We start from the raw sequence: 113,006 nt of genomic DNA on the forward strand, positions 1-113,006 counted from the left end.
GTTCGTTTTTTTTTATCCGCCACCCCCGCCCCCGGGGGGTTGGGTGCCGGGCGCGCCGGGCGGGGGGGGGCGCCCGGGGGGCCCCCCCCCACGGCCGGTGCGTCAGGACAGGAAGTCGCGGGCGATGGCCTCGGCCGCGCGTTCCAGCAGGGGTCCCGCCTGCGCCATGCAGACGGCGGGGTCCGGTTCCAGGTCGGTCAGGGCGTAGGCCCGGCTGATGCCCGCCCCGCTCAGCGCCTCCTGCGGCAGGGTGAGACGTCCGCACACGGCGACCGTCTCCACGCCCGCGGTGCGCGCCGCGGCGGCGACGCCCGCGGGGGCCTTGCCGTGCAGCGTCTGCGCGTCGAGCGAGCCCTCGCCGGTGACGACGAGGGTGGCGCGGGCCAGTGCGGGGGCGAAGCCCAGGACGTCGAGCATGACCTCGATACCGGGCCTGAAGCGGGCACCCAGCGCGACCAGTGCTCCGTAGCCGATGCCTCCGGCGGCGCCCGCTCCGGGCAGCCCGGCCGTCCCGGGGCCCAGCACGGACGCGTAGTGGACGAGCGCCGCGTCCAGGACGGCGATGTCGTCCTCGGTGGCCCCCTTCTGGCGCCCGTAGACCTCGGGGGCGCCCTTCGGGCCGGTCAGCGGGTTGTCCACGTCGCTGGCCAGGATCAGGTCGATGCCGGCGAGCCGGGGATCGAGGCCGGACAGGTCGGCCTCGGCCAGCTCGGCGAGTGCGCCGCCTCCGGGGCCGACGGGCTTGCCGTCGCCGTCCAGGAAGCGCGCCCCGAGCGCCGCGAGCATGCCCGCGCCGCCGTCCGTCGTGGCGCTGCCGCCGACCCCGAACACGATCGTGCGGGCACCGGCGTCGAGCGCGGCCGCCAGCAGTTCCCCGGATCCGTACGTCGTCGCCGTGAGCGGCGCGAACTCCCCGGCCGGCAGGTGCTGGAGGCCGGAGGCCTCGGCCATCTCGACCACGGCGGTGGTGTCGCGCACCGCGTACGCCGCCGTGACCGGGGTACCCAGCGGCCCTGTCACCCGGGCCTCGCGGCGTTCGAATCCCGCGGCCACGGCGGCCGCGACCGTACCGTCACCGCCGTCCGCGACGGGCAGGGTCTCGACCCGCACCCCTGGTACGACGCGCCGCAGCCCGGCCGTCACCCGCTCCGCGACCTGTACGGCCGTCAGCGAGCCCTTGAACTTGTCCGCCGCCACGAGCACGCGGGGGGTCTCCATCACTGCTCCGTCCGTCACCTTGCATCCCTTTGCTTTCGAACAGGCAGTCGCGCCGCCCCGACCCTATCCGCACCACCCCTGATCTGCCCATGGCTGTCCGAAAGCACGTGACGGGCCCCTACGCTGCCTCCGTGACCACCTCTGATTACGCCACCTACATCGCAGGCCTCCCCCGCGTGCTGGCCGGGGCCGCCACTCTCTTCCGGGACGAGCGGGGACGGGTCCTGCTCGTCGAGCCGAACTACCGTGAGGGCTGGGCGCTGCCCGGCGGCACCATCGAGTCGGACGACGGCGAGACCCCCCGGGAGGCGGCCCGCCGCGAGACGGCGGAGGAGATCGGACTGGACCTCGCGCCCGGGCGGCTGCTCGCGGTCGACTGGGCGCGCGGCGCGAACCGTCCGCCGGTCGTGGCCTACGTCTACGACGGCGGTGTGCTGGACCGGGAGCAGTTCGACGCGATCCGGATCCAGGAGGACGAGCTGCTCTCCTGGCGGCTGGTGGACCGCGCCGGCCTCCCCGGCCATCTGCTCGGCCGCCTCGGACCGCGCGTCGCCGCGGCGCTGGAGGTGCTGGACTCCGGTGCGGGTGCGGCCGAACTGGAGGACGGGGTACGGGTCCCGGGCGAGGCGGGCTGACGCCGTCCCGGCCGGGCCCGGCCCCTCGGAAGTACCGTCCCGGCCGGGCCCGGCTCCCCGGAAATGCCGTCGCGGCGCGGTGGGAGCGTCCGTAGGCTCCGGCCATGACTCTCGTCGCGATCCTCAGCGGCGCCGGCGTCTCCACGGACTCCGGCATCCCCGACTACCGCGGTCCGCGGGGCCTCTGGCGCGAGGACCCGGAAGCGGAGAAGCTCGTCACGTACGACTTCTACATGGCGGATCCCGACATCCGGCGCCGCTCCTGGCTGATGCGCCGCGACGCCGCCGCGGTCCGTGCCGAGCCGAACGCCGCCCATCGCGCGGTGGCCGCTCTCGAACGGTCGGGCACCCCGGTCAGGGTGCTCACGCAGAACGTCGACGGACTGCACCAGAGGGCGGGGCTGTCGGCCCGCAAGGTGGTCGAACTCCACGGCACCGCCCGCGAGGTGGTGTGCACCCGCTGCCACGCGCGGTCGGCCATGGAGGACGCGCTGGCCCGGGTCGAGGCGGGTGAGCCGGATCCTCCCTGCCCGGTCTGCGGCGGCATCCTGAAGCCGGCGACGGTGATGTTCGGCGAGCGGCTGGATCCCCGGGTGCTGGCGGAGGCGATGGCGATCACCAAGGCGAGCCAGGTGTTCATCGCGGTGGGGACGACGCTCCAGGTGCAGCCCGCGGCCTCGCTGGCCGGGATCGCGGTGGAGCACGGGGCCCGGCTCGTGGTGGTGAACGCCGAGCCGACGCCGTACGACGGACTGGCCGAGGAGACGGTGCGCGAACCCATCGGAACGGCCCTGCCCGCGCTGCTGGAACGGCTCTCCGCACAGGGCTGAGCCGGAACTGCCCGTGCCCTGTTCCTGCTTCCTGTTCCTCTTCCCCGAACTCCGTGCGGACCAGGACTCGGACCCGGACTCACACCCGGCCCGGAACTGGGACCCGGACTCGCATCCGGCCCGGAACTCGGCCCCGGACTCACACCCGGCCCGGAACTCGGACCCGGACTCACAGCCGCGCCTCGACCGGCACCCGGCCGATCCTGCCGGGTTCCTCCGGTGACCGGCGCCTCCGGATCCTTCACAGGCGATGGAACAACGGGCCAGGCCCCCTCGCCGGTTCCTCTCGGCCGGGGAACGGCGGGCTAGGACTCCTCGCCCTCCAGCCCGGCCCGGATCCGGCGGGAGGGGCTGAAGGCGTACAGGTCCAGGATCTCCGGCGGGTCCGCGAGGCCGGGACCGCCCTCCCCCGCCCATGCGGCGATGTCGGCGACGGCGTGCGGGTCGTTCACCAGGCCGAGCCAGACGGGGCGGCCGCCCGCGCGACGGCCCTCGGCCGAGGGCTGTACGACGATGACGTTGCCGTGCTCGCACGCGTCCAGGCACTCCACGGCCCGCACGGTGGCGGCTCCGTCGAGGGTCCGCCGCAGCTCCGCGAGCTGCCCCGCGTGGTCCACGCCGGGGATCTTCGGGGTACCGCAGCAGCAGCCCCGGCAGACGCTCACCGTGGGCCGGGACGGCCCCGTACCGGCGGGCTTGCGGGGACGGCGGCTCATGGTCGGGCACTCCCGGGGGTGGTGTGGGCGGTCACCCAGGACTGTACCGAGCGGCTCCCCCGCAGGTCCGGTGGGGTAGTGTGGAGGGCTGCGAAGGGGAGTAGCCCCGCAAACCGGTCGTCGACACACTGGAACCTCCGGGTTCCCGGTGGCCGGGCCCGTAGAGCGTTGCGGGCGGGCGAGACCTTCGGTCAGGTATGACACGCCCGCGTCCCCGCGGGTGCTGCGGTCATGCCGGGCCGAGTGGTCCTCCGAAAAGCCCGAGCGGCACTTCGCGGAGACCCGGGGCCCGGCTCACACAGAAAGCCACCCGGAATGCATCTCGACCTCCTGGCGATCCTCACCGCCTTCGGGCTGATCTTCCTCGCGGAGCTCCCCGACAAGACGATGTTCGCCTCGCTGGCCATGGGCACCCGCATGCGGCCGCTCTACGTCTGGTTCGGCACCTCGTCCGCGTTCATCGTGCACGTGGCCATCGCGGTCGGGGCGGGCGGGCTGATCGGCCTGCTCCCCGACTGGATCGTCCGGCTCGTCTCGGCCGCCCTCTTCGCGTTCGGCGCGTTCATGCTGCTGCGCAACGGCGGGGGTGACGACGACGAGGACGAGGAGATCAAGACCGTCACGGGCTTCTGGCCGGTCTACTCGACCGCCTTCATGGCGGTGTTCATCAGCGAGTGGGGCGACCTGACCCAGATCACCACCGCGAACCTCGCGGCGAGCAACGGTGCCTGGTCCACGGCCATCGGTTCCGCGGTCGCCCTCATGTCGGTGTCCGCCCTGGCCCTGCTGGCGGGCCGGTTCATCGCCAAGCGGGTCCCGCTGAAGACCGTGCAGCGGATCGGCGGTCTGTGCATGCTCGGCCTGGCCATCTGGTCCGTCGTCGAGATCTTCACGAGCTAGTGCGCGGGCCGGGGCGGCCGGGTCCCGCCCGGCCGCCCCGGCCCGTCCCGGCTCAGAACAGCGTCGCCACCTCGTCCTGGCCCCCCTGTTCGAAGGCGAGCAGCCGCTGCTTGCGGTCCAGCCCGCCGCCGTACCCCGTCAGGCTGCCCGAGGCGCCGATGACACGGTGGCAGGGAACGATGATCCCGACCGGGTTCTTGCCGTTGGCGAGGCCCACCGCGCGGGAGGCGCCGGGCTTGCCCAGGCTCTCGGCCAGTTCGCCGTAGGACCGCGTCTCACCGTAGGGGATGCGGACGAGTTCGGCCCAGACGCTCCGCTGGAACGGGGTACCCGCCAGGTCGAGCGGGAGGTCGAACTCCGTCAGCTCGCCCGCGAAGTAGGCGGCCAGCTGCCGGACGGTCTCACCGAAGGGCGCCGGGTCCGCCGCGCCGAAGCTCTCCTCGGGCGGCCTGTGCCGCTGTTCGGTCATGTAGAGGCCGGACAGCACGCCGTCGGTCGCGACCAGGGTGAGCGCCCCGTAGGGGCTGTCGACGACCGTGTGCCGCCGGGTCGCCGTCATGGATGTGGTGGTCATGGTTCGTCCTCACGCCCTCAGGCGGGCAGGTGGTTGATGGGGTGGTCGTCGACCGTCCACAGGTACTGCACGGCGTAGGCCCGCCAGGGGCGCCACCGCGCGGCGCGTGCGGTGAGGGCCGCCGGGGTCGCCGGGAGGCCCAGCTGCTCCGCCGACCTGCGGATCCCGAGGTCGCTGGGGAGGAAGGCGTCCGGGTCCCCGAGCGCGCGCATGGCGATGACCTCGACCGTCCAGGGGCCGAAGCCCGGCAGGGCGGCCAGTTCCGCGCGGGCCTCGTCCCAGTCGGTGCCCTCCCCCAGGCTCAGGGACCCGTCGGCGAGGGCGCCCACGAGGGTCGTGAGCGTGGTCCGGCGGCTGCGCGGGAGGGCGAGCGCCTCGGGGTCGAGACCGGCCAGCGCCCCGGGGGCCGGGAAGAGGTGGGTCAGACCTCCCTCGGGATCCTCCAGCGGGGTCCCGTGGGCATGGACCAGCCGGGCGGCGTGGGTGCGGGCCGCGGCGGTGGAGACCTGCTGGCCGAGCACCGCGCGTACGGCGAACTCCGCGGCGTCGACCGTACGCGGCACCCGGCGTCCCGGGGCTGCGTCGACCAGCGGGGCGAGCAGCGGGTCGGAGCGCAGCTGGTCGTCCACGGCGACCGGGTCGGCGTCCAGGTCCAGGAGTCTGCGGCAGCGGCTGATGGCCTGCGTGAGGTCGCGGGGGTCGGTGAGGGAGAGCCGGCAGCGGATGTGGCCGGCCCGCGGGGACAGGGACACGATGCCGTGTCCGTGCGGGAGGGTGAGCGTGCGGCGGTAGGCGCCGTCGCGCCATTCCTCGACGCCGGGGACGGCGGTCGCGGCGAGGTGCCCGAAGAGGTTGCTGGGGTTGAGGGGTGCGCGGTACGGGAGCCGCAGGGAGATGACTCCCGGGGTTCCCGGTGTGCGCCGCCCCCGCGCCGCGCGGGTGCGCAGTTCACCCGGGGCGAGGGCGAAGACCTCCCGGACCGTGTCGTTGAACGTACGGATCGACGAGAACCCGGCGGCGAACGCGACCTCGGCCATGGGGAGCGCGGTCGTCTCGATGAGCACCCGGGCGGTCTGGGCGCGCTGGGACCGGGCCAGTGCGAGCGGCCCCGCGCCGAGCTCGGCGAGGAGCTGGCGTTCGACCTGCCGGGCCGAGTAGCCGAGCCGGGTGGCGAGCCCCTGCACCCCTTCCCGGTCGACGACGCCGTCCTGGATGAGGCGCATGGCCCTGGCGACCGAGTCGGCGCGGGCGTTCCACTCCGGGGAGCCGGGGCTGGTGTCGGGCCGGCATCGCTTGCAGGCGCGGAACCCCGCCTGCTGACAGGCGGCGGCGCTGGGGTAGAAGGTCATGTTCCGGGCTTTGGGCGCCACGACCGGGCAGCTGGGCCGGCAGTAGATCCGGGTGGTCAGCACGGCGGTGAAGAACCATCCGTCGAAACGGGCGTCCTTCGACTGAACGGCCCGCACGCAGCGCTCGGTATCGGTGTGCATGCTCCAAGCATCGGGCACGGGGGCCGGTGCGGCTGGCGGAAATCCGACATTGACCTTGCGCGGGAATCCGACGCCGGTCCCTGTCGATCCGGCCTTCGCACGAATGATCCACTCTCGGATACACGTTCATATCGCTGAACAAGAATCACGTACACATGTATTGACGCGTACACAACAGGCACTTACGTTCGGGGAAAGCGCTTGCTCCCCCCACCCAGCGTAGCGTCAGCCGCACCGTTCGTTCAGTGACTTGAACGGATGGGGCTGCCGCACCTGAGCCGCGACGACAGGAAGGGCCCACCCCCGTGCGCCCGCTCGGCCCCGTTCGGTCCGAAGGGTCCCGTACCGGACCCCGGCCGGCGGTCCACGGGGCGCCCGACGCGCCGCTCCGACGCGCGCTGGTCCGTCGTACCGACTGATCTGGAGACCGACGATGCAGCAGAAGAAGCCCGCCCTCGCGTGGATCGGCCTGCTGGCCGGCTCACTCGTCGCCCTGTCCGGCACGGTGGCGCAGGCCACGTCCGGCGTCACGGACCGGCCCGCGTCCCCCTCCGCGGGTGCCGCCGCACCGGCCGCGGTGGCCGCCGACGCCCTGTACGTGGCGCCGGACGGCCGTGCCGACGCGGCCGGCACGGAGGCGGCCCCGACGACACTCGCCTCGGCGATCGGCCGCGTGGCCTCCGGCGGGACGGTCTATCTGCGCGGCGGCACGTACGCGTACGCCGAGACGGTCACCATCCCGCCGGGGAACGACGGCACGGCGGCCGCCCGCACCACGCTGGCCGCCTACCCGGGCGAGACGCCGGTGCTGGACTTCGGCGCCATGGCCGAGGATCCGGCGAACCGCGGCCTCGCCGTGAACGGCTCGTACTGGCACATCGACGGCGTCGTCGTCGAGCACGCCGGCGACAACGGGATCTTCGTGGGCGGCAGTCACAACGTCATCGAGCACGTGGTGACGCGCTTCAACCACGACTCGGGCCTGCAGATCTCGCGCATCGCCTCCGACACCCCCGAGGACGAGTGGCCCGCCGGCAACCTGGTCCTGAGCTCGGAGTCGCACGACAACGCCGACTCCGACGGCGAGGACGCCGACGGCTTCGCCTCGAAGCTCACCTCGGGCCCCGGGAACGTCTTCCGCTACACCGTGTCCCACAACAACATCGACGACGGCTGGGACCTGTACACCAAGTCGGAGACGGGCCCCATCGGTCCGGTGACCATCGAGGACTCGCTCTCGTACGACAACGGCACCCTCTCCGACGGGACGGTGAACCCCGACGGCGACCGTAACGGCTACAAGCTCGGCGGTGACGGCATCGAGGTGGACCACGTCGTACGCCGCAACATCGCGTACAACAACGGGCACCACGGGTTCACGTACAACAGCAACCCCGGCTCCATGACGGTGTCCGGAAACGTCAGCATCGACAACGCCGAGCGCAACTTCTCCTTCGACAAGGGCACTTCGGTCTTCCGCGACAACGTCTCGTGCCGCTCAGGCGACGGCTCCAACGACAAGACGGTGGGCGACGCGGACGGTTCGAACCAGTTCTGGAGCGGTGCGAACGGTTCCGCGTGCTCCGCCTACTCCGGCGCGATGGACTGGTCCTTCGCCGGGGACGGCTCCCTCGTCGTGACCTTCGGCGGGAAGAAGGTGACGCCGTAGCCGCGTACGGCTACGGGCACTTCGCCGCCCCCGGTGGTGCGTCCGGCCCCCGCCGGACGGAGCACCGGGGGCGCGGGGCTGCCCGGGTTCCACCATGGCCCGGCAAGGTGCGGGCGCTGCCCGTGAGACCGCCGTACGGGACCGCACGGGCGAGCCGGGGGCCGAAGGCGCCGTCCAGGCCAGGCGGCCGCGCCGGGCCGCGCGGGCACACGTGCCCGGGGGTGTGCCGGATCGGATACCGTCCTGGTCATGACGACTGCCGTGACCAGGACGGGCGAGGACGTGAGCGTCGGGAGCCTGCTCCGGGGGTGGCGCAAGCTCCGGGGCGTCACCCAGCTCGAACTGGCCCTGAGGGCGGACAGTTCCGCACGCCACATCAGCTTCATCGAGACGGGCCGCTCCACGCCGAGCCGTTCCATGGTGCTGCACCTCGCCGAGCGCCTCGACGTTCCCGTCCGGGACCGCAACTCGCTGCTGGTGGCGGCGGGTTACGCCCCCTCGTATCCGGAGACGCCGCTGGCCGAGCCGGCGATGACGACGCTCCGGGCCGGCCTGGAGCAGTTGCTGACCGCCTACGAACCGCTCCCCGCCCTGGTGATGGACGGGATGTACGACGTGGTGGCCGCCAACGACGGCGTACGCATGCTGCTCGAAGGGGTGTCCGGGCACCTGCTGAGCCCTCCCATGAACGCCATGCGCCTGACGCTGCACCCGGAGGGGCTGGCCCCCCGGATCCGCAACCTCGGTGAGTGGCGTGCGCACCTGCTGGAGCGGATGGAGCGGCAGGCCGCACTGCGTTCCTCGGACGCGCTGCACCGCCTGTACGAGGAGGTGGCCGGCTATCCGGTGCCCGACGGCGGCGCTCCCGCCGCTCCGGCGGGGCGTACGGACGGGCAGGACCCGGCCGCCCATCCGTACGCGCTGCCGCTCCGGATCGAGGTGGGCGGCCGGGTCCTGTCGTTCATCTCCACGGCCACCACGTTCAACACACCGATGGACGTGACCGTTTCGGAGCTGGCGGTCGAGACCTTCCTTCCCGCGGACACCGAGACGGCCGCCGCCCTTCGTACGGCGGCCTGAGGGGTCGGATCACGCCCCGGGCAGGCGGCCTGAGGGGGCGGCTCACGCCCCGGGCAGGCGGTCCAGGAAGCCCGCGACACCGGCGATGCGGCCGTCGTCGGCGAGTGTGATCACGTCGAAGCCCGCGGCGGGGGAGGAACCGTCGGCGGTGGAGACCAGGTCCCAGGTGAAGCGCACCAGGTGGTGGTGGGCGTCGGGCGTGCCGGTGAGCCGGAACGTGAATCCGGGGAACGCCTGCTGGGCGGCGGTGATGGCCGCCGCGATCCCGTCGTGGCCCGCCGCCGCGCCCAGCGGGTCGGTGTAGGTGCCGTCCTCGGTGAACGCCGCGGCGACGCTCGTGGCCAGGTCCTCGGGCCCGGTGGCGTTCCAGGCGGTGAAGTAGCGCGCGACGGCGTCCTCGTGCAGGGTCACAGCGGTGTCCTCTCGTGGGTACGGGCGCGCCCGGACGGCGCGTCCGCGACAGGGCCGGGCTTTCCGCGTGACCGCTGGGGAGCCCGGCCGGGCGGCGCGCCCGTTGACCGCGCGCCGTCCCGTTCTGCCTGTCGCAGCGTTCCGCACGCGCCGCGACGGGTCGATTACCGCCGGGGTAATGCCCGGTCGCCACGGGCCGGGCGGGACCCCGGGCCGCGCGGCGCCCCCGGGTGGGGAGCGCGGCGGGGCGGGCGGGGTGGCCGCGGGGTCGTCCGCCGGACAGCCGGGCCCTGCGCCGGGTCAACCGCGCGTCAGGGCCAGGAGAGGCCCGGCCCGGGGTCCGAGGAGGGGCGGACCGAGGGGGGAGAGGGAGTACAGCGCGCGGGTCAGTGCGTCGCGTCGGGCTCCAGGGCGTACAGGCGCGGCAGGTTGACCACGATCGCCTCCTGGGTGCTGCGGGCGATGACGACCACGGCCTCCTCGGCGGGATCCGGGTTCTCCTCGCGGTGCGGGACGAACGGCGGGACGAAGATGTAGTCCCCCGGTGAGGTGCGCAGCCGCACTTCCTCGGGCGCGTCGCCGGAGTCGTCGAGGAAGACGAACTCCGGGTGTCCGCTGACCACGTGGATGGCGGTCTCGGACTCGCCGTGGTGGTGGTCGGAGGAGGCCGTCGCGGGGGCCACGTGCGTCTGTCCCATCCACAGCTTCTCGGACCCGACGGTCCTGCCGCTCACGGCGCTGAACCTGCGCATGCCGCCGGTCTGCGCCGTGTCGCCGTCCAGCGCGTCCGCGCGGACGTGGTGCAGGCGGGTGCGCAGGGGTGCCGCAGCGCGGCCCGGGGTGTCGTGGAGGTGAGGGTGGAACCCCTCTCCGGGGGTCGTCAACGGCTCGCTCATGGCAGGGACGTTAGGTCGGCGGCGAAAAGGATGTCAAGAGGTGTCCTTTCCCCTTCACCTGCGGCAATGTTCCCGCAACACAGGTCGCGGCCGAGGCGCTCCGGCCGGCGGAACCTCGCCCGCGGCCCGGCGCCGGGGCATGATGTGGGCATGCATATCTCCGCGAAGGCGGACTACGCCACGCGCGCCCTTCTGGAGCTCGCGAGTGATCCCGGCCGTCCGCTCTCCTGTGAAGCCATCGCCTCCTCGCAGGAGATTCCGTTCAGATTCCTCAAATCCGTGGTGGGCGAGCTGCGCAGGGCGGGCCTGGTGCGCAGCCAGCGGGGCTGCGAGGGCGGTTACTGGCTGGGCAGACCGGCCGACGAGATCGCCCTGCTGGATGTCGTACGCGCCGTCGACGGCGAACTCATCACCCTGCGGGGCGAGTCGTTGGCCGGGCTCGACTATCCCGGTCCGGCGGCGGCCCTGCCCGGGGTGTGGAGGCGGGTCGAGTCGGACGCCGCCGCGGTTCTCGGCGGGCTCACGCTGGCCGCGCTGCTGCCCGCCGCGGCGCGCGGGCGTCCGTCGGCGATCGGTGCGGCGTGAGCGGGGGCCCGGACGTGCCGGCCCTGGAGGTGGTGGAGTACACCGACCCGATGTGCCCGTGGGCCTGGGGTTCGGAGCCGGTCTTCCGGACGCTGCGGACCGCGCTGGCCGGCCGGGCGCGCTGGCGGCGGGTGTACGCGGTCCTCTTCGACGACGAGGACGACCCGGCCCCCGATCCGGCCGCGGAGACCGCTTACTACGCGGGTTACGTCGAGAGGATCGGCGCGCACACCCACGCGCCCCGGGCGGTCCGGCTGGACCGCGTCGCCGCGAGCTCCTGGCCGTCGTCCCTGGTCGCCGCCGCCGCCGAGCTCCAGGGGGCCGACGTGGCCGAGCGGGTGCTGCGGAGGCTGCGGGAGACGGTCTTCGTGCGGGGAGAGCCGGCGGACACCCTGGAGGCGGCGGTGGCCGCCGCGCACGGCGTCCCGGACCTGGACCCGGTCCGGCTGAGGTCGGACGCGGTGTCGCCCGGCGTGCTGGAGCGGGTGCGCGCCGACCGCGCGGAGGCGCGGCGGCCGGTCCCCGAGGTCCTGTCCGTGCAGAGCGGATCACCGCACCCGGGCGCGGCCAAGGAGACCGCCGACGGCGGTCACCGCTACGCGCTGCCGACGCTCCTGCTGCGCACCCCCTCGGGCTCCCGCGCGGTCCCCGGGTGGCGGCCGTACGAGGTCTACGCGTCGGCCGTCGAGGAGTTGTGCCCCGGGCTTCGGGACTCCTGGACGCCGCTCTCCCCGTCCGAGGCGCTGGAGCGCCACCGGAGCCTGACCGAACCCGAACGCCTCCTGCTGGCCGAGGGGGTGTGGCCCCCTCCGGGAGCCGTTGCCCGTGTGACCGGAAACGGCTTTCTGTGGCTGCATCCTGACGAAGCATCAGAGCGTCCGGGCATGCGCACCGAGCCTCCCGCACCGCTCTGAGCTGCGGTTGGACCCCGTCCCGCTGAATGAGACACCAATGGGTGTCCATTGACAGGTGCGGACGGCTGCGGTCAGGATGTGCGCATGCTCACGACGCACCCCGGTGTGGTGTGCCGCTACGTGGACCTGCGGCGCACCTCCAGCGCACTCTGTCGCTGACCGCCCACCACTCCCGTTCCCCAGGCGCTGCCTGACCTCTGTCGGCAGCACCGGCCGCCGGCCGGTCCGCTGATCCGCGCCTGGCCCCGCGTCGGCTCCGCCTCCCGCCGCGCCCTCCTCGTCGTATCCCCGTGCGGGGCCGTGCCGTGCGCGGCTCCCCGTGCGGGGCCGGCTCCCCTCCCGGCCGTGCGGCCGCCGCTCCGGCGACGCATGCCCGGGTGCGCGACGACGGTCCGGTGCGAGTGCCGCGCCGCCCTCCCGCGCTCCCCCGCCTCCTCCCGTCCCCTTTCCGGGGCCGGGACCCATCAGAGAGAACGAGATGCCCGCACGACTCACGTTCCGCCACCGACCGGACGTCCGGTCGGCCCGACGGGCGGGCGGCCTGAGGGCCGCCGCCCTCGGAACCGCTTTCGCCGCCCTGCTCGTCCCGGCTCTGAGCGCTTGCGGCGGCAGTGCCTCGTCGTCGGCCGGCAGCGCCACCCTGAAGTGGGCCTCCTCCTACTTCCCGGGCCACTGGGACCCGGTGGTGTCGGGCAGTGGCGCGCAGTTCCGCGAACTCGCGCTCGTCTACGCCTCGTTGACGCGCACCGACGAGGAGGGCAAGGCCGTTCCGGACCTCGCCGAGAGCTGGGAGTACAACGAGAAGGGCGACCGGATCACCTTCCACGTGCGTCCGGGGCTGAAGTTCAGCGACGGCGAACCGGTCGACGGCGCGGCCGTGAAGGCCGCCGTCGAGCGGGCGCAGAAGCAGAAGAACTCGGCGCTCTTCGGTGACCTGACGTCGATCGGCTCGGTACGGGCCGACGGGCTGGACGCCATCCTCGACCTCACCCAGGTCGACTACCAGATACCGCAGTTGCTGGGCCAGCGCGTCCTGCAGATCGCCAGCCCGAAGGCCGCCGCCAAGCCGGCGGAACTCGATCAGAACCCGGTCGGCGCCGGGCCGTTCGTCGTCGACCAGCTGATCCCCGGCACCAAGGCGGTCCTGCGGAAGAACCCGGACTACTGGGACGCGGAGAACATCCACATCGACCACGTCGAGCTGGTGTCCGCCCCGGACGCCTCCACCGTCGTCTCGGGGCTCCGGACCGGGGTGTACAACTTCGCCGACCTCGACCCCAGCCAGGCCTCCGCCGCCGAGAAGGCGGGCCTGGACGTGTTCTCCCAGCCCGGCTTCAACGCCTCCAACATCAGTCTGAACGTCAACAAGGCACCCTTCGACGACGACAGGGTGGTCGACGCGCTCCGCCACGCGGTCAACCGGGCCGAGTTCGTCGACAAACTGACCTTCGGTCACGGCGAAGCGACGGACCAGCCGTTCCCCAAGGGGTACGTCGCCTACGACACCGGGTCGGAGAACGCCTACCCCTACGACCCCGCGAAGTCGAGGAAGCTCCTCGCCGAAGCCGGCCACAAGCCCGGCGACATCAAGCTGGACCTCGTCATCCCGGCGGAGGATCCGCAGGCCGAGATCGTCCAGTCGCAGCTCGCCGCCGTGGGCATCAAGGTCACGATCAAGATCGACAAGAACTGGGCGACGCCGTTCTTCGCCAAGGACCTGGCCTTCTCGCTGTACGCGACGACGGGCCGGGACTCCGCGGTGCAGACCCTCACCGCCCATTTCGGCCCCGACGGCCCGCTGAACCTGAGCACCCCCTACCAGCCGGACGGCTTCAAGGAGGCCGTGGCCGCGGTCCGCCGGACACCGCTGGACGCACCCGACTACGCGCGGGTCCTCCGGTCGGCCACGCGCGCGGGCCTGGAGAGCAGGGCCCTCATCTTCACCTTCTCCTCGCCCAACCTCTTCGCCAAGAGCAAGGGCCTGTCCGATCTGCCCAGGAACCCCGCCCACATCGACTGGACCGGCGTGAAGATCACCGCCGGCTCCTGACCGTCCATCACTCCAGAGAGGGGGCAGCCCCATGACGACGACCATGCCGGAGGTCATTCCCGAACCCCGGCGCCGGGTCGCCACCGCCAGGGCGCGGCACGCGGCGGGGCGGGTGGCGGCCGCACTCGGCCGGTCGGTGGCGATCTTCGTACCGGTGTTCCTGGTCGCGACCTTCGTGACGTTCGCGCTGCGGTCCATGAGCGGTCTCAGTCCGGCGCGGATCCAGCTGGGCGAGGAGGCGACGCCCGAGGCGATCCAGCGCGTCGAGGCGGAGTGGGGCCTCGACAGGCCCTTCCTCACCCAGTACTGGAACTGGTTCACCGACGTCCTGCACGGACAGCTCGGCACCAGCTGGGTCAACGGGGCCGACATCTCCACGCTGATCGGCCTCGGCCTGGGGGTGAGCCTCTCGGTGGCGACCTTCGCCCTGGTCATCGGCGTGGTCGTCGGCTTCGTCCTCGGTACGGTGGCCGCGCTGAGGCGCACCACGGTCGTGGACCGCGCGATCACGGGGTTCGTCACCGTGATCTCGGTGATGCCCGCCTTCGTGGTCGGCATCGTGCTGGTGGCGGTCCTCGCGGTGGGACTCGGTCTGTTCCCCTCGGCCGGTTACGTCCCGGCCGAGCAGGGGGTCGGGCCCTGGCTCGCCCACATCACGCTCCCCGCGCTCGCGCTGAGCTTCGACGTGATCGCCGACGTCGCCCGCCAGCTGCGGTCCAGCCTCATCGCGTCCTACGGGGAGAACTACGTGACGGGCGCGGTCGTCCGGGGCCTGAGCCCGAGGCGGATCTTCTTCGCCCACGTCCTGCGCAACGGCCTGGGGCCCGCCCTCGCCACGATCGGCCAGAAGTTCCCGGCGCTGGTCGGCGCCTCCGTGATCACGGAGTGGATCTTCGGCCTCCAGGGCTTCGGCCGCTTCGCCAACGACTCGGCCCAGGCCGGTGACGTACCGGCGGTGCAGGGCGTGCTCGTGGTGTCGATCGTGCTGGTCGTCTCCTTCAACCTGATCATCAACCTGGTGCTGGCGCGTGTGATGCCGGCATCCCAGCGGGGGGTATGACGATGGTGCGCCGCGTCCTCTCACTCACATCCGGCCGGATCGCCGTGGTCATCCTCGTGCTGGTCGCCCTGCTCGCCGTCTGCGGGCCGTGGATCGCCCCGCAGGATCCCCTGGCGACCAGCGACAACGCGCTCGCGTCGGCCTCGGGCGCCCACTGGCTGGGGACGGACTACCTGGGCCGCGACGTGTTCAGCCGCCTCCTGGACGGCTCCCGCGTCAGCGTGCTCGGTTCGCTGGAGGTCGCGCTGACGGCCCTGGTCGTCGGCGCGGTCCCCGGCATCCTGTCGGTGTACTCGGGCCGGGTCTTCGAATGGCTGACCCTGCGTCTGGCCGACACGCTGGTCGCCCTGCCGTTCCTGCTGTTCGCCATCGCCGTGATCGCGCTGCTCGGCAACGGCATCACCCAGGCCATGCTCGTCACGGGCGCCCTGGTCTCCCCGCTCTTCTACCGGGTGTCCCGGGCGGCCACGCTGGCCGTGGCCCGCTCCCCGTACGTGGAGGCCGCGATCGTCTCCGGTGCCTCGATCGGCTGGGTCGTACGCCGCCACGTCTGGGTCAAGGTGCTCCCGCCGGTCGCGGTGGCGCTCGCCCAGACCATCGGCGTGGGCTTCGTCATCGTGTCCAGCCTGACCTTCCTCGGTATCGGCGTACAGCCCCCGGCTCCCACCTGGGGCGGTCTCCTCGCCTCCGACCTGGGCTACCTCAGCCACCAGCCCTGGGCCCCGGTGGCACCCGCCCTGCTGATCATGGTCACCGTCTGGGCCTGCAACCTGCTCGCCGACGCCATCCGCGACGTCTCCGGCGAAGCGGGACGCGCCCTGGTCAACCGGCGCAGGGCCGAGGCGCGTACCGGCCCGTCCACCCCCGTCCCCGTGGGAGGTTCCCGATGACGGCCCTGTCCCAGTACACCGCCCCCGACCGCGCCGAGGGGCCCGCCGTCACCGGGGCGCCCGGCGCGGACACCCCGGTGACCCCACCGGTGATCGCCGTCCACGACGTACGCGTCAGCGACCGCGTCACCGACCGGGAGATCGTCCACGGGGTCACCTTCGAACTCACCCCCGGCAGGGCGGTCGGCATCGTGGGCGAGTCCGGCAGCGGCAAGACCCTCACCTGCCGTGCCGTGCTCGGCATCCTGCCGCCGCACTTCGAGGTGTCCGGCGGTTCCGTGGAGATCGACGGAACCGACATCGCCACCCTGACGCCCCGCCGGTGGACCGCCCTGCGGGGGACGACGGTCGGCGCCGTCTTCCAGGACCCGGCGTCCTACCTCAACCCGTCGATCCGTGTGGGTGCCCAGATAGCCGAGGTCATCCGGGTCAAGAAGGGCGTGAAGCGGCGCGAGGCGCGCCGGCGGGCCCTCGGACTCCTGCGCGCGGTGCGCCTGCGGGACCCGGAGCTGGTCTACGGCCAGTACACCTACGAGCTGTCGGGAGGCATGCTCCAGCGCGTCCTGATCGCGGCGGCGATCGCCGTCGAACCCCGGGCGCTGATCGCCGACGAGGCCACGACGGCGCTGGACGTCACGGTCCAGGCCGAGATCCTCGACCTGCTCGCCGAACTCCGCGAGCGCACCGGCCTGGCGCTCGTCGTGGTCTCCCACGACCTGGCCGTCGTCGCCCAGCTGTGCGACGAGGTCCTGGTCATGCGGCAGGGCGAGGTGGTGGAGCAGGGCCCGACGCGGTCGGTGCTGCACGACCCCCGGCACGCGTACACCCGGCTGCTCATGGCCGAGCACGAGCAGTACGGCCTGGACAGGTTCCTCACCCCGCAGGACCCGGACCCGCGGCACCCCGACGGCCCGCAGGAGGCGTCATGACGACCGCGTCGCAGGAAGCGGAGACGGCGGGACCGGCGGAGGAGGCCCCCTCCCCCGTCCTGGCCGTGGAGGGCCTGGACGTGCGCTACGGACGGGGGCGCCGGAGCCGCAGCGCCCTGCGCGGGGTGTCGCTGAGCGTCGCGCCCGGGGAGACCGTCGGCGTCATCGGCGAGACGGGCTCCGGGAAGTCCACGCTGGCCCGCGCCGTGCTCGGCCTCGTACGCGCCTCGGCCGGCTCGATCCGGGTCGGCGGCGAGGACGTGACCGGATACGGGAACCGCCGGTGGCGCGCCCTGCGCCGTCGGGGCGTCGTCCAGTACGTCTTCCAGGACCCGCTGCGCAGCCTCGACCCGGACCTCACGATCGAGGACTCCCTGACGGAACCCCTGCTCATCCAGGGGGTGCCGCGCAAGGAGGCGGCCGAGCGGGCCCGCGCGTTCCTGGACCGGGTCCACCTGTCCGGGGACCTGCTCGGGCGGCTGCCCGGAGAGCTGTCCGGCGGCCAGCGCCAGCGGGTCGCCGTGGCCCGCGCCCTGGTCACGCGGCCCGCCCTGGTCATCCTCGACGAGCCGGTCAGCGCCCTGGACTCCGCCAACCGCGTCCAGGTCCTGGAGATCCTCAAGGAGCTGCGCGCCGCCGGGACGTCCCTGGTCTTCATCTCCCACGACCTCGGTTCGATCGCCGGGACCGCCGACCGCATCGCCGTGCTCTACCGGGGCGAGCTCGTCGAGGTCGGAGCGGCCGGCGACGTCATCAACCACCCGCGCCACCCCTACACACGCCTGCTCGTCGGCTCCGCGCCGACGCTGCACACGCGCACCGCCGGCCGCACGGAGCGCGAGGCACTGCGCGCGCGGCTCGCCGGCTGAGCCACGGCGGCAGGCCCCTTCACATCCCCCGCACCACCGAGAGGAACACCCCATGTCCCGCAGGATCCATCTCGCACTGCACCCGTACGGCGTCGGCGGCCCCGGCCAGCACGGCCTCTGGAAGGACCCGGGGGTCGCCAAGAACGCCAGTATCGACGTCAACTACTACATCCAGCAGGCCCAGGCGGCCGAACACGCCCTCTTCGACGCTCTGTTCGTCGTCGACAGCCAGTTCATCAACGCCACCTACCCCTCGCACTACCTGAACCGGCTGGAGCCGCTCACCCTGCTCTCCGCCGTCGCCACCCACACCAGGAGCATCGGCCTGGTCGGCACGGCGAGTTCGACGTACAACTCGCCGTTCAACCTCGCCCGCCGGTTCGCCTCCCTCGACCACATCAGCGGCGGCCGCGCCGGCTGGAACGTGGTGACCAGCTTCGACACCGGTACGTCGAAGAACTTCGGGCTCGACGAACACCTCGACTACGCCACGCGCTACGGCCGCGCCCTGGAGTTCGTCCAGGTCGCCCGCGGGCTGTGGGACTCCTACGAGGACGACGCGTTCCCGGCCGACGTGGCACGCGACGTCTTCCTCGACCCGTCCAGGCTGCACGCGCTCGACCACGCCGGGGAGCACTTCAAGGTCGCCGGGCCGCTGAACATCTCCCGTTCGGCGCAGGGACAGCCCGTCATCTTCCAGGCGGGGGTCTCCGCCGAGGGCCGCGACCTCGCCGCGCGCGTCGCCGAGGGCATCTACGCCCCCGGCGGCACGCTGGAGCAGGCGCGCGAGTACTACGCCGACATCAAGAAGCGCACCGCGGCCTACGGGCGCGACCCCGACCACATCAAGGTCTTCATCCACGGAGGCCCGATCGTCGGCGCGACCGACGAGGAGGCCCGGCGCAGGGAGCGGGAGATCTTCGAGGAGGACAACGACTTCGCGAGCAACCTGGCGCTCCTGGGCCGCTCCTTCGGCGCGTACGACTTCAGCGCGCACGACCTGGACGCGCCGTTCCCGGACGTCGCCCACCTCGCCGAGAAGGGCGGCAGGACCGGAGCCGCCAGGATCATCGAGCGCGCCACCGCAGAAAACCTGACCCTGCGTCAAGTCGCGGACTCCGTCAACGCGTTCCGCCCCTCACCGTTCGTGGGTGCTCCGGAGACCGTCGCCGGCACCATCGAGCGGTGGTCCGAGGCGGGCACCCTGGACGGCATCAACCTGGCGTTCCGGAACAACGACGACCTCGCCCGCTTCGTGGACGGCGTGGTGCCGCTCCTCCAGAAGCGCGGCCTGTTCAGGACCGAGTACGAGGCGGACACCCTGCGCGGCAACCTGGGGCTGCCCGTCCCCGCGAACCGCCACACCGCCGCCCGCGCGCTCGTGAACGACTGACGCGGGACGTGAACCCCGCGAACCGGCACGCACCCGTACACGCAGGAGTCTGAGATGCCCGAGTACACCGACCACCACGCCCCCGAGGGCCTTCGCACCCGGGGCACCGTCATCGTGGTGCCCGGCCGCGGCGAGACCAGGGCGGCCTACACCCGGTTCGGCAGGCGGCTCGCCGCCGACGCCTACCGGGTGCGCGTCATCGACCCGCCGGACATCGACGGGAACGACCTGGCGGACTCGCTGACCCGCTTCGGCGACCGGCTCGCCGCCGCGGCGGAGGACTCGGCCACGGGCGGGGGCGGCGCCGTGCGCCCGCTCGTGCTGGTGGGGGCGGACCGGGGAGCGGTCGCCCTCGCGGCGCTCCTCGGCCGGGACGGCGTACCGCCCGCGGCACGGCCGGACGCCGTCGTCCTCGCGGGGATCCCCGGCGCGGGGGCGACCGCGGCCGGCGGCCGCTGGGAGGACGAACTGGACGTCCGCACCTCCTGCCCCGCCCACCGCGGCACGCTCACCGAGGACGCGGGCGTACGGCGCGGCGCGCTCGGCGAGGAGGTGCCCCGGGCGCTGCTCACGGCCGCCCGGGACAGCGCGCCGGACGTCCCCGCCCTGCTGCTCGTGGGGGACGCCGATCCGCTCGCGGACCGCGAGGCACTCGTCCGTACGGCGCAGTCCCTGCCGCGTGCGCGCCTCTCGGTGGTGCGGGGCGGGCACCACGACGTCCTGAACGACCTTCAGCACCGTTCGGTGGCCGCGGAGATCGTCACCTTCCTGGAGGCCCTGCGCGAGGGGCTGGTGCCGGTCGTCACGGTCGGTTCGAGCGCGTGGTGAGCGCCGCCGGGCAGGGCCGCGCCCGGTGCCGCCGGCGTCCCTGACCCGCCAGAAGCACGCACAAGTCCGCAGAGCCCCTAGAGAGCCCGAAGAGAGAGGTCCCTCATGGCGACCATCCTGTCCGTCTCCGGAAGCCCGTCCGCCACGTCCCGTACCGCACGGCTCCTGCGCCACCTGGACGAACGGCTCCGGGAGCAGGGCCACGACGTGACACCGCTGGACGTGCGCACCCTGCCCGCCGAGGCGCTGCTCGGCGCCGACTTCCGGCACCCTGCCGTCGTCGCGGCCACCGCGCTGTTCGAGGAGGCGGACGGGGTGGTCATCGGCACCCCCGTCTACAAGGCGGCGTACTCGGGGCTGCTGAAGACCCTGCTGGACCTCCTCCCGCAGTACGCGCTGACCGGGAAGACCGTCCTGCCGCTGGCCACCGGGGGCAGCACGGCCCACGTGCTGGCCATCGACTACGCGCTGCGCCCGGTCCTCAGCTCCATGGGGGCGGCGCACATCGTGCCGGGCTGGTTCACGCTCGACAAGGACATCACCTCGGGCGAGGACGGCACGCTGACGGTCGCGCCCGGCACGGCCGAGGCACTCACCCAGGTCACCGACACCTTCTCCCGGGTGCTGGGCGGGCGTACGGCGGTACTGGCGCCCACGGGCTGAACGCTCACGCCGCTCGCAGGCGACGCCACACCGCCTTCGCCGCGTGGTGCCCGGACATGCCGTGCACACCGGGGCCGGGCGGGGTGGCCGACGAGCAGAGGAAGACCGCGGGGTGGGCGGTGGCGTACGGCACGCGGGCCAGCTTGGGCCTGAGCACGGTCTGCAGCCCCGCGAACGCTCCCGTGCCGATGTCGCCGCCCACGTAGTTGGCGTTGCGCGCGGCCAGCCCGGGCGGTCCGGTGACCGCGCGGGCCAGGACCAGGTCGCGGAACCCCGGGGCGAACCGCTCCAGTTGCCGCTCGATCGCCTCGGTGGCGTCGCCCTCCCAGCGGGCCGGGACGTGCCCGTACACCCAGAAGACGTGGCGGCCCTCGGGTGCGCGGGTCGGGTCGACGACGCCGGGCTGCGAGGTGATCAGGAACGGCACGCTCGGGGCCCGGCCCGCCACGGCGGCGCGCAGGGCCGTGTCGATCTCGGCGGCGGAGGGCCCGAGATGGACCGTGCCGGCCCGTCCGGCCGCCTCCGCCGTCCAGGGCACGGGGCCCGACAGCGCGTAGTCGATCTTGAAGCAGGAGGGCCCGTAGCGGTAGTGGTCGTAGGCGTTGCCCAGGCCCGCGATCCGGGCGAGCGCGGTCGGTGAGGTGTCGAAGACGTAGGCGCGGGCGGGCGGGAGTTCGTCGAGGCGGCGGACCTCGACGCCCGTGCGGATGACGCCGCCCTGCTCGCGCAGGAAGGAGGCGAGCGCGTCGGAGACGGCCTGTGAGCCGCCGCGCGGCACCGGCCAGCCGTTCTCGTGGGCCGCCAGCGCGAAGAGCAGGGCGATACCGCCGGTGGCGAGGCCGCCGGCGGGCGCGATGGCATGGGCCGCGAGGCCCGCGATCAGCGCGCGCGCCTTCTCCCCCCGGAACCGCCGGGAGAGCAGTGTGGCGGGCTGGATCGCGTCGAGACCGAAGCGCGCCCAGCGGTAGGGATCGCGGGGCAGACCGTCCCACGGGGTGCGCAGGAAGTCCTCCGCGAGGGTGTCCCAGTGGCCGGTGAAGGGCGCGATCAGCCTGCGGTAGGCGCCCGCGTCCTCGGGGCCCAGTGACATGGCGCTCTCACCCACGGACCGGGTGAGCACCGCGGCGGAACCGTCGGGGAAGGGATGGGCGAGCGACAGGGGCGGCTGGAGCCATTCGAGGCCGTGCCGCGCGAGCGGCATCGCGTTGAACGCAGGCGATCCGATGCCCAGCGGGTGCACGGCGGAGCAGGGGTCGTGGCGGAAGCCGGGGAGGGTCAGCTCCTCGGTGCGGGCGCCGCCGCCCACGGTGTCCGCCGCCTCGAACACCTCCACGGCGAAGCCGCGTCGGGCCAGCTCGACCGCGGCCGTCAGCCCGTTCGGACCCGCCCCCACGACGACCGCGTCCAGCATCGATGGCACCTTCGGACTCCTCTGTCAGGCGGTGGCCGGCCCCTCCAGGATATTCGCGCGCACCGACAACGGACCCCCGGGTAGCCTGCCGGTCGATGAACACCCCCTGCGCCCCCTCCCCCGCCGTGCGTGCGATGGCCTCCCGGCTCGTCCGGCTGCCCGGCGTCGAAGCGGTCGCCCTGGGCGGGAGCCGCGCCCGCGGCACCCACCGCCCCGACTCCGACTGGGATCTGGGCGTCTACTACCGGGGCACTCCTGACGTGTCCGCCCTCACCGCGACGGCGTCCGAGGCCCAGGGCGCGCCGGCCGAGGTCGCGGGGCCCGGCGAATGGGGCCCCTGGGTGAACGGCGGTGCCTGGCTGACGGTGGACGGCGTCGCCGTCGACTGGATCCTGCGCGATCTGGACCGGGTGCGGTCGGTGTGGTCCCAGTGCCGGGAGGGCCGCTTCGAGGTGGGGATCCAGCCCGGTCACCCCTTGGGTTTCTGGTCCCCCTGTTACGTGGGAGAGGTCGCGCTCGGCCAGGTGCTGGAGGACCCGCACGGTGAGCTGACGGGCCTTCAGGAAGAGGCGCGGGCCTACCCCGAGCCGCTGCGCCGGGCGCTGACCGGTGCGGCCTGGGAAGCGGACTTCTCCGTGGCGTCCGCGCGCAGGTCGGCGCCGTCCGGGGACACGCTCCATGTCGCGCTCTGCCTGTCGAAGGCCTTCGGGATCCTCGCCCAGGCCCTGCACGCCCACCACCGCGTCTGGTGCCTCAACGAGAAGGGCGCGCTCGCCGCCGCCGCGGCGCTGCCGGACACCCCTGCGGACTTCACGGACCGGGTCTCCGCGGCGCTGCGCGGCCTGGACGCCGCCGCCGTGGAGTCGGCGGCCGGCCTCGTGCGGGAGGTACGGGCGCTACTGGACGGCGGCTCCCCGGCCGGGGCCGGGGGCTGAGGGCCCGCTCCCACGCGGGGTGGAGGGCCCGTGCCGCGGACGCTCCGTGTCAGATCCTCGAACACGAGGTCCGGGAAGGTGTCCCCCGCACGTGCGGCTCCGGTTGACCCGCCCGGATGTGTCGTACGGGATCGCCGCTGTCCGACCGGGTTTCCTGAGGACGGACCGGACACCCGTCCTCCACTCGGATTCTCCCCGCGGGCCCGTGGAAGACCGTCGCGGCACCGCCCCTGAGACCGTGCGTGGAGGTGTTCGCGCGCGGTACTCACGATCGCGCTCCCCGTCCGGGCCGTACGGGATCCGCGTCCCCTCCTCGGAACAGGAGCACGGCTCACCTTCCGCCGGCCGGGCGGCGACGCCGTGGCCGCGCCTCCGGGTGAGTGGGTGACCCCACCTCCGCGTGAGCGTGTGACCGCACCGAAGGGCGTCCACCGGGGGCCGGGTCCCGGGGACGCGGCCGGGGCGGCCCCGCCCTCATCGCGGGCCGGAGCGCAGCGCGTGCAGGACACGCTCCGCCGTCGCCGCGTCCCTGGCCGCGGTGAACGGCAGGTCGTTCCCGCCGGTGACGCGGTACGGGACGCCGGAGAGCGTCGCCTCGGCGCCGCCCGCCTCGGTGACCAGGAGCAGTCCCGCCGCGTGGTCCCAGGCGAACTCCCAGTTGAAGGCCACCGCGTCCTGCGCGCCGCGGGCGACGGCGAGGTATTCGAGCCCCGCCGATCCGCACGCGCGGGCCTCGATGCCGTCGGTACGCAGGCCGAGCAGGGCGCGCTTCTGGGCGTCCGAGGTGTAGTCGGGGTGGGACATGGCCACCCCGAGCACGGCGCCGGGTGCGGGCGAACCGCTGTGCAGGGCCTTGCCGTTGAGCGTGGCGCCCCGGCCCCGCACGGCGACGGCCATCTCGTCCCGCACGGGGGCGTACGTCCACGAGGCGTACACCTCGCCGTGCCGGGCGAGGGCCACCAGGGTGCAGAAGCCGGACTCGCCACGGACGAACTGGCGGGTGCCGTCGACCGGGTCGACGATCCACACGGGCGCGTCGCCGCCCAGTGCGTCGTAGACCGCGGGGTCGGCGTGGACGGCCTCCTCGCCGACGACGACCGAGCCGGGCAGCAGCCGGGTCAGGGCCTCGGTGAGGTACTCCTCGGCCAGCCGGTCCGCGGCGGTGACCAGGTCGTGCGGGCCGCTCTTCTCGATGATCTCGTGCGCGGCCAGCTGCCGGTGGCGCGGCATGATCTCGGCGGCCGCCGCCGCCCTGACCACCGCCTCCACCTCGGCCGTCCGTCCGGCGTTCCCGGCGGTCCCGTACAGAAAGTCCTCGATCATGACTCCAGCTAAGCACGGTCCGCCGGGGCGGCCCCGGGCAGGTGGTCAGCGGCCGACGGCGTATCCCTGCATCCCCCGGGGGTTGGCCGCGGCGGAGAGGACACCGGTCTCCGGGTCCCGTGCGACGGCGCACATCCGGCCCTCGGACCACGGGTCGCCGACCGTGACGTCGTGGCCGCGCCCGCGCAGCTCCGCGACGACCCGCGGGTCCATGCCCTCCTCGACGGTGACGCTGCCTGGACGCATGCCGCGCGGGAAGAAGGAGCCGGGGAAGCTGTCGTTGTGCCAGTTCGGGGCGTCGATGGCGCCCTGGAGGTCGAGGCCGCCGCGCACCTCGGCGCGCAGTGCCACGGCGAGGAAGAAGTGCAGCTGCCACTGGTCCTGCTGGTCCCCGCCGGGCGTCCCGAACGCCATGACGGGTTCGCCGTCGCGCAGGGCGAGCGACGGGGTCAGCGTGGTGCGCGGGCGGCGGCCCGGGGTGAGCGTGTTCGGCAGGCCCTCGTCGAGCCAGGCCATCTGGAGCCGGGTGCCGAGCGGGAAGCCCAGCTCGGGCACGACCGGGTTGGACTGGAGCCAGCCGCCGCTGGGTGTGGCGGCGACCATGTTCCCCCAGCGGTCGACGATGTCGAGGTGGCAGGTGTCGCCGCGGGTGGCGCCGTCCTTGGCCACCGTCGGCTCGCCCGCTCCGGCCACCGGGATGCCCATCGCGTCGAAGCCGGCCGCGCCGGAGGCAACCGCGTGGGCGTGCGCGCTGAGGACGGGGGTGCGGCCCCCGGGGCTGCCGGGACGCAGCTCCAGGGACGCGGTGTCCCCGACGAGGGCGCGGCGCTCGTCGTTGTACGGCGCGGAGAGCAGCGCGTCGAGGGGGACGCCGGCGGCGTCCCCGTACCAGGCCTCGCGGTCCGCCATCGCGAGCTTGCAGCCCTCGATGAGCAGGTGCACGTAGTCGGCGGACCCGTACGCCGGGAGCTCGGCCGGGAGGAGAGCGAGCTGCTGGAGGAAGGCGGGGCCCTGGCTCCAGCCGGCCGCCTTGGCGAGGGTCCAGCCGTTCCAGTCGTAGGTGGCGGGTGCCTCGTACGTCGCGGACCAGCCCGCCAGGTCGGCCGCGGTGAGGGTGCCGGTGTGGCGGGTTCCGCTGGTGTCCAGGGTGGGGACGCCGGCCTGGCGGACCAGCGCCTCGGCTATGAAGCCCGTGCGCCAGACCTCGCGGGCGGCCTCGATCTGCTGGACGCGGTCCTCGCCGCCCTTCTCCCCGGCCTCCGCGACGAGCCGGCGCCAGGTGGCGGCGAGGGCCGGGTTGCGGAACAGCCGGCCGGGCTCGGGGGCCTTCCCGCCGGGCAGGTACACCTCGGCGGACGCCGGCCACTCGGTCTCGAAGAGCTCGCGGACCGTCTCCACGGTCTGGCCGACTCGCTCGACGGGCGCGTGGCCGTCCTCGGCGTAACCGATGGCGTACCGCAGGACCTCGGCGAGGGTCCGGGTCCCGTGGTCGCGCAGCAGCAGCATCCAGGCGTCGAAGGCCCCCGGCACGGCGGCGGCGAGCGGCCCCGTGCCGGGGACCAGGTCCAGTCCGAGCGAGCGGTAGTACGCGGCCGAGGCACCCGCGGGTGCGGGCCCCTGGCCGCACAGCACCTGTACGTCGCCGTCCCTGGGCGCGAGGATCATCGGCACCTCGCCGGCCGGACCGTTGAGGTGCGGTTCGACGACGTGCAGGACGAACCCGGCGGCGACGGCCGCGTCGTAGGCGTTGCCGCCGTCCTCCAGAACGGCCATCGCCGACTGCGAGGCGAGCCAGTGGGTGGAGGACACCATGCCGAAGGTGCCCTGGAGGGTGGGCCGGGTGGTGAACACGGGGGCGGCTCCTTGCTGCGGTGTGCTGAGTTCTCGGTTCCGTGGGTGCGTTGCGGATCGTACGTACCCGGGCGCGGCTGCGGGCGGGGAGGTCAGGCGGCCGCGTCCGGGGCGGTGCCGTCGTCGCCCACCAGGTGGCAGGAGACCTGCCGGCCGCCGGGGATCCCGCGCAGGGCGGGGACCTCGGTGCGGCAGCGGTCGGCGGCGAGCGGGCAGCGGGTGTGGAAGCGGCAGCCGGACGGGGGGTCGAGCGGGCTCGGCAGTTCGCCGTGCAGGACGATGCGCTCGCGGGAGCGCTGGGCGGCCGGATCGGGCACCGGGGCGGCGGAGAGCAGGGCCTGTGTGTAGGGGTGTTTGGGGGCGGCGAACAGCTCGGCGGTCGGGGCCTGTTCGACGATCTGGCCGAGGTACATGACGGCGATGCGGTCGGCGAGGTACTCGACGGCCGCCAGGTCGTGGGTGATGAAGAGGCAGCCGAATCCGCGGTCGCGCTGGAGGTCGGCCAGGAGGTTGAGCACGGACGCCTGGACGGAGACGTCGAGCGCCGAGGTGGGTTCGTCGGCGACGAGCAGATCGGGGTCGCAGGACAGGGCCCGGGCGATCGAGATGCGCTGGCGCTGTCCGCCGGACAGCTCGTGGGGGTGCCGGTCGGCGTGCTCGGGGCGCAGGCCGACCTGGCCGAGGAGTTGCTCGACGCGTTCGCGTACGGCGGCCCCGCGGGCGCGGCGGTGCAGCCGGATGGGCTCGGCGATGATCCGGCCGACGGTCATCCGGGGGTCGAGCGAGGACGAGGGGTCCTGGAAGACCAGGTGGAAGTCCTTGCGCAGGGGGCGCAGCGCGCGGCGGGAGAGGTGGGTGACGTCGGTGCCGTTGATGTGGACGCTGCCGGCGGTGGGTTCGTCGAGCCGTACGGTGCACCGGCCGACGGTCGACTTCCCGCTGCCCGACTCCCCGACGAGGCCGACGACCTCGCCTCGGCCGATGGTGAGGGAGACGCCGTCGACGGCCCGGACACTGCCGCCGCCGGAGGCGCCGAAGTGCCGCTCCATGCCTCTGATGTCCAGCACCGGGGGGTGCGTTCCGGTCCCGCGCGGGGCGGGGACGGTCTGTGCGGTGGTCACTGTCCGGCCTCCTGGTCGGGTCGTGCTGCGAGGTCTGCGAGGGGGAGGCCGACGGCCCCGGCGGCGGCCCGCGGGTGGGGGTGCCAGCAGGCGGCACGGTGCGGCGCGTCCGCCCCGGCCTCCTGCCCGTCGACGGCCCGGAAGCCGGGCCTGCCCCCCGTACAGATGTCGTCGGCGCGCGGGCAGCGGGGTGCGAACGTGCAGGCGTCGGGCTGGCTGTCCAGGCTCGGCACGAGGCCGGGGATCTCGGGCAGCCGCCGCTTGCCCTCGCCGCCGGGCCGGAGCACGGCACCGAGCAGGCCACGGGTGTACGGGTGCCGGGCCGAGGCGAACAGGTCGTGCACCGGGGCCTGTTCGACGGCGCGTCCGGCGTACATCACGAGGACCCGGTCCGCCGCGTCGGCGACGACACCGAGGTCGTGGGTGACCAGGACGATGGCGGTGCCGAGGCGCTCGCGCAGCGACTGGAGGACTTCGAGGATGCCCGCCTGCACGGTGACGTCGAGGGCGGTCGTCGGTTCGTCGGCGATGAGGACGGCCGGGTCGCAGGCCACCGCGATGGCGATCATGACGCGCTGCCGCATGCCCCCGGAGAGCTGGTGGGGGTACTCGTCGATCCGGCGGGCGGGTGCCGGGATGCCGACGAGTGCGAGGAGTTCCACGGCCCGGGCCTTGGCCTCCTTGCGGCTCATCCCCCGGTGCCTGCGCAGTACTTCGCCGATCTGCCGGCCGATGGTGAGCACCGGGTTCAACGAGGTCATCGGCTCCTGGAAGATCATCGCGATGTCCTTGCCGCGTACCTTCTGGAGTTCCCTCTCCGACGCGCCGACCAGTTCGCGCCCGCCGAGCCTGACCGAGCCGCCGATCCGGGCGGACGGCGGGAGCAGGCCCATGGCGGCCATCGAGGTGACGGACTTCCCGCAGCCCGACTCCCCGACCACGGCGAGGACTTCGCCGGGTGCGAGGTCGTAGGAGACGCCGTCGACGGCGTGCACGGTGCGGGTGTCGGAGTGGAAGGAGACCGACAGGTCGCGCACGCTCAGCACCGGCTCGGGCGCCGCCGTCCGCGCGGGTTCGGCAACGGTCTCGGTCATCGGGTCGCTCCTCGGGGGTCCAGGACGTCACGCAGCCCGTCGCCGAGCAGGTTGAAGGCGAGCGTCGCCGCGACGATCGCGAGGCCGGGGAAGACGGCCAGCCAGGGTGCGGGCGCCAGGAAGGACTGGGCGCCGGAGAGCATCACGCCGAGCGACGGGTCCGGCGGCTGGACCCCGAGGCCGAGGAAGCTGAGGAGGGCCTCGCCGATGATCGCGGCGGGGATGCCGACGGTCGCCTGGACGATCAGGGCGGAGGTGGCGTTGGGCAGGATGTGCCGGAAGAGGACGGTACCGTCGCCGCCCCCGTTGGCGACGGCGGCGGCGACGTAGTCGGCGTGCTTGAGCCGCAGGGTCTCGGCCCGGGTGATCCGGATGACGGCGGGGACCTGCGAGATGCCGATGGCGAGGGTCGCGTTGGTGAGCGACGGGCCGAGGATCGCGGCGAGTCCGACGGCGAGCACGAGGAAGGGGAACGCCAGCATGGTGTCGGTGAGCCGGGACACGGCGGTGTCCGCGAACCTGCCGTAGTACCCGGCGAGCAGTCCCAGCGGAACACCGGCGGCGAAGGCCAGCACGACCGCGACGAGGCCGACCTGCATGGACGCGCGGGCCCCGTGGACGATGCGGGAGAGCTGGTCGCGGCCGAGGTCGTCCGTGCCGAGCCAGTGCGCGGCGCCCGGTTCTGCCAGGACGTTCTGGAAGTCCGGCTGCGACGGGTCGTACGGGGCGATGAGCGGGGCGAACAGGGCGGCCAGCACGAAGACGGCCGCGATGACCGCGCCGGTGAGCGCGAGCCGGTTCCTGCGCAGGGCGCGCAGTCTGCCGCCGGACTTCCGGGGGGCCGCCCCGGACGGGGTGGGGAGCGCTGTGGTCGCGGTGGTCACCGGGCACCTCCGAGCCGGATGCGCGGGTCGATGACCGAATAGACCACGTCGACCAGCAGGTTGATGAGGATGTACGCGGCGGAGGTGCAGAGCACCACGGCCTGGAGTGTGGCGTAGTCGCGGGTGAAGACGGCGTCGATGGTGAGCTTGCCGAAGCCCGGGAGGACGAAGATCTGTTCGGTGACGACCGCTCCGGAGATCAGGTGTCCCAGTTGCAGGCCGAGCACCGTGACGACGGTGACCAGCGAGTTGCGCAGGGCGTGCCCGCCGACGACGGAGCCGCTGGACAGCCCCTTGGCGCGGGCGGTGCGTACGTAGTCGGCGGACAGGGAGTCGAGCATCGCCGCCCGGGTCTGCCGCATCACGACGGCCGCGAGGCCCGAGCCGAGCACGATGGCGGGCAGCACCATGCGGCGCAGGTTGTCGACGGGGTCGGTGGCGAAGGGGACGTAACCGGAGGCGGCGAACACCGGTACGGCGATGGCGAATCCGAGGACGAGCACGATGCCGAGCCAGAAGGTCGGGACGGAGAGGCCGATGAGCGCGATGGCGTTGGCGAGCCACTCCTCCGGCCTCCCGCGCCGCACGGCGGCGACGACTCCGGCACCGATGCCGACCACGACCGCCAGGAGGAGGGAGAGCGCGGCCAGTTCCAGGGTGACGGGAAGGGCCTGCGCTATCGCGTCGGCGACGGGGAGGCCGGTACGGGAGGAGGTGCCGAGGTCGCCGGTCAGCGCGTGGCCGATGAACCGCCCGTACTGGACGAACACGTTGTCGTCGAGGCCGTAGCTCTCGCGGATGGCGGCGAGCGCATCGGGGCTGCGTTCCTCACCGGCCAGCGCGAGCGCGGGGTCGCCGGGCAGTGCCCGGATACCGGCGAAGACGACGACGCTGACGAGGAAGAGCGTGATGAGGGACTGGCGCAGACGCGTCAGCAGGTACTTCGTCATCGGGTGTACCCCGCATTCCTGACCCGGACGAGTCCGTCGCCGTACACGTGGAGGCCCGAGACGTCCTTGCCGGCGACGACGTAGTTCTTCTGCCGGTAGAGGTAGACCAGCGCGTGGGCGTCCTGGACGCGCCGGGTGAGCTCGGCGTAGACCTCGGTGCGCCGGGTGGGGTCCGCGACGCTGCGGCCCTCGGCGATGAGCTTGTCGATCCCGGGGTCGCCCAGCCCGTAGGCGTTCATGGCACCGGCGGTCTTGAGGAAGTTGGAGACGTTGCCGTCGGGGTCGAGCCGGCCGGACCAGCCGCTGGTGAAGACGTCGTAGTCGCCGGCGTCGGTCTCGGCGAGCATCGTGGCGTACTCGGTGGGGCGCAGGGAGAGTTCGAAGCCCGCCTCCTTGACCATGGCCTGGAGCACCTGTCCGACCCGTCCCTGTTCGGGGGTGGTGGACGTCTTCAGCTCGATCCGCACCGGGGTCTTCACCCCGGCCTCCTCCAGGAGCCGCTTCGCCCGGTCGACGTCGCGCCCCGGGCAGTCCTCGGGTTCGATGCCGGGGGCGATGGCGGACTGCGGGGAGATGGGGCCGCAGGCCGGCTCGTACATGCCCTGGAAGACGACCTTGTTGAGCAGCTCGCGGTCGATGGCCAGCTCGAAGGCCTCACGGACGCGGACGTCCCGGGCGAGGGGGGTGTCGATCCTCCCGGGCTTCTGTCCGAGGCCCTTCACGTTGCCGACGTTGAGGCCGATGCCCTGGTACCCGAGCGAGGGCGAGTTGAACAGTTGGAGCTTCGGTTCGGTCAGGGCGCTCCGTACGTCGACCGGGGCCATCTGGTCGCCGACCTGGAGGTCTCCGGAGCGCAGGTTGGCGAGCCTGACGTTGCCGTCGGGTATGGGCTTGTAGACCACGGAGTCCAGGTGGACCTGGTCGGCGTCGTAGTAGTTCGGGTCCTTCCTCAGCACGATCCGGTCGCCGCCGACGCGCTCGGCGAAGCGGAAGGGGCCCACGCAGGAGGGGTGGTTGGTGAAGTCCTTCCCGTACTTCCTCAGCGCGGTGGGTGACATCACCATCCCGGCCCGGTCGGCGAGCACGCCGGTGAGGGGGACGTAGGGGTGGTCGAGCGTCAGGCGGACCGTGAGCGGCCCGGTCGCCTCGGCCGTGACGACCGGGGCGAGTTCCGTGCCGCGCGCGGATCCGGGGAGATCGCGGTGGCGCAGGAGCGAGGTGACGACCGCTCCGGCGTCCAGGGCGGTTCCGTCGCTGAACTTCGCCCCGGGGCGCACCCCGAAGGTGACCGTGAGCCCGTCGGCCGAGGTGACCGGGAGCGACGCGGCGAGCTGCGGCACGACGGTGCCGTCCTGGTCGATGTCGTAGAGCTTCTCGCACATGCCCGCGAAGACCGTGCGGCCCACGAGCGTCTGCGCGAGGGTGGGATCCAGTTTGTCGGGGTCGGAGTTGAGGGCGACGGTGAGTGTCCCGCCGTCGCGTACGGACCGGTCGTCGGTCATGCGCACACCACCGACTTCGGTCGCCGAGGACTGCAACGACGTACAGCCCGAGGTGAGGGACACCAACGCAACCGCCACCAGGGCAACCGCTTTTCGGCGCACGGGGGCCTACCTCCCGCCAGGGGTGATCAAGGAATATCGCCGACCGTATTTCGCATACAGTCCGCAAGGCAAGACCCCGGCCCACATGACGGACAGGTTTTACCTGCCGCCCGGACGACGCGACCCCCGCGCCCGGAAGGCGCCGGCCGGGACTGCCTCTCCCCTGCGGGGCACGGGGGCATCCGCCGGCCGGTCCGCGGGGTCCTCGCGGCACCCCGTGGTCGTATACGAAAGCGGAGCCGCCCACTCCGTACCGGCGGACGGTCGCCGCAGACGGGGGGAAGGGCGCTGCAGAAGGGCCGAGCGACCGCCACCCCGCGGACCGGCGGCCACCGCGGGGCCGGAACCTTCGTACGCCGCGCCCCAGGCCGCGCCCCGACCGTCCGAGCGGGTTCGCGTGAGTGTGCGGCGGCGGCCGTTCCTCGACGGTTTCCCGGAATTCGTTCCGCCCTACCGTCCCGGCGCGCAGGGAAGAAAGGCGGACCGGTGCGCGCTAACGTGGAAGCGGTTCACACTCAGCGGAGGCCAAGTAATGCACGGCGAATACAAGGTTCCTGGCGGCAAACTCGTTGTGGTCGACCTGGAGAACCAGGGCGGTGTGCTGCGCGACGTCCGCGTGGCCGGCGATTTCTTCCTGGAGCCCGACGAGGCGATCACCGCGATCGACCGTGCCCTGGAGGGCGCCCCCGCCGACACGGACGCCGCCGGGCTGGCCGCCCGTGTCGAGGCGATGCTGCCCGAGGGCACCGTGATGTACGGGATCACCGCCGAGGGCGTCGCGGTGGCGGTCCGGCGCGCTCTCGCCCAGGCCACCGACTGGACCGACTACGACTGGCAGTTCATCCACGAGGGCCCGCAGTCCCCCGCGCTGCACATGGCCCTCGACGAGGTGCTCACGGCCGAGGTCGCCGCCGGCCGCCGGCCGCCGACGCTCCGGGTGTGGGAGTGGGGCGCCCCGGCCGTCATCATCGGCAGCTTCCAGTCCCTGCGCAACGAGGTCGACGCCGAGGGCGCGGCCCGGCACGGAGTGACGGTCGTGCGCCGCATCTCGGGCGGAGGGGCCATGTTCGTGGAGGCGGGGAACACGATCACCTATTCCCTTTCGGTTCCGTCCTCCCTGGTCTCCGGGCTCTCTTTCGCCGACTCGTACGCCTATCTCGACGAATGGGTCCTCGACGCACTCGGCGACATGGGGATCAAGGCCTGGTACCAGCCCCTCAACGACATCGCGACGGACGTAGGGAAAATCGCCGGCGCGGCCCAGAAGCGCATGGTCGGCCCTGACGGCGGACCGGGCGCGATCCTCCATCACGTCACCATGTCCTACGACATCGACACCGGGAAGATGCTGGAGGTCCTCCGCATCGGCAAGGAGAAGATGTCGGACAAGGGCACGAGGTCCGCCAAGAAGCGGGTCGATCCGCTGCGCCGGCAGACGGGACTGCCCCGGGAGGCGGTCATCGAGCGCATGGTGGGGTCGTTCCACGACCGCTACGGCCTGACCCCCGGCAGCGTCACGCGTGAGGAACTGACACGCGCGGAGGAACTGGCCGCCACGAAGTTCGGCAGCGAGGAGTGGACGGCGCGGGTGCCGTAGCCGCCGGGCCTCGTCGGTACGGTTCTCCTCCGGCACCAGCCTTCTCGGGACCGGGCTCCCACAGCACCGGGCCTCTCGGGTAACGGGCTTCCTCGGCACCGACCCTCGCGGCACTGGCTTACCTCGGTACCGGCCTTCTCGGGACCGGGCTTCTTCGGCACCGGGCTTCTTCGGCACCGGTCTTCTTCGGCACCGGTCTTCTTCGGCACTGGCCTTCTTCGGTACTGGCCTTCTCGGGACCAGGCTCCTCCGGCACCGGGCTTCTCCGGTACTGGCCTTCTCGGGACCGGGCTCCTCCCGTACCGGGCTTCTCCGGTACCAGCCTTCTCGGGACCAGGCTCCTCCGGCACCGGGCTCCTCCGGTACTGGCCTTCTCAGTACCGACCCTCGCGCAACTGGCTTCCCTCGGTACCGGCCCTCCTCGGCACACGGCAGGACGTGGCACCACCTGGGGCCAGGGCGGAGGGTGTCGATCGGCCCCGTGTCAACGATCCTCTTCGTCAGGGCACCTGGCCGGAGCAGGCGGCCGTACGGTCCGCTCCCGCACGCACGACCGCCCCGGCGGGCGAAATGCCTGCCGGGGCGGTCGTGTGTGAGGTACGCGGCCGGGGATCAGCCCAGGGTCGCGATGGCCTTGTTGAAGGTGGCCGACGGACGCATGACGGCCTCCGCCTTCGCCGGGTCGGGCTGGTAGTAGCCACCGATGTCGGCCGGCTTGCCCTGGACGGCGATCAGCTCGTCGACGATGGTCTGCTCCTGCTCGGCCAGCGTCGCGGCGAGCGGGCCGAACGCCTCGGCGAGCGCGGCGTCCTCGGTCTGCCGCGCCAGCTCCTGGGCCCAGTAGAGCGCCAGGTAGAAGTGGCTGCCACGGTTGTCGATACCGCCGAGCTTGCGGCTCGGGGACTTGTCCTCGTTCAGGAAGGTGCCCGTCGCCCGGTCCAGGGTGTCGCCGAGCACCCTGGCCCGCGCGTTGTCCGTGGTCGTGGCCAGGTGCTCGAAGCTCACCGCGAGCGCGAGGAACTCACCCAGGCTGTCCCAGCGCAGGTAGTCCTCCTTGACCAGCTGCTGGACGTGCTTGGGCGCGGAGCCGCCGGCGCCCGTCTCGAAGAGGCCGCCGCCGTTCATGAGCGGGACGACGGAGAGCATCTTCGCGCTGGTGCCCAGCTCGAGGATGGGGAACAGGTCCGTGAGGTAGTCACGCAGCACGTTGCCGGTGACCGAGATGGTGTCCTCGCCGCGGCGGATGCGCTCCAGGGAGAACGCCGTGGCCTCCTCGGGCGTCCGGATGGAGATGTCCAGGCCGTCGGTGTCGTGGTCGGCCAGGTAGGCGTTGACCTTGGCGATCAGGTTGGCGTCGTGCGCACGGCCCTCGTCGAGCCAGAACACGGCCGGGTTACCGGTCGCGCGGGCGCGGGTGACCGCGAGCTTGACCCAGTCCTGGATCGGCAGGTCCTTGGTCTGGCACATCCGGAAGATGTCGCCGGCGCCGACGGCCTGCTCCAGCACGACATCGCCCTTGCCGTCGACGACCCGCACCGTACCCGTGGTGGGGACCTCGAAGGTCTTGTCGTGGCTGCCGTACTCCTCGGCCTTCTGTGCCATCAGGCCGACGTTGGGCACGGAGCCCATGGTCGACGGGTCGAAGGCGCCGTTGGCGCGGCAGTCGTCGATGACGACCTGGTAGACGCCCGCGTAGCTGCTGTCGGGCAGGACCGCGATGGTGTCGGCCTCGTTGCCGTCCGGGCCCCACATGTGGCCGGAGGTGCGGATCATGGCCGGCATGGACGCGTCGACGATGACGTCGCTCGGCACGTGCAGGTTGGTGATGCCCTTGTCGGAGTCGACCATCGCCAGGGCCGGGCCCTCGGCGAGCTCGGCCTCGAAGGACGCCTTGATCTCGGCGCCCGTCTCCGGCAGGGAGTCGAGGCCCTTGAGGATGCCGCCGAGACCGTCGTTCGGGGTCAGGCCGGCCGCCGCGAGGACGTCGCCGTACTTGGCGAAGGTGTTCGGGAAGAACGCGCGGACCACGTGACCGAAGATGATCGGGTCGGAGACCTTCATCATCGTGGCCTTCAGGTGCACCGAGAACAGGACGTCCTCGGCCTTGGCGCGGGCGACCTGGGCGGTGAAGAACTCACGCAGGGCCGCGACACGCATGACGGCCGCGTCCACGACCTCGCCCGCCAGGACCGGCACGGACTCGCGCAGCACCGTGGTGGTGCCGTCGTCGCCCGCGAGCTCGATGCGCAGCGAGCCGGCCTCACCGATGACGACGGACTTCTCCGTCGAGCGGAAGTCGTCGACGCCCATGGTGGCGACGTTCGTCTTCGAGTCGGCGGACCAGGCACCCATGCGGTGGGGGTGGGCCTTGGCGTAGTTCTTGACCGACGCGGGAGCGCGGCGGTCGGAGTTGCCCTCACGCAGGACGGGGTTCACCGCACTGCCCTTGACCTTGTCGTAGCGGGCGCGGACGTCCTTGTCCTCGTCGGTCCGCGGGTCGTCCGGGTAGTCCGGAAGCGCGTAGCCCTGCTCCTGGAGCTCGGCGATGGCGGCCTTGAGCTGCGGGATGGAGGCCGAGATGTTGGGCAGCTTGATGATGTTCGCGCCGGGAGTCTTTGCCAGCTCGCCGAGCTCGGCGAGCGCGTCATCGATACGCTGATCGGCCTTGAGACGCTCCGGGAAGCCGGCGATGATCCGCCCCGCCAGGGAGATGTCACGGCGCTCCACCGTGACACCCGCGGTCGAGGCGTACGCCTCGATGACGGGCAGGAACGAGTACGTCGCCAGGGCAGGGGCCTCGTCGGTGTGCGTATAGATGATGGTCGAGTCAGTCACCGGGTGCTCCGCTCCACGTCTGCAACATTGCTTGACATCAAGATATCTCGTGACCGGCCCCCTCTCCACAGTGGCCCGTGCCCATTCCGGCGGAACGGTTCACTCCAGTCCTCCGGGGCCCGGGCCCTACCCGCGCGGGCACCCGCGGGCCGCCCCCACCCGCAGGGGCGCGAGCGTGCGGTGGGCCTCGGGCGGTACCGGCGGCACCGGCGGCAGGAGCGGTACGGGCAGTGCGCGGGCGTTACGGAGAGTGAGGCCGGTCAGCACCCACCCGCCGCACCGAGCGGCGGCAGCCCGGCGTCCGGCGGCCGTTGCTCGTACCAGCGCCGGTCGGCCTCCAGCTGGGCGGCGAGCGAGATGAGCCGGGCCTCACTGCGGGAGGGGCCGAGGAGCTGGGCGCCGAGGGGCAGGCCGTCGCGGGTGAAGCCGGCCGGGACGTTGACTCCGGGCCAGCCGAGGACGTTCCAGGGCCAGGCGTAGGGGCAGGCGGAGGTCATCGCGAGGTCGGTGCGCCAGGCGCTGAGGTGGTCGAAGGCCCCGACCCGTGGCGGCGGTGCGGCCGTGGTCGGGGTGAGCAGGACGTCGTACCCCCGTCCGCCGTGAGCGGTGTCGAAGAAGGCCCCGATCCTGGCGTGCTGGCGCACCTCCCGCGCACGGGCGGCCCGCACGACGCGGCCCCCGAGGCGGGTGCCGGTCCGCAGGGCGCTGCGGGTGCGCGGGTCCAGCAGCCCGGGCTCGGGGTGCAGCGCGGCGAGCTCGGCGATGCCGGCGGTGGCCCGGGGGACGAAGGAGAGACCGATCAGCCCGTAGCGGGGCCGGGCCTCCTCGACGTGGTGCCCGAGCCGGGCGAGGGCTTCGGCGAGCGCGGTGACGGCGCTCACGACCTCGGGGTGCGGCGCGTTGCGGGTGAGGGTGAGAGGGGGCCGCAGGGAGAGGCCGATGCGCAGCCTGCCCGGGTCACGGCGGGCCGCCGCGGAGGCGTCGACGGCGGGCGGGCGGTGGAGGTCGGTCGGGTGCGGTCCCGCCGCGGCGTCCAGGAGGAGGGCCGCGTCCGCGACGGTACGGGCGAGGGGGCCGTTGACCGTGAGCCCCTGGAAGGCGTCGCTGTGGGGGTGCACGGAGATCCGGCCGCGCTGCGGCTTGATGCCCACGAGGTGGGTCCAGGCGGCGGGGATACGGATGGAGCCCGCACCGTCCGAACCCAGTGCGGCGGGTACGAGCCCGGCGGCCACGGCCGCCGCGGAGCCGCCCGACGACCCGCCGGGAGTGTGCGCCGTGCTCCAGGGGTTGCGGGTGACGCCGAAGGCACTGCCCTCGGTGAAGGCCCACTGCCCCAGCTCGCACGAGTTGGTCTTGCCCACGATGACGGCCCCGGCGGCCCGGAGCCTGCGGACGGCCTCGCTGTCGGCCGCGGCGGGCGCCAGTGCGCCACCGCATCCGAAGTAGGTGGGCAGGCCGGCGATGTCGGTGTCGTCCTTGACCGCGACCGGCACCCCGAGCAGGGGCAGCCGCTCCCCCGCCGCGAGCCGCCGGTCGGCCTCGGCGGCCTCGGCGAGCGCGGCGTCCGTACGCACCTGGCGGAAGGCGTTGAGGGCCCGGCGGCTCGCCTCGATGCGGGCGAGTGCCGCGGCGACCAGTCCGGACGACGTCACCAGGCCCTCGGCCAGCTGCCGGGCGCATTCCGTGAGGTCCGGCTGGGCGGGCGGCTCCACCGGCCTGACCGGTCCGGTCCGCTCCGTGGGGTCTGCTGAGGACATCGCCACCGCCTCCTCGCGTCCGCCGGGGGCACCGCCCCCGGAGCCCGCCCGGGTTCACACCCGCGCGGGTCTACTGGAGAGTAACGAGACGGCATGGCCCACTCAAGCACCCCGCGGAACCTCTCCGGAGCACCTCGCGGAATCTCTCCGGCCCCCGCCCCGCCCGCCTCCCTCACCCCCTCCCGGGGAGGCACGGGGCCGACCAGGAGGGCCGGAGCCCGGGCCTCCCGTACCGGAGTGCCCCTCAGCCGTTCGTCAGGGCCGTACCTGGATCTCGCCGATCCCCGTGCCGAGGCCGGCGCAGTGTGCCGTGGACTGTCCGGACTCGCCCGGCCTCAGCGTGACGTGCTCACCGTCCACGTCGGGGGACCAGCCGCAGACCAGGTGCACCCAGAAGGTCTGTGTCGCCGAGCCGTTGTTCCTGCAGAGCGCGTACCCGGTGTAGTCGTCGACCGCGTGCTTGCCGGTGTCGCACGACAGACCGGGCGGAGTGGCGGCCGCGGGCGCGGCGGCCACCGCGGCGGTGACGGGCACGGCGAGTGCCACGGCCAGGCCGGTGGCGGCCGCGCCCCGGATCAGTGCGCGGACGGCGTTCCCCTTGAGCATCTGCTTCATGTCTCCCCTTGGATTCCGGTCGGGCCCTGGTCCCGGCGGGCCTTGGTCCCCGGTCGGGCCCTGTTCGGTCGAGTTCCGGCGGTCTTCAGGGCTGCCCTCCCCCACGTCCCGTAGCAGAAAACAGCGCCGAACCTCACCCTCCGTACAGCCGGTCCGGCGCGCAGGCGACCGTGCGCGGGCGTACGCTCACCAGGAGGGGTGAATCCACTCGAGAAGGCCCTGAACAGGGACGTTTCCGAGGAGGCGCGGTGACAGGACAGCGCATCGCCACACGTGCCGCCGTCTGCGCGGCGGTGGTCGCCCTCGCCGCCGCGGGCGGCACGGTGGCACGGGCGGACGACGGCATCGAGTCGCTTCCCGCCCAGCAGATCGCCGACCGCTCCCGCGACGCCCTGCTGGGCGTCGCTTCACTGCACCTGCGGGTTCAGGGGGACCTGGGGAAGAACCGGTCGCCGATGACGGTCGACCTCAGCCTGGACCGGAACGGCAACTGCGCGGGCGCCGTCGGCCTGGGCGAGGGCAAGGGGACGGTGACGATCGTCAAGCGCGGCGACACGGTCTGGGCGAAGCCGGACTCGGACTTCTGGCAGAACCAGATGCCGTTCGGAGGCTCCGCCTTCGAGTCCGTCCTCGCCGGCCGCTACCTGAAGGCCACCACCTCCGACTCCAGGCTGCGGCCCGTCGTCGGCGCCTGCGATCTGGACACCTTCCGCCAACTGGTCTCCGACAACGCCGACTCGACGGCGGGAACCCTCACCAAGGGAAAGGTGACGACGGTCGACGGCACGCGCGCCGTCCCGGTCACCAGGACACTGCGGGGACAGGAGTTGACGGCGTACGTGGACACCCGGGGCGCGCACTACCCGGTGCGGATCACCGTGCGGGGCGACGGGGCCGACGCGGCCGTGGACTTCTCCGGCTTCGGCAAGCCGGTCCCCTCGGCCACGCCGCCCCCGAACGACTCGGTGGACGTCAACGCGGTGCTCGGCCGTGCCCCGGCTCAGTCCTGACGCCCGGCTCTGTCCTGACCCCCCGGCTCAGCGCCGTGTACAGCAGCAGTGCGGAGACCAGCCCGACGGCCCAGCCGTAGTCGGCCAGGGGCTTGAGCAGCGGGATCAGCCCGTCGGCGGGGAACGGGCCCTTGCCCGGGGCCGAGTGGGAGCCGCCGGCCGCGAGCACTCCGCCGACGGCGAAGGCCACCACCGCGCGCCAGTTCCAGCCGCCCTTGTACCAGTAGCGGCCCCCGGGGAGGTAGAGGTCGGGCAGGTCGAGGACGGTGCGGCGGATGATCCAGTAGTCGGCGATCAGAATGCCGGCCACCGTACCGAGCAGCCCTCCCACCAGGCCCAGCCAGGTGAAGATGTACAGCTCGGGCGTCTCGGTGAGCTTCCACGGCATGATCAGCACTCCGACGACGCCCGTGATCAGCGCGCCGGTACGGAAGTTGACGATCTTCGGGGCGAGGTTGGCCAGGTCGTACGCGGGTGAGACGACGTTGGCCGCGATGTTCACGGAGATGGTCGCGACCAGCACGGTGACCAGGCCGAAGAGCAGGCCGAAGACGTTGTCGGTCCTCGCCACGAGCTGGACCGGGTCCCAGACCGCCTCCCCGTACACCGCCTGGGAACCGGAGGTGACGAACACGGAGAGCAGCGCGAAGAAGGTCATCGTGGTCGGCAGTCCGAGCGACTGGCCGCGGATCTGGGCGCGTTGGCCGGCGCCGAAGCGTGTGAAGTCGGGGATGTTCAGGGAGAGCGTGGACCAGAAGGCGATCATCCCCATCAGGGAGGGGAAGAAGACCGGCCAGAAGTCGGCGCCCCAGCCGAGGCGGGACGGCTGGTCGAGCAGCGGGCCGAAGCCGCCGGCCTTGACCGCGATCCAGACGAGCAGGACCACGGCGCCGACGATGACGAAGGGTGCCGCCCAGTTCTCGAAGCGGCGCAGGGTGTCCATGCCCCGGTAGATGATGGCGAGTTCGAGTGCCCAGAACAGGACGAAACAGAGCCAGAGTGTCCAGGGCTGTCCGCCGATCTCACCGGCCTGCGCCCAGCCGCCGAACATCTTGCCCAGCAGGGTGAAGATCCCGACGCCGCCGATCCAGGTCTGGATGCCGAACCAGGCGCAGGCGACGCCCGCCCGGATGAGCGCCGGGAGGTTGGCGCCGCGCAGCCCGAAGGAGGCCCGGGCCAGAACGGGGAAGGGGATGCCGTACTTGGGCCCGGCGTGCCCGGTCAGCAGCATCGGCGCCAGCACGATCACGTTGGCCAGGGCGATGGTGAGGACGGCTTGCTTCCAGTCCATGCCCAGGGCGACCAGCCCGGAGGCCAGCAGCCAGGACGGGATGTTGTGGGCCATCCCGATCCACAGGGCGGCGAAGTTGTACGTCGTCCAGCGGCGCCGCTCCAGGGGGACCGGCAGGAGGTCGCCGTTGACGAAGCGGGAGTCGTCGGGGACGGCCCCGGGGGCGAGTTCGATCCGGCCCGACGGGTCGGCTATCCGCTCGCCGGAAGAGGGTGGTGGGACGGGTGGGACGGTTGCGGTCATGGTGGCGTGACCCTTCGCTCGGGGGAGATGCCGTGCGGGGCGCGGGCGCGTGGGGACGGGAGGACCGGTGCGGGGACGGTCGGGGTGAGGGTGGCCCTGGGGCCGGGGCGGGGACGGGGTGGCTGCGGGGACGGGGCGCGGATCAGGCGGAGAGCGCGGGGATGACCGTCGAGCCGTAGGCGTCGATGGTCGCCTCCTTCGCGTCGTGCATGTCGTAGAGAGCGAACTGGTCGACGCCCAGGTCGCGCAGGCCCTGGAGCTTCTCGATGTGGGCCTCGGGAGGCCCCAGCAGGCAGAAGCGGTCCACGATCTCGTCGGGGACGAAGGCCGTGTCCGGGTTCCCGGTGCGGCCGTGGTGGCTGTAGTCGTAACCGGAGCGGCCGGCGATGTACTCCGTGAGTGCCTCGGGTACCAGGCCGGAGTGCTCCCCGTACCGGGAGACGAGGTCGGCCACGTGGTTGCCGACCATGCCGCCGAACCAGCGGCACTGCTCGCGGGCGTGGTCCAGGTCGTCGCCCACGTAGGCGGGCGCCGCGACGCAGATGGTGACGGAATCCGGGTCGCGCCCGGCGTCGGCGGCCGCGTCACGCACCGCCTTGATCATCCACTCGGTGAGGTAGGGGTCGGCCAGCTGGAGGATGAAACCGTCGGCCTTCTGCCCGGCCAGGGCAAGGGCCTTGGGCCCGTACGCCGCCATCCAGACGGGCAGGCTGCCGTCCTTCACCCACGGGATCTGGACGGGCCGGCCGTCGACGGAGGCCTCGCGGCCCTCGGCGAGATCGCGGATCACGTCGATGGCCTCACCGAGCCTGGCCAGGGTGTTGGGCTTGCGGCCGGCCACCCGCATCGCGGAGTCACCCCGCCCGATGCCGCAGACGGTGCGGTTGCCGTACATGTCGTTCAGCGTGGCGAAGGTGGACGCGGTGACCTCCCAGGTGCGGGTGCCCGGGTTCGTCACCATCGGGCCGACGACCATCCGTTCGGTGTGCTCCAGGATCCGGCTGTAGATGACGAACGGCTCCTGCCAGAGCACGGCCGAGTCGAACGTCCAGCCGTAGCGGAAACCGTTCCGTTCCGCCCGGCGCATGAGGCCGACGACACCGGACGCGGGCGGGTCGGTCTGGAGGACGAGACCAAAATCCATGACACACGCTCCTGCTCGAAGTACTGGTACATGGGCGCGCGGGGACGACTGCCCCGCGCGGGACCGGCGGTGGGCTCCCCGCCCGCACGCTCCGCACAGCCGGGGCGGGCGGGCCTGGGGACCACGGGCGATGCCCTCGAACGGTGTTTCGGCGGACCCCTCTCCCCCGGGCGGAGCACGGTCCGCCCGCCGGGGTGCACCGGAACGGTGAACGCCGGACACGGGTTGCGGGACACGGGTCGCGCGGCGAGGTTCCGGCCGGCTTCCCCTCCCCCGTGGGAAGGGGCCGCTCCCGCCCGGCGCCCCTCCACGGGCGGTTCGTGGACGGCGGTCCCGTGGACGTGGTCCGTACGGCCGCCCTGGACGGGACCGCCGGAGCCCCCCGGCCCGCGCGCCCGTCGGCTTCCCGGCCCGGGTGACGGCCGCCGGCGTGGGCCCTGTTCAGTCCGTGTACTGGCACGTCCCCCTCGGCACGTACGCCCCGTGGCCGGCGTGGCCCACGTACGCGCGGTTCTCGATCACCGGGACCCCCCGCGAGAGGACCGTCTCGACCTGCCCCGTGACCCGCTTGCCCTCGTACGCCGAGTAGTCGACGTTCATGTGGTGCGTCTCGGCGGACATGATCTGCTCGGCGCGCGGGTCGTAGACCACGACGTCCGCGTCCGCGCCCGGGGCGATGGTGCCCTTCTTCGGATACAGGCCGAACATCCGGGCCGGCGCCGCGCAGGCGATCTCGATCCAGCGGCGGCGGCTGATATGCCCGTCGACGACCGCCTGGTGGAGCAGGTCCATGCGGTTCTCGACGCCCGGCAAGCCGTTGGGGATCTTCGAGAAGTCGTCACGCCCCAGCTCCTTCTGCCCCTTGAAGCAGAAGGGACAGTGGTCCGTCGAGACCACCTGGAGGTCGTTCGTCCGGAGCCCGCGCCACAGCGCCGCCTGGTGCTCCTCGGGCCGCAGCGGTGTCGAGCAGACGTACTTGGCGCCCTCGAAGTCGGGCTCCGCCAGGTTGTCGGTGGACAGGAACAGGTACTGCGGGCACGTCTCGCCGAAGACGGGAAGGCCCTCGTCGCGGGCGCGCGCCAGCTCGGCGACGGCCTCCTGCGCCGACACGTGCACCACGTAGACGGGAGCGCCCGCGACCTGGCTGAGCCGGATCACCCGGTGGGTCGCCTCGGCCTCGAGGAGGGCCTTGCGGACCTCCCCGTGGTAGCGCGGATCCCTCTCGCCCCGCGCCAGGGCCTGCTCGACCAGTACGTCGATGGCGAGGCCGTTCTCCGCGTGGGTCATCACCAGCCCGCCGTTCGACGCGGCCTGCTGCATGGCCCGCAGGATCTGGCCGTCGTCGGAGAGGAACACCCCGGGATAGGCCGTGAAGAGCTTGAACGAGCTGATCCCGAGCGAGACGAGCTTGTCCATCTCCTTGAGCGAGGAGGCGTTCACGTCGGACATGATCATGTGGAAGGCGTAGTCGACGGCGCACCGCGCGTCCGCCTTCTCGTGCCAGGTGTCGAGTCCCTCGCGGAGGGAGCCGCCCCTGGGCTGGATGGCGAAGTCGATGAAGGTCGTCGTACCGCCCCAGGCGGCGGCCCGGCTCCCCGTCTCGAAGGTGTCGGAGGCCAGGGTGCCGCCGAACGGCATCTCCATGTGCGTGTGCGCGTCGACACCGCCCGGGATGACGTACTTCCCGGTGGCGTCGATCCGCCGCTCGGCGCTCCAGCCCGTCGCGGCGTCGGTGCCGTGGGCGGCGAGGGCGACAACGCGTCCCCCCTCGATGAGTACGTCGGCGTGGATCTCGTCCGACGCGGTGATGACGAGGCCGCCGTGGATGACGGTGCGGCTCATGTACCCCTCCTCGCTGTGGCGATACCGGTGCTGCTCACGGTCAGGTCGTTCCTGTGGTCCTCGGGTCCTCCTCGCTTCCACCCGCGCGAGCCGCCCGTACCGCCCTCCTTCCTCCGCCGGGAGGCAGGTCCCCCAGGGGATCCGGCTTCCTTCGCGGGGCGGCCCGTCGCCCTCCCCAGGACGAGGGGTCGGGTTCCCCCCGCCCGGGGAGGTTCTCCCTCCGGGCCCAAGCAGCGGGCGCCCGTGCGGAGTTACCACCGGAGCCCGGCGGTACGGAGGCGACGGGCCCGCTCACCCCGCGGCGTGCAGCGCCTCGCCCAGGATCTCCGCGCCCTCCTCGGCCTCGGCGACGGTGAGCGACAGGGGCGGCGCGATCCGCAGGACGCTGGTGCTGTGCCCGCCGCCCTTCCCGATGAGCAGTCCGCCCGCGCGGGCCGCTTCGAGTACGGCCGCCGCGGCCTCCGGGTCGGCCTCGTCGGTGCCCGGCTTCACCAGTTCGATGCCGATCATGAGGCCCCTGCCCCGCACCTCACGTACGGCGGGTGAGCTCGCGCCGACCGCGCGGAGCCGTTCGATGAGCAGGCCGCCGACCCGCCGGGCGTTGCCCTGGAGGTCGTGCTCCAGCAGGTACGAGAGGTTGGCGAGCCCGGCCGCCATCGTCACCGGGGAACCGCCGAACGTCGAGATGGAGTTGGCGTCCAGGCAGTTCATGACGTCGGCACGGGCCACGACCCCGCCGATGGACATCCCGTTGCCGATGCCCTTGGCGAAGGTGAGGATGTCGGGCGGGCCGTGGGAGGCGTGTGCCTGCCAGCCCCAGAAGTGGTCGCCGGTACGCCCCCAGCCCGTCTGCACCTCGTCGGAGATCCACAGGATGCCGTGCCGGTCGAGCACCTCGCGGAAGGCCGCGTACAGCCCGTCGGGCGGCGCGGTGAACCCGCCGACCCCCTGCACGGGTTCGGCGATCAGCGCGGCGACGCCCCGGGTGTGCCCGAGCAGGTCCTCGAGATCGGCCACGCACGCCTCGATGAACCGGTCGTCGCTCAGCTCCGCGTACGGTCCCCTGCTGCGGACCCCGCCGTGGACGTACAGCGTCTGGAGCGGTGACAGGCTGGTGGGTGACCAGGACCTGTTGCCGGTGATCGACACCGTGGAGAACGACCTGCCGTGGTAGCTGTTGCGCATGGCCAGGATCTGGTTCGATCCCCGGCGGGCGGTGGCGAGCAGGAGGGCCGCGTCGTTGGCCTCGGTGCCGGAGGTGGTGAAGAAGACCCGGGCGTCGGGGATGCCGGAGAGGGTGGCGATCCGCTCGGCGAGCTCGACCATGGGACGGTTGAGGTAGAGGGTGGAGGAGTGGATGAGGCGGCCCGCCTGCTCCGAGACGGCCTTGGTCACCTCGGGCAGGGCGTGCGCGGTCATCGTGGTGAGGATGCCGCCGAAAAAGTCGAGGTAGCGGTTGCCGTCCGCGTCCCAGACGTGCCGGCCCTCGCCGTGGGTGAGTTCCAGGGGGTGCCGGTAGTAGAGCGCGAGCCACTCGGGGCTGACGGCCAGGTGCCGCTCGTACAGTCCGGTCACGGCTCCACCAGCCCCTCGTACGCGTCCGGCCTGCGGTCGCGGTAGAACGCCCACTGCTGGCGGACCTGCTCGATCAGTCCGAAGTCCAGGTCGCGTACGACGAGTTCCTCCTCCTTGTCGCTGGCGACGTCGCCGACGAACTGTCCTCGCGGGTCGACGAAGTAGCTGGTGCCGTAGAAGTCGTTGTCGCCGTACTCCTCCTGGCCGACCCGGTTGATCGCGGCGACGAAGTACTCGTTGGCGACGGCGGAGGCGGGCTGCTCCAGCTGCCACAGGTAGCTGGACAGACCCCGCGAGGTGGCGGACGGGTTGTACACCAACTGGGCTCCGTTGAGTCCCAGTTGACGCCACCCCTCGGGGAAGTGCCGGTCGTAGCAGATGTAGACGCCGACCTTGCCGACGGCGGTGTCGAAGACCGGCCAGCCGGCGTTGCCGGGCTTGAAGTAGTACTTCTCCCAGAATCCCTTGACCTGCGGGATGTGGTGCTTGCGGTACTTGCCGAGGTACGAGCCGTCGGCGTCGATCACCGCCGCGGTGTTGTAGTAGAAGCCGGACTGCTCGACCTCGAAGACCGGCACGACGACGACCATGCCCGTCTCACGGGCCAGGTCCCGCATGCGCCGGACCGTCGGGCCGTCGGGGACGGGTTCGGCCCAGCGGTAGTGCTCAGGCTCCTGGACCTGGCAGAAGTAGGGGGCGTTGAACACCTCCTGGAAGCCGATGATCTTCGCACCCTGCCGGGCGGCCTCGCGGGCGTGTTCCTCGTGTTTGGCGATCATGGATTCGGTGTCGCCGGTCCAGGTCGCCTGGACGAGTGCGGCGCGTACGACATGGGACATGAGCTGCTCCTTCGACGCGGCGTCAGAGAGCCTCTACGTTCTCTACGCCCGTAGATACGGGGCGTAGGAGGAGAACGTAAGCCCCGCCACACAGCGGGGCAAGACCATCGCCGTGAACCGGCGGAGTCGATCATGTTTCACACCCGAGCGGTCCACTCCTTCCCGGAGGGCCTGTCGTCCAGTCCCCGCAAGGCCCCGTAGGCGGACTGGACGAAGGGTGCGAGCGGGGTGGGGGCCACGTTCGTCAGCGCCACGAGACCGGTGTCGGCACCGGGGAGGAAGCCCGCGAAGGCGGTGAAACCCCGGGTTCCGCCGGAGTGGTGGAGCAGCGCGCCGCCCGGCCGGGGGCGCAGGTTCCAGATGAGGCACAGCCGGGATCCCGTCCTCGGGACCCGCAGCCGGGGCCGCTGTACCTCGGCCAGCGCGGTCCGCAGCACGGGGCCCGGTGCGGTGTCCGGGTCGAGGAGGGCGCCCAGGACGCGCAGCAGGTCGCGGGCGCTGGACCGCACGGCTCCCGCTCCGGTCAGCCCGGGCATCAGCAGGGCGGGGCGGGGCCGTCCGTGCCAATGTCCCGTCGCCTGCGGCCGGTTGGGGTCGCAGTCCGTGTCGGTCAGCCCGAGGGGGCGGGTGACGCGCGCGGCCAGCAGGGCGGGGTAGTGGCTGCCGGTGCCGGCCGCCGCCCGGCTGAGGACGTGTCCCAGCAGGGCCCCGCCGAAGTTGGAGTACAGGACCCTGGTGCCGGGCGGGTGCCGCGGCCGGGTGCGGCGCAGCGCGGCGAGCAGGTCGTCCTCGGAGAATCCGGCGTACGGGTTGCTGAGCCATCCGCTGCGGAGCGCCCGGGTGAGCAGTCCCGGGGGGAGGCGGGGCAGGCCGGAGGTGTGGGTGGCCAGGTGGAGGAGGGTGAGCGGCGGCCCGGGGAGGCGGAAGGGGAGGTAGCGGTCGACGGGGTCCCCGTAGCGCACCTCGCCGCCGGCCGCCATCTCGGCGAGCAGCAGCGCGGTGAAGGTCTTCGTCAGGGAGCCCGTCTCGAACCGGGTGCCCTCCCCCACCGGGCCGCGGCGGAGCACGACGCGCTCGGCGCCCCGCACCGCCGCGACCGCCGCCGCCGGCCCCGGGGCGGCCGCCAGGAGGGGCCGGAGGGAGTCGGTCAGCGGCGGCCGCGTCACGCCCTCACCAGCGCCCCGCCGCCCGGGCGAGCGCGACGGAACCGGCGACGGCCGCGACGACGACCGTGTGCTGGTGGTCGGTGAACCGCTGCTGCGGATCGTCGGCGACCGGCTCGCTGTCGCGGGGCACGAGTCCGTCGTCGTGCTGGAGCGCGGCGACGGCCTCCCAGTCCTCCGGCGGGCAGTACGGGTCCGGAAGGGAGGCACCCACGATGAGGAGCTCCGTGACGAGGTCCCACTGCCCCACCTCGCGCCAGACGTCGATCCACACGGGGAGCCAGGTGCGGACGTAGTCGGCGAGTTCGGGGGGCAGTCCGTGCGGATCGCCGCCCCAGTCGGTGAGGTGGAAGACGGTGTGGGTCATCGCGTAGGCCGTGATCCAGTTGATGGCCCACGGTTCGGGCCGCGCACCGAGCCAGGTGGCCCCGGCCAGCGCCTTCATGTCCTCGGCGTGTTCCAGGCCGACCACGCGGGCGGCGTTGGCGACGGCGAGCCGCCGGTTCGGGAGGACCTCGACGCTGTTCACGGACCGCATGCGGGAGCGGTGGGCGAAGAGGCGGTCGAGCGCCTCGTGCCGGTAGCCGCAGCGGACGAAGGGGGCGTACATCTCCAGCGGGTCCGTCATCAGCGTGTGGCGGAGCTGGCGTTCGTAGATCATGTCGCCGCCCCTGAACTGCTCCCAGGTGAAGTCCATCAGGCTCTGGGCGGCGGCCAGGTGACCGGGTCCGGCGGCGCCGTCGCGCAGGATCAGGGAGGCCGCCAGGGTGGTTTCGCCCAGGGGCTTGTACACACTGTCGGGGTCGGCCATCGTCTCGATCGTGCCGGGCGGCAGGCCGCCGAGGGCACGGTTCGCGTGCAGCCACGACAGCGCGCGGTCCGCCATGCCGCGGGCCGCCCGGGTGACCGGTTCGGGGATCGTCGTCATGGGCGTGCCGTCTCCTCGGGTGCCGTACCGGTCCGCGGTCGCAGGAAGTGGCGGGCGATGGCCAGGTCCAGGGCCGTGCGCGGTCCCGCGCCGCCCACCAGCCACACGTGCTCGGCCACGAGGCCCGGATCCAGGGGCAGTTCGGCACCTTCGTGGTGCAGCCAGGCGAGCCAGCGGACGAGGCGCGTGGCGGTGGGGAAGTCCCGGCGCAGGATCGAGCGGCTCACCCCGCGGCTCAGCGGCAGGACCCCCTCGCGGGCGGCCTGGTGGACCGGGCCGTCGAGGCCGAGCGTGGCGAGCGGGGCGAGCTGGGCCATCCGGACGCACCACGCGCTCCAGTCGGCGGTACGGGTGAGACCGGCGTCGTCCGGCGGTACGGGTGCGACGGCTCGCAGGGTGTCGTCCCCGGAGAGCCGGGCGAGCAGGACCGCGGTGGCGTGGTCGCGCCGGGCGACCGCCGCCTCCTCCGCCGTCCCGGAAGGGGGAAAGGCGTCGAACGCCTTGGCCACGACGGCCGCGTCCTGCGCCGGGAGGGGGTGGCCCCTCAGGAGGTGGGGGCTGAAGAGGTCGGCCCCGAGCACACGGACGGCCGCGAGGGCCCCCAGGGTGTCCGGAGCGTCGTCGGCGTACCGCGCCAGCTGCACAGCGTCCCCGGTGCCACTGAGGGCACCGAGGACACTGCCTGCCAGGGCGTCGGCCGCCTCGGCGAATGCGGAGTGGGAACTCACTTGCCCCGGGGCTCCTTCGGCTCCTTCGGAGACAGGAGCAGAAGCGCGAGCAGCAGGCCCGCCGCCTCGGGGGTGTAGAGCGGGGCGTCGCTGACGGTTGCCTCGGGCTCCGCCATCAGGGCGCTCAGCGTGGTCGTCTGGGCCGGTGTGGCAGTGAGGGTGAACTCCTGGGTAAGCATGGGTGCCTCCACATCACTGGGGGGACATATACCACGTATGTGGTGATGCCTTAGCCGACGATAAAGGGTTGAAGGGGATTTATCTCACCAAGTCCATGAGGGCTGGGGACATGTATGGGCCACACGCCCGGAGGGCAGTGGGGAGCGCTGCGGGAAACCGGGACGGTTCCGGCGTCGATCGGACCTCCGGGACCCGCGAGTGGGACCTGGTCCACGCGCCGCAGGTGCCCGGACCGGTCCGGGCGGCTCAGGGCCGCGGATCCGGCGGCCCGCCGGGTGGTGGCGAAGGCCGCCGGCCGCCTCGGCGAGGAGGGGCCCCCGAGGGCGGCCACCACCTCGCCGGGCCGCGCGCGGGCGCTCTTTGCCGCCCCCGGCCCGGTGACGGCGCGGAGGACCGGCCGCCGCCCGGGTGGCGCCGAGGGCCCGCCTCCGTGCCCTGGGCGGCGACTGCTCGCCGGGCGCCCGGTGAACGGCGCTACGGCGCCGCGATGCCCGCCACCCGCAGCGCGTGGACCAGGTCCCACTCGCGGGTCGCGGAGACCTCGCGCGCCGCGGCGAGCAGCCGGGGCACGAGGTGGCGCGGCCCTCCCTCGGCCATGCGCGCCGCGTCCTGCGGGGTACGTACGCGGACGAACGCGCCCAGCAGCGCCCTGGCCTCCGGTTCCAGACCGGCCCGGTCGAGGGCGACCACGGCGTCGGCGATCTCACCGGCGGGCCGTGCGACCCCTTGCCGCAGCAGCTGCCCGCAGTCGTCGGCGTGGCCCGCGGCGGCCAGCGCGCCCGCCGCGGCGGCGAGTTCGGCGGGCGGCAGGGAGGACACCTCCCACAGGAGGGTGGCCCAGTCGGCGTCCAGGCCCGCGCCGTGCAGGGCGACGGCGAGGGCCGGAAGGCGCTCCACGGGCCACGCGGCCGCCTCGCAGAGCACGGCGTGCGCCTCGCCGCTGCGCCCCTGCGCGCGCAGCCGTACGAGCAGTGCGACGGCGTCCTCGGCGGCCCGCCGGGCGGCCGGGTCGGGTTCCGGGGGCGGGGCCGCGCTCTCCTCGGCCGGAGCGCCGCTGAAGCGGGCCCCGCGCGGGGCCGAGGCCGGTGCGGGTGCGGCCCGGCCGGGCAGGACCGGGGCCGCCGCCTCGTCCTCCATGTCCAGGCCCGCGAAACGCGCGCCGCGCGGCTTCCCGCGCCGGGGCGCGGAAGCGCGCTTCACGTCGGGGCGCGGGCCGCCCGGACCGGCCTCCTCCGAGCGGCGCGGGCCGGGGACCGGAGGCCGGGGACCGCCGTAGGGCGGGCCGGCGGCGTCCTCGTCCCGGAACCAGTCCTCGGGCACCGTCCGTTCGACCGCCGCGAGCCGGTCGCGGATCTCCGCGCAGCGCGCCGTGGCACGGGTGTGGTCGTCCCTCGCCCAGGCCAGGGCGTCCGGACCCCCGTCCGCGCCGTCCGCCCGCATCCGCCGCGCCGCGTACGCCTGTTCCGTGAACATCACGCCCAGCCGGTCGGCCAGCGCCTGCCGCCCGCCGGGGCGCCTGTCGTAGGCGGCGGCGGACGCGGCGCACAGTGCGGCGGCCCGGACGGACTCCCGCGCGGCGTGCTCGGTGCCGCGCACCACCGCGAGGTCCTGGAGCAAGGACTCGACCACGTCCCAGGGCGGCACCTCGTCACCGTCGAAGCAGGCCCGCATGCCTTCGGGGTCCCGGGCGCTGAAGACTCCGTACCAGCCCCGCCCGGGATCGAGCTGCGCAGCCAGGTCTCGTAGGTACTGTGCGAACGTCCTTACTTCCACCGCATTCTGATGCACTGTCATCGTCGCCCTCACCGGTCGCCCGGGCTGGAACACTCCAGTCCGCGGGCATTCGACCGCAGGCGTGTTACGGGAGGACTACGCGCGCTTTTCCGGCGTGGTGCGTCCGGAGCGCGGAGAGCCCGCCGCGCGCCCCCTCAGAACGTGATCGCGATCCCCGTGTGGGGCCGCTTGCCGAGCCGTACGACCATGGCGGGCCACTCCACCAGCCAGAACTTCCAGGTGTACTTGCGCGCCAGTACCTTGCGTACGGCCGTCATCCCGGCGCCGTCGAACAGCCGGGCCGTCCCCTCGGCGCTCGGCGCCCCGTCGGCCACGCGGCCACGGACGTCGCAGACGGTGACGAGGACCCGGGGGTCGTTGCGCAGGCGCCTGACCTTCCACGAGTCGGAACGGGTCCAGACGTAGAGGGTGTCGCCGTCCACCGCCGCCCAGACGGGCGTGGCCACGGGCGTGCCGTCCTTCCGGTACGTGGTCAGGCTGACGTACTCGCTGCGGGCGAAGTCCTGGAGAGTCACGGCTGCGACCCTACTCGGCCCACCGCGCGCACGGCGGCTCCCCCGGTCGCACGGCCACCGGCGTGCGCCGGGCACGGGTGCGCCTGTGCGGCCCGGGACGGTGCGGGACGTTGAACGGTGCGGGACGGGACGGCCGCGGCAGCGGCAGCGGCCTGTCCCGCGGCGGCCCGGTGGCCGTCGCCGGGGGCGGGGCACACTCCGTCAGGGGTGCTCCGGCCGCCGTGCCCTCAGGCTCTCCCGGCGAACTTCCGGGCCAGCGCCTCGCCGGCGCTGACGGCGGCGGCCGGACTCTCGACGGGGGAGACCCTGGAGCCCTTGAAGAGGATGTACGTCACGCCGGAATCCGTGCCGCCGGTCCTGGGGTCGGGGTCGATACCGAGCGACCGGGCCAGGGCGTACGACCCCTCCCCGATGATTCCGGAGGGCCCGGTGTCCCCGACGACGGCGTAGCGGACCTTGCCGCCGTGGACGACGGCGGCCACACCGCCTCCCTTGATCCCCGACGCGGCGTAGTTCCAGAGCCGGCCGGGGCCGGGGACGACGACGTAGGGCACCTTGGCGGAGTTCAGCGGCTTGCCGTCCGAGGCCTGGAACGCGGTCTGCGGCTGGAAGGAGGGGTCGGTCCTGGTGTTGCAGACGGACGTGACCCGGCCGTCGCAGTCGATGTCCATGTCGGCCTTCCAGAACACCGCCCCGTCGGTCCCGCAGACCGGGACGGTGGCCGCCGAGCCCTGGTCGGTGCGGAACATGCCGTGGGAGATCCGGTCGCACTTCTTGACCTTCGCCAGCAGTTCGGCCGCCCCCACCGGGGTCGGCGGGCCTTCGGCCGCCCGGGCGGGCAGGACCGCGGCGAGCAGCGCGGTACCGGAGAGTGCGGACAGGACGAGCATGCGTGTGCGCACCGTCGTGAGGGTCCTTTCGCTGGACACGAAGAGCCCTGACGGGCGCTTCCTTGCCGGGCGCGGCCGGCGGTCGGCCGCGTCAAGGCCTCGGGGCCGCTCCTGGTACCGGTCGGTCACGAACGGCCGCTCGGCGATACCACCATGGCCGAGCCGCCACCGCGCCGCACCTTTTCGGCTGCGGCGAGCCAGCGCCCTCCGGGGAGGCGCTGGATGCCCGTGGCCGCCCCGATCTCCGGGTTCGCCTTGAACACGTGCCCGAGCGCCTCCAGTTTCCCGCGCACCGGACTGTCCCACAGCCCCGGCTCGATCTCGGTCGTGGCCGAGTTGCGCTGGCTGGCGCGCGGTGCGGCGATCGCGTCCACCAGCGGCAGCCCCCGGTCCAGGTGTCCCGTCAGGGATTGCAGCACGGTCGTGATGATGGTGGCGCCACCCGGCGACCCCAGGGCCAGGACGGGCTGTCCGTGCTCCAGCACGATGGTCGGAGAGATCGACGACCGCGGACGCTTGGCGGGACCGGGCAGGTTCGGGTCGTGGACCGCCGGGTCGGCCGGGGCGAACGAGAAGTCGGTGAGCTCGTTGTTGAGCAGGAATCCCCGCCCCGGCACCGTGATGCCGCTGCCGCCCGTCGACTCGATCGTCAAGGTGTACGCGACGACGTTGCCCCACTTGTCGGCGGTGGTCAGGTGCGTCGTGTTCTCTCCCTCGTACGTCGTCGGGGCGGCCTCACCTCCGGTGGCGCAGCGGACGGGGTCGCGCGGGTCACCCGGGGCCAGCGGGCTGGTGAGCACCGCGTCGTCCTTGATGAGGCACTCGCGCGAGTCCGCGAACCGCTGGCTGAGCAGGCCGCGCGTCGGCACGTCCTCGAACGCGGGGTCGCCGACCCATCGGCCCCGGTCGGCGAACGCGATCCGGCTCGCCTCGATGAGGCGGTGCAGGTACTGCGTCTCGCTCGCCCTGGAAAGGTCCGTCGACTCAAGGATGTTGAGGGCTTCGGCCACGCTCGTACCGCCCGACGAGGAGGGCGCGATGCCGTACACGTCGAGTCCCCGGTAGGCGGTCCTCGTCGGGGCCTGGCGCAGTGCGCGGTATGCCTTCAGGTCGGCGGTCGTCAGATCCCCGGGGCGCACCACCCGCGTCGCCGCCGGGTCCACGGGCGGCTTGCGGACCGTCGACACGATGTCCCGTGCCAGCTCGCCCCGGTACAGCGCGCCGACGCCCTCACGGCCGAGCGTGCGGTAGGTGCGGGCGAGGTCGGGGTTCCTGAAGACGGATCCGGTCGCCGGCGGCTTCCCGCCGGGGAGGAAGAGAGCGGCGGTCGCGGGGAAGTCGGCGAACCGCGCCTCGTTGGCCGCGGTCTGCGACCGGAACGTCTCGTCCACGACGAATCCGTCCCGGGCCAGCCGCTCGGCCGGTTCGAGCAGCCGCCCGAGCGGCTTGCTGCCCCACGCCTCCAGGGCCTTCTCCCAGGTGGCGGGGGTGCCGGGGGTGCCGACCCCCAGCCCGCTGGTGACGGCGTCGTTGAAGGGGATCGGCTGTCCGTTCTCCAGGAAGAGCGAGGAGTCCGCGCTCCGGGGTGCGGTCTCCCGGCCGTCGATGGTCTGGACGGTGCGCGTCCTGGCGTCGTAGTGGACGAAGTATCCGCCGCCGCCGATGCCCGCCGAGTAGGGCTCGGTGACACCCAGCGCGGCGGCGGTGGCGACGGCCGCGTCGACGGCGTTGCCTCCCTTGCGCAGGATCTCGATCCCGGCCGCCGAGGCGTCCGCGTCGACGCTGGACACGGCTCCGCCGTATCCCACCGCGACCGGGGACTTGGGAGGTGGCACGGGTGGTGCCGAGGCCGCGGGGGCCGCTGCACCGAGCGAGCCGATGACGGCGATCACACTTAGGAACGACACATTCCGGCCGACGGAACGACGCATCCGTACCTCCTGTGAAGGATCGTCCGCGCAGGGTAGCGCCGCACCGCCCGTACCGTCAGGACCGCCTCGGCCGCGCGTCCGATCGGACCGCCGATGTGCCCGCTCCCGTATGACGGCCGGCGCGCCGCCGGCCCCGGCCCGCAGGCGGCGTGCGTCGGGCCCTTGCCCGACAGGACCGCCCGCACACTCCTCCGAGGCCCGAAGTCCAGCTCCGGCAGGCGTGGTTCGGGTCGGCCGGGATCGTACGAAGACCCGGGTGCCGTCGCGTTGTCCGGTGCGGGCGCCGGGCCGCTCGTCGGCCCGGGCGACAAGGTCCCGGACGCCTGTCCGGTCTCCTTCGGCGTGCGAGCGAGGCCGTTCAGAACGGAACGGCAGGGAACGGAACGGCGGGCGACGGAACGGCAGGGAACGGAACAGTACGGTACGGAACACGGGGCGCACCGCTCATCCGGCCGCCTCCTCCGGCGGCGTTCCCGCGCCGCTCCCCCGCCGCGGTACGACCTCCATCGGCCCGGACGTCCGCGTCCGATGCTTCTTCCCGGCTCCGCCTCAGGAGATACAGCGCCCGTTTGCGATAAATATTTGCCCGATCCCCGCCGCACGCCTCTCCCGGGGTGTCATTTCTTCCGCAATTGGGCTGCCCTACGGTCCCGTTCCGCCGTATCCGTTCGATTCCGGGTGACCGATCGGAGCGTGGCCCGCCACGTCCGCGCGGGTCCGCGTGACCGGCCTGAGGGGCGCATGTGTCACCCATTGTTCATCCCGCCTGTCACGGAGGGGCACGGCGTGTCCGAACGGGCACGCGGAAAGAAGGGGAATCTGACGGCCGCCACGCGAACACGCCTGGTCGGGGTGCACACGCCGCTCGATAGAGTCACAATCGAGCGCCGGAGCATTTCCTGGATGCCCGTTCCGGATCCCGTACCGGGATGGCCGATATGTGCTGATGGCATATCAGTTCTGTTGCGTGGAGGCTGAGTTTGTGGCCACTGCGCGTCGGGCCGTCTTGCCGCCCGCCAAAAGACCCTGATGTGATGACACTTTGGGACCGGCGGGACAGGGGGACGCCGGTGTTCGAGGGGTGGCAGCAGCAGCTGCTCAGGGGCCTGCTGGAGGGACGCGTTTCATGGGCGAGGACACAGGGGTGAGTGGAGTCCGGTTCCGGATTCTGGGCTCGTTCGAATGCTGGGACGGGCCGGAACGCGTCCGGGTGGGTGGCCCGGTGCACGAAAGGGTGCTGGTCACCCTGCTGTTGGAGCCCCAGCGCGTGCTTCCCGTCTTCCGCTTGGTGGAGGCGGTCTGGGACGAGAACGCACCCGCCACGGCGGCGCACCAGGTGCGCAAGGCGGTCGCCGAGTTGCGGCAGCGTATTCCCGACGGCCGGAACCTGATCGTCACCGAGGGGCCGGGGTACCGGGCGCTGACCACACCCGAGCAGGTGGACCTCAGCCGTTTCACGGAAGGACTGAAACAAGCCAGGGAGGCGACCGCCGCCGGACAGAGCGCGTTCGCGGCCACCGCGCTGCGTGAGGCGCTCGACCTCTGGCGGGGTCCCCTCCTTTCGGGCAGCGGCGGGTCGGTGCTCTCCGCCGCCTCCGCCGCACTGGAGGAACGGCGCCTGACGGCCGTCGAACAACTCTTCGACCTACGGCTCGCCGCGGGCGAGGGCGCGGAACTCATCGGGGAGTTACGTGAGTTCATCGAGGCCCAGCCGCTCCGCGAGACGCTTCGCGGGCAACTCATGCTGGCGCTCTTCCGGTCCGGCCGGCAGGCCGAGGCACTGGACGAGTTCTCCAAGGTCCGTGAGTTCCTGGTCGACGAGCTCGGCATCGGCCCCGGCGACGCCCTCACCGACCTGCACCACGCCATCCTGCGCAACAGCCCCGAGCTGGCCGCACCGCCGCAGCCCACCGGGCCCGTCATCGCTCCGTTCACCCCGGAGGGCTCGCCCTCCACCCTCCCCTACGACCTGCGCGACTTCACCGGCCGCGAGGAGGAGGTGGGCCAGCTGCTCGGGTTCGTGGAGGGCGCTCCCGCCACCGGACCGCTCATCGTCGCCATCGACGGCATGGGCGGCAGTGGCAAGACCTCCCTCGCGGTGCGTGCCGCCCATCAGCTCGCCGAGCGCTATCCCGACGCGCAGCTCCACATCGACATGCGCGGGTTCACCCCGAGCGGGCAGCCCCTGAGCGCCGGGGCCGCAGCCGAGGCCCTGCTGCGCATGCTCGGCGCGCCCGGTGAACGCATCCCCGACGACGCGGAGGGCCGCATCGCCCTGTGGCGCCGCACGATGAGCTCCCGCCGGATGATCCTGCTGCTCGACAACGCCGTGGACGAGTCCCAGGTCAGACCGCTCCTCGCGTCTCCCACCCAGACCCTCGTCCTGGTCACCAGCCGTGCCCTGCTCGTGGACCTGGACGCCGCACACACCGTCTCCCTCGGTGTCATGCCGCCGCACGACAGCATCGCCCTCGTCGAGGGGGTCCTGGGCGCCGCACGAGCCCGGGCCGAGCCGGAGGCCGTCGCGCAGCTCGCGGAACTCTGCGGTCACCTCCCGCTCGCCCTGCGCATCGCCGCCGCCCGGCTGCGCAAGCGGCCCCGGTGGACCGTCCGCTACCTGGTCGACCGGCTCCGCGACGACGCCCACCGGCTGGCCGAGCTCAACTCGGGCGAGCGCAGCGTGGAGGTGACCCTGCGGCTCTCCTACGAGGGCCTGTCGGCCGAGACCCGGGAGGCGTTCCGGCTGCTGGGCCAGCATCCGGGAGCGGAGATCGACGTGTACGCGGCGGGGGCCCTGCTGGACAAGCGGGCGCGGGACGCTGAGGACATCCTGGAGTACCTCCTCGACATGCACCTGCTGCAACAGCACGAGACCGGGCGGTACGCCTTCCACGACCTGGTCCGCAACTTCGCCCAGAACCTCTCGCGGGGCACCGGCCGCCCCGCGCCCGGGTCCGGTGCTGAGGCCGAGGGGGACGAGGAGGCGGCGCGCGCCGTGCGCCGCCTGCTGGACTTCGCGCTGGGCGCCACCGACGCCGCGTGCGACCTGCTCTTCCCCGGGCGGGCGCGGATCCGGCGCCCCGAGCACGGGACGACGGCCGAACTCCCGCCGCTGAGCACCCCCGAGCAGGCCAGGGACTGGCTGGAGCGCGAGCAGGACTCGCTGCTGGCAGCCGTGTCCCTCGCGTACCGCTGGGAGCTGGACAGCCACGTCGGGCTGCTCGCCGCCAACGTTGTCTTCCCCCTCGACCTGCGCGGACGGCTGGAGGAGTTCAGGGAGCTGTGCCGGACCGCCGTCACCGCCTCCCGCAGGCTCGGGGATCCGGAGCTGCTGCGGCTGAGCCTCTCCAACCTCGCCGTCGCGTGCTGGAAGCTGGGCCGCTTCGAGGAGGGCATAGAAATGTCCGAGGAGGCCTTCGATCTGGCGGTGAGCCTCGCCGACCGGCGCGGCGAGGCCAAGGACACCGGCGTCCTCGGCCTCCTGCTCAGCGCGCTGGGGCGGTACGACGAGGCGCTGCCCCGCCTGGAGCGGTCCATCGCGATCAAGCGGGAACTCGGCGCGGAACGCGCCGAGGCGGAGTCCCTGACCAACCTCAGCAACCTGTACACCGAGTGGGGGCGCTTCCCCGAAGCCGCCGAGGCCGCGTCCCGTGCCGTCACGCTCTCCCGGAGCATCGGGGCGGTCGACAAGGAGGTCGAGGGACTCTCCGACCTGGCGGTCGCCCGGCTCGGCCTGGGCGCGGCCGACGAGGCCGCCGACCTGCTGCGCCGGGCCCGCAAACTGGCCGTGGACGTCATGTCGCCGGCTGACATGTCCCTGGTGCTCGCCCTGTCCGCCGAGGTCGCCGACCGGCTCGGGGAGGGCACTCAGGCCACCGAGTGGGCGGAGTCGGCGCTCCAGCTCGGCAATTTGAGCGGCGCGCCGATGCGGGAGGCCGCCGTCGGCAACATCGTGGGCCGTCTGCACGCCCGCAGGGGCCGGTACGCCCTCGCTCTCGAACTCCACCAGCGGGCGCACCGGGCCGCCTCGGGTGTGGGCTACCGCGTCGAGGAGGCACGGGCGCTGGCCGGCATGGGCCACGCGCTGGAGAACCTCGGGGAGCACGCGACGGCCCAGGCCCATCTGGCGACCGCGCACAGGGCGTTCGAGGCGATGGGAATCCCCCAGGAGATCTGACCCCGGGGAACCTGGCGGGCGGCGGCAGCGACGCGCGTAGGGATCCGCGAGGCGTCCGTACGTCCTCCTCGGACAGACCGATGCCCCGCCGCCCGGAGGTTTCCGGGGGCGGGGCATCGGTCTGTCCGAGGAGCGGGACGCAGGAGGGCGGTCGCGCCGGCGGAGGCGTCACACCGCGAGGTTGGGGCCCTCACCGTCGGACGCGCGGGCCACGTTGGGACCCTCACCGTCGGACACCAGGGCGACGTTGGGACCCTCGCCGTCCGACGCGGGGGCGAAGTTCGGGCCCTCGCCACCCGGCGCGGGGGCGAAGTTCGGGCCCTCACCGTCGGACACCGCGACGTTCGGACCTTCACCGTCCGACGCGGGGGCGAAGTTGGGGCCCTCACCGTCGGACACCAGGACGACGTTGGGACCCTCGCCGCCCGGCGCCGGGGCGAAGTTCGGGCCCTCACCATCCGACACCAGGGCGAAGTTCGGACCCTCGCCGTCGGACACCAGGGCGACGTTGGGACCCTCACCGTCCGACGCGGGGGCGAAGTTCGGGCCCTCGCCACCCGGCGCCGGGGCGACGTTCGGGCCCTCACCATCCGACACCAGGGCGAAGTTCGGGCCCTCGCCGGAGGTCGGCTTGGCCGGGGCGACGTTCGGGCCCTCGCCGGAGTCCGTCAGGGACAGCGTGGCGGCCACGGAGGCGAGCGCGGTGAGGTCCGTCGTGTCCTGCGAGGTGCCCGTGTTTCCCGCGCCCAGCGTGAGAACGGCCGCCGTGACGATTCCCGCGATCGTGAACACCGTGTTCCGCATGTGATTCCCGCCTTCTGGAGTGGTCTTGCCTGGGCTTTCCTGCTGACAGGAACGACTTTCGCGAGACCCGCTCCCGGCCCGTTCCACATCCGCTACCGGGCTGCGCAACCCGACGGGAACGGAGCGGGAAACCCTCACCACAGGCGTCCTCGGACGCGGGTGCGGGACGTACGGACAGCGGTGTACGGGGCGGCACACACCCCCCGAACGACGACGTCGGTCCTCCGGACCACGACCGGGTCAGGAGGACCGACGTCACTGCTAAGCCCCGGGTCTGCCAGGAGCACCGTTCACTAGGCGGTCCCGGCACGTGCGGGAGGACCGTGGGCAGGTCAGGTGAGGCCGTCCAGGACGGCGGCCGTACGGGTGGCGAGTTCGGCAGGAGTGAGGGCGGTGAGGAGGACGTGTCCGTCGCACACCTCCCGGACCCCCGCGAGCGTCGCGACCCCTTCCGGCACGGCGCCGGGACCGGGCAACGGGACGGCTGCGGCGCATCCGACGAGCACCGGCGCCTCCATCGGCTTCCCGGACAGCACACGCACCAGTTCCCGTTCGGGCACCAGCCCCGTGGTCAGTTCGATGAGCCGGGAGGTGGGCCACTTCGCCTGCTCGGCGACGGAACCGACGATGCGGAGGCCGTCGTCGGTGCGCGCGACGCGGGTGCAGGCGTACCCGAACTCGTACCCGGCCAGGTCGAGCAGTCCGGTGGCCAGGGCCCGGATCTCCGCCTCCTCCTGCCCCGTGAGCGGTGCGGGGAAGGTGCGTACGGGGACGCCCTCGCGCCCCGCGCCGGCAGCACCGGGCGTGGCCCCCGCGGGGCCGGGGCCCGGCGGGCCGCCGCCGGGGCCCGCGGCCCCGGCGGCGGTCGCGCCCGTTCCCGTACGGCGCAGCTCGACGATGCCGGTGACCCGGTGCATCCCCTCCGCCGTCAGTGTCTCGACGCCGTACTCGACGTCGTACGGCAGCGGCCCGTCCTCCTCCCCTGCGGGCATCGCGACCGCCTCCCACTGGGGACCGCTGCGGGTCAGCAGGCCCCGGATCCGTGACGGGTCGGCGAGGAGCGGGGCGGCGGCGGCCGGGTTCGGGGACAGGCCGAGGTGTTCGGCCGTCTCCAGCACGGCGGGCCGGGTGCTTGCCTCGCCGCAGGCGATCAGCCTGCTCACCCGGTGGATGCGGCCGGTCTCCGCGAGGTGCTCGCGAAGGGTGTCGTCGTCGGCGAAGCACTCCGTGCCGGTGACGGTGACGCGGAAGCCTGCCTCCGTCGCCTCCGACACCAGCCGGGGCGGCGGGGAGACGAGCAGAAGGCGGCGCGGGTCGGAACCAGGGGGTCCGCCGGACGGCGTCATGGCTGTCCGCCCGTGCCCTGCGGGGCGGGCGTGACGGCGTCGTCCCCGGACTGGAGCACGTCGGCGAGTACGCCGCCCTTCCCCCAGTGACCGGTGTCCACGTCCCGCACGATGACGGTGACGGCCTCCTTGGGACACCCCGCGATGCGGGACACGGAGGCGGTCAGTTCGCTGACCAGCTGCTGGCGTGCTTCACGGTCGTTCCCTTTCCACCAGTCGACAGAAATAACGGGCACGGGGAGCTCCTCTGTTAGTGGCCGGGTGGGTCGTCGCGCGGTGCGGCCCGGTCGCCGCCACCGCGGGCCGGCACTCCGGAGGACCCGGTGTGCGGCGAAGTGGTGCTCAGGCGAGCGTGGGGGCAGCCGTTCCCGTCTCTTTCCCGCCACGTTCCCCCTTCGTTCCGCGGTGGCCGCTCCGGGCCCCACGGAGCGGGAACGGGCGGGGACTCCAGCGGGAAGGCGGCCGGGCACGCTCTGTTCCAGTCAAGAGGCCCGCCCCGCCACTGGAGCCACGATGAGCCTGCTCAGTCCGACGAAACAGGAGCCGAACCCGGCCTCCGGCCGCACGTCCGGTACCGCCCCCACGGGCGGCCCGGCCGGGACCGGCGCCACGCCCGCCTCCCCCACTCCCCGCCTCCTGCACGCCCTCAGGGAGGACCTCGGTGTCGTCGTCGCACGCGACCCGTCCGTGCGGGGGAAGAAGGAGGCCGTACTGCACCCCGCCCTCACCGCGCTGTGGGCGCACCGGATCGCGCACCGCCTGCACGGCCGCGGTCTGCGGATACCGGCCCGGCTGCTCGCCCGGTGGGCGCGCCGGGTGACGGCCGTCGAGATCCACCCGGGCGCCGTGCTGGGCCGCCGGGTCTTCATCGACCACGGAGCCGGGGTGGTCATCGGTGAGACGGCCGTCGTCGGTGACGACGTGACGATGTACCACCAGGTCACCCTGGGCGCGGTCGGCTGGTGGAGCGACAACAAGCGGCCCGAGGGCGACCGCCGCCACCCCGTCGTGGGCAGCGGTGTCATCCTCGGCGCCAACTCCACCGTCCTCGGCCCGGTGACCGTCGGCGACCGCGCGGTCATCGGCGCCCAGGCCCTCGTCAACAAGGACGTCCCCGGTGGTGCGCGGGTGCTGGCACCCACCGCCGTCATCAAGGAGCCGGGCCGCCGGCCGGAGCTGATGGAGGACGTCTTCACCGTCATCGCCTCCGCGGGTTCCTGGTGACGGTCCCGGCCCGTGTGCACCTGCCTCCCCCCACCCCGACTCCTCACGAATGCGAGAGATGAGAACCGTGTCGACCACCGCACAGGCCCCCCTGGCCCCCTTCGCCCCCGTCCGCCCCTCGGTCGCCTCCCGTATCGAGGACCTGGTCGGCTCCACCCCGCTGCTGGAGCTGCGCCTCCGGGACCTGGCCCCCGGGGCCCGGGTGCTGGCGAAGCTGGAGTCCGCCAACCCGATGTCCTCCAGCAAGGACCGTGCCGCCCTCTACATGCTGCGGGCCGCCGAGGACCGCGGTGACCTCCCGCCGGGGGGCACCGTCATCGAGGCCACCTCGGGCAACACCGGTATCTCGCTGGCCGCCTTCGCGGCCTCGCGCGGCTACCGCTGTGTGATCGTGCTGCCGGACAACGCCACCCCCGAACGGGTCAAGCTGCTGCGGGCCTTCGGCGCGGAGATCGTCCAGACGCCGAGCGCGCTCGGCTACCCGGGGGCCATCGCGGAGGCGGAGCGGCTGCACGCGGCCACCCCCGACTCGTGGTTCCCGTGCCAGCACGAGAACCAGGACAACGTCCGGGCGCACTACGAGACCACGGGCCCCGAGATCCACGCCGCCGTCGCGGCCACCGGGCGCCGGATCTCCGCCTTCGTGTGCGCGGTGGGCACCGGCGGAACCCTCACCGGGATCGCCCGCCACCTGAAGGAACAGGACCCGGACGTGCGGGTGATAGCCGTCGAGCCGGAGAAGTCGCCGATCCTCTCGCGGGGTTACGCGGGCCAGCACCGCATCCCGGGCCTCAACGGCGGTTTCGTCGCCGACACCACCGACGTCACGCTCATCGACGAGGTGCTCACCGTGTCGGACGAGGACGCCCTCCTCACCGCCCGCCGGCTGGCCAGCGGCCAGGGCCTGTTCGCCGGGGTGTCCTCCGGCGCGGCCGTCCACGCCGCCGAACTCGTCGCGCGCAGGCCCGGGTACGCCGACGGCCTCGTGGTCACGCTGCTGCCCGACACCGGTGAGCGCTACCTGAGCATGTGGGAGGCCTGAGCATGAGCCACGCGATGTTCCGGGCGTACGCCGACGCGGTGAAGGCCGAGATCGGAGTGGCCACGACCACCCGTTTCATAGCCCTCGCGGAGACCACCGACGGCCGCTTCGGACTCTTCCACCACTCGATGCTCCCGGGTGCCGGCGGCGCCGACCCGCACTACCACTCCCAGATCTCCGAGTCCTTCTACGTGCTGAAGGGCGAAGTGCGCCTGCACGACGGGACCGGCTGGCGCACCGCCAGGGCAGGGGACTTCCTGCACGTGCCGGAGAACGCCGTGCACGGCTTCCGCAACGAGAGCGACTCGCTCGTCGAGATGCTCATCATCTTCACGCCCGCGGAGCACCGCGAGGGCTACTTCCAGGGCCTGGCCGCCCTCCTCGCCGACGGCAACCGCCCGTCCCGCGAGGAGATGGTCGCCCTGATGGAGAAGTACGACCAGTACGAGGTCGAGGCCCCCGACACGGACCACGACCACCGGCACGCGGACCCGCACCCGCACGTACACGCGCACGCCCACCACTGACCGCTCGCACGTCCTCCACCTCCCTCGAACACCCCGCTCCACCCTCGACGAGGAGAAACCCGCCATGAACCTCACCAACTGGGGCCGCTTCGGCCTGCTGGCCGCCCTGTGGGGCTGCAGCTTCGCCTTCATCAAGATGTCGCTGGAGGCCTTCGCGCCGCTCCAGCTGGCCTCGGGCCGCCTGATCGTCGGCACGCTCGTCGTCCTCGGGATCCTGGCCCTGAAGCGGCTGACCCTGCCCTCCCGCAAGCTCTGGGGGCACATCGCCGTGGCGTCCGTCTTCGGCAACGTCATCCCGTTCACCCTCTTCGCCATCGGCGAGCAGCACACCACCGCCACCATCGCCGGGGTCATCCAGGGCGCGACCCCCCTCATCACCATGGGTGTCGCGGCCCTCGCCCTCTCAGAGGACAAGCCGACGACCCGCAAGGTGGCCGGCCTGACCGGCGGGTTCATCGGGCTGATCGTGGTCGTCGGGCCGTGGAACACCGACGGGTTCGGCACGCTCGGCGGACAGCTCGCCTGTGTCGGCGCCGCGGCGAGCTACGCCGTCAGCTTCGTGTACGTACGCCGCTTCATCGGCCCCCACAAGCTGCCGGCCCTCTCGGTGACCGCCGCGCAGCTCGGCTCCGCCGCCGTCATCACCGTGGTGGTCACCACCTTCATGACCGGCTGGACGCTGAACGGCGACCTCACGGCCAAGCCGGTGCTCGCCCTGCTGGTGCTCGGCGCCGCCTCCACCGGTCTCGCGTTCGCCCTGCTCAACCGCCTCATCGCGGACGCCGGTCCGACGACGGCCTCCGGGGTGAACTACCTCGTCCCGGTGTTCTCGGTGGCGGTCGGTGTGCTGGCCCTCGGGGAGCCGCTGACCTGGAACGTGCCGGTGGGCGGCATCGTCGTCATCGCCGCGCTCGCCCTCGCGGAGGGCCGTATCAGCGCCCTGTCCAGGCGCACGGAGCCCGCCCCGCCCGCACCGGCGGCACCCGCCCTCGTGGCGGAGAAGGCCTGCCCGTAGGCAGCTGCCCCACACCGCGCACCACTCCGAGCCGAGGGCCGGCACGTACACCCGTCCAGGGTGTCCGCGCCGGCCCTCGGCTTTCCGCGTTTTCACGTTTCCGCACGTCAACTCCCTTGCGCGGGAGGGGGAACGGGGTGGCCGCGGGTCCGGGAACCTTCCCGGTCATGTCCTTCGCAGCGGTAGCGGAGCGGGAGTACGGCGGGATCGCCCGGGCCCAGTCTGAGGTCACAGGAAGAGGGAGGCACCAGACCCTCTCCGCTCCCTCCCCCACCCCCAAGGAGCGCACCGCATCATGCACGCATCCACCTCCGGATCCCTCATGGCGACCCCGCTCGGGGACGCCCGCATCATCGCCTCCGCCGACTTCGGCTTCGCCCCGCTGCCCGGCCGGCGGACCACGCTCGCGACCCCGGTCAGCCCGGCCGCCGGCGCCACACACGTCACCCTGCACGTGGTGCGCGTCGCGCCGGGCGAGTCCTTCAGCCCCGAGGCGAGCGCCGAGGAGGAGAACACCGTGGTCGTCTTCTCCGGCCACGGCACCGCGACGGTCGGCTCACGCACCCAGGAGGTGGGCCGCGGGCACGCGGTGTACGCACCCACCGGGCAGACGCTGACCCTCACCGCCGACGAGGACGGCACCGCCGGCGGCGACGGCCTCGTCTCCGACGCGGAGGCCGTGACCGCCGACGGGGCGGCACTGACCGCCTACGTCTGGCGCACGCCCCTCGCCGCCGGCCGCCGCCCCGGCACGGACCCCGAGCCGTTCTCCACGCTCTGGGACGAGACCACCCAGCTGCGCGGCTTCGGCGGCACGGGGCAGGTCAGCCCCGACGCCGACCGCGCCACGATGAACTTCGTCTTCTGGCCCGGCAACGGCAGCAGCCAGCTGTGTCTGCACTGCGGCATCCAGCAGCCCGGCCAGACCTTCAACGTCCACCTCCACCCCGACAGCGACGAGGCGTTCATCGCCTTCGAGGGCATCGGCCAGATGTACCTCCGCGACCGCTGGATCGACGTCACCGCCGGGGACGTCCTGTACGCCGCCCCCGGCGTCCTGCACGGCGCGCGCAACCCGCACACCGGTCCCGACGCCCTGCGCTTCGTGACCTGCGGCGGTCCCAGCCCGTACGACCCGGCGCTCTACTCCGCCGCCGGTCTCCCCTCCGACGTCAGGTGACCTGAGCCATGTGCCGAATCCACGGATCCTTCCACGCCCGAACCACCGCCCAGGAGATGCGCGACGTCGCACTCCTCCAGCACCACGGCGGTCCCGACGACCAGTCCTTCGCCCAGGGCTCCGGCTGGGCCCTCGGCAACAACCGCCTGTCGATCATGGACCCCGAGGGGGGCGCCCAGCCGTACCGCCTCGGTGACATCACCGTCGTCTTCAACGGCGAGCTCTACAACCACGACCGGCTGCGCACCGAACTCATACGCCAGGGCTTCCACTTCGAGGACCGGTGCGACGGCTCGATCCTGCCGGCGCTGTACCTCACCTACGGCGACGGGTTCGCCGAGCAGCTCGACGGCATGTTCTCCGTCGCCGTCATGGACCTGCGTGCGGCCCCGCGCCTGGTGATCGCCACCGACGCCTCCGGCATGAAGCCGCTCTACTACCACTGGGAGGAGCGCAGCGGCCGCTTCCACTTCGCCTCGGAGCTGCCCGCCCTGCTCGGCTTCACCGACGTACGCCCCTACGAGGACGAACTGGGCCTGCACACCTACCTGTCGGCCAAGACGCCCTTCGGCCAGCGCACCATGTTCCAGGGCATCGACGTACTGCCGCCCGCCGCCACCGCGGTCGTGACCCGCGAGGAGGGCCTGCGCCTGGCCACCCGGCGGATGGGGTACGAGAGCGCGCCGTCGGTCCGGGAGGAGCGCAGCCTGACCCAGGCGGGCGGGGAACTGCGCGACCTGCTGGCCCGGGAGGTGTCCCGGCTACTCATCGCCGACGCCCCGGTCGCCGCCATCACCTCCGGCGGTCTCGACTCCAGCCTGGTGACGGCGCTCGCCGCACGCGCCCTGTGGGACCGGGGGGCCTCCGGGGCCCTGCACACCTTCAACATCGCCTACACCGGCAACTGGCCGGGCGACGAACGCGAATTCGCCGCCGAGGTCTCCCGGCACACCGGCACCGTCCACCACCAGGTGGAGATCGACCCGGCCACCTTCCCCGACCTGATGGGCGACGTGGTCCGGCACCTGGGCCAGCCGAACGCCGACCCGATCACCCTCAGCACGTTCTCGCTGTTCCGGGCGGTCCGCGACGCCGGGTTCAAGGTGGCCCTCACCGGCGACGCGGCCGACGAACTCTTCGGCGGGTACGCCCGCATGACGCAGGCGGTCGCCGCGCCGGAGGGCTCCGACTGGGCCGGCGCCTACCTCGACCACCTGGCGGCCGTGCCGCGGTCCCTGCGCGAGCGCCTCTACACCGGCGAGTACGCGGCACGGGTCCACGCCCAGGGCTCGGCCATGCCGGCCGGTCTCACCGAGACGCTCGCGTACGGCACGGGCAGCCGTCTCCAGCGGATCTCCCGCATCGAGCAGCGCTACCGGCTGCCCGCCTACCACCTGCGGCGGGTCGACCACCTGTCGATGGCCAGCTCGGTGGAGGCCAGACTGCCGTTCTGCCAGCCGAGCATCGTGCGCTACGCGGCGACGCTGCCCGACCACCACCGCACCATCCCCGGCACGGGTGTCAAGCGCGCCCTGTACCGGGCCGCCGACGGGCTGCTGCCGGACAGCGTCCTGAACCGCCCCAAGCAGCCGTTCACCCTGCCGATCACGGCGATGCTGGCCCCCGGCCAGCGGATGTGGGCGATGGCCCGCGACGTCCTGTCACCGCAGGCCCTGCGCGCCGACGGCCGGCTGCGCTACGACACCGTGGACGCCCTGTTCGCCGAGCAGAAGGCCCGGCCGTCCGACCAGGTGTCGCTGGCCCTGTGGGCGCTGATGTCGCACCAGATGTGGCGCAGCGAGTTCTTCGGCTCGTCCGCCAGGGCCGCGGTGCGCACGCCCGAGACCGCGGGGGCCGTCGGATGAACGTCTCCCTCGCCAAGGCGCACGGCGCCCCCTGCCCCACCGTCGTCCTCGACGGCCGTGCCTTCCCCGAGTCCGGTCCGGAACTGCTGGACGCGCTGACCGGCCTCCGGGCCGACCTGAGCGGGCAGGGTGCCGGCGACGTGCTGAAGAACGCGATCGTCAGGCCGTCCCGCCACCCGCTCTTCGACCTCGACTACCGGTTCGTGCAGTCGCTCCCGCAGAGCAACGACAGCTTCGACCTGCGCGGCTCGTGCGGCCACTCGATCCTGGCCGCCGTCGAGGCGGCCGCCCGCACCGGGATGATCCAGCCGCTCGTGCCGGGCTGCCGGGTCCGGGTCAACGTGCTCAACAACGGCGACAACGTGGTGTGCGAGACCGAGGAGACCTCGGACGGCGGCACCCGGTTCACCGCGCACTTCCTGTGCTCGCCGCCGCTGGAGATGCCCGAACTCCTCATGACGGGCGACCCGGTGACCCGCGTCCCCTTCGAAGGGGGGTCGGTGCCCGTGTCGCTGGTGTCGATGGGCAACCCGTACGCCTTCGTGGACGCCCGTGACCTGGGAGTGGCCGGCCCCGGCGCCCTGTTCGCCGACGACACCCGGCTGTTCGGGGCGATGACCCGGCTGCGGGTCGCGGTCTGCGAGTCCCAGGGCTGGGACACCTTCGGGGCCTTCCCGAAGATCGCCGCCCTGCTGCCGCAGGAGGGAGGCGGACTGTTCGTACGGGCGGTCTCCGTGCCCTCCTGGCACCCCACGGTCGCGCTGACCGGGGCGATCTGCCTGGGCGCCGCGGCCGGGATCCCCGGCACCGTGCCCTGGTCGCTGGCCGGATCCGAGGCGCGCGACCCCGACGCGCTGCTGCCGGTGCGCACCCCCGGCGGTTCGGTGCGGGTCGCGGCCCACTCGACGCACGGCTCCGACGGAGTGCGCAGGCTCGCATGGGTGTCGGTCGCCGAGAAGCAGGTCGAGTACCGGGGGCTGCTGCGGCGCCCCCTGGCCACCGCCGCCCCGCGGCCCCGTTCCGCCGGCGGCACCCTCACCGCCGTACTCAGCCCGTCCGACCACACTTCCGAGGAGACACCGTGGGTTCCGCTGACAGCCTGACCGCCGTACGTGAAGCGACACCGCGGGTGCCGCACGATCTCTTCGCCGGTGAGCCGCACATGCCGACCGGTCACCGCAGGAGCGGCCGCGTCGCCACCGCCCTCCCGCCCCTGACCCCGTCACCCAGCGTCCTGAGCCGCCTCGCGGCGTGCGCCGAGGAGGCCGACCGCAGCGGGGAGCCGGACCGTGAGGCCGTCGCCGTGCTGCGCGGCAGCGGACTCCTCGCGCTCGCCGTCCCCAAGTCCCACGGCGGCGCGGGAGCGGACGCGGTGGCGCTCAACACCTGCGTCGAGCAGGTCGCCACCGTGAACGCGTCCGCCGCGATCATGCTCTTCCAGCACTGCGCCGTCACCAGCCGGGTCGTCGAGAACGGCACCCCCGCCCAGCACCGCGAGGTCCTGCCCCTGCTGGCCGCCGGACGGTGGCTCGCGGCCTCCGCGTGGTCGGAGAGCGGGGCGGGCGCCGACAAGAAGAAGCTCTCCACCCTGGCCCGCCGCACCCCCGACGGGGGCTGGCTGCTCGACGGGGCGAAGTCCTTCACCACCAGTGCCGGGCTGGCCGACGTCTATCTCGTCCTGGCGCAGTCGCAGGAGGAGCCCGCCCCCTCCGGCGCCTCCTCGCAGGACACCGGGTACGGGGCCGCCGGGCAGACGTTCTTCCTGGTACCCGGCGCGAATCTCGGCCTGGTGCCGGACACCTCGCTCCGGCTGTCCGGGATGCGCGGTTCCGCGACGGGATTCGTGTCGGTGCGGGAGTGCCGCGTGCCCGACAGCGCGCGGCTCGGCGCCCCGGGTGTCGCGGCCTCCATCATCGCCCGGGTCCGCAACAGCGGTGCCTCGCTCGGCGCGGTCGCCGTGGGCCTGGCCCAGGCGGCGCTCGACGCGGCGCACGAGCACGCGGCGCGCCGGGGGCTGTACGCGCACCAGGCGGTACGCCACCGCCTGGTGGACCTGGCGACCCAGGTCGAGACCGCCCGGGCGGTGGTGGAGCGAGCCGGCCGCCGCACGTCGGCCGACCCGGGGATGACCACCCTGCACTCCAAGCTGGCCTCCTCCGCGACGGCCGAACGCGTGGTCGCGGACGTGGCCCAGTTCCTGGGCTCGGCGGGATACGTCGAGACGCACCCGATCAACCGGTTCGGGCGTGACGCCCGTGCCGTCGCCCTGATGGGACCGACCAACGACCTCTGCAAGGAATTGGTGAGTCTGCCGTGGAACCGTTGAACACCGCCCCCACGTCCCGCATGTCCCCGGCTTCCCGCCACGCGTCCGCCGCACCGGCCGACCTGGTGGTGCGGGGAGGCCGTCTCGTCACCCCGGAGGGGGTCCGCGAAGGAACGGTCGTCGTCCGTGACGGCCGTGTCGACGCCCTCCTCGCGCCGGACGATCCGATCCCCTCGGGTCCGCGCCTGGACGCCCGCGGGCAGTACGTCCTGCCGGGCCTGATCGACTCGCACGTGCACTTCCGTACCCCCGGTCTCGAACACAAGGAGACCTGGGAGAACGGCAGCCGGGCCGCTCTCGCCGGCGGTGTGACGACCGTGATGGACATGCCCAACACCCGGCCGCCGTCCCTCGACACGGCCTCCCTGACGGCGAAGGCCGCCCTGATCGCGGGCCGTTCCTACGTGGACCACCGCTTCCACATGGGGGCCGACCCCGATCACCCGGAGGTGCTCGCCGACCTGGACCCGGCGGTGGCGACCTCGGCGAAGGCCTTCATGGCCGGGCACCACACCGCACCCGTGGTCTTCCGCGAGGCGCACCAGCTGGAGGCGGCCTTCGCGGCCGCGGCACGCGGCGGCGTACGCCTCGTGCTGCACGCCGAGGACCAGCACGTCTTCGACCTGCTGGACTCCAGGACCGGGGAGCCCGGTACGTACGGCGCCTACGAGCCGCACCGCCCGCGCTCCGGGGCGATCGTCGCCGTCGCCAAGGTCGTGCACCTGGCACGCACCCACGGTACGAAGGTGCACGTGCTGCACGTCTCGTCGGCGGAGGAGACCGAGCTGCTGGCCGCCGCGGCGGCGGAGGGACTGCCCATCACCTTCGAGGTCACGGGCCACCACCTGTCCTTCACCGACCACGACACGGCCCTGCGCGGCCCGCGCACCCGGCTGTCCCCGGCGATCCGTGCCCCCCGGGACCGGGAACGGCTCTGGCAGGCGGTGCTCAGCGGTGAGGCCACCACCGTCGGCAGCGATCACGCCCCGCACACGGTGGAGGAGAAGAACCGGCCGCCGGCCGAGGCTCCGCCCGGTCTGCCCGGCGTGCAGGAACTCGCCGTCTCCGTGTGGACGGGCATGCTCGCCCGGGGGATCGAGGCGGACACCGCGGCCACGCATCTGGCGCGGCTGATGGGCACCGGGCCCGCGGACCTGTTCGGACTGCCGGGCAAGGGCCGGCTGGCGGTCGGGGCCGACGCCGACCTCGTGCTCCTGGACCCGGCGGTGCGCTGGCAGCTGTCGGCGAAGCACGTGCAGTCGCTGTGCGGCTGGTCGGCGTACGAGGGCTGGATGTTCACCGGACGGTTCACGACGGCCGTGACGGGCGGCCGGGTGGCCTGGGACCTGGCCCGGGGCACACTGGGCGAACCCCGTGGCCGCTGGCTGCCGGGACCCGCCGGGCCCTCCACCGAGGCCGATTCACCGACCGTGCCGCAGCGTGAGCTCGAACTGGAAGGGGCCTCCCGATGAGCGCCACGACTCTGCTCCCCGTGTCCGCCGCACCGTCCCCGGTCACCCACGGCTCCGCGGCACCGTCCGCGGTCCTGGACCCCGAGGCTCCGGGCGTGGTCATGTCCCGCGACATACCGGCCGACGAGTTCCGTGCGGCGATGGCCTCCCTCGCCGCCCCGGTCACGGTCGTGACGTGCTACGACGACTCGGGCAGCCCGAGGGGTCTGACCGCCAGCGCCGTGTCCTCGCTGTCGCTGGACCCGCCGCTCCTGCTGGTCTGCCTGGACCGGGGCTCGCGCACCCACGACGTGCTGACGGGAGCGGCCGCGTTCACGGTCCATCTGCTCGGGCCGGAGAACGAGGCCCTGGCGAAGAAGTTCGCGGGGCCCACCGGACAGCGCTTCGACGGGGTCTCCCTCGCGACGGGCCCGACCTCCCGTCATGCTCCTCAACTCGCCGACAGCGCCCTGCGGTTGACCTGTGCCCGGCACGACGTGATCGAGGCGGGGGACCACACCATACTGGTGGGCCGGGTGTCGGTCGCCGACTGCCTGGGCCGCCCGGCCGGCGGCCTGGTGTGGCACCACAGGGGCTTCGCGCACGCGAGGCCGACGGAGGCCCGCTGAACGGGCGCAGGGTACCGACGGCGTCCGGGGGGCGCCGGGAGGTGCGGACGCGTGGCAGGCGCGCGATGAGCGGTGGCCCGACCGGGAAGCCCCGGGCGGGCCACCGCCGCGTTCACCGGGCCCCGTGCGGCCGCCCCGCGGCACGGGACCTCCTCGGCGGGCACGGCGGCCACGGTCGGCAGGGCGGCCCCCCGTCGTCCGTCCGGACGACACGGGACCGCCCTGGCCTGGCGGACTCCTCGGCGATGCCCCCTCACGTCTTCCAGGACCGGTACCGGGACGGGCTGTCCGTGGGCGTGGAGCCGGATTCCACGCCCACGGTCGTCCGGGCCGGTCGGATGGGACCCGGTGTCCTCCACCGGACCTCGTCGCATCGGCCGCGACCCGGCCGGCACGCAGCTGACCTTCTCCCCGCCGGGCACGGATCCGGGTGGCGTCCCGTTCCCGCGGTGCGAGGAGTGATCACCGGCTGCTGCCGGACGGACCGGCCGACGGCTATCTCGTACGGCCGGGCAGCACCGTTCCCGGTTCCGCGGCCGCGACGCCCGTCCCCTCCGTCTTGGGGTTGCGCCGCTCCCGCTTCGCCACCCAGGTGGCGAACCAGGAGAGCAGCATGCACATGCCGATGTAGATGGGCGAGATCACCATGACCACGGGGATGAACGGCAGATCGTAGTCGAGGTTCGACGCGATCAGCTTGCCCGCGTGGAGGAACTCCTCGTAGGTGATCAGGTAGCCCAGCGAGGTGTCCTTCAGCGCCACGACCAGCTGGCTGATGATCGTGGGCAGCATGGCGCGGACGGCCTGCGGGGCCAGGACGTGGACGGTGACCTGTGTCTTGCGCATGCCCAGCGCGTAGGCCGCCTCCCGCTGCCCGCGCTCCACGGAGTTGATCCCGGTGCGGAACACCTCCGCGAGCACGGAGCCGTTGTAGAGGGTCAGGCCGGCCACCAGGGCAGGAAGCGGCTGGACCTTGAGCGCGACGAAGATGAAGAAGATCATCACCAGTACGGGCATGGCCCGGAAGAACTCGACCAGCACCGTCGAGACCCACCGCACCGGCCGGTGGTCGGAGAGCCGGCCGACGGCGAGGACCGCGCCGAGTGCCAGGGAGAGGACGGCCGCGTAGGCGAAGGCCTTGAGGGTGTTGCCCAGACCGCGCAGCAGCAGTTCCTGGATGCCCTTGTAGGTGAAGGGGGTCCATTTCGCGCTGGTGAACTGGTCGGTGTCGAAGAGCAGGTAGAGGAGCCAGCCGAACAGCGCGAGGATCGCGGCCGTCGCGACGAGTCCGTAGACGCGGTGCCGCTTGCGGGTGACGGGGCCCGGGATGTCGTAGAGGGCGGTCGCGGAGGTGGAGGCGTGGGTCATCGGGCGACTCCCCAGCGCTTCTCCAGCAGGTGGAAGAGCGCGCTGATGGCGAGGGTGATGATCAGGTATCCGACGGCGATCCAGACGAAGGACCAGATGATGCTGTAGCCGAGTTCGTTGAGGGTCTTGTACGTGCCGAGCAGCTCGGTGACGCTGAAGGCCCCGGCGATCGCCGAGTTCTTGGCGAGGGCGATGAGCGTCGATCCCACCGGGGGGATCACCGACCGGAAGGCCTGGGGCAGCACCACGTTGCCCAGCGTCTGCCCAAAGGACATCCCGAGGCTCCGGGCGGCCTCGCCCTGCCCCGTGGGCACGGTGTTGATGCCGGAGCGCAGGGCCTCGCAGATGAAGGCCGAGGTGTAGCAGCCCAGGGCCAGGACCGCGAAGACCTGGAACGGCAGGACCAGGCCGAAGCGCGGCAGGCCCAGCAGCACCGCGAAGAACAGCAGCGTGAGCGGGGTGTTGCGGAGCACCGCGACCCACACGGTGCCGATCACCCGGAGCGATCCGACGGGGGCGACCCGGAAGGACGCCATCACGAAGCCGAGCACCAGCGCCAGGACCGAGGCGTACACGGTGAGTTCGACGGTGCCGAGGAAGCCCTTGCCGTAGAGCGAGAAGTTGTCTGTCAGTACGTCCATGGTGGCCCGCCCCTCAGGTCGCCGGGTAGCGGTCGATGGGCGGCGGTGTCGGCGCGGGAACCCCGGACAGCCCCAGGGTCGCTTCGAACGCCTTCTTCCAGTTGCCGTTCTTCTCGTTCGCCTCCAGCGCGTCGTCGAGCGCGAAGCGCAGCGCGTTGTCGCTGCGCGGGACTCCGATGCCGTACGGCTCCTTGGAGAAGGGCTTGCCGACCACCTTCATCTCGTCCGGGGCCTTGGCCGCGAAGCCGAGCAGGATGGCGTCGTCGGTGGTGACGGCGTCGACCTGGAAGGTCAGCAGGTTGTCGACACAGATCGAGTAGGTGTCGTAGGCGACGAGATGCGCCTTGGGGTAGTCGGCGGCGATGCGCTGGTACGGCGTGGAGCCGGCGGCCGAGCAGACGGTCTTGCCCGCCAGGTCCTGCGGGCCGTGGATGTCGTTCTCGTCGGTGCGCACCAGCAGTCCCTGGCCGGCCATGTAGTACGGCCCGGCGAAGCCGACGAGCTTCTTGCGCATGGCGTTGATGGTGTAGGTGCCGACGTAGTAGTCGATCTGCCCGTTCTGGAGCGCCGTCTCACGGTTGGCGGAGGCGATGGTCCGGAAGCGGATCGTGCTGGGCCGGAAGCCGAGCGACGCCGCCATCATGCGGGCGATCTCGATGTCGAAGCCCGAGTAGACGCCGGTGGCCGGGTCCTTCTCGCCGAGGTAGGGCTGGTCCTCCTTGGCGCCGACCACGAGATAGCCGCGGCTCCTGGCCTTCTCCCAGGTCTTCGACCCCGGAAGTGTGAAGCCGGTGTCGACCGTGTACCGGGGCAGCGCCTCGGCCTTGGGCCCCTTGACGGGCGGGCTGCCCTCCCTGCCGCAGCCGGCGCCGAGCGCGGCGGCCAGGAGACAGAGCAGCACGGCCGCGATGTTCCTCGTACGCAACACGGTGCCCCCCGTCAGTGCTTGAGGATCTTGGACAGGAAGTCCTTGGCCCGGTCGCTCTCCGGGGCGGTGAAGAAGTCCTCCGGGGTCCGGTCCTCGATGATGCTTCCGTCGGACATGAAGACCACGCGGTTGGCGGCGGAGCGGGCGAAGCCCATCTCGTGCGTGACGACCACCATGGTCATGCCCTCGCGGGCGAGCTGCTGCATGACTTCGAGGACCTCGTTGATCATCTCGGGGTCCAGGGCGGAGGTGGGCTCGTCGAAGAGGAGCGCCTTGGGGTCCATGGCGAGGGCGCGGGCGATGGCGACGCGCTGCTGCTGGCCGCCGGAGAGCTGGGCGGGGAACTTGTCGGCCTGCGAGGCGAGTCCGACGCGGTCCAGCAGTTCCCGGGAGCGCCGGTCGGCCTCGTCCTTCTTGCGCCCGCGGACCTTGAGCTGGGCGAGCGAGACGTTCGCCAGCACGGTCTTGTGGGCGAACAGGTTGAACGACTGGAAGACCATGCCGACTTCGGCCCGGAGCTCGGCGAGTCCCCTGCCCTCCTCGGGGAGCGGCTTCCCATCGATGGCGATCTGGCCGGATTCGATCGTCTCAAGCCGGTTGATCGTCCGGCAGAGCGTTGATTTGCCCGATCCTGAGGGGCCGATGACCACCACCACCTCCCCGCGGCCGACGGTGAGATTGATGTTCCGCAGTACGTGCAACGTCCCGAAGTGCTTGTTGACGTCCCGCAGCTCGATCAACGGATCGACGGCCATACGCTGCCCTACCCACTTATCGCTTGTGTCGAGGTCAGCGAAAACTATCCGGGCGGGAGAGGCCCGCCGGGGCCGACACGCACCGGCGGCGCATAAGGCTGTTTATCGCGTTTTGACCTCGGGGCCGCTCTCCGCCGACTCCGCGTACATCTCCGAGAGCTCGGGGCTGCCCGACATCGCCCAGTCCAGACCTGCGGCGACGACGTCGATCTCCCGGCCCGAGGCCAGCCGCACGACGGGCTTCCCGCCGGCCAGGATGTCCCAGACTGCCCCCGGGACGGTGCGCACCAGGACGGTGCCGAGGTAGAGGCCGGCGTCGTTGCCCACCCAGGGCAGCTCCTCCGGGTCGTCGCGCCAGATCGGCGGCAACTGGTCGAGCGCGGACAACGAGGCGGGGCGGTCGTCGAGTTCGAGGCCGCACTGCGCCGCACGGGCGCGCAGCAGCTCGCATTCCGCGAACAGCTCGGCCACGCCCTCCGGGTCGGTCCGGACGGCGGCCGCGAGGGCCGTTCGCCGTGTACCGCCGTGACGCTTACGCCAGTTGTCCAGGAAAGGGATGTTCATACCACCAGGATCCCACCCCGGAGGCGTTCCGCATCGCAGGGCACGCAGCCTGTACCGGTTCCGGGACCCACCCCGTACATGATCCGGCCATGTCCTTAGGGTACGGGCATGACCTCGCGGAACTACCTCTCCGAACTCTTCTCGCTCGAAGGCCGGGTCGCCGTGGTGACCGGCGGCAGCTCAGGCATCGGCCGGGCCATCGCGGGGGCGCTCGCCCACGCCGGCGCGAGCGTGGTGGTCGTGGCGCGCGGCGAGAGGGAGCTGGCGCGGACCACGGGCGAACTCACCGACGACGGCTGCCGGGCCGCCTGGGTGAGCGCCGACCTCGCGACCGGTGAGGGGGTGCGCGCGGCGGGCGAGCGGGCCGCGGCCGCGTTCGGTGAGCCCGACATCCTCGTCAACTGCGCGGGCGTGAACCTGCGTCCGCCGATGGGTGAGCTGGACGAGGACGTCTGGGACACCACGATGACGGTGAACCTCAAGGCCCCCTATCTGCTGGGCCACCGGTTCGGACCGGGCATGGCCGAGCGGGGCTTCGGCCGGATCATCCACATCACCTCCCAGCAGGCGCACCGGGCGTTCGTGCGGAGCGGCGCGTACGGGGTCTCCAAGGGAGCGCTGGAATCCCTGGCCCGCTCGCAGGCGGAGGCCTGGTCGCCGTACGGGGTCACCTGCAACACGCTGGTGCCGGGATTCGTGATGACGCCGCTCAACGAGCGGCTGTCGTCCGATCCGGAGCAAGTGGCGGCGCTGGCCGCGCGCACGATGGTGGGACGCAACGGGCTGGCCGGGGACTTCGCGGGCGCCGCGGTGTTCCTGGCGAGCGCCGCCTCCTCCTACGTGACCGGGCAGTCACTGTTCGTCGACGGCGGGTTCTCGGTGCACTGAGCGCCGCCGGGTGACACCCGGGGCCGCCCCGGAAAGGGGCGGCTCCCGCCGGACGCCGCAGACGGGCCGCCGCGGCCGCGCGTAGGGTCCGGCGGGCGCCTCGGGCCCGGACGGGGCCGAGAGCGGCGCCTCAGACGTCGAGGTCCACGACCACCGGGGCGTGGTCCGAGGCGCCCTTGCCCTTGCGCTCCTCACGGTCCACGTAGCTGTCCCCGACCGCCGCGGTGAAGGGGGCGTTGCCGTAGACGAGGTCGATGCGCATGCCGTTGTTCTTCGGGAAGCGCAGCTGGCGGTAGTCCCAGTAGGTGTACGGGTGGTCGTACTTGAGGGGGCGCGGCACCACGTCGGAGAGCCCTTCCTCCCGCAGCGCGGCCAGCGCCGCGCGCTCGGCGGGGGTGACGTGGGTGGAGTCCACGAAGAGCGACGGGTCCCAGACGTCCTCGTCGGCCGGCGCGATGTTGAAGTCACCGAGGACGGCGAACGGCAGCGTCCCGGCCGCGTCCGCCGCGACGGCCTTCCGCAGGGCCTCCAGCCAGCGCAGCTTGTAGGCGTAGTGGTCGTGTCCGACCTCGCGGCCGTTGGGGACGTAGACGGACCAGACGCGTGCTCCGCCGCAGGTCGCGGAGACGGCCCTCGGCTCCTGCACGCCCTCGTACTCCGGGCCGTCGGGGAGGCCCGTCACCACGTCCGCGAGACCGACGCGGGAGAGCACCGCGACGCCGTTCCACCGGCCGGTGGCGTTGACCGCGGACTCGTAGCCCGCCTCACGCAGTGCCTCGGCGGGGAACTGCTCCAGCGTGCACTTGGTCTCCTGGACGCAGAGCACGTCGGTGCCGCTGCTCTCCAGCCAGGCCAGCAGCCTCGGCAGCCGGGCGGTGATCGAGTTGACGTTCCAGGTGGCGATGCGCATGCGGCCAACCTAGCCGCTCCCACTGACAGCCGGGTCAGAGACGGGTCGCGTCACCCGGGGAGAGCCGGTCGTGCTCCGCCCCTCCCAGGGCGCCGATCTGCCGGTCGTAGATCGGGCGGGCGAGGTCGGTGAGCAGCGCGTCGTGGACGTCGATCGCCCGGCGCGGCTTCACCTCGCGCACGTAGTCGATGACCTCCGAGATCTTGTTCCAGGGGGCCATGACCGGGAGCATCAGCGTGTCCACGGGGTGGCCGGGCACGGTGAGGGCGTCCCCGGGGTGGAACACCGAACCGTCCACGAGGAAACCGACGTTGGTGATCCTCGGGATGTCCGGGTGGATCACCGCGTGCAGTTCGCCGTGCACCTGCACGTCGAGCCCGGCGGCGGTGAACGTGTCGCCGTGGCCGACCGTGTGCACGCGGCCGGGGAACGCGGCGGACAGCTGCTCGGCCACACTGCGCAGGGTCCACACCCGTGTCTCGGGGTTGGACTCCAGCGCGGCGCGCAGCCTCGCCCCGTCGAAGTGGTCCGGGTGCTCGTGCGTGATCAGGATCGCGTCGGCGCCGACGGTGGCGTCCTCCTCGCTGAAGCCGCCGGGGTCGATGACGAGCACCTGGCCGTCGCGCTCCAGGCGGACGCAGGAGTGGGTCTTCTTGACGAGCGTGAGAGTCGAAGCGTTCATCCCACCATCCTGCTACGCCGGAGGGGTGGTTTCCTCCTGGATCACGGACTGCGCGATCTCGAAGGCGGCGCCTGCGGCCGGGATGCCGCAGTAGACGGCGGTCTGGAGCAGCACCTCCTTGATCTCGACGGGGGTGAGTCCGTTGCGCAGGGCCGCCCTGACGTGCTGCGCGAGGCCGCCGAGGTGTCCGGACGCGACGACCGCGGTGAGGGAGACACAGCTGCGCGCCCTGCGGTCCAGGCCCTCCCGGCTCCAGATCTCGCCCCAGGCGTAGCGGGTGAGCAGTTCCTGGAAGTCGTCGGTGAACGCGTCGGACGTGGCCGCGGCTGCGTCCACGTGGGCGTCGCCCAGCACCTCGCGCCGTACCTTCATCCCCCGGTCGTACCGGTCGCTGCGCCCTGTCGTGGAGACGTCGGGCAGCTCGGTCGCGGCGGTGATCTCCGCGACGGGGACGACCGGGGCGAACGGGGCGGCGAAGCCCGGGGCGGGCGGTACGGGGATCGACGCCAGGGTGTCCTGCCAGGCCGTCGAGAAGTGCATGAGCAGCAGGTCGGTGACGGCGGCCGGCTGCTCGACCGGGGCCAGGTGGGACGCTCCGGGGACGAGCGCCAGCCGGGCGTCCGGGATGCCCGCGACGAGGGTCCGGGCCTCGGCGGGGCCGGTGACCTTGTCCTCGGCCCCGACCAGGACGAGGGTCGGCACCCCGATGCGGGGCAGTTCCGTACGGATGTCGAAGGCGGCCAGCGCCTCGCAGGAGGCGATGTAGCAGCCGGGGTCGGTGGTGCGGACCATCTGGACGGCCCACTCGACGATGGCGGGCTGGGCGGCGGCGAAGCCGGGGGTGAACCAGCGTTCCGGGGAGGTGCGCGCGATCGGCTCCAGGCCGTTGCTGCGGACGATCACACCCCGCTGGCGGAACTCGTCGGCGGTGCCGAAGCGGGGCGACGCGGCGACGAGCGCCAGGGCCGCGACCCGGTGCGGGTGGCGGAGCGCGAGGTCGGCGCCCACGGCGCCGCCGATGGAGCAGCCCGCGTAGCCGAAGCGCTGGACCCCGACGCTGTCCAGTGTCGCCAGGAGGCGGTCGGCGAGGTCGGTGACCGCGGCCGCGGGGTGGGCGGGTGCCCCGCCGTGCCCGGGGAGGTCGTAGCGGAAGATCCGCCAGTGCTGCGAGAGGTCGGGTATCTGGCGGTCCCACATGTGCCAGGTGGTGCCGAGCGAGGGCCCGATGACCAGGACGGGCGCGTCCTCCGGACCGTCGAAGCGGTACTGGAGCAGCCGGCCGGACTGCGGTCCCGGTGCCGGCTGCGGCGCCGGGCCGGCGTCAGCGCCCAGGGGGGCCGGGCCGGGCTGCTGGGCGCCGGGGCCCGGAGGAGGCTGCGGGGCCTGCGGCTGGGCCGGTACGGGCGGCTGACCGTACAGCGGCCCGGTGGGCTGGTCCGGCTGCGGCTGGACCGGGACCGGCTGCGGAACCTGCGGCTGCCCGTACAGCGGCCCGGTGGGCTGGTCCGGCTGCGGGACCTGCGGCTGACCGTACGGGGGGCCGGGCGGCTGCTGTCCGTACGGCGGGAGCCCTGGGGGCTGGTGCGGGGGCGGGGCTGCGGCCTGCGGCGGGGGCGGGGTGGCGGCCTGCGGCGGGGGCGGGGTGGCGGCCTGCGGCGGCCGGCCGTCCGCCGGCGCGGGTGGCGGTGCGTACGGCTGCCCGTGCGCGGGCCGGGAGGCCTCCGGAAGCTGCCTGATCACCTCGCCCTGCAAGGGCTCGGGGTTGGCCGTGCGCGGGGGCCGGGCGGGCTGCGGGGTCGTCTCGCTCACTTCACTCACTCGCTCCAGGGTAATGAGCGGCCCGTCCGCTCCCTGTCAGGGGGTCGTCGCGGAGACCACGTAGACGACCGGGGCCGCCGGGTCGGTCATGTTGACGGTGATGCTCTGGGTGGGGCGCGGGTCCTTGTTCGTGTGGACCGTTCCGGACCAGTGGACGCCCGGTCCGAAGAGCCATCCGGTGATCTTGAGGTCCCGTTCGCCGATGGTGACCTTGCCGGTCTCCAGCGCGGCCCGGCCGGTGCCCACGCCGCTCAGGAAGCGGTCGAGGCCGGCGGACGTCGTCCGGAACTTCAGGTACATCCGGCTGGCTTTCCAGTTGTTCGTCTCGTAGTACTGGACGCCGGTCGCGTTGCCCGGTACGGGCAGTTCGAAGATCCTGCGCTGCATGCCGGAGGGCCAGTCCTCGCGCAGCCCCTGGGCGGACGCCTCGGCCTCCTTGTCCTTGCCGGAACGGCGGCTCTGGCCCGCGGAGATCACCAGGTAGCCCGCCGGGATGCCGATGAGCAGGACGATGATGGTCAGCGTGATCAGCCGGCGGCGGATCACCCTGCGCCGGTCCTGCGGGGGCGTCCCGTCGCCGTCTCCGGTGCCGGAGGGGCCCGACGCCCCGGGCGGCCCCGAGGGGCCGGACGAGCCGGAGGACGGGGGCTGGCGCGGCACGACGTGGTGCTCGGCTGCGGTCATGGTCGGTGATCCCTCGGGGCTGCGGTACGGAGCGGGGTGCGGGCGGCCGGGGGCCGGGGCGGGCGGCTCCGCATCAGTCGGCGCTCCGGGTGCCGCGCGTGTTGCGGATGGTGGTGGCGGCCTGGTCGTAGAACTGCGCGTACCGCTCGTAGCGCTCCACGCGGCGGCGGTTGGTCCGCCGGAACCTCCGGGCGACCAGGCGTGCGAGGTCCGCGGCGCCGACCATACCCGCCTCGGGGCCGAGCTGTGCCTTCGCGATCCGGGCCTCGGGGCGGTAGCCGCGGCCGGTGAGGTGCCGTTTGAAGGCGTCCCTGGCCGGGCCGATCAGCAGGTCGTCGGCGGCGCTGACGCCGCCGCCGATGACGAAGCAGGAGGGGTCCAGGGCCGCCGCGAGGTTGGCGATGCCGACACCGAGCCACTGGCCGATGTCCTGGAGGAGCTCGACGCACATGGCGTCGCCCTCCCGGGCCAGCTCGGTGATGAGCGGCCCGGTGATCTCGGGGATGTTGCCCTTGACCCGCTCGATGATGCCGTGCGCCACCGGGGAGTCCGCCGCGGCCAGCTCCCGGGCCTCGCGCACGAGGGCGTTGCCCGAGCTGTACTGCTCCCAGCATCCCCGGTTGCCGCAGGGGCAGCGGTGCCCGCCGGGCACCACCTGCATATGGCCGAACTCACCCGCGACGCCGTACTTGCCGCGCTTGACGTGCCCGTCCTCCAGGATCGCGCCGCCGATCCCGGTGCCCAGCGTGATCATGACCAGGTGGTCCTCGCCCCGGCCCGCGCCGAAGCGCCATTCCGCCCAGGCCGCCGTGTTGGCGTCGTTGTCGACCATCACGGGGACCACGAGCCGGGAGGCGATGGCGTCGCGCAGGGGCTCGTCGCGCCAGGCGAGGTGCGGGGCGAACAGCACCTTGGAGCGGTCCGCGTCGACCCAGCCGGCCGCCCCGATCCCGACGGCGTGCACGTCGTGCCGGTCGGAGAGGTCCAGGACCAGTTCGACGATGGTGTCCTCGACGACCTTCGGGCTCTTGGACTTGTCGGGCGTCTCGGTGCGCAGGGTCTCCAGGATGTTGCCGTCGGCGTCCACGACGCCGGCCATCACCTTCGTCCCGCCGATGTCGATGCCGACGGTGGGCACCCTGGGCGCCGTGAGGTGCGAGCGCCGCTCCCTGGTGCCGACGGTCCGCAGGACGGTGGCGCGGGCGGAGCCGCGGTGTGTGAAGTCGCGGTACGTGCTCATCGTCCCTGCGCAGGTCGGGGGGCCGGGCGGGGGTCCGTCCGGCGGCGGACGGCGCCCGCCGTGCACGATTCTGCCATTCCCCCGCCCCCGGAACCGGTCTCCGGGTCGCGGGCGGGGGGTGCGCAGCGGGGGCTACGGGGTGCCGTCACCGGCCGCGCCGTCGCCGGGACGGCCCGGCGACGGGGCGCGCTCCAGCTCGTGGCTGAGCTCGTCGAGCTCGCTCCCACCGGCCATCTGGCGGGTGAGTTCGTCCAGCGTGACGCCGTCCTTGGTGTGGCTTCCGGACATCGCGCCGCGCTTGAGCAGGACGAACCGGTCACCGACGAGATAGGCGTGGTGGGGGTTGTGCGTGATGAGGACCACGCCGAGACCGGCGTCCCTGGCTGCCGCGACGTACTTCAGCACGACCCCCGACTGCTTGACGCCGAGCGCCGCGGTCGGCTCGTCGAGGACGAGGACCTTGGCGCCGAAGTACACGGCGCGGGCGATGGCGACGCACTGGCGCTCACCGCCGGACAGGGTGCCGATGGGCTGGTCGACGTCGCGCAGGTCGATGCCCATCCGCAGCAGCTCCGCGCGGGTCGTCTCCCGCATGTGCCGCACGTCGAGGCGCTTGAAGGGGCCGGAGCCCCTCGTGGGCTCCGAGCCGAGGAAGAAGTTGCGCCAGACCGGCATGAGCGGGACGACGGCGAGGTCCTGGTAGACGGTGGCGATGCCCCGGTCCAGGGCGTCGCGCGGGTTGGCGAGCGTGGTCTCCTCGCCCTCGATCAGGAACGTCCCCGCGTCGTGCCGGTGGAGCCCCGCGATGATCTTGATGAGGGTGGACTTCCCGGCGCCGTTGTCGCCGAGGACGCAGGAGATCTCTCCCGCGTGGACCTCCAGCGAGACGTTCTCCAGGGCCTTGATGTTGCCGTAGTACTTGCTGACGCCGTCGAGCTCGACGAGCGCCGGGCCGGCCGTGTCCCGGGGGGCCGGAGCCTGGGTGGCCGTCATTTCGTCGCCTCCGCGCGCTTGCGTACCCATGCGTTGAGCAGGGTGGCCAGGAGCAGCATCGCCCCCAGGAAGAACTTGAACCAGTCGGGGTTCCACTCCGCGTACACGATGCCCTTGCTGGTCATGCCGAAGATGATCGCGCCGATCGCGGAACCGATCGCGGAACCGTAGCCCCCGGTGATCAGACAGCCGCCGATGACGGCCGCGATGATGTAGATCAGCTCGTTGCCGACGCCCTCGCCGGACTGCACCACGTCGTAGGAGAACAGCAGGTGCTGGCCGGAGACCCAGGCGGCGAAGGCGACACCGAGGTAGAGGCCGACGCGGGTGCGGACCACCGGGACGCCCACCGCGCGCGCGGCGTCGGCCTCGCCGCCGACGGCGAAGATCCAGTTGCCGAAGCGGGTGCGGATCAGGATCCAGGTGGCGACCGCGACGAGCACCGCCCACCACAGGATGGTGACCTTCAGCTCGACGCCGCCGATGGTGAGGGAGGAGGCGAAGACCTTGCGGGCGGACTCGAAGCCCTCCATGTTCCCGATGGTCTTGGTGGAGACGGTGCCGCTGATCAGCTTGGTGAAGCCGAGGTTCAGGCCGGTCAGCATCAGGAACGTGCCGAGCGTGATGATGAAGCTCGGGAGCTTGGTGCGGGTCAGCATGAAGCCGTTGAACGCCCCGAAACCCAGGGTGACCAGCAGCGACACGAAGACGCCGACCCACACGTTGGCGGTCATCTGGTAGCTGAACATCGAGGAGATCAGCGCGGAGCTGGTCACCATGACACCGGCGGAGAGGTCGAACTCGCCGCCGATCATCAGGAGCGCGACGGGCGCCGCCATGATGCCGATGGTGGAGGCCGCGTAGAGCACCGTGCCGAGGCTGGAGGCCTGGAGGAAGCTGTCGGCGACGATCGCGAAGAAGAGGAAGACGGCGACGGCCCCCACGACCGAGCCGAGCTCGGGGCGGCCGAGCAGCTTGCGCAGGGTGGAGGTGCGCATCAGGCGCTCGTCGGTGCGGGGCGCCGCCGGTTGCCCGGTCGCCGTCATCGGGTTCCCCGGCTGGTGTACTCGGCGAGCGCGTCGGCGTCCTCGGCGGTGATGACCTGCGGGCCGGTCAGCACGGGCAGGCCGCCGCCGAGCACGTTCTGGTTGTAGCGGTAGAGCCAGAGCAGGTCGACGGCCTCGTACCCCTGGAGGTAGGGCTGCTGGTCCACGGCGAAGCCCAGGGACTTGTTCTGGAGGCCGGAGGCGACGCTCGCGTTGAGGTCGAAGGTGTCGATCTCGGCCTTGCTGCCGGCGGTCTTCTTCGCCTTGACGGCGGCGGCGGCGAAGGGGGCGCCGAGGGTGACGACCGCGTCGATGCTCGGGTCGGAGCCGAGCTTGGCCTCGATGGACGCCTGGACGTCGGGCATGTTGGTGCCGTCGACGTAGAGGTTCTGCATCGTCCCGTCGAAGGCCTTCTTCGCTCCGGCGCAGCGCTGCTCGTGGCCGACGTTGCCCTGCTCGTGCAGGACGCACAGCGCCTTCTTGCGCCCGCGCTCGTCGAGCTCGTCGCCGACGGCCTCGCCCGCGATGGACTCGTCCTGGCCGATGTGGGTGAGCGCGCCGAAGGCCTTGGACTCGGCGGAGCCCGAGTTGACCGTGATGACGGGGATGCCGGCCTTGACGGCCTTGGCCACGACGGCCTTCATCGAGTCGGGCTTGGCCAGCGAGACGATCAGCCCGTCGACCTTCTTGTCGATGGCGGTCTGGACGAGCTCGGCCTGCTGCTGTCCCTCGTCGCTGTGCGAGTACAGGAAGTTGATGTTGTCCTTGACGGCCGCCTGCTCGGCGCCCTTCTGGACGATGTCCCAGAAGGTGTCGCCATCGCCCGAGTGGGTGACCATGGCGAACGTCCAGCGGGGCGTGTTCACCGCGGACCGGCCCTCGGCGGCCTGCCGGGCCGCGCGCTCCTCCGCCCGCTTGCCGCCGGTGCTGCTGCATCCCGCGAGGGAGGCCGCCAGTACCGCTGCCAGCACGGCGCCCATCGCGCGTACCCCTGTCCGAACCCTTGCCACGACGCCGTGCCCTTCTAGTGCTGCTCGCTGTGCTGCCTGGTGAGGCCGGGGAGGGCGGACTTCCGCCGCCCGGCGGGCCAAGTATCCCCGAGCCCGGACCGGCGTGGCCCGGCAGGGGCGCGGGCCGCGCCCTCACGCCGTTCTAGCGACCTAGCATGACCGCGTCAATGCTTGTGTACGAACGCGGGGAGCGGGGACGCCGGGGCGGAGGGTTCAGGGCCGGGCCAGCAGCTGGAACTCGAAGGTGTACCGCGAGGCCCGGTAGACGTGGGAGCCGAATTCGACGGCCCGGCCGCCGTCGTCGAAGGTGGTGCGCTCCATCGTCAGCAGGGGCGCCCCGGCGGGCTCCGCGAGCAGTCCGCACTCCTCCTCCGTGGCGGCGCGGGCCCCCACGGACTGGCGGGCGCTGTGCAGGGTGATCCCCGAGGCGCGCATCATCCGGTACAGACCGGTCGCCTCCAGCCGCTCCGTGCGGAGGTCGAGCAGCCCCGGCGGCAGGTGGTTGCGCAGGAGCGCCACGGGTTCGTCGTGCGCGTACCGCACCCGCTCGACGCGGTGGACGTCACTGCCCTCCTCCACGCCGAGCGCGGAGGCGACGCCGGGCGTCGCCGGCTCGACCGTGTTGCGCAGGACGCGGGTCGCGGGGGCGCGGCCGGCGTTCTCCAGGTCGTCGTAGAGGCTGCTCAGTTCGAGCGGGCGCCTGATGCGGCTGTGCACGATCTGGGTGCCCACGCCGCGCCGGCGCACCATCAGCCCCTTGTCGACGAGCGACTGGATGGCCTGGCGGACGGTGGGCCGGGACAGTCCGAGCCGTGCGGCGAGCTCCAGTTCGTTGCCCAGGAGGCTGCCGGGCGCGAGCCGCCCCTGCTCGATCGCCGCCTCCAGCTGCCGGGCCAGCTGGTGGTAGAGGGGGACGGGACTGGTGCGGTCCACGCCCAGCCCCAGGGCTGCGGAGTCGGCGGCGGGTCTGGGCACGGCACGGAGCGTACCCCGTGCCGCCGCACCGCACCCTCCGGTTTGTCAGGACATATAGTTGACAGTGCGCCTGGGGGGCGGCACGTTGGGTCCATGCGTATCGGACTCATCGGCACGGGCCGGATCGGTTCCTTCCACGCGGACGTCCTGGCACGCCATCCCGCGGTCGCCTCCCTGGTGGTGGCGGACGCGGACGCGGCCCGCGCGGCGCGGGTCGCTGCGCGCACGGGAGCCACCGCCGTCGCGTCCGCCGAGGACGTCCTGGGCGCCGGGGTGGACGCGGTGGTGATCGCCTCGGCCACCTCCGCGCACGCGGACCTCATCGGCGGGGCGGCGCGGGCCGGTCTGCCCGCCTTCTGCGAGAAGCCGGTGGCGCTGGACCTGGCGGGGACGCTGGGCGCGCTGCGCGAGGTCGAGCGCGCGGGCAGTGTGCTCCAGCTGGGTTTCATGCGCCGCTTCGACGCGGGCTACGGCGCGGCGCGGGCCGCCGTGCGCGCGGGTTCGCTGGGCCGGCTGCACACCGTACGGGCGACGACGTCCGACCCCGCTCCCCCGCCCGCCGCGTATCTGCCGCTCTCCGGCGGCCTGTTCAGGGACTGCCTGGTCCACGACTTCGACATCCTGCGCTGGGTGACGGGCCGTGAGGTGACCGAGGTGTTCGCCACCGGGTCGGACGCGGGCCCGGCGATGTTCCGGGAGGCGGGCGACGTGGACACGGCGGCGGCGCTGCTGACCCTGGACGACGGCACGCTCGCCACGGCGACGGCCACCCGGTGCAACGGGGCGGGTTACGACGTACGCATGGAGCTGGCGGGCGAGCGGGACCAGATCGCGGTCGGCCTCGACGACCGTACGCCGCTGACGTCGGCCGAGCCGCAGGGCCCGCCCGCGCCGGGCAAGCCCTGGCCGGGCTTCCTGGAACGGTTCGCCCCGGCCTACGAGGCGGAGCTGGACGCGTTCCTCGGCGTCGTACGCGGTGACCTGGCGAACCCGTGCGACGGCCGGGAGGCCTTGCACGCACTGCGCGTGGCCGAGGCCTGCGAGCTGTCGCGTGCCCGGCGGCGCCCCGTACGGATGGCGGAGATCCCCGGAGGCTGAGGCGCACCGGCACCCGGGCGTCACGGGGCGCCGTGACATGCCCGCCCGTGCCGGGGCGGCGGTCGCGCCGCTCCCCTTCAGGGCGGGCGGGCGGAGAGCCGCGTGCCCCGCGCCGCCGCGCACGGCGTCCCGGCGTCCCGGCGTCCCGGCGCCGTCGTCGTCCGGGGTGAAGAGGTCGCGGCGCACGACGGCCTGCCTGCGGCCGGTGCGGGCCGCCTGGGCAGGGGCGGGCCGGCGCGTGGGTGCGTTCGGTGCGGGCCGCCTGGGCACGGGCGGGCCGGCGCGTCGGTACATCGGTGCGTGGGTGCGTCGGTGCGGGCCACCTGGGCACGGGCGGGGCAAGGTGCGGCCGGTGCGGGCCGCCTGGGCAGGGGCGGGCCGGGGTGCGGCCGGTGCGGGCCACCTGGGCCGGGCAGGCCGGTGCGTCGGTGTGTGGGTGCGTCAGTGCGTCGGACGGAGGTACCGGAGGGGGAATCCGCCGGTCAGGGCGGCGGCTGGGAGCGTGGTCCCGGCAACGGGGTCAGGGCGTTGCCGACGGCGCAGGACAGTCCCCCGCCGTGCGGGAAGCCGTTCCGCCGGGCGAGGCCGTCGCGGACGTCGGGCTCCAGGACGGCCGTACCGTCCCCGGGCTCCGTGCGGCGCGCGCCGAGGAGTCCGGCGAACGGCCCGCTGTCGAGGGCCTGTCGTGCGGTGCGAGGGAGAGCCGGTTCACGGGCGATCTGCCCTCACCAGCGCACGGGCAGCCGGCGGACGCCCCGCAGCAGCAGTCCCGGCAGCCAGTCGGGCTCCCCCGCGTCCGGGTCCCGCACGAGCCCGGGGCAGCGTTCCAGCAGGGCCCGGATCGCGATGCGGCCCTCCATGCGGGCCAGCGGGGCGCCCAGGCAGAAGTGGATGCCGTGCCCGAAGGCCAGGTGTCCCTGCGGCGCGCGCCGGATGTCGAAGGTGTCCGGGTCCGGATAGCGCTCCGGGTCCCGGCCCCCGGAGCCCAGGGCGACCAGCACCGCCTCACCGCGCGGGATGACGGCCGGGCCGATCGTGACGGGTTCACGGGCGAACCTGAGGGTCGCGGTCCCGACGGGCCCGTCGTAGCGGAGCATCTCCTCGACGGCACCGTCGGTCAGCTCCGGGCGGGCGCGGAGGAGGGCCAGCTGTTCCGGGTGGTCGAGCAGCGCGCGCACGCCGTTGGAGATCAGGTTGACGGTCGTCTCGTGTCCCGCGACCAGGAGCAGGAAGGCCATGCCGACGAGTTCGTCCGGGGACAGGCGGTCGCCCTCCTCGTCACGTGCCTGGATCAGGGCGCTCATCAGGTCGTCGCCCGGTGAACGGCGCTTGTCCGCGATCAGCTGGTCCAGGTAGGCACCCATCTCCTGGACCGTCGCGCTCTCCTGCTCCGCCGAGAGGGGTGCCACGATCCCGTTGGACAGCCGCCGGAAGGCGTCCCGGTCGATGTCGGGCACGCCGAGGAGTTCGCAGATCACGGTCATGGGCAGCGGGAAGGCGAACGCGTCGACGAGGTCGGCGCTCCCCGTGGGCACCATGGCGTCCAGGAGGTCCCCGGTGATCTGCTCGACGCGCGGGCGCAGCTCCGCGATGCGCCGGGCGGTGAACTCCCGTGCGACGAGCTTGCGCAGCCGGGTGTGGTGCGGGGCGTCCAGCTCCAGCATGTTGGCGTTGATCGGGTTCCCCGAGGACGACGCGCGCCCGGTCGTCCGCCAGTCCTTGCTGAACCGCTGGTCGGCGAGGGCCGCGCGGCCCTCCTCGTACCCCACGATCATCCAGATCCGCTCGAAGTCGTCGGTGCGGACGGGGTGCACCGGCCCTTCCGCACGCAGCTTGGCGTAGTACGGATACGGATTCGCGTCGAAGTCCTGAGCCCCGCGCAGATCGACCACCGACATCGTCCCGCCCCCTCTTCCGGTCTGATCGTCCAAGCCTAGGCGGCGGTTCCCGCTCCCGTCCTCGTCCTCATGGAGGAGACCGGCACCCTGCCCCAACAGGACGATCCGCACCCGGTGTTGAGCTTGAGCCTGCCGGGGTTCCGGGACACGGGCATCCCCACGGCGGGCACGCTCAAGCGGAGTCCGGCGGCCGTCCCGGCGTGTGAGCCGCTGCGTCCGGCGGCGCGGTCACGGGGCCTGTCCGCGCTCGCCCGGTCCGGGGAACCGCCGCGTCAGCGGTGGGGAAGCACCCGCGGCCCGTTCCGCCCGGGAGGGCCACGGACGCCGTGCGGTCCGCGGCGTCCGTCGGCCGGGGCGGACGCGGGCGCCGTTCGGGGCCGGGTCGTGCGGGAGTCCGGGAGGGGGCTGGTCCGTCGTGTGCGTACGGGGCGCCGGCGCACCGGCAGTCGGCCGGTTCCGGGCAGTGGGGGCGAGGCCCGCCGCCACCGTGCGGCCGCGGTGCTCGCGGCCGGACTCCGTCAGGACGTGGCCTCGGCGCTGCGGCGCCCCCACGCGGTGCCCGCCAGCACGAGTACCGCGCCGGCCACCCCCGGTACGCCGAGGCGCTCGCCCCCGATCGCGATGCCCGCGGCGGCGGCCCAGAGGGGTTCCGTGCCGAGCAGCAGGCTGACCCGGGACGGCGAGCTACGGCGTACCGACCACATCTGCACGAAGAACGCGAACAGCGTGCAGAAGACGGACAGGAAGAGCAGCCCGGCCCACTCGGCGGCACCGAAGTCCGCCGCCGCCGTCCAGGGCGCGGCCCCGGTCCCGGGTACGGCGGCCAGCACGGCGAAGACCGCGAGGGCGGTGGCGAGCTGGACCGTGGTCAGGGGGAGCGCGCCGGCGTCCTGGACGGCCTTGATGCGGGCCATCGCCAGGACGTGGAGCGTGCGGGCGAGGGCGGCGAGCAGCATCAGGAGGTCGCCCGCCGAGGGGCTGGTGAAGCCGCCGCCCTGCGTCAGCAGCACCACACCGGCCACCGAGAGGCCCGCCGCCGCGAGGAAGGCCGCCGGCGGACGGACCCGGGTCACGGCCGCCTCGGCCAGCGGCGTGAAGATCATGGTGAGGCTGATGATGAGGCCCGCGTTGGTCGCGGAGGTGTGCACGACGCCGTACGTCTCCAGCAGGAAGATCCCGCCGAGCACGAGTCCCAGCAGACCCGCGCCCCGCCACTGCGCGCCGCTCAGCGCCCGCAGCCCCCGCCACCCGGCGACGACGAGGGCAGGCAGCACGATCGCGAAGCGGAGCACGAGGACGGCGATCACGGTGTGCGTCGTGGTGATGCCCTTGGCCGCGAGGTAGCTGGCCCCCCAGACGGCGGCGACGAGCAGGAGCGGCAGGTCGGTGACCCACGCCCGGCGGGGGCGGGCGAGGGCGGGCAGGACGGCAGAGGACACCTGGTGCTCCTGGTTCTCCGTAACGGGAACGGTGTGGAGACCTCACCGGCTCACACGGGAGCGATCACCGTATCGAACGGCCGCTCCTCCCGGGAACCTCTGCCCGCAGGGCGACTCGGCCACGTGTTCGCAGGGGTCGTCACCGGTCGAAGCGGTCTTACGAGCGCGTCGGCTCCTCCTAGAATGTCGGTCTTGGGACGCTCGGACACACGGAGTTGGCACATGGGTGGAGCGCGGCTTGACGGACGGGTCGAGCGGGGGAACCAGACCAGGCAGCTGGTGCTGGGGCGCGCGGTCCACGTCGCCTCGACCGAAGGGCTGGAGGGCCTGTCGCTCGGCCGGCTGGCCACGGAGCTGAAGCTGAGCAAGAGCGGCGTGTTCGCCCTCTTCGGCTCCAAGGAGGAGTTGCAGCTCGCCACCGTGCGCGCCGCCGTGACCATCTTCGTCGAGCACGTACTGACGCCGACGAGAGCGGCTCCGCCCGGCCTGGGCCGTGTGTGGCGCATGTGCGAGAGCTGGCTCTCCTACTCGCAGCGCCGGGTGTTCAGCGGCGGTTGCTTCTTCTACGCGACCATCGCCGAGTTCGACTCCCGGGAGGGCAAGGTGCACGACGCGCTGGCCTCCACCCAGACGGGCTGGGTCACCTTCGTGGAGGAGACCATCGAGGAGGCCAGGGTGCGGGGTGAGCTCGTCGCGCACACGGATGTCTCCCAACTGGCCTTCGAACTCATCGCGTTCATGGAACTGGCCAACGCCGAGTCCGTGCTGCACAACAACAACCCCGGCTACAGGAAGGCCTCGCGGGCCATTCTGGGCCGGCTGCACGCCGTCGCCGCCGATCCGTCCGCGGTCCCGGAAGCCCCCTGAGCGGACCCGCCCGCACGCTCGCCCGTCCGTTCGTTCACGTGCCCGGTCAGCGGGAGGCCGGGGTCCGAGCCCGGGTGTGGGGAGCCGCCACGGACGTCGCCCTGCTCGACCGCGCCACCGTCCCGGAGTCCGGGCCGGGGGCGTGCCCGCCGTCGCCGTGCGCGAGCCCGGTGGGCGATCATGTGGACCGTGAACTCCATGACTCCCACCGGTCCCGTCGCCGCCGAGGGCGACCGGATCAAGGTGTGGTACCGCTTCGTGCCGCGTGAAGGCTGGCTCCCCCAGGACACCGAGGGGTTGTGGGCCACGCGGCTGGGCGAGGACACCGCCCGCGTGGAGAACGTCCCGTTCCTCCAGGACGGCGTGGCCGAGGGGGAGATCGTCCGGTTCGCGACGGACGCCGACGGTGTGCACTGGGCCGAGGAGCGGGTGGAGGCCTCGGGCAACTGCACCGTCCGTGTCCTGCCCGTCCCCTCCGGCCCGCTGGGACGCAGCGCTCGGGCGGTGCACGAGCGCCTGGCGCCGCTCGGACTGGGCGGCGAGGTCTTCAGCGAGGAGCTTCCCCTCGTCGCCTTCACCGTGCCGGCGGACTCGGACCTCGGGGGAATCAAGGCCCTGCTGGTCCGGGGCCAGGAGGACGGCTGGTGGCACTTCGAGGTCGGCTGCGCCACCGCCGCGTGGAACGACGCGTAACCCTGGCCGCGACGCGCTCTCACCACGCGGTACGTGGCGCGGCTCTGGCCGGGGCGACGGCCCCGGGAGACAACGCCGGGTCCAGGCCAGGACCCACCACCCGCCCGGGGCGACACAGGTCCCGGCCGGGCCGCACCACCGCCACGCACCACGACGCACAGCCACGGCCGGGCCCCACCACCGCCCCGGGAGACAACGCCGGGTCCAGGCCAGGACCCACCACCGCCCGGGGCGACACAGGTCCCGGCCGGACCGCACCACGCACCACCACCACGCACCACGACGCACAGCCACGGCCGGGGCGCGCCACCGCCACGGGGGACAACGCCGGGTCCAGGCCAGGACCCACCACCCGCCCGGGGCGACACAGGTCCCGGCCGGACCGCACCACCGCCACGCACCACGACGCACAGCCACGGCCGGGACCCACCACCACGGAGGACAACGCACGCGGTCCCGGCCGGGACGCGACAGCCCCGTGGCACGACGCACGGACCCGGCCGGGGCGCGCCACCGCCGGGGCGGTGCCCCGCCCGGCCCGACCGGGGTGGGGTCCCCGCCCGGCCCGACCAGGGTGCGGTCCCGGCCCGGGGACCGCACCGGGTCCCACCGGTCAGGGACGTGCCCCGCGTGATCCGGACGGGGCACCGGGCCGGCTGATCCCGACGGTCGCCCCGGGCTGGACCGGGCCGGACCGGGCGGGGCCTCCCGGGTGCGGCTCCCGTCACACGTCGAGTTCGTAGGTTCCGAAGCGTGCGGGCCCCGCGGGCCGGTAGGTGTGGATCGCGATGCCGCTGCCGGTCGTCCGGGCACCGGTCAGTTCGAAGGCGGTCGGCTGTCCGCCCTCGGGGAAGAGCCGCCTGCCGCTGCCCAGGTACACCGGGTGGACGATCAGGTTGAACTCGTCGATCAGGTCGTGGGCCAGGAGGGACTGCGCCAGCACGCCGCTGCCGTGGATCTGGAGGTCGCCCTCCTCCGTCCGCTCCTTCAGCCGCGCGACCTCGGCCGGCACGTCACCGGAGACGACCGTGGTGTTCTCCCACGCGGGGTCGGTCAGGGTCCTGGAGACGACGTGCTTGGGCAGGGTGTTCAGGCGGGCGGCGATCGGGTCCTGCGGGTCGGTGACCCTGGGCCAGTAGGACGAGAAGATGTCGTACGTACGCCGTCCGAGGAGGTAGGCGCCCGAGCGGTCGAACACCTCGTGGATGAACGCCCCCAGACCCTCGTCGCCGAAGGGCACCTGCCAGCCGCCGTACTCGAAGCCGCCGGTGGTGTCCTCGCCGGGGCCTCCGGGCGCCTGCATCACTCCGTCGAGGGATACGAACGTGGTGAGGGTCAGCTTCGCCATGGTCCTGCTCCTTCGCCTCGCTGCCACGGGTCGCGGGGCCGGGCAGCCCGTGTCCTTCCATCTGTTGTGACCCCACTGTCGGCCGGAACTCATCGGTGCGCCCGGCGGGATCCGCCGGGCGCGGGGCCGGACCGGCGGGAGGGGCGGCCGACCCGGACCCGGCGCCGCGTCCCGCGCCCGGCCCGGCGGCCCGCCCTACGCTGGCGGGGACCGTACGCGAACGAAATGGGAGACCATGAGCCAGACACCGCCCCCGGTCCGCAACCTCCACGACGGCAGCACCATCCCCGCGGTGGGCCTCGGCACGTGGCCGCTCGACGACGAGGCGGCCGAGAACGCCGTCGCCGGTGCGCTGCGGCTCGGATACCGGCTCGTGGACACCGCGCTGAACTACGGGAACGAGACCGGGACGGGCCGCGGGATCGCCCGCTCCGGTGTACCGAGGCGGGAACTCTTCGTCACGACGAAGGTGCCCGGCCGCCACCACGGGTACGAGGAGACGCTGGCCTCCTTCGAGGAGTCCCGGAAGAACCTGGGGCTGGACTACGTCGACCTGTACCTCATCCACTGGCCGCTTCCCCGGGTGGACAAGTACGTCGACACCTGGAAGGCGATGATCAAGCTCCGTGAGGACGGTCTGGTACGCACCATCGGCGTCTCCAACTTCACGGCGGAGCAGCTGGAGCGGCTGGAGCGGGAGACGGGGGTGGTGCCCGTGGTGAACCAGATCGAGATGCACCCGCTGCTGCCGCAGGAGGAGCTGCGGGCGGTGCACAGCGCGAAGGGCATCGTCACGGAGAGCTGGAGTCCGCTGGCCCGTGGGCGCCAGGTCCTGGAAACCCCGGAGGTGATCGCCGCCGCGGAGGCGCACGGGGTGACCCCTGGCCAGGTGGTGCTGCGGTGGCACACGCAGCTGGGGGCGGTACCCATCCCCAAGTCCGCCGATCCGCGGCGGCAGCGGGAGAACCTCGACCTGTTCGGCTTCGAGCTGACCCAGCAGGAGCTGGACCGCATCGGGGCCCGGCCGCAGCACCGCTTCGGCGGGGATCCGGACACGCACGAGGAGTTCTGAGCGCGGCGGTGGCGGCCGGGCGGTGCGCAGTCCCCGCCTCCCGGCCGACCCGCGCAACCCTCTCCCGGCCGACCCGCGCAACCCCCTCCCGGCCGATCCGCACGGGGGCGACGCCCGGCCGGCGGCGCGGGGCCGCGCCCGGCCGACCTGGAGGAGGCCACGCCCGGACGTGCCCTGCGGCCACGACCACGCGGGCACGGGGCGCCGGGCGGGCGGAGCCGTCGGGGGTGCGGCCACCGCTGCCGGTACCGCGCGGGCATGTCGGCCCGTCAGGTCACCGGCCGCGGTTGCCCCGGCCGGTCGGCGGTCAGGCCCGCGTCACCGGTTGCGCGGGGTGACCTCCGACATCCGGGACCAGTCGTCGCCGGGTACCTCGACGTTGATGATCTCCGGGACCTCGCTGACGAGCTCCGACATGGTGTCGATCGCCGCCTTGAAGTGCTCGGAGGTCACGTGCGCCACCCCTGCCTCCTCCGAGGCGAACGCCTCCAGCAGGACGAACTGGTCCGGGTTCTCCACGCTGTAGGACCAGTCGAAGAAGAGGTTGCCCGGCTCCTGGCGGGTGGCGAGGGTGAACTCCTCTACGGCCGGGAGCCAGTTGTCCCGCTCGGCGCTACGCACGGTGAACTTGACGACGATGAAGATCATGGCGACTCCTGGTCGGGGCGGCGGCGTCCCGACCAGGGTCCCATATCGCCACAGGCCGGGCACGAACCGGCACACCCGCCCCAGGGGCGGCGTACGGAAGCGCCGAGCGTTGCAGCGGAACCGGACGGGCGCCGTTCCCGCGCCGCGATCCGAGCCCTCTCGGATGCCGGTGTGCCCGCTTCGGAGGGTGCTCGTGACGCTGACGGTGAAGTGCTCGACGCCTTCCAGCCCCTTTCCGGCCCACGCTTCAGCCGCCGAGCGCCTCGTGACGGGCAGCCAGTCGCGTGGCCCCTTCGCCGGTCAGCGAGCCGAAGAGCCGCAGCCGGGAGATCCCGCCGTCCGGGAAGATGTCGATCCTGACGTGCGTGCCGCGCACGGGCTCCGGCAGCACGAAGCGGTGGTTCGTGTCGGGCTGGAGCCGGGTGCGGGGCACGAGGTCCACCCATGCACCGCCCTCGCCGTCGGCGACCGATATCGAGGCCCAGCCCGCCGCGTTGCCCTTGAGGTAGGCGGTGTCGATCTCGACTGCGCGGATCTCGGACTGCTCGGCCAGCCGGTAGCGGATCCAGTCGTTTCCCTTGTCGCGCCTGCGGCGGGTCTCCCAGCCGTCGTCCATCTTGCGGGACCGGCCCGGGGCGATGGTGTGGGTGGCCGGGGAGTAGAAGCGGTCGGAGGCGTCCTCGACCTCGCCGCCGTTCTCCAGGGCCACCAGGTCGAACGTACCGAGGGCGGTGAGCCAGCCGGGGTCCGGCACCACCTCACCGTGCACGCGGAGACGGGCTATGCCCCCGTCGGGGTGCTGGTTGACCCGCAGGTGGGTGAACCGCTGCTCCGCGTCGACCGTGAAGCCGTTCGCGGCGTGGCCCCCGACGGCCGTACGGGGTACGAGGGTTGTCCACTTCACCTCGGGTGCCAGGAGGTCCTCGGGGGACGGGGAGCCGGGCAGGGAGGTCGCCTCGACGGAGACCGACTGCGGGTAGTTGCCACGGAAGTGCGCGGTGTCGACGATCAGCCCGCGCACCACGCCGGGAGCGCCGAGGCGTACGAGGGCCCAGTCGTGGTCGTCGTCGGCGGGGTGCGGCTCGGCGGCACTCGTGCCGCGCCGGCGGCGGGTCTCCCAGCCGTCCATGATCTTGCCCTTGTGCCCGAAGCGCTCGGGGTCGAACACCGCGGGCTCCGGGTTCAGCAGGTTCTCGCGCTCGGCGAAGAACTCGTCGTTGGCGGCGATGACACCCGCCCCCAGACGCCGGTCGGCGAGGTCCACGAGATGGGTGAAGGGGAAGTCGGCGGTGCGGTGGTCGGCGTAGGGGTCGCCCCCCGTGTAGGGGTTCGCGTCGCCCGTGAAGCGCGGTGTCGCCGTCATGGTCAGCTGTTCCTCTCCAGGAGTCGGCCGGTGGGCTCGGCGAGTACGCCGTCGGCGGCGATCCGGGTGCCGCGCAGCCAGGTGGATCTGACGACGCCGTGCAGGGTCTTGCCGGCGTAGGCGGTGACCTGGTTGCGGTGGTGGAGGCCGGCGGGATCGACGGTGAAGGTCTCCTCGGGCGCCAGGACCGCGAAGTCCGCGTCGCGCCCGGCCTCGATCGCCCCCTTCCTGCCCAGACCGGCCAGACGCGCGGGACCGGCCGCCATCCAGCGCACCACGTCGTCGAGCGTGTGCCCCCGACGGCGCGCCTCGGTCCAGATCGCCGGAAGACCCAGTTGCAGGGAGGAGATCCCGCCCCAGGCGGATGCGAAGTCGGGGGTCTTCAGGTCGGTGGTGCAGGGTGAGTGGTCGGAGACGACGCAGTCGATCGTCCCGTCGGCGAGCCCGGCCCAGAGGGCGTCCTGGTTCGCGGCCTCACGGATCGGCGGACAGCACTTGAACTCGGTCGCCCCGTCGGGGACTTCCTCGGCGGTCAGGGTCAGGAAGTGCGGGCACGACTCGACGGTGACGCGTACGCCCTCGCGCTTGGCCGCGGCGATCAGCGGCAGCGCGTCGCCGGAGGAGAGGTGCAGGACGTGGACGCGGGCGTTCAGGCGCCTGGCATGGGCGATGAGGCCCTCGATCGCGGCGTTCTCGGCGTCACGCGGACGGGACGCCAGGAAGTCGGCGTACTTCCCCCCGCTCCCGCGCGGCGCACCGGCGAGGTGGTGCGGGTCCTCGGCGTGCACGATCAGCAGGCCGCCGAAGCCCGTGATCTCCGCCATGGAGCGCGCCAGTTGCTCCTGGTCCAGCTCGGGGAACTCCTCCACACCGGAAGGCGAGAGGAAGCACTTGAAGCCGAACACCCCGGCCTCGTACAGCGGGCGGAGGTCCTTCGCGTTGGACGGCACGGCGCCACCCCAGAAACCGGTGTCGACATGCGCCTTCGGGGCGGCGACGCGCTGCTTGACACGCAGGTGCTCGACCGTGGTCGTCGGCGGGAGCGAGTTGAGCGGCATGTCGAGCAGCGTGGTGATACCCCCCGCCGCCGCGGCACGGGTAGCGGTCCAAAAACCCTCCCACTCGGTGCGCCCCGGGTCGTTCACATGGACATGGGTGTCGACGAGACCCGGCAGCAGAGCGTCGTCACCGAAGTCCTCGACACGCACACCGCCCGGCACCCCGGCGTCGTACGGCAGAACCGCCTCGATCTCCCCACCGGCGACCAGCACCGACGCGGGCCGCGTCCCCTCGGGGGTGACGACGCGCGTCGAGCGGAGTACCAGCTTCACGTCCACACCGGACACCTGTGCTCCTCACGCAGATTCAACGAATTGTTGAAGGAGTCTTCACTCGGGGAAGCGGCCCGTCAAGGCCTCACTCGTCCCGTGCGGCGACCAGTGGACCATGGGTGGGGCCGATTGGAGATTTCCACAAAGTAAAAGTTCATTTTCGGCAGGCGGAACGTAGAATGGGCCAGGTGTGGCGTACCCGCGCTTCGGCCCGGACGCGGGCCGGACCGTCGACACCAGGACAAAACAGGTCCTGACCGGCAAGGACGCCGCACCGGGAGCAGTGGGCCGATCGGGAACGGCCCGGTAGGCTGCTGCCTTGCCTCCGCTTCGAAAGGACCGTTGACGTGCCGCCGTCCCACGCCAGCACATCCGACTCCAAGCCCGCCGGTCCCAGCGGCGGCGTGCAGTCACTCGAGCGCGCCTTCGATCTGCTGGAGCGCATGGCGGATGCCGGGGGCGAGGTCGGGCTCAGCGAACTCTCCGCGAGCAGCGGGCTCCCCCTCCCGACCATCCACCGGCTGATGCGCACGCTGGTCGTCTGCGGTTACGTACGCCAGCAGCCCAACCGGCGTTACGCGCTGGGCCCGCGCCTGATCCGCCTCGGCGAGTCCGCGTCCCGGCTGCTGGGCACCTGGGCGCGCCCGTACCTCCAGCGCCTGGTCGAGGAGACCGGCGAGACGGCGAACATGGCGCTGCTCGACGGGGACGAGATCGTCTACGTCGCCCAGGTGCCGTCGAAGCACTCGATGCGGATGTTCACCGAGGTCGGCCGACGGGTCCTCCCCCACTCCACGGGGGTCGGCAAGGCACTCCTCGCGCACACCCCGCCGGACGAGGTGCGCGCCCTGCTGGCCCGTACGGGCATGCCCGCGGCCACCGAGAAGACGATCACCACCCCGGACGGTTTCCTCGACGCGCTCGAACAGGTGCGGCGGGCGGGTTACGCGGTGGACGACAACGAGCAGGAGATCGGGGTCCGCTGTCTCGCGGTGTCCGTGCCGGACTCCCCGACCTCGGCCGCCATCTCGATCTCGGGACCGGCGGGGCGTGTGACGGAGACGGCGACCGAGCGCATCGTGCCGATCCTCCAGCAGATCGCGAAGGAGCTCTCCGAGGCCCTGGCGAGCAGCGGGCCGACCGCCTGAGACGCGGGGCCCGGCACACTGCCGGGCGGCGTCGCCCTGACCGGGGCGCTCGGGCTGGTCCGGCGGCCCGGTCCGGGGTTCTCGGGCGGGGTACTCGCGTCGTCACCACGCGCACGACCGGGCTCCCGGCCCAGGGACTCACCGGTCCGGGTGACTCCTCACGTGACAGCGCCCCACCCCGTGCTCCCGGGCAGCGGTCCCGGGTCCACGTGGCTCCTCACGTCACGGCGCCCCACCAAGGGCTCACGGGCAGCGGTCCCGGGTCCAGGCGGCTCGGGCCCCGGGCCCCGGGCGCGCACCTGACTCCGCTCCGCCCGGGGCTCTCACGCCGGCGCCGGTGCGGCGGTCAGACGGCCGTCCTCCATCGTCACCGTCCTGTCCACCCGGTCCAGGTGCGCCAGGTCGTGGGTGACCAGGACCGTGGCCGTCGACCGGTCGCGGGTCAGCCCGGCCAGCAGGTCCAGGACGGCGGCGCCCCGTTCGTGGTCGAGCGCGCTGGTCGGTTCGTCGACGAGCAGCACCGCGGGCTCGTTCATGAGGGCCCGCGCGATGTTGACGCGCTGGCGCTGTCCGCCGGACAGCTGGTGCGGCCTGCGGTCCGCCTGGCCGGCGAGGCCGACCGCGTCCAGGAGTTCCAGCGCGCGGGACCGGGCGCCGCGTGCCGCTCCGCCGGACAGATGGCTGATCACCTGCACCTGCTCCGCCGCGGTCAGTGACGGCAGGAGGTTCGGCTGCTGGAAGACGATGCCGACGCGTTCCCTCCGCAGTGCCGCCTTCCCGGAGCGGCCGAGCCCGGCGGTGTCCGTACCCGCCACGACGACCCGCCCGTGGTCCGGGGTGACCAGGGTGGCGGCGACGGCGAGCAGGCTGGACTTCCCGGAGCCGGACGGCCCGACGACCGCGGTGAGCGTGCCCGCGGGGACGTCCAGGGATACCCGGTCGAGCGCGGTGAGCCGGGTGTCGCCGTCGGGGTAGGTGAGGGTGACGTCGGTGAGGGTGAGGGTCATCGGGCGCTCCCGAGTGCGGTGAGGGGGTCGACGGCGGTGATCCGCCGGACGGACAGGGCGGCGCCGCCCGCGCCCAGGGCGATCATGACGGCGGCCGGGACGAGGACGGTCGACGCGTCCAGGACGAACGGCACGGCGCCGTCCCCGCCCCCGACCAGCGCCCCGATGCCCGCGGCGAGCGCGGTGCCGATGCCCGTACCGGCGGTGAGCATCACGAGGGCCTGCCCGAGGGCGTCCCGCAGCAGGTACGGGGTGGAGGCGCCGAGCGCCTTGAGCACGGCGACATCGCCGCCGCGCTGGATGGTCCACACGGTGAAGAAGGCGCCGATGACCAGCGCGGAGATGGCGAAGAGGAAGCCGCGCATCAGCTGGAGGGATCCGTTCTCGGCCTGGTAGGAGCCGATCGCGGTGAGGGATTCGTCCAGGCTCAGGGTGCGGGTGCCCGCCGCCTCGTCACCGGCCGCGAGGTCGGCGCCGTCGGTGGTCAGCGCGATCACGGTGGCCCGTCCGGCCGCGCCACCGTCCCGTCCGGCCCGCTGCCAGTCGGCGAGCGAGGTCCACACCACCGGGGTGTGGCTGTACGAGGCGTCCCCCTCGACCGCGGCGACGGTCACCTCGGCGCCGCCCACCCGGAGCGTGTCCCCGGTGCGGGCGCCGAGGTCGGCGGCGGCCTGCCGGGAGAGCACCGCTCTGCCCTCCGCCACCGTCCCGGGTGCGAGCCCGCCGTCCGGCCGGACACCGAACGCCGAGACCGCGGCCGTGCGGTCCCCGTCCCCGGTGGCGGCCTCCACGGTACGGATCCCGAGGGGTTCGGCGGCGGTGACCCCGGGCTGCGCGGCCCAGGCGCGCCAGGCGCTCTCCTCGACGGCCGAGTCGGTGAAGGACACCGCCCGGCCGTCCGGCGGGGCGGCGAACGCGAGGTGCTGGGCGTCCAGCCCCGTGACGGCCGAGGTGTTCTCCCTGGCCAGCCCGGCCGTCAGGCCGGACAGCAGCCCCACCAGCAGGGTGATCAGCACCACGACGGCGCCCATCAGTGCGAACCGGCCCTTGGCGAACCGCAGATCTCTCCATGCGACGAACATGACTCCAGGCTCGGGCCCCGGTCCCGGGGGGACATCGCGCGCCGGACGGGCAGGACGTCAACCTTTCGGTTGACCGGCCGCGCGCCCGTCGCCCCTACCCTGGAACAACCATGGATCCGCGTTCGCACACCCACGTCACCACCGCGCTGCGGCTCTGTCTGCACGCGTTGCTGGTGGGACTGCTGGCGCTCGTCGTGGTCCGCACGGTGGGCGACACCGCCGTCGTGGTCCTGGCGGCGGTGATGGCCGTGCTGTACGGGGCGGGCGCGCTGGCCCCCGTCGTACAGCCGCACACCCGGGCCGCCGCGGTCTGGCTCGCCGCGCTGGGCGCCGTCTGGCTGGCCCTGCTCGCCCTGTCGCCCGACGCCCTGTGGGTGGCCTTCCCGCTGTACTTCCTGCAACTGCACCTGCTCCCGGTGCGGTGGGGGCTCCCCGCCGTGGCGGTCACCGCGGGTGCCGCCGTCGCCGGTTTCGTCCTGCACGGCCAGGAGACCGGTCCGGGCACGTTCATCGGTCCGCCGCTCGGGGCGGCGGTGGCCGTCGCCACCGTGCTCGGGTACGACGCGCTGTTCCGGGAGAGCGAGCGCCGTCGCGAGCTCATCGACGAGCTGGTCTCCACCCGGGCCGAACTCGCCGACGCGGAGCGCGCCGCGGGCACCCTCGCCGAACGGGAGCGGCTGGCCCGCGAGATCCACGACACGCTCGCGCAGGGCCTGTCCAGCATCCAGCTCCTGCTGCGGGCCGCCGAGCACACCCTCCCCCCGGACGCCCCGGCCACCGCCCACGTGCGCCGTGCCCGTGCGGCCGCCCAGGACAACCTGGCCGAGGCCCGCCGCTTCGTACGGGCGCTGACCCCGCCCGACCTGGAGAACGGCTCGCTGGCGGCGGCCCTGTCCCGGCTCGCGGCAAGCACCTCGGCGCCGGACCTCACCGTGCGGTTCGCGGTCAGCGGTACGCCGGTGCAGCTGCCCACCCCCTACGAGGTGGCGCTGCTGCGCACCGCCCAGTCCGCGCTGGCCAACGCGGTGCGGCACTCGGGGGCGCGGCGGGCGGAGATCACCCTCAGCTTCATGGGGACATCGGTGTCGCTGGACGTCGTGGACGACGGGCGCGGGTTCGACCCGGAGTCCTCGGACGCGACGCGACGGGAGGCGGGGAGCGGGGGCTTCGGCCTGCCGGCGATGCGCTCGCGGGCCCGCTCGCTGGGCGGCACCCTGAGCGTGGAGTCGGCCCCGGGGCAGGGCACGGCGCTGGCGCTCACGCTGCCCCTGCCCGTCGCCGGACGGGAGGACACGGCCGCATGAGCGCCCCCATCAGGCTGCTGCTCGCCGACGACCACCCGGTGGTCCGGGCGGGCCTGCGCGCCGTCCTGGACACCGAGGCGGACTTCGAGGTCGTCGCCGAGGCAGCCACCGCCGAGCGGGCCGTCGCCCTCGCCGCGACCGGCGCCTTCGACGTCGTCCTGATGGACCTGCAGTTCGGCGCGGGGATGCACGGTACGGAGGCCACCGCCGCGATCACGGCGGCGGCGGACGCGCCCCGGGTGCTGATCCTGACCACGTACGAGTCGGACGCGGACATCCTGGCCGCCGTCGAGGCGGGGGCCGGCGGCTACCTGCTCAAGGACGCCCCTCCGCGGGAGCTGGCGGCGGCGGTGCGTACGGCGGCGGCGGGCGGTTCGGCGCTCGCCCCGGCGGTCGCCCACCGCCTGATGGACCGGATGCGCACCCCGGCCCAGGCCCTGACCCGGCGCGAGCTGGAGGTCCTCCAGCTGGTCGGCGAAGGCCTGTCGAACCAGCGGATCAGCAAGGAGCTCTTCCTGAGCCAGGCGACGGTGAAGTCCCACCTGGTGCACATCTACGCCAAGCTGGGCGTCGACTCCCGCACCTCGGCGGTCGCCGCCGCCACCGCGCGCCGGCTGATCCGGCGCTGACCTCACGGCCGGTGCGGCGGTTCCCCGAACAGCTCCACGGCGATCCGCACGTCCCGCAGGCCGGGCGCCAGCGCGCTGACGGAACCGATCGCCCCCGCGACCAGCAGCAGCGAGCGGCGCAGCCGGGGGATCTCGGGGCGCCCGCTGACCGCCATGGCGTCCAGTGCGGCCAGCTCGTCCTCGGCGATGCCCCGGTCCGGGAACTCGGCCGGATGTCCGGCGAGTTCGCGACGGAGCCGGGAGACGGCCGCACGCAGCTCCGTCACTCTCGGATCCTCGCCGCTACCGGTCAACCGCTCCTGCCCCACGCTTCGCAACAAAGCACTCCCCCTCGCACGTCGTGCCGGTGTGTCGGCCCGCTCCCCGGACAGTGGTCAAGTGCCCGGGATCACCCGCAGGTTAACGCCACCGGAGGCGGCGTACGCCACAGCGCGGACAAGGAACGAGGGTACCCCCGAGGGGTGACGGCCAATCCGCCGGCGGGGCGGCGCAGTGGTATCCAGGGCGCATGGCTCACACACAACGGATCCCCGTGGTCGCCGGGGTACTTCTCGCCGCGGGCGGCGGCCGTCGCCTCGGCGGGCGGCCGAAGGCCCTGCTGGAGCACCGCGGCCGGCCGCTGGTCGAACACGCGGTGCGTGCCCTGCGCAACGGCGGGTGCGGCCCGGTCCACGTCGTCCTGGGCGCCTCGGCCGGCGAGGTGCGGGCCCGGGCGGACCTCTCGGGGTGCGCGGTGGCGGTGAACCCGTCGTGGGAGGAGGGCATGGGCTCCTCCCTGCGGGCGGGGCTGGCCTCCCTGGCCGGTTCGGGTGCGGACGCGGCCCTGGTCCTCCTGGTCGACCAGCCGGGCATCGGGGCGGAGGCGGTGGCCCGGGTCCGCTCGGCGTACCGCTCCCCGGCCACCCTGGCGGCCGCGTCGTACGGAGGGGAGCGCGGCCACCCCGTCCTGTTCGGGGCCGGCCACTGGGCGGAGATCGCGGCGGGTGCGGTCGGCGATCAGGGGGCACGGGACTATCTGCGGGCACAGCGCGACGCGATCACGCTCGTCGAGTGCTCCGACGTGGCCCAGGCGTACGACATCGACACCGCGGAGGACCTGACGCACCTGGAGTGAACGGAACGTATCGGACCTGGCACGCCGCGCCACCGCGGCACCACGTCTGTCGAACCGGAGAATCTCGACATCAACAAACCATTGAACTTCCACCATGAGGAAACTAATATCCACTGATCAGAAGCTCATGGTTCCGCTTCCGGTCCTCGGCGGTACCCGTGGCCGCATCCCGGAGCCCTGGCACCCCGTGCCGTCCGGGCCACCCGGCGGCCGTCGGATACCGCCGCACCACCCGCTGAAGGAGTGACAGCTCATGTCCGCACCAGCGCCGTCCCCGCTGGCCATCGTCGATGCCGAGCCCCTGCCGAGGCAGGACGAGGTCCTGACCGATGCGGCCCTCGCGTTCGTGGCCGAGCTGCACCGGCGGTTCACCCCCCGGCGTGACGAGCTGCTCGCCCGCCGCGCCGAGCGCCGCGCCGAGATCGCCCGGACCTCCACGCTGGACTTCCTGCCGGAGACGGAGGCCGTCCGCGCGGACGACACGTGGAAGGTCGCCCCGGCCCCGGCCGCGCTGAACGACCGCCGGGTGGAGATCACCGGACCGACCGACCGCAAGATGACCGTCAACGCCCTGAACTCGGGCGCGAAGGTCTGGCTCGCCGACTTCGAGGACGCGTCCGCCCCCACGTGGGAGAACGTCGTCACCGGCCAGCTCAACCTGATCGACGCGTACACCCGGAACATCGACTTCACCGACCCGAGGTCGGGCAAGTCGTACGCCCTCAGGCCCGCCGAGGAGCTCGCCACGGTCGTCACGCGCCCGCGCGGCTGGCACCTGGACGAGCGCCACCTCCAGCTCGACGGCACCCCCGTGCCCGGCGCGCTGGTCGACTTCGGCCTCTACTTCTTCCACAACGCGCAGCGGCTGATCGACCTCGGCAAGGGTCCGTACTTCTACCTGCCGAAGACGGAGTCGCACCTGGAGGCCCGTCTCTGGAACGACGTCTTCGTCTTCGCCCAGGACTACGTCGGCATCCCGCGGGGCACGGTCCGCGCGACCGTCCTGATCGAGACGATCACCGCCGCGTACGAGATGGAGGAGATCCTCTACGAGCTCCGCGACCACGCCTCCGGGCTGAACGCGGGCCGCTGGGACTACCTCTTCTCCATCGTCAAGAACTTCCGTGACGGCGGAGCGAAGTTCGTCCTGCCCGACCGCAACCTGGTCACGATGACCGCCCCGTTCATGCGGGCGTACACCGAACTGCTCGTCCGCACCTGCCACAAGCGCGGCGCGCACGCCATCGGCGGCATGGCGGCCTTCATCCCCTCGCGGCGCGACGCCGAGGTCAACAAGGTCGCCTTCGAGAAGGTCAAGGCGGACAAGGACCGCGAGGCCGGCGACGGTTTCGACGGTTCGTGGGTGGCCCACCCGGACCTGGTGCCGATCGCGATGGCCTCCTTCGACGCGGTCCTCGGCGACAGGCCGAACCAGAAGGACCGCCTCCGCGAGGACGTCTCGGTGGCCGCGGGCGACCTGATCGCCATCGACACCCTCGACGCGAAGCCCTCGTACGACGGCCTGCGCAACGCCGTCGCGGTCGGCATCCGCTACATCGAGGCGTGGCTGCGGGGCATGGGCGCGGTCGCCATCTTCAACCTGATGGAGGACGCGGCCACCGCCGAGATCTCGCGCTCGCAGATCTGGCAGTGGATCAACGCGGACGTGGTCTTCGAGAACGGCGAGCACGCCACCGCGGACCTCGCCCGCGAGGTCGCGGCCGAGGAGCTGGCCGCGATCCGCGCGGAGACCGGCGACGAGGCCTTCGAGTCGGGCAAGTGGCAGCAGGCCCACGACCTGCTGCTCCAGGTGTCGCTCGACCAGGACTACGCGGACTTCCTGACGCTGCCGGCGTACGAGCAGCTGCGCTGATCCCTCCGCGGGGCGCCGCACCCCCGTCACGGCGCGGGGTGCGGCGCCCCGCTGCGTTCGGGGAGCACGGCGGGGACGTCTCCGGGTGCCCCGGTCCGGCCGCGAGGACGGGGGTCCGCGCGGTGCCGGTCCCCGTGCGCCTTTCCGGAACCGGCGGCCACCGACGCCAACTGACGTACTGATGTGCGATTTCGAGCCGGGCGCCGCTATGATCACGCACGGCAGGGCCGTAGCGCAGAGGTCGTCGCGCCCACGCATCAAGCTGGAGGACGCCGGTTCGAATCCGGCCGGTCCTGCCGTCTGTTCTCGGAGGGATGGCGTCGGCGCGCCGGGCGGTGGACATGGGGTCCGCTCCGGCCGGTCCGCCGGCCAGGGACTGGAGAGTTGATGCCGCAGCCGATGCCCGTGCGCTGCCCCGCGATCGAGCACCCGGACATCCCGCCCGCCGACCCCGCGCTGCTGGTGCCGCTGGTGCGGCGGCTCGCGGCGGAGCGGCCGGTCGGGGCGGACGAGGTGTTCCCGCTGGGGACCCTGCGCGGTGACGGGCGCGTCGATCTCTGCAAGCAGGGCCTCGGGGCCGCCGGTGCGGCCGGGGTGATGCCCGCTCTCGCTCGCTCGCCGCACGCGGAACACGTCCTGCTCGGCACCAACTCCCTGGGCGACGAGGGCGCCCGCGCGGTCGCGGACGCCCTGCGCGGGGGCGGCCACGGGCTGCGGACGGTCTATCTCGGCTGCAACCGCATCGGGGCCGAGGGCGCCGCCGCGCTCTCCGGGGCGCTCGCCGGGGACGGCACCGTCCGGGCTCTGTGGCTCAAGCGCAATCCGCTGGGCGACGCGGGTGTCCGGGCGCTCCTGCCGATGCTGGCCCGCACCACCGTGCTGCGCACCCTCGACCTGGTCAACTGCGGGATCACCGCCGCCGGTCTGAAGTCCCTGCTGAGCGTGCTCCCGGGGCGGGAGCAGCCCGTGGAGAGGCTGTTCCTCGGCGGCAACGGACTCGGCCCCGAGACCGCCCCGCTCCTCGCGGCGCTGGTGCGTGACGCCGGGGTGCGGGAGCTGTACCTGCCGGCCAACCACCTGGGCGACGCGGGCGCCCGCGTGCTCGCGGCGGCGGCGGACCCGGCGCGTCCGGTGCGTCTCGGCCTCGGCGGCAACGGGATCGGGCCCTCGGGAGCGTACGCGCTGGCGGACGCGCTCGGCGGCGTCGAGGCGCTCGGTCTCGGCCGCCCCATGTCGGAGCGGAGCCTCGGCGCGACGGGCAACACGACCGGCGACGCCGGCGTCCGCGCCCTGGCCACCGCCCTTCCCGGCAGCCCTCTGAAGCGCCTGGAACTGGCCCACACGGGACTGACCGGCCGGGGCGCCAAGGAACTGCTGGGCGCGGTCGGCACGCACTCCCCGCTGGAGTACGTCGGTCTCGGCCCCGGACTCCCCCGCAAGGTGAAGCGTTCCTTCACCGCGCGGCTGCGCCCGGACACCGGCACCCACCCGGACCTGCGCGCGATCCGGAGCGTGTACCGGTGAGCCGCCGTCCCGCGCCGCCGCTCATCTCCGCGGAGGAGGAGTCCAGCCTGCGGCGGGCCCGCCGCTACGCCGTGCCCCGCTGGAGGGTCGAGCGGGCCACGGAGCGGCGGCTGGCCGGCGACTGGCGCGGCGCGTGCGCGGCGGCCGGGGTCGAGGTGGCCTTCGACCCGGCGGAGGTGGCCGCCGCCCACGGTGCGGCCGTGGCCGCCTCCCTCACCTCGGACCTGCGCCACCTGGTGCCCGACCTGGTGCACTGGCACCTGCCCAGGGTGCTGGGCGGGCGCTCGACGATCGCCACCGACCGCACCGTCGTCCTGGCGGGGTACGGGGACGGGTCAGGCCCGCCCCTCGCCCCGTACCTGTACCTGCTCACGCCCGCGATGGTCGACGGGCCCCAGCGGCTCGTCCTGCGCTTCGGCCCGGTGCCCGGTGAAGCGGCTCCCGGCGTCCTCGGCCGCAGTACGGAGGACTGGCGGGCGGACCGGTGGCTGTGGGACGCGCGGCACACGGACGGCATCCGGGAGGCGGTCGGCGCGGTCGGCCGTGTTCCCTTCCTCCACGACGACGGCACCCCGCTCGCACCCCGGGAACTGGCCGCGTCCGACGATGCGGCGGGCCGGGCCGAGCGGGTCACCCTGCTCCACCAGGAGGGCGAGGTCTCCGCGGCCTTCGCCGCCGCGGGCGTCGACTGGGACCCGGAACTTCCGGCGTCGCGGCGGTCGTGGCGCGGGCTGGACCCCGAGGAGGCCGTCCACCGGATGGCGATCGACATCCCCCGCCTGGAACCGGCGGTGCGGCGCGCGACCGCCACGGTCGGTGGGGAGCACTTCCTGGTCGGCCTGACCTGGCGGGCGCACCTCCTGCTCGACCTGACGGACGACGGCGCGGGCGGGCGCCTCAGGGTCCGCGTCGTCGAGAGCAAGGACCCGGCCGCCCTGGGCACCCGCCTCCCGGAGGCGGCCTGGCGGCGGCTCCCCGACCTCGACCTGCTGCGCTCCGGTGCCATGCCGCCGCGGTGGCTGCACCCGTTGGTCGCCCGCGCGCTCTTCCCCGCCCTCCGGGGACCGTTCGGCCCGCCGGGTCCCACGGCGCCGCGACCCGTGCGCGTGCGGTGCCGGGGCGAATGGCACGAAGTCGTCTTCCGGGACGGCGCGCTCCGCTCCCCGCACACCGAGGAGGAGCGGCAGCGCGAGAGTGCCATGCGCGCCTTCGGCGGGGCCGTCGCCGGTTGCTTCGCGGTGGAGCACTCCTGTACGTCGGGCACGGGGCGGCTCCCCAGGGAACTGCGGGCACAGCGCCGGGAGCTGTTCCTGCGCGCCCAGCACGGGGACACCCCAGGAGTTCTGGAGCTGCTGGCAGCCGGTGTGGACCTCCGGCTGAAGGACGCGAGGAAGCGGGGCCTGCTGCACGTGCTGCCCCTGCTCGACCACGAGCGCCTGCTGCCCCGGCTGCTGGCGGCCGGGCTCGACCTGGAGGCCAGGGACCACCTGGAGCGGACCCCGCTGGGTGTCGCGGTGGCCGAGGGCGGATCCGCCGCACTGGTGCGCGCACTGCTCGACGCCGGGGCCCGGATCGACGTGACCGACGTGACCGAGCTGTCGCTGTCCCAGGTGGCACGCCGGTACAGGCGCGAGGATCTCGCCTTCCTCGGGGAGCGCGTGGACGCCGAGCACCCGGGGATCGGGTCCGCCTGGTACGACAGGTGGCTCGAGAACGCCGAGAGGGACGAGGAACAGTGACCACCACCATCCGGCCCGCCGGCCCGGGACCGCTGGCGGCGGCGGACGAGCTCAACCGGCGGCTGCGCACCACCCGCACCGAGCCCGCCGACAGCCCGCAACTGGAGGCGCTCGCGCTGGCTGTGACGGCCAATCAGCCCGTGCTGCTGTGGGGCGAACCGGGGATCGGCAAGTCGGCCGGCATGGAGCAGCTCGCCGCCGGACTGGGGCTGGAGCTGGAGACGGTCATCGCGAGCGTCCACGAACCGTCGGACTTCGCCGGGCTGCCGGTCGTGGGGGACGATCCGGCGGTGACAGGGGTGCCGATGGCGCCACCGGACTGGGCGGTCCGGCTGTCCCGGGCCGGCCAGGGGCTGCTCTTCTTCGACGAGCTGTCCTCGGCACCGCCCGCCGTGCAGGCGGCTCTGCTGAGGGTCGTGCTCGAACGGCGGGTGGGCAGCCTGCGGCTCCCGGAGGCCGTCCGGATCGTGGCGGCGGCCAACCCTCCGTCGAGCGCGGCGGACGGCTGGCACCTCGGTCCGCCGCTCGCCAACCGCTTCGTCCACCTCCGGTGGACGCACGACCCGCGCACCGTGGCCCGCGGTCTGGCGGGGACCTGGCCGGACCTCGGGGTACCCGTCGTCGACCCTGCCCGGGTGCCGGGCGCCGCGGCGCGCGCCCGGGGAGCCGTCTCCGGCTTCCTGACGGCCCGTCCGGGTCTCGTGCACCACCTCCCGGCCGACGCCGAGAGCCGGGGCCGGGCGTGGCCGTCGCCGCGGACCTGGGACATGGCCCTGCGGCTGCTGGCCACCGGCTACGCGGCGGGGGCGGGGCGGGAGGCCGTCGCCGCCGTGCTCACCGGTGCCGTCGGGGACGGTGCGGGCATCGAGCTGCTGTCCTACCTGGAACACCTGGACCTGCCCGACCCGGACCGCGTGCTCGCCGACCCCGACGCCTTCGCGCTGCCCGGTCGCGGGGACCGTCAGCTCGCCTTCCTGATCGCGGTCGTCGCCGCCGTCCAGGGCGATCTCACCAGGCAGCGCTGGGAAGCGGGGTGGGCGGTGCTGGCCAAGGCCGTGGACGCGGGGGTGCCGGACGTGGCCGCCCGGGCGGCGGTCGACCTGGCCTCGATGCGCAGCCTCGACTGGCCGGTGCCGGCCGGGATCGACGGTTTCCTGGACCTGCTGCGGCAGTCCGGAGCCCTGCCGCAGGGCGGCTGACCCTGGACACCACGAAGCTCCTCGCGGCGCGCTACCGGGCGGCGGCGGACCGCCCGTACCTCGCCTCGGCGCTGTACGCCCTGACGGTGGTGCCGAGCGACGAGGTGCCGACCATGGGCGTGGACCGGCACTGGCGCTGCTACGTCTCCCCCGCGTTCGTCGAACGGACGCCGGTGGCGGAGCTGGCGGCGGTGTGGGTGCACGAGGTGGCGCACCTGCTGCGCGACCACCACGGGCGGGCGGCGATGCTGCCCGCGCAGGACCAGCGCGACCGGCTCCGGGCGAACGTCGCGCAGGACTGCGAGATCAACGACGACCTCGTCGCCGACGGACTGCCCCTGCCCGCCGGGCGCGTGGAACCCCGCCTCTTCGGCCTTCCCGAGGGACAGCTCTTCGAGGTGTACCTGCGTGCCCTGCCGCCGTTCCCCGTCACCCACGACTGCGGATCGGGCGCCCACGGACAGCCCGCCCCCTGGGAGTCGGGCGTGCGAGGGGGCGCGCCGGGGGTCGGCACGGTCGAGGCGGAGGCCCTGAGGCGGTACACGGCGGAGGCGATGCGCGCGCACGTACGCGCCAGGGGCACGCTGCCCGGCGGATGGAAGCGCTGGGCCGAGGAGGTCCTGGAACCCGTGGTGGACTGGCGGCAGGCGCTCGCGGGCGCCGTACGGGAGGCCGCCGCCTGGGCCTCCGGGGCGCTCGACTACACCTACCGCAGGCCGTCCCGGCGCAGTGCCGCGCTGCGCGGCGTCGTGCTTCCGAGCCTGCGGCGGCCACTCCCCCACGTGGCGATCGTCATCGACACCTCGGGGTCGATGGGTGAGCGGGAGATCGCCGCCGCGCTCGCCGAGGTCACCGGTGTACTGCGTGAGGTCGGGATCCGGGGAAACCGGGTGACGGTCCTCGCCTGCGACGCCGATGTGCAGGCCGTCTCCCGCGTGACCTCCACCGGACAGATCACGCTGAGCGGCGGTGGCGGCACCGACATGCGCGTCGGCATCGCGGCAGCCCTCGCGGGACGTGAACGCCCGGACATCATCGTCGTGCTGACGGATGGCCACACCCCGTGGCCCGAGGAGAGCCCGTCCTGCCGCCTGGTCGCCGCCCTCGTCGGCCCGTCCGCCCCGGCCGCTCCCCCGTGGGTCGAGACCGTACGCGTCCCCGGCTGAACCCCCGGCGCCGGAAGCCCTCTTACCGGGCCCACACGTCCGGGCGTACCCCGACAGGACGGCGCTGTACGCGCCGGAGCGCGGACTGTACGCGGCGTCGGGCGTGACCCGCCCCGGCCACACGCGTTGGCCGATCCGTGGACGGGACGGTTCGGCTACGGGGACGGTACGGGAGGCGTGGGACGTGGACGATCAGCGACAGCGGCAGGAGCACGAGTACGAGGTCGGCTCGGGCATCCTCCAGGTGTTCGGGCAGCACCTGAAGCTCTTCCGGGTTCGGGCCGGTCTGGAACGCACGGAGTTCGGAGCGATGACGGGATACGCGTCCTCCTCCATCGCCTCCTTCGAACAGGGCCGCCGGATCCCGCAGCCGAAGTTCATCGATCAGGCGGACGAACTGCTGGACGCGGGCGGCGTGTTGAAGGCCAGTAAGGAAGAGGTGGCGCGGGCGCAGTACCCGGCGTTCTTCCGGGACGCGGCGCGGCTGGAGACCGAGGCGATCGAGCTGCACGTGTACGCCAACCACGGCGTGCCCGGACTGTTGCAGACGGAGGAGTATGCGCGGGCCGTGTTCGCGATGTGGCGACCGCTGCTGGAGGAAGAGGTCGTGGAGCAGCGGGTGGCAGCACGCCTGGCCAGGCAGGAGATCTACTCCCGTCGCCCCAGGCCGACCATCAGCTTCGTGATCGAGGAATCCGTGCTGCACCGCCCTCTGGGCGGGGACGG

100 protein-coding genes and 1 pseudogene (1 of these 101 running past the window's edge) are annotated in these 113,006 nt (G+C 73.2%); 45 read left to right on the plus strand and 56 right to left on the minus strand.

From position 1 onward, the window contains the following. Positions 1–102: 102 nt before the first annotated feature. Entirely contained in the window at positions 103–1,218 is a 1,116-nt protein-coding gene (locus ACFVS9_RS17005; RefSeq protein WP_389933044.1) for a glycerate kinase, read from the minus strand. 131 nt (positions 1,219–1,349) lie between these two features. On the opposite strand from ACFVS9_RS17005, the gene ACFVS9_RS17010 reads away from it, so the two are divergent. After that, positions 1,350–1,853, plus strand: coding sequence for an NUDIX domain-containing protein (locus ACFVS9_RS17010; protein WP_389933046.1), 504 nt, complete (start codon positions 1,350–1,352; stop codon positions 1,851–1,853). Positions 1,854–1,957: 104 nt separating this feature from the next. After that, complete coding sequence (locus tag ACFVS9_RS17015; RefSeq protein WP_389933049.1) at positions 1,958–2,683, plus strand: NAD-dependent deacetylase; 726 nt, start codon at positions 1,958–1,960, stop codon at positions 2,681–2,683. Positions 2,684–2,988: 305 nt separating this feature from the next. Here ACFVS9_RS17015 and ACFVS9_RS17020 read toward each other — a convergent pair whose 3' ends face one another. Beyond that, a complete protein-coding gene (locus ACFVS9_RS17020; protein WP_383116458.1) occupies positions 2,989–3,399 on the minus strand; it encodes a (2Fe-2S) ferredoxin domain-containing protein in 411 nt (136 codons plus the stop codon). 315 nt (positions 3,400–3,714) lie between these two features. Between ACFVS9_RS17020 and ACFVS9_RS17025 the strand changes: the two genes are divergently transcribed. Continuing rightward, the gene (locus ACFVS9_RS17025) at positions 3,715–4,299 is read left to right on the plus strand and encodes a TMEM165/GDT1 family protein (RefSeq protein ID WP_383116459.1); all 585 of its coding nucleotides are present in this window, start codon (positions 3,715–3,717) and stop codon (positions 4,297–4,299) included. A gap of 52 nt (positions 4,300–4,351) precedes the next feature. Here the strand turns inward: ACFVS9_RS17025 and ACFVS9_RS17030 are convergent, their stop codons facing one another. Together ACFVS9_RS17030 and ACFVS9_RS17035 are read right to left on the minus strand one after the other, a co-directional pair. Further along, a complete protein-coding gene (locus ACFVS9_RS17030) occupies positions 4,352–4,873 on the minus strand; it encodes a methylated-DNA--[protein]-cysteine S-methyltransferase (protein WP_389933053.1) in 522 nt (173 codons plus the stop codon). A gap of 17 nt (positions 4,874–4,890) precedes the next feature. After that, entirely contained in the window at positions 4,891–6,363 is a 1,473-nt protein-coding gene (locus ACFVS9_RS17035; RefSeq protein ID WP_389933056.1) for an AlkA N-terminal domain-containing protein, read from the minus strand. A gap of 433 nt (positions 6,364–6,796) precedes the next feature. On the opposite strand from ACFVS9_RS17035, the gene ACFVS9_RS17040 reads away from it, so the two are divergent. Continuing rightward, on the plus strand, positions 6,797–8,032 hold the full coding sequence (locus ACFVS9_RS17040; RefSeq protein WP_389933058.1) for a right-handed parallel beta-helix repeat-containing protein: 1,236 nt from the start codon (positions 6,797–6,799) through the stop codon (positions 8,030–8,032). A gap of 249 nt (positions 8,033–8,281) precedes the next feature. Next, complete coding sequence (locus tag ACFVS9_RS17045) at positions 8,282–9,112, plus strand: helix-turn-helix domain-containing protein (protein ID WP_389933061.1); 831 nt, start codon at positions 8,282–8,284, stop codon at positions 9,110–9,112. Positions 9,113–9,154: 42 nt separating this feature from the next. Here ACFVS9_RS17045 and ACFVS9_RS17050 read toward each other — a convergent pair whose 3' ends face one another. Both ACFVS9_RS17050 and ACFVS9_RS17055 read right to left on the minus strand, forming a co-directional pair. Then, positions 9,155–9,523 carry a nuclear transport factor 2 family protein gene (locus tag ACFVS9_RS17050; RefSeq protein WP_389933064.1) on the minus strand — a complete coding sequence of 123 codons (369 nt, stop codon included), beginning with the start codon at positions 9,521–9,523 and terminating at the stop codon, positions 9,155–9,157. A gap of 386 nt (positions 9,524–9,909) precedes the next feature. Further along, positions 9,910–10,419 carry a cupin domain-containing protein gene (locus ACFVS9_RS17055; protein WP_389933067.1) on the minus strand — a complete coding sequence of 170 codons (510 nt, stop codon included), beginning with the start codon at positions 10,417–10,419 and terminating at the stop codon, positions 9,910–9,912. Between the two features lie 150 nt (positions 10,420–10,569). Here ACFVS9_RS17055 and ACFVS9_RS17060 point away from each other — a divergent pair, with 150 nt between their 5' ends. The 10 genes from ACFVS9_RS17060 (at position 10,570) to ssuE (ending at position 20,600) form a co-directional block, all read left to right on the plus strand. Next, positions 10,570–11,004 (plus strand): RrF2 family transcriptional regulator, encoded by a 435-nt coding sequence (locus ACFVS9_RS17060; protein ID WP_383116035.1) that lies wholly within the window; start codon positions 10,570–10,572, stop codon positions 11,002–11,004. A gap of 50 nt (positions 11,005–11,054) precedes the next feature. Next, positions 11,055–11,918: a DsbA family protein gene (locus tag ACFVS9_RS17065; protein WP_389933233.1), complete on the plus strand. Its 864-nt coding sequence runs from the start codon at positions 11,055–11,057 to the stop codon at positions 11,916–11,918. A gap of 478 nt (positions 11,919–12,396) precedes the next feature. Next, positions 12,397–13,968, plus strand: coding sequence for an ABC transporter substrate-binding protein (locus tag ACFVS9_RS17070; RefSeq protein ID WP_389933070.1), 1,572 nt, complete (start codon positions 12,397–12,399; stop codon positions 13,966–13,968). 31 nt (positions 13,969–13,999) lie between these two features. Beyond that, on the plus strand, positions 14,000–15,028 hold the full coding sequence (locus ACFVS9_RS17075; protein WP_383116033.1) for an ABC transporter permease: 1,029 nt from the start codon (positions 14,000–14,002) through the stop codon (positions 15,026–15,028). A 2-nt stretch (positions 15,029–15,030) separates the two neighbouring features. After that, complete coding sequence (locus tag ACFVS9_RS17080) at positions 15,031–15,918, plus strand: ABC transporter permease (protein WP_389933073.1); 888 nt, start codon at positions 15,031–15,033, stop codon at positions 15,916–15,918. After that, positions 15,915–16,847 (plus strand): ABC transporter ATP-binding protein, encoded by a 933-nt coding sequence (locus ACFVS9_RS17085; protein WP_389933076.1) that lies wholly within the window; start codon positions 15,915–15,917, stop codon positions 16,845–16,847. The genes ACFVS9_RS17080 and ACFVS9_RS17085 overlap by 4 nt, the downstream gene beginning before the upstream one ends. Beyond that, positions 16,844–17,716: an ABC transporter ATP-binding protein gene (locus ACFVS9_RS17090; protein WP_389933079.1), complete on the plus strand. Its 873-nt coding sequence runs from the start codon at positions 16,844–16,846 to the stop codon at positions 17,714–17,716. Before ACFVS9_RS17085 ends, ACFVS9_RS17090 begins: the two co-directional genes overlap by 4 nt. Positions 17,717–17,768: 52 nt before the next feature. Continuing rightward, complete coding sequence (locus ACFVS9_RS17095; protein WP_383116029.1) at positions 17,769–19,109, plus strand: NtaA/DmoA family FMN-dependent monooxygenase; 1,341 nt, start codon at positions 17,769–17,771, stop codon at positions 19,107–19,109. 54 nt (positions 19,110–19,163) lie between these two features. Continuing rightward, positions 19,164–19,937, plus strand: a complete 774-nt coding sequence (locus ACFVS9_RS17100; RefSeq protein ID WP_389933082.1) for an alpha/beta hydrolase — start codon at positions 19,164–19,166, stop codon at positions 19,935–19,937. A 105-nt stretch (positions 19,938–20,042) separates the two neighbouring features. Then, positions 20,043–20,600 carry an NADPH-dependent FMN reductase gene (gene ssuE, locus ACFVS9_RS17105; RefSeq protein ID WP_383116027.1) on the plus strand — a complete coding sequence of 186 codons (558 nt, stop codon included), beginning with the start codon at positions 20,043–20,045 and terminating at the stop codon, positions 20,598–20,600. A 4-nt stretch (positions 20,601–20,604) separates the two neighbouring features. Here ssuE and ACFVS9_RS17110 read toward each other — a convergent pair whose 3' ends face one another. Continuing rightward, entirely contained in the window at positions 20,605–22,020 is a 1,416-nt protein-coding gene (locus tag ACFVS9_RS17110; RefSeq protein ID WP_383116026.1) for a phytoene desaturase family protein, read from the minus strand. A gap of 86 nt (positions 22,021–22,106) precedes the next feature. On the opposite strand from ACFVS9_RS17110, the gene ACFVS9_RS17115 reads away from it, so the two are divergent. Continuing rightward, positions 22,107–22,946 (plus strand): nucleotidyltransferase domain-containing protein, encoded by an 840-nt coding sequence (locus tag ACFVS9_RS17115; RefSeq protein ID WP_389933086.1) that lies wholly within the window; start codon positions 22,107–22,109, stop codon positions 22,944–22,946. A gap of 474 nt (positions 22,947–23,420) precedes the next feature. Here ACFVS9_RS17115 and ACFVS9_RS17120 read toward each other — a convergent pair whose 3' ends face one another. From ACFVS9_RS17120 to ACFVS9_RS17150, 7 genes are all read right to left on the minus strand, one after another. Continuing rightward, complete coding sequence (locus tag ACFVS9_RS17120) at positions 23,421–24,269, minus strand: inositol monophosphatase family protein (RefSeq protein ID WP_383116024.1); 849 nt, start codon at positions 24,267–24,269, stop codon at positions 23,421–23,423. Positions 24,270–24,314: 45 nt separating this feature from the next. Then, positions 24,315–26,120 carry a gamma-glutamyltransferase family protein gene (locus ACFVS9_RS17125; protein WP_389933089.1) on the minus strand — a complete coding sequence of 602 codons (1,806 nt, stop codon included), beginning with the start codon at positions 26,118–26,120 and terminating at the stop codon, positions 24,315–24,317. Positions 26,121–26,212: 92 nt separating this feature from the next. Further along, entirely contained in the window at positions 26,213–27,169 is a 957-nt protein-coding gene (locus ACFVS9_RS17130) for an ABC transporter ATP-binding protein (protein ID WP_389933235.1), read from the minus strand. 68 nt (positions 27,170–27,237) lie between these two features. Further along, positions 27,238–28,335 (minus strand): ABC transporter ATP-binding protein, encoded by a 1,098-nt coding sequence (locus ACFVS9_RS17135; RefSeq protein ID WP_389933092.1) that lies wholly within the window; start codon positions 28,333–28,335, stop codon positions 27,238–27,240. Beyond that, on the minus strand, positions 28,332–29,219 hold the full coding sequence (locus ACFVS9_RS17140; RefSeq protein WP_383116021.1) for an ABC transporter permease: 888 nt from the start codon (positions 29,217–29,219) through the stop codon (positions 28,332–28,334). Before ACFVS9_RS17140 ends, ACFVS9_RS17135 begins: the two co-directional genes overlap by 4 nt. Beyond that, entirely contained in the window at positions 29,216–30,169 is a 954-nt protein-coding gene (locus ACFVS9_RS17145; protein ID WP_389933095.1) for an ABC transporter permease, read from the minus strand. The genes ACFVS9_RS17140 and ACFVS9_RS17145 overlap by 4 nt, the downstream gene beginning before the upstream one ends. Beyond that, complete coding sequence (locus tag ACFVS9_RS17150; protein ID WP_389933098.1) at positions 30,166–31,671, minus strand: ABC transporter substrate-binding protein; 1,506 nt, start codon at positions 31,669–31,671, stop codon at positions 30,166–30,168. Before ACFVS9_RS17150 ends, ACFVS9_RS17145 begins: the two co-directional genes overlap by 4 nt. A 634-nt stretch (positions 31,672–32,305) precedes the next feature. Here ACFVS9_RS17150 and ACFVS9_RS17155 point away from each other — a divergent pair. Further along, positions 32,306–33,370 (plus strand): biotin/lipoate A/B protein ligase family protein, encoded by a 1,065-nt coding sequence (locus tag ACFVS9_RS17155; protein ID WP_383116018.1) that lies wholly within the window; start codon positions 32,306–32,308, stop codon positions 33,368–33,370. A 612-nt stretch (positions 33,371–33,982) separates the two neighbouring features. Here the strand turns inward: ACFVS9_RS17155 and ACFVS9_RS17160 are convergent. The 3 genes from ACFVS9_RS17160 to ACFVS9_RS17170 form a co-directional block, all read right to left on the minus strand. Continuing rightward, positions 33,983–36,205: an NADP-dependent isocitrate dehydrogenase gene (locus ACFVS9_RS17160; protein WP_389933101.1), complete on the minus strand. Its 2,223-nt coding sequence runs from the start codon at positions 36,203–36,205 to the stop codon at positions 33,983–33,985. A gap of 260 nt (positions 36,206–36,465) precedes the next feature. After that, complete coding sequence (locus tag ACFVS9_RS17165) at positions 36,466–37,962, minus strand: amidase (RefSeq protein WP_389933104.1); 1,497 nt, start codon at positions 37,960–37,962, stop codon at positions 36,466–36,468. A 255-nt stretch (positions 37,963–38,217) separates the two neighbouring features. Next, positions 38,218–38,577: a hypothetical protein gene (locus ACFVS9_RS17170; protein ID WP_383116015.1), complete on the minus strand. Its 360-nt coding sequence runs from the start codon at positions 38,575–38,577 to the stop codon at positions 38,218–38,220. Positions 38,578–38,825: 248 nt separating this feature from the next. On the opposite strand from ACFVS9_RS17170, the gene ACFVS9_RS17175 reads away from it, so the two are divergent. Then, positions 38,826–39,587: a hypothetical protein gene (locus ACFVS9_RS17175; RefSeq protein WP_389933108.1), complete on the plus strand. Its 762-nt coding sequence runs from the start codon at positions 38,826–38,828 to the stop codon at positions 39,585–39,587. Here ACFVS9_RS17175 and ACFVS9_RS17180 read toward each other — a convergent pair. The 13 genes from ACFVS9_RS17180 to ggt all read right to left on the minus strand — a co-directional run bounded on the left by ACFVS9_RS17180 (position 39,550) and on the right by ggt (position 54,650). Beyond that, complete coding sequence (locus ACFVS9_RS17180; protein ID WP_389933111.1) at positions 39,550–41,121, minus strand: NCS1 family nucleobase:cation symporter-1; 1,572 nt, start codon at positions 41,119–41,121, stop codon at positions 39,550–39,552. The two genes, ACFVS9_RS17175 and ACFVS9_RS17180, sit on opposite strands and share 38 nt — an antisense overlap. A gap of 142 nt (positions 41,122–41,263) precedes the next feature. After that, a complete protein-coding gene (locus ACFVS9_RS17185; RefSeq protein WP_389933114.1) occupies positions 41,264–42,265 on the minus strand; it encodes a TIGR03842 family LLM class F420-dependent oxidoreductase in 1,002 nt (333 codons plus the stop codon). A gap of 441 nt (positions 42,266–42,706) precedes the next feature. Beyond that, positions 42,707–44,107, minus strand: a complete 1,401-nt coding sequence (gene hydA / locus ACFVS9_RS17190) for a dihydropyrimidinase (protein ID WP_389933117.1) — start codon at positions 44,105–44,107, stop codon at positions 42,707–42,709. Between the two features lie 291 nt (positions 44,108–44,398). Beyond that, positions 44,399–45,682 carry an aspartate aminotransferase family protein gene (locus tag ACFVS9_RS17195; RefSeq protein WP_383116010.1) on the minus strand — a complete coding sequence of 428 codons (1,284 nt, stop codon included), beginning with the start codon at positions 45,680–45,682 and terminating at the stop codon, positions 44,399–44,401. Then, positions 45,679–46,521 (minus strand): nitrilase-related carbon-nitrogen hydrolase, encoded by an 843-nt coding sequence (locus tag ACFVS9_RS17200; protein WP_383116009.1) that lies wholly within the window; start codon positions 46,519–46,521, stop codon positions 45,679–45,681. Before ACFVS9_RS17200 ends, ACFVS9_RS17195 begins: the two co-directional genes overlap by 4 nt. Before the next feature lie 137 nt (positions 46,522–46,658). Further along, on the minus strand, positions 46,659–47,687 hold the full coding sequence (locus tag ACFVS9_RS17205; RefSeq protein WP_389933121.1) for a serine hydrolase domain-containing protein: 1,029 nt from the start codon (positions 47,685–47,687) through the stop codon (positions 46,659–46,661). Between the two features lie 4 nt (positions 47,688–47,691). After that, positions 47,692–48,612 (minus strand): DUF6895 family protein, encoded by a 921-nt coding sequence (locus tag ACFVS9_RS17210; protein ID WP_389933124.1) that lies wholly within the window; start codon positions 48,610–48,612, stop codon positions 47,692–47,694. Then, entirely contained in the window at positions 48,609–49,340 is a 732-nt protein-coding gene (locus tag ACFVS9_RS17215) for a hypothetical protein (RefSeq protein WP_383116006.1), read from the minus strand. The genes ACFVS9_RS17210 and ACFVS9_RS17215 overlap by 4 nt, the downstream gene beginning before the upstream one ends. Continuing rightward, positions 49,337–49,519, minus strand: coding sequence for a hypothetical protein (locus tag ACFVS9_RS17220; RefSeq protein ID WP_383116005.1), 183 nt, complete (start codon positions 49,517–49,519; stop codon positions 49,337–49,339). Before ACFVS9_RS17220 ends, ACFVS9_RS17215 begins: the two co-directional genes overlap by 4 nt. A 475-nt stretch (positions 49,520–49,994) precedes the next feature. Further along, positions 49,995–51,314 carry a hypothetical protein gene (locus tag ACFVS9_RS17225; protein ID WP_389933127.1) on the minus strand — a complete coding sequence of 440 codons (1,320 nt, stop codon included), beginning with the start codon at positions 51,312–51,314 and terminating at the stop codon, positions 49,995–49,997. A 134-nt stretch (positions 51,315–51,448) separates the two neighbouring features. Then, a complete protein-coding gene (locus tag ACFVS9_RS17230) occupies positions 51,449–51,829 on the minus strand; it encodes a PPOX class F420-dependent oxidoreductase (protein WP_383116003.1) in 381 nt (126 codons plus the stop codon). A gap of 227 nt (positions 51,830–52,056) precedes the next feature. Further along, complete coding sequence (locus ACFVS9_RS17235) at positions 52,057–52,731, minus strand: glycoside hydrolase family 75 protein (protein WP_389933130.1); 675 nt, start codon at positions 52,729–52,731, stop codon at positions 52,057–52,059. Positions 52,732–52,844: 113 nt separating this feature from the next. Beyond that, positions 52,845–54,650, minus strand: coding sequence for a gamma-glutamyltransferase (gene ggt, locus ACFVS9_RS17240; RefSeq protein WP_383116001.1), 1,806 nt, complete (start codon positions 54,648–54,650; stop codon positions 52,845–52,847). Between the two features lie 1,126 nt (positions 54,651–55,776). Here ggt and ACFVS9_RS17245 point away from each other — a divergent pair. Beyond that, positions 55,777–58,827, plus strand: a complete 3,051-nt coding sequence (locus ACFVS9_RS17245; protein ID WP_389933133.1) for a BTAD domain-containing putative transcriptional regulator — start codon at positions 55,777–55,779, stop codon at positions 58,825–58,827. A gap of 168 nt (positions 58,828–58,995) precedes the next feature. On the opposite strand, the gene ACFVS9_RS17250 is transcribed toward ACFVS9_RS17245, so the two are convergent. The 3 genes from ACFVS9_RS17250 to ACFVS9_RS17260 all read right to left on the minus strand — a co-directional run bounded on the left by ACFVS9_RS17250 (position 58,996) and on the right by ACFVS9_RS17260 (position 61,213). Further along, entirely contained in the window at positions 58,996–59,631 is a 636-nt protein-coding gene (locus tag ACFVS9_RS17250; protein WP_389933136.1) for a hypothetical protein, read from the minus strand. Between the two features lie 332 nt (positions 59,632–59,963). Beyond that, entirely contained in the window at positions 59,964–60,977 is a 1,014-nt protein-coding gene (locus tag ACFVS9_RS17255) for a hypothetical protein (protein WP_389933138.1), read from the minus strand. Further along, complete coding sequence (locus ACFVS9_RS17260) at positions 60,974–61,213, minus strand: 4-oxalocrotonate tautomerase family protein (protein WP_383117501.1); 240 nt, start codon at positions 61,211–61,213, stop codon at positions 60,974–60,976. The genes ACFVS9_RS17255 and ACFVS9_RS17260 overlap by 4 nt, the downstream gene beginning before the upstream one ends. A gap of 277 nt (positions 61,214–61,490) precedes the next feature. Between ACFVS9_RS17260 and epsC the strand changes: the two genes are divergently transcribed. The 10 genes from epsC (at position 61,491) to ACFVS9_RS17310 (ending at position 72,236) form a co-directional block, all read left to right on the plus strand. Beyond that, positions 61,491–62,201: a serine O-acetyltransferase EpsC gene (gene epsC, locus ACFVS9_RS17265; RefSeq protein WP_383117500.1), complete on the plus strand. Its 711-nt coding sequence runs from the start codon at positions 61,491–61,493 to the stop codon at positions 62,199–62,201. A 58-nt stretch (positions 62,202–62,259) separates the two neighbouring features. After that, positions 62,260–63,243, plus strand: a complete 984-nt coding sequence (locus ACFVS9_RS17270) for a PLP-dependent cysteine synthase family protein (protein ID WP_383117499.1) — start codon at positions 62,260–62,262, stop codon at positions 63,241–63,243. Between the two features lie 2 nt (positions 63,244–63,245). Continuing rightward, complete coding sequence (locus ACFVS9_RS17275) at positions 63,246–63,770, plus strand: cupin domain-containing protein (protein WP_383117498.1); 525 nt, start codon at positions 63,246–63,248, stop codon at positions 63,768–63,770. Positions 63,771–63,834: 64 nt separating this feature from the next. Further along, on the plus strand, positions 63,835–64,785 hold the full coding sequence (locus ACFVS9_RS17280) for a DMT family transporter (RefSeq protein ID WP_389933142.1): 951 nt from the start codon (positions 63,835–63,837) through the stop codon (positions 64,783–64,785). Between the two features lie 295 nt (positions 64,786–65,080). Further along, positions 65,081–65,965 (plus strand): cupin domain-containing protein, encoded by an 885-nt coding sequence (locus ACFVS9_RS17285; protein ID WP_389933145.1) that lies wholly within the window; start codon positions 65,081–65,083, stop codon positions 65,963–65,965. An 8-nt stretch (positions 65,966–65,973) separates the two neighbouring features. Beyond that, positions 65,974–67,830, plus strand: a complete 1,857-nt coding sequence (asnB, locus tag ACFVS9_RS17290) for an asparagine synthase (glutamine-hydrolyzing) (protein WP_389933148.1) — start codon at positions 65,974–65,976, stop codon at positions 67,828–67,830. Continuing rightward, on the plus strand, positions 67,827–68,933 hold the full coding sequence (locus ACFVS9_RS17295) for a PrpF domain-containing protein (RefSeq protein ID WP_383117494.1): 1,107 nt from the start codon (positions 67,827–67,829) through the stop codon (positions 68,931–68,933). Before asnB ends, ACFVS9_RS17295 begins: the two co-directional genes overlap by 4 nt. Further along, positions 68,912–70,156: an acyl-CoA dehydrogenase family protein gene (locus ACFVS9_RS17300; protein ID WP_389933151.1), complete on the plus strand. Its 1,245-nt coding sequence runs from the start codon at positions 68,912–68,914 to the stop codon at positions 70,154–70,156. The genes ACFVS9_RS17295 and ACFVS9_RS17300 overlap by 22 nt, the downstream gene beginning before the upstream one ends. Continuing rightward, the gene (locus tag ACFVS9_RS17305) at positions 70,144–71,628 is read left to right on the plus strand and encodes a dihydroorotase family protein (protein ID WP_383117492.1); all 1,485 of its coding nucleotides are present in this window, start codon (positions 70,144–70,146) and stop codon (positions 71,626–71,628) included. The genes ACFVS9_RS17300 and ACFVS9_RS17305 overlap by 13 nt, the downstream gene beginning before the upstream one ends. Next, positions 71,625–72,236, plus strand: a complete 612-nt coding sequence (locus ACFVS9_RS17310) for a flavin reductase family protein (RefSeq protein ID WP_383117491.1) — start codon at positions 71,625–71,627, stop codon at positions 72,234–72,236. The genes ACFVS9_RS17305 and ACFVS9_RS17310 overlap by 4 nt, the downstream gene beginning before the upstream one ends. Before the next feature lie 495 nt (positions 72,237–72,731). On the opposite strand, the gene ACFVS9_RS17315 is transcribed toward ACFVS9_RS17310, so the two are convergent. The 5 genes from ACFVS9_RS17315 to ACFVS9_RS17335 form a co-directional block, all read right to left on the minus strand. Continuing rightward, a complete protein-coding gene (locus ACFVS9_RS17315) occupies positions 72,732–73,604 on the minus strand; it encodes an amino acid ABC transporter permease (RefSeq protein ID WP_383117490.1) in 873 nt (290 codons plus the stop codon). Continuing rightward, a complete protein-coding gene (locus ACFVS9_RS17320; RefSeq protein WP_383117489.1) occupies positions 73,601–74,245 on the minus strand; it encodes an amino acid ABC transporter permease in 645 nt (214 codons plus the stop codon). Before ACFVS9_RS17320 ends, ACFVS9_RS17315 begins: the two co-directional genes overlap by 4 nt. A gap of 13 nt (positions 74,246–74,258) precedes the next feature. Continuing rightward, the gene (locus ACFVS9_RS17325) at positions 74,259–75,173 is read right to left on the minus strand and encodes a glutamate ABC transporter substrate-binding protein (RefSeq protein WP_389933156.1); all 915 of its coding nucleotides are present in this window, start codon (positions 75,171–75,173) and stop codon (positions 74,259–74,261) included. An 11-nt stretch (positions 75,174–75,184) separates the two neighbouring features. Then, positions 75,185–75,928, minus strand: coding sequence for an amino acid ABC transporter ATP-binding protein (locus tag ACFVS9_RS17330; protein WP_389933158.1), 744 nt, complete (start codon positions 75,926–75,928; stop codon positions 75,185–75,187). A gap of 102 nt (positions 75,929–76,030) precedes the next feature. Further along, positions 76,031–76,492 carry a DUF6278 family protein gene (locus tag ACFVS9_RS17335; protein ID WP_383117486.1) on the minus strand — a complete coding sequence of 154 codons (462 nt, stop codon included), beginning with the start codon at positions 76,490–76,492 and terminating at the stop codon, positions 76,031–76,033. Positions 76,493–76,600: 108 nt separating this feature from the next. Between ACFVS9_RS17335 and ACFVS9_RS17340 the strand changes: the two genes are divergently transcribed. Beyond that, positions 76,601–77,380, plus strand: coding sequence for an SDR family NAD(P)-dependent oxidoreductase (locus ACFVS9_RS17340; RefSeq protein WP_383117485.1), 780 nt, complete (start codon positions 76,601–76,603; stop codon positions 77,378–77,380). Between the two features lie 130 nt (positions 77,381–77,510). Here ACFVS9_RS17340 and ACFVS9_RS17345 read toward each other — a convergent pair whose 3' ends face one another. From ACFVS9_RS17345 to ACFVS9_RS17385, 9 genes are all read right to left on the minus strand, one after another. After that, entirely contained in the window at positions 77,511–78,290 is a 780-nt protein-coding gene (locus tag ACFVS9_RS17345) for an exodeoxyribonuclease III (RefSeq protein WP_389933163.1), read from the minus strand. Between the two features lie 34 nt (positions 78,291–78,324). Continuing rightward, the gene (locus ACFVS9_RS17350; RefSeq protein ID WP_383117483.1) at positions 78,325–78,972 is read right to left on the minus strand and encodes an MBL fold metallo-hydrolase; all 648 of its coding nucleotides are present in this window, start codon (positions 78,970–78,972) and stop codon (positions 78,325–78,327) included. Positions 78,973–78,984: 12 nt separating this feature from the next. Next, positions 78,985–80,790 carry an alpha/beta fold hydrolase gene (locus ACFVS9_RS17355; protein WP_389933167.1) on the minus strand — a complete coding sequence of 602 codons (1,806 nt, stop codon included), beginning with the start codon at positions 80,788–80,790 and terminating at the stop codon, positions 78,985–78,987. A gap of 36 nt (positions 80,791–80,826) precedes the next feature. Continuing rightward, positions 80,827–81,474, minus strand: a complete 648-nt coding sequence (locus ACFVS9_RS17360; protein WP_383117481.1) for a hypothetical protein — start codon at positions 81,472–81,474, stop codon at positions 80,827–80,829. 73 nt (positions 81,475–81,547) lie between these two features. After that, complete coding sequence (locus ACFVS9_RS17365) at positions 81,548–82,714, minus strand: ROK family glucokinase (RefSeq protein WP_277331143.1); 1,167 nt, start codon at positions 82,712–82,714, stop codon at positions 81,548–81,550. Between the two features lie 132 nt (positions 82,715–82,846). Next, positions 82,847–83,707: an ATP-binding cassette domain-containing protein gene (locus ACFVS9_RS17370; protein ID WP_383117480.1), complete on the minus strand. Its 861-nt coding sequence runs from the start codon at positions 83,705–83,707 to the stop codon at positions 82,847–82,849. Further along, on the minus strand, positions 83,704–84,753 hold the full coding sequence (locus ACFVS9_RS17375) for an ABC transporter permease (RefSeq protein WP_383117479.1): 1,050 nt from the start codon (positions 84,751–84,753) through the stop codon (positions 83,704–83,706). Before ACFVS9_RS17375 ends, ACFVS9_RS17370 begins: the two co-directional genes overlap by 4 nt. Beyond that, positions 84,750–85,733, minus strand: coding sequence for a substrate-binding domain-containing protein (locus ACFVS9_RS17380; RefSeq protein WP_383117478.1), 984 nt, complete (start codon positions 85,731–85,733; stop codon positions 84,750–84,752). Before ACFVS9_RS17380 ends, ACFVS9_RS17375 begins: the two co-directional genes overlap by 4 nt. Positions 85,734–85,976: 243 nt before the next feature. Continuing rightward, positions 85,977–86,738, minus strand: coding sequence for a GntR family transcriptional regulator (locus ACFVS9_RS17385; protein ID WP_389933173.1), 762 nt, complete (start codon positions 86,736–86,738; stop codon positions 85,977–85,979). Between the two features lie 93 nt (positions 86,739–86,831). On the opposite strand from ACFVS9_RS17385, the gene ACFVS9_RS17390 reads away from it, so the two are divergent. Further along, positions 86,832–87,836 (plus strand): Gfo/Idh/MocA family oxidoreductase, encoded by a 1,005-nt coding sequence (locus ACFVS9_RS17390; RefSeq protein WP_383117476.1) that lies wholly within the window; start codon positions 86,832–86,834, stop codon positions 87,834–87,836. A 725-nt stretch (positions 87,837–88,561) separates the two neighbouring features. Here ACFVS9_RS17390 and ACFVS9_RS17395 read toward each other — a convergent pair. Next, on the minus strand, positions 88,562–89,734 hold the full coding sequence (locus ACFVS9_RS17395) for a cytochrome P450 (protein ID WP_389933176.1): 1,173 nt from the start codon (positions 89,732–89,734) through the stop codon (positions 88,562–88,564). A gap of 518 nt (positions 89,735–90,252) precedes the next feature. Further along, on the minus strand, positions 90,253–91,173 hold the full coding sequence (locus tag ACFVS9_RS17400; protein ID WP_383117474.1) for a DMT family transporter: 921 nt from the start codon (positions 91,171–91,173) through the stop codon (positions 90,253–90,255). A gap of 222 nt (positions 91,174–91,395) precedes the next feature. Between ACFVS9_RS17400 and ACFVS9_RS17405 the strand changes: the two genes are divergently transcribed. After that, the gene (locus ACFVS9_RS17405; RefSeq protein WP_383117473.1) at positions 91,396–92,040 is read left to right on the plus strand and encodes a TetR/AcrR family transcriptional regulator; all 645 of its coding nucleotides are present in this window, start codon (positions 91,396–91,398) and stop codon (positions 92,038–92,040) included. Positions 92,041–92,220: 180 nt separating this feature from the next. Beyond that, positions 92,221–92,733 (plus strand): DUF4265 domain-containing protein, encoded by a 513-nt coding sequence (locus ACFVS9_RS17410; protein WP_389933180.1) that lies wholly within the window; start codon positions 92,221–92,223, stop codon positions 92,731–92,733. Positions 92,734–93,457: 724 nt separating this feature from the next. Here ACFVS9_RS17410 and ACFVS9_RS17415 read toward each other — a convergent pair. Continuing rightward, on the minus strand, positions 93,458–94,081 hold the full coding sequence (locus ACFVS9_RS17415) for a dihydrofolate reductase family protein (protein ID WP_383117030.1): 624 nt from the start codon (positions 94,079–94,081) through the stop codon (positions 93,458–93,460). Between the two features lie 235 nt (positions 94,082–94,316). Between ACFVS9_RS17415 and ACFVS9_RS17420 the strand changes: the two genes are divergently transcribed. Then, on the plus strand, positions 94,317–95,153 hold the full coding sequence (locus ACFVS9_RS17420; protein WP_389933183.1) for an aldo/keto reductase: 837 nt from the start codon (positions 94,317–94,319) through the stop codon (positions 95,151–95,153). Positions 95,154–95,471: 318 nt separating this feature from the next. Here ACFVS9_RS17420 and ACFVS9_RS17425 read toward each other — a convergent pair whose 3' ends face one another. The 3 genes from ACFVS9_RS17425 to allB all read right to left on the minus strand — a co-directional run bounded on the left by ACFVS9_RS17425 (position 95,472) and on the right by allB (position 98,510). Beyond that, positions 95,472–95,801, minus strand: a complete 330-nt coding sequence (locus ACFVS9_RS17425; protein ID WP_383117032.1) for a putative quinol monooxygenase — start codon at positions 95,799–95,801, stop codon at positions 95,472–95,474. Between the two features lie 247 nt (positions 95,802–96,048). Then, complete coding sequence (alc, locus tag ACFVS9_RS17430) at positions 96,049–97,164, minus strand: allantoicase (RefSeq protein ID WP_389933186.1); 1,116 nt, start codon at positions 97,162–97,164, stop codon at positions 96,049–96,051. A 2-nt stretch (positions 97,165–97,166) separates the two neighbouring features. Then, positions 97,167–98,510, minus strand: a complete 1,344-nt coding sequence (allB, locus tag ACFVS9_RS17435; RefSeq protein WP_389933189.1) for an allantoinase AllB — start codon at positions 98,508–98,510, stop codon at positions 97,167–97,169. Positions 98,511–98,842: 332 nt separating this feature from the next. On the opposite strand from allB, the gene ACFVS9_RS17440 reads away from it, so the two are divergent. Further along, a complete protein-coding gene (locus ACFVS9_RS17440) occupies positions 98,843–99,643 on the plus strand; it encodes an IclR family transcriptional regulator (protein ID WP_383117035.1) in 801 nt (266 codons plus the stop codon). A 323-nt stretch (positions 99,644–99,966) separates the two neighbouring features. On the opposite strand, the gene ACFVS9_RS17445 is transcribed toward ACFVS9_RS17440, so the two are convergent. Beyond that, positions 99,967–100,650 carry an ABC transporter ATP-binding protein gene (locus tag ACFVS9_RS17445; protein WP_389933192.1) on the minus strand — a complete coding sequence of 228 codons (684 nt, stop codon included), beginning with the start codon at positions 100,648–100,650 and terminating at the stop codon, positions 99,967–99,969. Beyond that, positions 100,647–101,732 (minus strand): ABC transporter permease, encoded by a 1,086-nt coding sequence (locus ACFVS9_RS17450; RefSeq protein ID WP_389933195.1) that lies wholly within the window; start codon positions 101,730–101,732, stop codon positions 100,647–100,649. The genes ACFVS9_RS17445 and ACFVS9_RS17450 overlap by 4 nt, the downstream gene beginning before the upstream one ends. A 110-nt stretch (positions 101,733–101,842) precedes the next feature. Here ACFVS9_RS17450 and ACFVS9_RS17455 point away from each other — a divergent pair, with 110 nt between their 5' ends. Continuing rightward, positions 101,843–103,036 (plus strand): sensor histidine kinase, encoded by a 1,194-nt coding sequence (locus ACFVS9_RS17455; RefSeq protein WP_389933198.1) that lies wholly within the window; start codon positions 101,843–101,845, stop codon positions 103,034–103,036. Further along, positions 103,033–103,665 (plus strand): response regulator, encoded by a 633-nt coding sequence (locus ACFVS9_RS17460; protein ID WP_383117039.1) that lies wholly within the window; start codon positions 103,033–103,035, stop codon positions 103,663–103,665. The genes ACFVS9_RS17455 and ACFVS9_RS17460 overlap by 4 nt, the downstream gene beginning before the upstream one ends. Positions 103,666–103,667: 2 nt before the next feature. Here the strand turns inward: ACFVS9_RS17460 and ACFVS9_RS17465 are convergent, their stop codons facing one another. Then, positions 103,668–103,985, minus strand: coding sequence for a DUF5955 family protein (locus ACFVS9_RS17465; RefSeq protein WP_383117040.1), 318 nt, complete (start codon positions 103,983–103,985; stop codon positions 103,668–103,670). Between the two features lie 188 nt (positions 103,986–104,173). Here ACFVS9_RS17465 and ACFVS9_RS17470 point away from each other — a divergent pair, with 188 nt between their 5' ends. From ACFVS9_RS17470 to ACFVS9_RS17505, 8 genes and pseudogenes are all read left to right on the plus strand, one after another. Then, positions 104,174–104,779, plus strand: coding sequence for an NTP transferase domain-containing protein (locus ACFVS9_RS17470; RefSeq protein ID WP_383117041.1), 606 nt, complete (start codon positions 104,174–104,176; stop codon positions 104,777–104,779). A gap of 253 nt (positions 104,780–105,032) precedes the next feature. After that, complete coding sequence (gene aceB / locus ACFVS9_RS17475; RefSeq protein WP_389933202.1) at positions 105,033–106,652, plus strand: malate synthase A; 1,620 nt, start codon at positions 105,033–105,035, stop codon at positions 106,650–106,652. Positions 106,653–106,875: 223 nt separating this feature from the next. Further along, positions 106,876–106,948 (plus strand): annotated as a pseudogene (locus ACFVS9_RS17480). 91 nt (positions 106,949–107,039) lie between these two features. Further along, the gene (locus ACFVS9_RS17485) at positions 107,040–108,176 is read left to right on the plus strand and encodes a gala protein (protein WP_389933205.1); all 1,137 of its coding nucleotides are present in this window, start codon (positions 107,040–107,042) and stop codon (positions 108,174–108,176) included. After that, positions 108,173–109,915 (plus strand): ankyrin repeat domain-containing protein, encoded by a 1,743-nt coding sequence (locus tag ACFVS9_RS17490; protein ID WP_389933207.1) that lies wholly within the window; start codon positions 108,173–108,175, stop codon positions 109,913–109,915. Before ACFVS9_RS17485 ends, ACFVS9_RS17490 begins: the two co-directional genes overlap by 4 nt. Beyond that, the gene (locus tag ACFVS9_RS17495) at positions 109,912–111,114 is read left to right on the plus strand and encodes a sigma 54-interacting transcriptional regulator (protein WP_383117045.1); all 1,203 of its coding nucleotides are present in this window, start codon (positions 109,912–109,914) and stop codon (positions 111,112–111,114) included. The genes ACFVS9_RS17490 and ACFVS9_RS17495 overlap by 4 nt, the downstream gene beginning before the upstream one ends. Beyond that, positions 111,111–112,280, plus strand: a complete 1,170-nt coding sequence (locus ACFVS9_RS17500) for a VWA-like domain-containing protein (protein ID WP_389933238.1) — start codon at positions 111,111–111,113, stop codon at positions 112,278–112,280. Before ACFVS9_RS17495 ends, ACFVS9_RS17500 begins: the two co-directional genes overlap by 4 nt. Positions 112,281–112,464: 184 nt before the next feature. Continuing rightward, positions 112,465–113,006: the 5' portion of a helix-turn-helix domain-containing protein gene (locus tag ACFVS9_RS17505; protein ID WP_389933211.1), read on the plus strand. The gene runs 295 nt beyond the window's last position; the window shows 542 of its 837 coding nt (coding positions 1–542); its start codon is at positions 112,465–112,467; the stop codon falls past the right edge of the window.

This window comes from Streptomyces sp. NPDC058008, assembly GCF_042886395.1.
Classification (GTDB): Bacteria; Actinomycetota; Actinomycetes; order Streptomycetales; family Streptomycetaceae; genus Streptomyces.

Excerpts from the sequence above, each read along its gene's own strand:
- ACFVS9_RS17380 (WP_383117478.1), bottom strand. The coding sequence starts at position 85,733 with ATGGGCGCCGTGCTGGCAGCGGTACTGGCGGCCTCCCTCGCGGGATGC.
- hydA (WP_389933117.1), bottom strand. The coding sequence starts at position 44,107 with ATGAGCCGCACCGTCATCCACGGCGGCCTCGTCATCACCGCGTCGGAC.
- ACFVS9_RS17115 (WP_389933086.1), top strand. The coding sequence starts at position 22,107 with ATGAACACCCCCTGCGCCCCCTCCCCCGCCGTGCGTGCGATGGCCTCC.
- ACFVS9_RS17020 (WP_383116458.1), bottom strand. The coding sequence starts at position 3,399 with ATGAGCCGCCGTCCCCGCAAGCCCGCCGGTACGGGGCCGTCCCGGCCC.
- ACFVS9_RS17425 (WP_383117032.1), bottom strand. The coding sequence starts at position 95,801 with ATGATCTTCATCGTCGTCAAGTTCACCGTGCGTAGCGCCGAGCGGGAC.
- ACFVS9_RS17390 (WP_383117476.1), top strand. The coding sequence starts at position 86,832 with ATGCGTATCGGACTCATCGGCACGGGCCGGATCGGTTCCTTCCACGCG.
- ACFVS9_RS17350 (WP_383117483.1), bottom strand. The coding sequence starts at position 78,972 with ATGAACGCTTCGACTCTCACGCTCGTCAAGAAGACCCACTCCTGCGTC.
- ACFVS9_RS17075 (WP_383116033.1), top strand. The coding sequence starts at position 14,000 with ATGACGACGACCATGCCGGAGGTCATTCCCGAACCCCGGCGCCGGGTC.
- ACFVS9_RS17250 (WP_389933136.1), bottom strand. The coding sequence starts at position 59,631 with ATGCGGAACACGGTGTTCACGATCGCGGGAATCGTCACGGCGGCCGTT.
- ACFVS9_RS17065 (WP_389933233.1), top strand. The coding sequence starts at position 11,055 with ATGTGCCCGTGGGCCTGGGGTTCGGAGCCGGTCTTCCGGACGCTGCGG.
- ACFVS9_RS17155 (WP_383116018.1), top strand. The coding sequence starts at position 32,306 with ATGCACGGCGAATACAAGGTTCCTGGCGGCAAACTCGTTGTGGTCGAC.
- ACFVS9_RS17080 (WP_389933073.1), top strand. The coding sequence starts at position 15,031 with ATGGTGCGCCGCGTCCTCTCACTCACATCCGGCCGGATCGCCGTGGTC.
- ggt (WP_383116001.1), bottom strand. The coding sequence starts at position 54,650 with ATGCGTCGTTCCGTCGGCCGGAATGTGTCGTTCCTAAGTGTGATCGCC.
- ACFVS9_RS17210 (WP_389933124.1), bottom strand. The coding sequence starts at position 48,612 with ATGACGACGATCCCCGAACCGGTCACCCGGGCGGCCCGCGGCATGGCG.
- ACFVS9_RS17090 (WP_389933079.1), top strand. The coding sequence starts at position 16,844 with ATGACGACCGCGTCGCAGGAAGCGGAGACGGCGGGACCGGCGGAGGAG.
- ACFVS9_RS17280 (WP_389933142.1), top strand. The coding sequence starts at position 63,835 with ATGAACCTCACCAACTGGGGCCGCTTCGGCCTGCTGGCCGCCCTGTGG.
- ACFVS9_RS17415 (WP_383117030.1), bottom strand. The coding sequence starts at position 94,081 with ATGGCGAAGCTGACCCTCACCACGTTCGTATCCCTCGACGGAGTGATG.
- ACFVS9_RS17445 (WP_389933192.1), bottom strand. The coding sequence starts at position 100,650 with ATGACCCTCACCCTCACCGACGTCACCCTCACCTACCCCGACGGCGAC.
- ACFVS9_RS17270 (WP_383117499.1), top strand. The coding sequence starts at position 62,260 with ATGAGAACCGTGTCGACCACCGCACAGGCCCCCCTGGCCCCCTTCGCC.
- ACFVS9_RS17370 (WP_383117480.1), bottom strand. The coding sequence starts at position 83,707 with ATGACGGCCACCCAGGCTCCGGCCCCCCGGGACACGGCCGGCCCGGCG.
- ACFVS9_RS17345 (WP_389933163.1), bottom strand. The coding sequence starts at position 78,290 with ATGCGCATCGCCACCTGGAACGTCAACTCGATCACCGCCCGGCTGCCG.
- ACFVS9_RS17025 (WP_383116459.1), top strand. The coding sequence starts at position 3,715 with ATGCATCTCGACCTCCTGGCGATCCTCACCGCCTTCGGGCTGATCTTC.
- ACFVS9_RS17330 (WP_389933158.1), bottom strand. The coding sequence starts at position 75,928 with ATGGCCGTCGATCCGTTGATCGAGCTGCGGGACGTCAACAAGCACTTC.
- alc (WP_389933186.1), bottom strand. The coding sequence starts at position 97,164 with ATGACGGCGACACCGCGCTTCACGGGCGACGCGAACCCCTACACGGGG.
- ACFVS9_RS17360 (WP_383117481.1), bottom strand. The coding sequence starts at position 81,474 with ATGACCGCAGCCGAGCACCACGTCGTGCCGCGCCAGCCCCCGTCCTCC.
- ACFVS9_RS17015 (WP_389933049.1), top strand. The coding sequence starts at position 1,958 with ATGACTCTCGTCGCGATCCTCAGCGGCGCCGGCGTCTCCACGGACTCC.
- ACFVS9_RS17055 (WP_389933067.1), bottom strand. The coding sequence starts at position 10,419 with ATGAGCGAGCCGTTGACGACCCCCGGAGAGGGGTTCCACCCTCACCTC.
- ACFVS9_RS17275 (WP_383117498.1), top strand. The coding sequence starts at position 63,246 with ATGAGCCACGCGATGTTCCGGGCGTACGCCGACGCGGTGAAGGCCGAG.
- ACFVS9_RS17365 (WP_277331143.1), bottom strand. The coding sequence starts at position 82,714 with ATGAGCACGTACCGCGACTTCACACACCGCGGCTCCGCCCGCGCCACC.
- ACFVS9_RS17335 (WP_383117486.1), bottom strand. The coding sequence starts at position 76,492 with ATGAACATCCCTTTCCTGGACAACTGGCGTAAGCGTCACGGCGGTACA.
- ACFVS9_RS17340 (WP_383117485.1), top strand. The coding sequence starts at position 76,601 with ATGACCTCGCGGAACTACCTCTCCGAACTCTTCTCGCTCGAAGGCCGG.
- ACFVS9_RS17245 (WP_389933133.1), top strand. The coding sequence starts at position 55,777 with ATGGGCGAGGACACAGGGGTGAGTGGAGTCCGGTTCCGGATTCTGGGC.
- ACFVS9_RS17455 (WP_389933198.1), top strand. The coding sequence starts at position 101,843 with ATGGATCCGCGTTCGCACACCCACGTCACCACCGCGCTGCGGCTCTGT.
- epsC (WP_383117500.1), top strand. The coding sequence starts at position 61,491 with ATGAGCCTGCTCAGTCCGACGAAACAGGAGCCGAACCCGGCCTCCGGC.
- ACFVS9_RS17225 (WP_389933127.1), bottom strand. The coding sequence starts at position 51,314 with ATGACAGTGCATCAGAATGCGGTGGAAGTAAGGACGTTCGCACAGTAC.
- ACFVS9_RS17295 (WP_383117494.1), top strand. The coding sequence starts at position 67,827 with ATGAACGTCTCCCTCGCCAAGGCGCACGGCGCCCCCTGCCCCACCGTC.
- ssuE (WP_383116027.1), top strand. The coding sequence starts at position 20,043 with ATGGCGACCATCCTGTCCGTCTCCGGAAGCCCGTCCGCCACGTCCCGT.
- ACFVS9_RS17255 (WP_389933138.1), bottom strand. The coding sequence starts at position 60,977 with ATGACGCCGTCCGGCGGACCCCCTGGTTCCGACCCGCGCCGCCTTCTG.
- ACFVS9_RS17310 (WP_383117491.1), top strand. The coding sequence starts at position 71,625 with ATGAGCGCCACGACTCTGCTCCCCGTGTCCGCCGCACCGTCCCCGGTC.
- ACFVS9_RS17170 (WP_383116015.1), bottom strand. The coding sequence starts at position 38,577 with ATGAAGCAGATGCTCAAGGGGAACGCCGTCCGCGCACTGATCCGGGGC.
- ACFVS9_RS17180 (WP_389933111.1), bottom strand. The coding sequence starts at position 41,121 with ATGACCGCAACCGTCCCACCCGTCCCACCACCCTCTTCCGGCGAGCGG.
- ACFVS9_RS17070 (WP_389933070.1), top strand. The coding sequence starts at position 12,397 with ATGCCCGCACGACTCACGTTCCGCCACCGACCGGACGTCCGGTCGGCC.
- ACFVS9_RS17030 (WP_389933053.1), bottom strand. The coding sequence starts at position 4,873 with ATGACCACCACATCCATGACGGCGACCCGGCGGCACACGGTCGTCGAC.
- ACFVS9_RS17460 (WP_383117039.1), top strand. The coding sequence starts at position 103,033 with ATGAGCGCCCCCATCAGGCTGCTGCTCGCCGACGACCACCCGGTGGTC.
- ACFVS9_RS17095 (WP_383116029.1), top strand. The coding sequence starts at position 17,769 with ATGTCCCGCAGGATCCATCTCGCACTGCACCCGTACGGCGTCGGCGGC.
- ACFVS9_RS17285 (WP_389933145.1), top strand. The coding sequence starts at position 65,081 with ATGCACGCATCCACCTCCGGATCCCTCATGGCGACCCCGCTCGGGGAC.
- ACFVS9_RS17150 (WP_389933098.1), bottom strand. The coding sequence starts at position 31,671 with ATGACCGACGACCGGTCCGTACGCGACGGCGGGACACTCACCGTCGCC.
- aceB (WP_389933202.1), top strand. The coding sequence starts at position 105,033 with ATGTCCGCACCAGCGCCGTCCCCGCTGGCCATCGTCGATGCCGAGCCC.
- ACFVS9_RS17005 (WP_389933044.1), bottom strand. The coding sequence starts at position 1,218 with ATGGAGACCCCCCGCGTGCTCGTGGCGGCGGACAAGTTCAAGGGCTCG.
- ACFVS9_RS17185 (WP_389933114.1), bottom strand. The coding sequence starts at position 42,265 with ATGGATTTTGGTCTCGTCCTCCAGACCGACCCGCCCGCGTCCGGTGTC.
- ACFVS9_RS17420 (WP_389933183.1), top strand. The coding sequence starts at position 94,317 with ATGAGCCAGACACCGCCCCCGGTCCGCAACCTCCACGACGGCAGCACC.
- ACFVS9_RS17100 (WP_389933082.1), top strand. The coding sequence starts at position 19,164 with ATGCCCGAGTACACCGACCACCACGCCCCCGAGGGCCTTCGCACCCGG.
- ACFVS9_RS17135 (WP_389933092.1), bottom strand. The coding sequence starts at position 28,335 with ATGACCGAGACCGTTGCCGAACCCGCGCGGACGGCGGCGCCCGAGCCG.
- ACFVS9_RS17450 (WP_389933195.1), bottom strand. The coding sequence starts at position 101,732 with ATGTTCGTCGCATGGAGAGATCTGCGGTTCGCCAAGGGCCGGTTCGCA.
- ACFVS9_RS17085 (WP_389933076.1), top strand. The coding sequence starts at position 15,915 with ATGACGGCCCTGTCCCAGTACACCGCCCCCGACCGCGCCGAGGGGCCC.
- ACFVS9_RS17145 (WP_389933095.1), bottom strand. The coding sequence starts at position 30,169 with ATGACGAAGTACCTGCTGACGCGTCTGCGCCAGTCCCTCATCACGCTC.
- ACFVS9_RS17410 (WP_389933180.1), top strand. The coding sequence starts at position 92,221 with ATGTGGACCGTGAACTCCATGACTCCCACCGGTCCCGTCGCCGCCGAG.
- ACFVS9_RS17130 (WP_389933235.1), bottom strand. The coding sequence starts at position 27,169 with ATGGAGCGGCACTTCGGCGCCTCCGGCGGCGGCAGTGTCCGGGCCGTC.
- ACFVS9_RS17470 (WP_383117041.1), top strand. The coding sequence starts at position 104,174 with ATGGCTCACACACAACGGATCCCCGTGGTCGCCGGGGTACTTCTCGCC.
- ACFVS9_RS17040 (WP_389933058.1), top strand. The coding sequence starts at position 6,797 with ATGCAGCAGAAGAAGCCCGCCCTCGCGTGGATCGGCCTGCTGGCCGGC.
- ACFVS9_RS17395 (WP_389933176.1), bottom strand. The coding sequence starts at position 89,734 with ATGTCGGTGGTCGATCTGCGCGGGGCTCAGGACTTCGACGCGAATCCG.
- ACFVS9_RS17320 (WP_383117489.1), bottom strand. The coding sequence starts at position 74,245 with ATGGACGTACTGACAGACAACTTCTCGCTCTACGGCAAGGGCTTCCTC.
- ACFVS9_RS17060 (WP_383116035.1), top strand. The coding sequence starts at position 10,570 with ATGCATATCTCCGCGAAGGCGGACTACGCCACGCGCGCCCTTCTGGAG.
- ACFVS9_RS17485 (WP_389933205.1), top strand. The coding sequence starts at position 107,040 with ATGCCGCAGCCGATGCCCGTGCGCTGCCCCGCGATCGAGCACCCGGAC.
- ACFVS9_RS17315 (WP_383117490.1), bottom strand. The coding sequence starts at position 73,604 with ATGACCCACGCCTCCACCTCCGCGACCGCCCTCTACGACATCCCGGGC.
- ACFVS9_RS17120 (WP_383116024.1), bottom strand. The coding sequence starts at position 24,269 with ATGATCGAGGACTTTCTGTACGGGACCGCCGGGAACGCCGGACGGACG.
- ACFVS9_RS17045 (WP_389933061.1), top strand. The coding sequence starts at position 8,282 with ATGACGACTGCCGTGACCAGGACGGGCGAGGACGTGAGCGTCGGGAGC.
- ACFVS9_RS17165 (WP_389933104.1), bottom strand. The coding sequence starts at position 37,962 with ATGTCCTCAGCAGACCCCACGGAGCGGACCGGACCGGTCAGGCCGGTG.
- asnB (WP_389933148.1), top strand. The coding sequence starts at position 65,974 with ATGTGCCGAATCCACGGATCCTTCCACGCCCGAACCACCGCCCAGGAG.
- ACFVS9_RS17200 (WP_383116009.1), bottom strand. The coding sequence starts at position 46,521 with ATGTCCCATGTCGTACGCGCCGCACTCGTCCAGGCGACCTGGACCGGC.
- ACFVS9_RS17035 (WP_389933056.1), bottom strand. The coding sequence starts at position 6,363 with ATGCACACCGATACCGAGCGCTGCGTGCGGGCCGTTCAGTCGAAGGAC.
- ACFVS9_RS17405 (WP_383117473.1), top strand. The coding sequence starts at position 91,396 with ATGGGTGGAGCGCGGCTTGACGGACGGGTCGAGCGGGGGAACCAGACC.
- ACFVS9_RS17375 (WP_383117479.1), bottom strand. The coding sequence starts at position 84,753 with ATGACGGCGACCGGGCAACCGGCGGCGCCCCGCACCGACGAGCGCCTG.
- ACFVS9_RS17220 (WP_383116005.1), bottom strand. The coding sequence starts at position 49,519 with ATGCTTACCCAGGAGTTCACCCTCACTGCCACACCGGCCCAGACGACC.